The sequence below is a fragment of the Halosimplex salinum genome, assembly GCF_003730195.1.
GTDB lineage: Archaea > Halobacteriota > Halobacteria > Halobacteriales > Haloarculaceae > Halosimplex > Halosimplex salinum.
In genome coordinates this window covers 113,039-225,960 of record NZ_QWGG01000007.1, presented here as the reverse complement: position 1 = coordinate 225,960, position 112,922 = coordinate 113,039, and the positions used below count along the sequence as shown (strand labels likewise).

Annotated in this window: 110 protein-coding genes and 1 tRNA gene (2 of these 111 running past the window's edge); 68 read left to right on the top strand and 43 right to left on the bottom strand. The window is 69.4% G+C overall.

What is annotated here, in order from left to right; translation table 11 throughout:
• The 3 genes in view from hutG to hutH are tightly spaced (each overlapping or abutting the next) and all read left to right on the top strand, a layout consistent with a single transcriptional unit that may run on beyond the window.
• Window positions 1-1,111, top strand: the 3' portion of a protein-coding gene (hutG, locus tag D1409_RS17810) for a formimidoylglutamase (protein WP_123538333.1). Its footprint begins 8 nt before the window's first position; the window shows 1,111 of its 1,119 coding nt (coding positions 9-1,119); the start codon falls outside the window, past its left edge; its stop codon occupies window positions 1,109-1,111.
• Complete coding sequence (gene hutI, locus D1409_RS17805; RefSeq protein ID WP_123538332.1) at window positions 1,104-2,405, top strand: imidazolonepropionase; 1,302 nt, start codon at window positions 1,104-1,106, stop codon at window positions 2,403-2,405. Before hutG ends, hutI begins: the two co-directional genes overlap by 8 nt.
• Window positions 2,398-4,038 carry a histidine ammonia-lyase gene (gene hutH / locus D1409_RS17800; protein ID WP_123538331.1) on the top strand — a complete coding sequence of 547 codons (1,641 nt, stop codon included), beginning with the start codon at window positions 2,398-2,400 and terminating at the stop codon, window positions 4,036-4,038. The genes hutI and hutH overlap by 8 nt, the downstream gene beginning before the upstream one ends.
• Window positions 4,039-4,071: 33 nt before the next feature.
• Here hutH and D1409_RS17795 read toward each other — a convergent pair whose 3' ends face one another.
• The 6 genes from D1409_RS17795 to D1409_RS17770 form a co-directional block, all read right to left on the bottom strand.
• Window positions 4,072-6,624, bottom strand: coding sequence for an AAA family ATPase (locus D1409_RS17795; protein ID WP_123538330.1), 2,553 nt, complete (start codon window positions 6,622-6,624; stop codon window positions 4,072-4,074).
• Between the two features lie 107 nt (window positions 6,625-6,731).
• Window positions 6,732-7,487: a 4-phosphopantoate--beta-alanine ligase gene (locus D1409_RS17790; RefSeq protein ID WP_123538329.1), complete on the bottom strand. Its 756-nt coding sequence runs from the start codon at window positions 7,485-7,487 to the stop codon at window positions 6,732-6,734.
• Window positions 7,488-7,561: 74 nt separating this feature from the next.
• A complete protein-coding gene (locus D1409_RS17785; protein ID WP_123538328.1) occupies window positions 7,562-8,278 on the bottom strand; it encodes a helix-turn-helix domain-containing protein in 717 nt (238 codons plus the stop codon).
• A gap of 75 nt (window positions 8,279-8,353) precedes the next feature.
• Window positions 8,354-8,623, bottom strand: a complete 270-nt coding sequence (locus D1409_RS17780; protein ID WP_123538327.1) for a UPF0058 family protein — start codon at window positions 8,621-8,623, stop codon at window positions 8,354-8,356.
• A gap of 203 nt (window positions 8,624-8,826) precedes the next feature.
• Window positions 8,827-9,684: a pantoate kinase gene (locus D1409_RS17775; protein WP_123538326.1), complete on the bottom strand. Its 858-nt coding sequence runs from the start codon at window positions 9,682-9,684 to the stop codon at window positions 8,827-8,829.
• 60 nt (window positions 9,685-9,744) lie between these two features.
• Window positions 9,745-10,269, bottom strand: coding sequence for an SHOCT domain-containing protein (locus tag D1409_RS17770; RefSeq protein WP_123538325.1), 525 nt, complete (start codon window positions 10,267-10,269; stop codon window positions 9,745-9,747).
• Window positions 10,270-10,391: 122 nt separating this feature from the next.
• Between D1409_RS17770 and D1409_RS17765 the strand changes: the two genes are divergently transcribed.
• The 4 genes from D1409_RS17765 (at window position 10,392) to D1409_RS17750 (ending at window position 12,700) form a co-directional block, all read left to right on the top strand.
• Window positions 10,392-10,694 (top strand): UPF0175 family protein, encoded by a 303-nt coding sequence (locus tag D1409_RS17765; protein ID WP_123538324.1) that lies wholly within the window; start codon window positions 10,392-10,394, stop codon window positions 10,692-10,694.
• Window positions 10,695-11,210: a hypothetical protein gene (locus D1409_RS17760; RefSeq protein WP_123538323.1), complete on the top strand. Its 516-nt coding sequence runs from the start codon at window positions 10,695-10,697 to the stop codon at window positions 11,208-11,210. It begins immediately after the preceding gene.
• 187 nt (window positions 11,211-11,397) lie between these two features.
• Window positions 11,398-12,234: a bacteriorhodopsin gene (locus tag D1409_RS17755; protein ID WP_123538322.1), complete on the top strand. Its 837-nt coding sequence runs from the start codon at window positions 11,398-11,400 to the stop codon at window positions 12,232-12,234.
• A gap of 73 nt (window positions 12,235-12,307) precedes the next feature.
• Window positions 12,308-12,700, top strand: a complete 393-nt coding sequence (locus tag D1409_RS17750; RefSeq protein ID WP_123538321.1) for a group I truncated hemoglobin — start codon at window positions 12,308-12,310, stop codon at window positions 12,698-12,700.
• A gap of 72 nt (window positions 12,701-12,772) precedes the next feature.
• Here D1409_RS17750 and D1409_RS17745 read toward each other — a convergent pair whose 3' ends face one another.
• Window positions 12,773-13,393: a hypothetical protein gene (locus tag D1409_RS17745; protein ID WP_123538320.1), complete on the bottom strand. Its 621-nt coding sequence runs from the start codon at window positions 13,391-13,393 to the stop codon at window positions 12,773-12,775.
• A 112-nt stretch (window positions 13,394-13,505) separates the two neighbouring features.
• On the bottom strand, window positions 13,506-14,810 hold the full coding sequence (gene aspS / locus D1409_RS17740) for an aspartate--tRNA(Asn) ligase (protein WP_123538319.1): 1,305 nt from the start codon (window positions 14,808-14,810) through the stop codon (window positions 13,506-13,508).
• A gap of 134 nt (window positions 14,811-14,944) precedes the next feature.
• Between aspS and D1409_RS17735 the strand changes: the two genes are divergently transcribed.
• From D1409_RS17735 to D1409_RS17725, 3 genes are all read left to right on the top strand, one after another.
• A complete protein-coding gene (locus D1409_RS17735; protein ID WP_123538318.1) occupies window positions 14,945-15,415 on the top strand; it encodes an Lrp/AsnC family transcriptional regulator in 471 nt (156 codons plus the stop codon).
• 207 nt (window positions 15,416-15,622) lie between these two features.
• Window positions 15,623-16,066 carry an NAD-binding protein gene (locus D1409_RS17730; protein ID WP_123538317.1) on the top strand — a complete coding sequence of 148 codons (444 nt, stop codon included), beginning with the start codon at window positions 15,623-15,625 and terminating at the stop codon, window positions 16,064-16,066.
• A gap of 1 nt (window position 16,067) precedes the next feature.
• Window positions 16,068-18,245 (top strand): amino acid permease, encoded by a 2,178-nt coding sequence (locus D1409_RS17725; RefSeq protein ID WP_123538316.1) that lies wholly within the window; start codon window positions 16,068-16,070, stop codon window positions 18,243-18,245.
• Window positions 18,246-18,370: 125 nt separating this feature from the next.
• Here D1409_RS17725 and D1409_RS24710 read toward each other — a convergent pair whose 3' ends face one another.
• Both D1409_RS24710 and D1409_RS17720 read right to left on the bottom strand, forming a co-directional pair.
• Window positions 18,371-18,508: a hypothetical protein gene (locus D1409_RS24710; RefSeq protein WP_164471762.1), complete on the bottom strand. Its 138-nt coding sequence runs from the start codon at window positions 18,506-18,508 to the stop codon at window positions 18,371-18,373.
• Between the two features lie 116 nt (window positions 18,509-18,624).
• Window positions 18,625-19,347, bottom strand: a complete 723-nt coding sequence (locus D1409_RS17720) for a phosphoglycerol geranylgeranyltransferase (RefSeq protein ID WP_123538315.1) — start codon at window positions 19,345-19,347, stop codon at window positions 18,625-18,627.
• A gap of 173 nt (window positions 19,348-19,520) precedes the next feature.
• On the opposite strand from D1409_RS17720, the gene D1409_RS17715 reads away from it, so the two are divergent.
• Window positions 19,521-19,976 carry a Rieske (2Fe-2S) protein gene (locus D1409_RS17715; RefSeq protein WP_123538314.1) on the top strand — a complete coding sequence of 152 codons (456 nt, stop codon included), beginning with the start codon at window positions 19,521-19,523 and terminating at the stop codon, window positions 19,974-19,976.
• 310 nt (window positions 19,977-20,286) lie between these two features.
• Window positions 20,287-21,051, top strand: a complete 765-nt coding sequence (locus D1409_RS17705; RefSeq protein ID WP_123538313.1) for a hypothetical protein — start codon at window positions 20,287-20,289, stop codon at window positions 21,049-21,051.
• 44 nt (window positions 21,052-21,095) lie between these two features.
• On the opposite strand, the gene D1409_RS17700 is transcribed toward D1409_RS17705, so the two are convergent.
• The gene (locus tag D1409_RS17700; RefSeq protein ID WP_123538312.1) at window positions 21,096-23,693 is read right to left on the bottom strand and encodes a DNA topoisomerase I; all 2,598 of its coding nucleotides are present in this window, start codon (window positions 23,691-23,693) and stop codon (window positions 21,096-21,098) included.
• Window positions 23,694-23,862: 169 nt separating this feature from the next.
• Window positions 23,863-24,999, bottom strand: a complete 1,137-nt coding sequence (locus D1409_RS17695; protein ID WP_123538311.1) for a hypothetical protein — start codon at window positions 24,997-24,999, stop codon at window positions 23,863-23,865.
• Window positions 25,000-25,213: 214 nt separating this feature from the next.
• Between D1409_RS17695 and D1409_RS17690 the strand changes: the two genes are divergently transcribed.
• Window positions 25,214-26,665 carry an MATE family efflux transporter gene (locus D1409_RS17690; RefSeq protein WP_123538360.1) on the top strand — a complete coding sequence of 484 codons (1,452 nt, stop codon included), beginning with the start codon at window positions 25,214-25,216 and terminating at the stop codon, window positions 26,663-26,665.
• Window positions 26,666-26,717: 52 nt separating this feature from the next.
• Window positions 26,718-26,996, top strand: a complete 279-nt coding sequence (locus D1409_RS17685; RefSeq protein WP_123538310.1) for a hypothetical protein — start codon at window positions 26,718-26,720, stop codon at window positions 26,994-26,996.
• A gap of 203 nt (window positions 26,997-27,199) precedes the next feature.
• Here the strand turns inward: D1409_RS17685 and gatB are convergent, their stop codons facing one another.
• The 3 genes from gatB to D1409_RS17670 form a co-directional block, all read right to left on the bottom strand.
• Window positions 27,200-28,687 (bottom strand): Asp-tRNA(Asn)/Glu-tRNA(Gln) amidotransferase subunit GatB, encoded by a 1,488-nt coding sequence (gene gatB / locus D1409_RS17680; RefSeq protein WP_123538309.1) that lies wholly within the window; start codon window positions 28,685-28,687, stop codon window positions 27,200-27,202.
• A gap of 162 nt (window positions 28,688-28,849) precedes the next feature.
• Window positions 28,850-30,061: a DUF7537 family lipoprotein gene (locus D1409_RS17675; protein WP_123538308.1), complete on the bottom strand. Its 1,212-nt coding sequence runs from the start codon at window positions 30,059-30,061 to the stop codon at window positions 28,850-28,852.
• Window positions 30,062-30,108: 47 nt separating this feature from the next.
• Window positions 30,109-31,431: a DUF7537 family lipoprotein gene (locus D1409_RS17670; protein ID WP_164471761.1), complete on the bottom strand. Its 1,323-nt coding sequence runs from the start codon at window positions 31,429-31,431 to the stop codon at window positions 30,109-30,111.
• Window positions 31,432-31,645: 214 nt separating this feature from the next.
• Here D1409_RS17670 and D1409_RS17660 point away from each other — a divergent pair, with 214 nt between their 5' ends.
• The 4 genes from D1409_RS17660 (at window position 31,646) to D1409_RS25600 (ending at window position 36,808) form a co-directional block, all read left to right on the top strand.
• Window positions 31,646-31,912, top strand: coding sequence for a DUF7518 family protein (locus D1409_RS17660; protein WP_123538306.1), 267 nt, complete (start codon window positions 31,646-31,648; stop codon window positions 31,910-31,912).
• Window positions 31,913-31,939: 27 nt separating this feature from the next.
• Window positions 31,940-35,512 (top strand): chromosome segregation protein SMC, encoded by a 3,573-nt coding sequence (gene smc, locus D1409_RS17655; protein WP_123538305.1) that lies wholly within the window; start codon window positions 31,940-31,942, stop codon window positions 35,510-35,512.
• Window positions 35,505-36,569 (top strand): segregation and condensation protein A, encoded by a 1,065-nt coding sequence (locus D1409_RS17650; RefSeq protein WP_123538304.1) that lies wholly within the window; start codon window positions 35,505-35,507, stop codon window positions 36,567-36,569. The genes smc and D1409_RS17650 overlap by 8 nt, the downstream gene beginning before the upstream one ends.
• A 107-nt stretch (window positions 36,570-36,676) precedes the next feature.
• Entirely contained in the window at window positions 36,677-36,808 is a 132-nt protein-coding gene (locus tag D1409_RS25600; protein ID WP_268895829.1) for a hypothetical protein, read from the top strand.
• Window positions 36,809-36,876: 68 nt separating this feature from the next.
• Here the strand turns inward: D1409_RS25600 and D1409_RS17645 are convergent, their stop codons facing one another.
• The gene (locus tag D1409_RS17645; RefSeq protein ID WP_123538303.1) at window positions 36,877-37,830 is read right to left on the bottom strand and encodes an AEC family transporter; all 954 of its coding nucleotides are present in this window, start codon (window positions 37,828-37,830) and stop codon (window positions 36,877-36,879) included.
• Window positions 37,831-38,150: 320 nt separating this feature from the next.
• Between D1409_RS17645 and D1409_RS17640 the strand changes: the two genes are divergently transcribed.
• Window positions 38,151-39,332: a tubulin/FtsZ family protein gene (locus D1409_RS17640; protein WP_123538302.1), complete on the top strand. Its 1,182-nt coding sequence runs from the start codon at window positions 38,151-38,153 to the stop codon at window positions 39,330-39,332.
• Window positions 39,333-39,570: 238 nt separating this feature from the next.
• Window positions 39,571-40,488 (top strand): PhzF family phenazine biosynthesis protein, encoded by a 918-nt coding sequence (locus D1409_RS17635; RefSeq protein WP_123538301.1) that lies wholly within the window; start codon window positions 39,571-39,573, stop codon window positions 40,486-40,488.
• Window positions 40,489-40,507: 19 nt separating this feature from the next.
• Here D1409_RS17635 and D1409_RS17630 read toward each other — a convergent pair whose 3' ends face one another.
• The 3 genes from D1409_RS17630 to D1409_RS17620 all read right to left on the bottom strand — a co-directional run bounded on the left by D1409_RS17630 (window position 40,508) and on the right by D1409_RS17620 (window position 44,371).
• Window positions 40,508-41,299, bottom strand: a complete 792-nt coding sequence (locus D1409_RS17630; RefSeq protein WP_123538300.1) for a phosphatase PAP2 family protein — start codon at window positions 41,297-41,299, stop codon at window positions 40,508-40,510.
• Window positions 41,296-43,071 carry an ABC transporter substrate-binding protein gene (locus tag D1409_RS17625; protein ID WP_123538299.1) on the bottom strand — a complete coding sequence of 592 codons (1,776 nt, stop codon included), beginning with the start codon at window positions 43,069-43,071 and terminating at the stop codon, window positions 41,296-41,298. Before D1409_RS17625 ends, D1409_RS17630 begins: the two co-directional genes overlap by 4 nt.
• A gap of 148 nt (window positions 43,072-43,219) precedes the next feature.
• Window positions 43,220-44,371 (bottom strand): hypothetical protein, encoded by a 1,152-nt coding sequence (locus D1409_RS17620; RefSeq protein WP_164471760.1) that lies wholly within the window; start codon window positions 44,369-44,371, stop codon window positions 43,220-43,222.
• Window positions 44,372-44,611: 240 nt separating this feature from the next.
• Between D1409_RS17620 and ppsA the strand changes: the two genes are divergently transcribed.
• The 4 genes from ppsA (at window position 44,612) to D1409_RS17600 (ending at window position 50,324) form a co-directional block, all read left to right on the top strand.
• Window positions 44,612-46,933, top strand: coding sequence for a phosphoenolpyruvate synthase (ppsA, locus tag D1409_RS17615; protein ID WP_123538359.1), 2,322 nt, complete (start codon window positions 44,612-44,614; stop codon window positions 46,931-46,933).
• A 75-nt stretch (window positions 46,934-47,008) separates the two neighbouring features.
• Window positions 47,009-48,148, top strand: a complete 1,140-nt coding sequence (locus D1409_RS17610) for an enolase C-terminal domain-like protein (protein WP_123538297.1) — start codon at window positions 47,009-47,011, stop codon at window positions 48,146-48,148.
• A gap of 96 nt (window positions 48,149-48,244) precedes the next feature.
• Window positions 48,245-49,153: a dihydrodipicolinate synthase family protein gene (locus tag D1409_RS17605; RefSeq protein ID WP_123538296.1), complete on the top strand. Its 909-nt coding sequence runs from the start codon at window positions 48,245-48,247 to the stop codon at window positions 49,151-49,153.
• 223 nt (window positions 49,154-49,376) lie between these two features.
• Window positions 49,377-50,324, top strand: coding sequence for a plastocyanin/azurin family copper-binding protein (locus D1409_RS17600; RefSeq protein WP_123538295.1), 948 nt, complete (start codon window positions 49,377-49,379; stop codon window positions 50,322-50,324).
• Window positions 50,325-50,342: 18 nt separating this feature from the next.
• Here the strand turns inward: D1409_RS17600 and D1409_RS17595 are convergent, their stop codons facing one another.
• The gene (locus D1409_RS17595) at window positions 50,343-51,086 is read right to left on the bottom strand and encodes an SDR family oxidoreductase (protein ID WP_123538294.1); all 744 of its coding nucleotides are present in this window, start codon (window positions 51,084-51,086) and stop codon (window positions 50,343-50,345) included.
• A 188-nt stretch (window positions 51,087-51,274) separates the two neighbouring features.
• Between D1409_RS17595 and D1409_RS17590 the strand changes: the two genes are divergently transcribed.
• From D1409_RS17590 to metG, 8 genes are all read left to right on the top strand, one after another.
• Entirely contained in the window at window positions 51,275-51,754 is a 480-nt protein-coding gene (locus D1409_RS17590; protein WP_164471759.1) for an ArsR/SmtB family transcription factor, read from the top strand.
• Window positions 51,744-52,475 (top strand): DICT sensory domain-containing protein, encoded by a 732-nt coding sequence (locus tag D1409_RS17585; RefSeq protein ID WP_123538292.1) that lies wholly within the window; start codon window positions 51,744-51,746, stop codon window positions 52,473-52,475. Before D1409_RS17590 ends, D1409_RS17585 begins: the two co-directional genes overlap by 11 nt.
• A 68-nt stretch (window positions 52,476-52,543) precedes the next feature.
• Entirely contained in the window at window positions 52,544-53,593 is a 1,050-nt protein-coding gene (gene mfnA, locus D1409_RS17580; protein WP_123538291.1) for a tyrosine decarboxylase MfnA, read from the top strand.
• A 55-nt stretch (window positions 53,594-53,648) separates the two neighbouring features.
• Complete coding sequence (locus tag D1409_RS17575) at window positions 53,649-54,221, top strand: YqaA family protein (RefSeq protein ID WP_123538290.1); 573 nt, start codon at window positions 53,649-53,651, stop codon at window positions 54,219-54,221.
• A 125-nt stretch (window positions 54,222-54,346) separates the two neighbouring features.
• On the top strand, window positions 54,347-54,634 hold the full coding sequence (locus D1409_RS17570) for a winged helix-turn-helix domain-containing protein (protein ID WP_123538289.1): 288 nt from the start codon (window positions 54,347-54,349) through the stop codon (window positions 54,632-54,634).
• Window positions 54,635-54,719: 85 nt separating this feature from the next.
• A complete protein-coding gene (locus D1409_RS17565) occupies window positions 54,720-55,022 on the top strand; it encodes a hypothetical protein (RefSeq protein ID WP_123538288.1) in 303 nt (100 codons plus the stop codon).
• A gap of 110 nt (window positions 55,023-55,132) precedes the next feature.
• Window positions 55,133-55,810 carry a LiaF transmembrane domain-containing protein gene (locus D1409_RS17560; RefSeq protein ID WP_123538287.1) on the top strand — a complete coding sequence of 226 codons (678 nt, stop codon included), beginning with the start codon at window positions 55,133-55,135 and terminating at the stop codon, window positions 55,808-55,810.
• Between the two features lie 313 nt (window positions 55,811-56,123).
• Window positions 56,124-58,229 (top strand): methionine--tRNA ligase, encoded by a 2,106-nt coding sequence (metG, locus tag D1409_RS17555; protein ID WP_123538286.1) that lies wholly within the window; start codon window positions 56,124-56,126, stop codon window positions 58,227-58,229.
• A gap of 43 nt (window positions 58,230-58,272) precedes the next feature.
• Here the strand turns inward: metG and D1409_RS17550 are convergent, their stop codons facing one another.
• The gene (locus D1409_RS17550; protein ID WP_164471758.1) at window positions 58,273-59,892 is read right to left on the bottom strand and encodes a hypothetical protein; all 1,620 of its coding nucleotides are present in this window, start codon (window positions 59,890-59,892) and stop codon (window positions 58,273-58,275) included.
• Window positions 59,893-59,971: 79 nt separating this feature from the next.
• Window positions 59,972-60,736: an ABC transporter ATP-binding protein gene (locus tag D1409_RS17545; RefSeq protein WP_123538284.1), complete on the bottom strand. Its 765-nt coding sequence runs from the start codon at window positions 60,734-60,736 to the stop codon at window positions 59,972-59,974.
• Between the two features lie 186 nt (window positions 60,737-60,922).
• Between D1409_RS17545 and D1409_RS17540 the strand changes: the two genes are divergently transcribed.
• From D1409_RS17540 to D1409_RS17525, 4 genes are all read left to right on the top strand, one after another.
• Window positions 60,923-61,363: a DUF7312 domain-containing protein gene (locus tag D1409_RS17540; protein ID WP_123538283.1), complete on the top strand. Its 441-nt coding sequence runs from the start codon at window positions 60,923-60,925 to the stop codon at window positions 61,361-61,363.
• Between the two features lie 71 nt (window positions 61,364-61,434).
• Entirely contained in the window at window positions 61,435-62,043 is a 609-nt protein-coding gene (locus tag D1409_RS17535; RefSeq protein WP_123538282.1) for an NfeD family protein, read from the top strand.
• 113 nt (window positions 62,044-62,156) lie between these two features.
• Window positions 62,157-63,374 carry an SPFH domain-containing protein gene (locus D1409_RS17530; protein WP_123538281.1) on the top strand — a complete coding sequence of 406 codons (1,218 nt, stop codon included), beginning with the start codon at window positions 62,157-62,159 and terminating at the stop codon, window positions 63,372-63,374.
• 109 nt (window positions 63,375-63,483) lie between these two features.
• On the top strand, window positions 63,484-64,086 hold the full coding sequence (locus D1409_RS17525; RefSeq protein WP_123538280.1) for a winged helix-turn-helix transcriptional regulator: 603 nt from the start codon (window positions 63,484-63,486) through the stop codon (window positions 64,084-64,086).
• A gap of 176 nt (window positions 64,087-64,262) precedes the next feature.
• On the opposite strand, the gene D1409_RS17520 is transcribed toward D1409_RS17525, so the two are convergent.
• From D1409_RS17520 to D1409_RS17505, 4 genes are all read right to left on the bottom strand, one after another.
• The gene (locus D1409_RS17520) at window positions 64,263-64,514 is read right to left on the bottom strand and encodes a DUF7123 family protein (protein WP_123538279.1); all 252 of its coding nucleotides are present in this window, start codon (window positions 64,512-64,514) and stop codon (window positions 64,263-64,265) included.
• Between the two features lie 288 nt (window positions 64,515-64,802).
• The gene (locus D1409_RS17515) at window positions 64,803-65,198 is read right to left on the bottom strand and encodes a TRAM domain-containing protein (RefSeq protein ID WP_123538358.1); all 396 of its coding nucleotides are present in this window, start codon (window positions 65,196-65,198) and stop codon (window positions 64,803-64,805) included.
• Window positions 65,199-65,648: 450 nt separating this feature from the next.
• The gene (locus D1409_RS17510; RefSeq protein ID WP_123538278.1) at window positions 65,649-66,353 is read right to left on the bottom strand and encodes a YkgJ family cysteine cluster protein; all 705 of its coding nucleotides are present in this window, start codon (window positions 66,351-66,353) and stop codon (window positions 65,649-65,651) included.
• A gap of 63 nt (window positions 66,354-66,416) precedes the next feature.
• Window positions 66,417-67,223, bottom strand: coding sequence for an MBL fold metallo-hydrolase (locus D1409_RS17505; protein ID WP_123538357.1), 807 nt, complete (start codon window positions 67,221-67,223; stop codon window positions 66,417-66,419).
• Window positions 67,224-67,362: 139 nt separating this feature from the next.
• Here D1409_RS17505 and D1409_RS17500 point away from each other — a divergent pair, with 139 nt between their 5' ends.
• The 11 genes from D1409_RS17500 to D1409_RS17450 all read left to right on the top strand — a co-directional run bounded on the left by D1409_RS17500 (window position 67,363) and on the right by D1409_RS17450 (window position 76,265).
• Window positions 67,363-67,881 (top strand): hypothetical protein, encoded by a 519-nt coding sequence (locus D1409_RS17500; RefSeq protein WP_123538277.1) that lies wholly within the window; start codon window positions 67,363-67,365, stop codon window positions 67,879-67,881.
• 91 nt (window positions 67,882-67,972) lie between these two features.
• Window positions 67,973-69,385, top strand: coding sequence for a tRNA pseudouridine(13) synthase TruD (gene truD, locus D1409_RS17495; protein ID WP_123538276.1), 1,413 nt, complete (start codon window positions 67,973-67,975; stop codon window positions 69,383-69,385).
• Window positions 69,386-69,486: 101 nt separating this feature from the next.
• Window positions 69,487-70,497 carry a hypothetical protein gene (locus tag D1409_RS17490; RefSeq protein ID WP_123538275.1) on the top strand — a complete coding sequence of 337 codons (1,011 nt, stop codon included), beginning with the start codon at window positions 69,487-69,489 and terminating at the stop codon, window positions 70,495-70,497.
• A 95-nt stretch (window positions 70,498-70,592) separates the two neighbouring features.
• Window positions 70,593-71,318: a DUF2103 domain-containing protein gene (locus tag D1409_RS17485; RefSeq protein WP_123538274.1), complete on the top strand. Its 726-nt coding sequence runs from the start codon at window positions 70,593-70,595 to the stop codon at window positions 71,316-71,318.
• Between the two features lie 86 nt (window positions 71,319-71,404).
• Window positions 71,405-71,710 (top strand): 50S ribosomal protein L37ae, encoded by a 306-nt coding sequence (locus D1409_RS17480; RefSeq protein ID WP_123538273.1) that lies wholly within the window; start codon window positions 71,405-71,407, stop codon window positions 71,708-71,710.
• Window positions 71,707-71,841, top strand: coding sequence for a DNA-directed RNA polymerase subunit P (locus D1409_RS17475; protein ID WP_123538272.1), 135 nt, complete (start codon window positions 71,707-71,709; stop codon window positions 71,839-71,841). Before D1409_RS17480 ends, D1409_RS17475 begins: the two co-directional genes overlap by 4 nt.
• 9 nt (window positions 71,842-71,850) lie before the next feature.
• Window positions 71,851-72,108, top strand: a complete 258-nt coding sequence (locus D1409_RS17470; protein ID WP_123538271.1) for a KEOPS complex subunit Pcc1 — start codon at window positions 71,851-71,853, stop codon at window positions 72,106-72,108.
• Between the two features lie 165 nt (window positions 72,109-72,273).
• Window positions 72,274-74,949: a bacterio-opsin activator domain-containing protein gene (locus tag D1409_RS17465; RefSeq protein WP_123538270.1), complete on the top strand. Its 2,676-nt coding sequence runs from the start codon at window positions 72,274-72,276 to the stop codon at window positions 74,947-74,949.
• Between the two features lie 167 nt (window positions 74,950-75,116).
• Window positions 75,117-75,479 carry a DUF7344 domain-containing protein gene (locus D1409_RS17460; RefSeq protein ID WP_123538269.1) on the top strand — a complete coding sequence of 121 codons (363 nt, stop codon included), beginning with the start codon at window positions 75,117-75,119 and terminating at the stop codon, window positions 75,477-75,479.
• Between the two features lie 108 nt (window positions 75,480-75,587).
• A complete protein-coding gene (locus D1409_RS17455) occupies window positions 75,588-75,974 on the top strand; it encodes a prefoldin subunit beta (protein ID WP_123538268.1) in 387 nt (128 codons plus the stop codon).
• On the top strand, window positions 75,975-76,265 hold the full coding sequence (locus tag D1409_RS17450) for a DUF3194 domain-containing protein (protein WP_123538267.1): 291 nt from the start codon (window positions 75,975-75,977) through the stop codon (window positions 76,263-76,265).
• Between the two features lie 95 nt (window positions 76,266-76,360).
• Here D1409_RS17450 and D1409_RS17445 read toward each other — a convergent pair whose 3' ends face one another.
• The gene (locus D1409_RS17445) at window positions 76,361-76,642 is read right to left on the bottom strand and encodes a hypothetical protein (protein WP_235853610.1); all 282 of its coding nucleotides are present in this window, start codon (window positions 76,640-76,642) and stop codon (window positions 76,361-76,363) included.
• A gap of 142 nt (window positions 76,643-76,784) precedes the next feature.
• Between D1409_RS17445 and D1409_RS17440 the strand changes: the two genes are divergently transcribed.
• The 5 genes from D1409_RS17440 (at window position 76,785) to D1409_RS17420 (ending at window position 80,000) form a co-directional block, all read left to right on the top strand.
• A complete protein-coding gene (locus D1409_RS17440) occupies window positions 76,785-77,279 on the top strand; it encodes an Lrp/AsnC family transcriptional regulator (protein ID WP_123538266.1) in 495 nt (164 codons plus the stop codon).
• 175 nt (window positions 77,280-77,454) lie between these two features.
• On the top strand, window positions 77,455-77,820 hold the full coding sequence (locus D1409_RS17435) for a DUF7344 domain-containing protein (RefSeq protein ID WP_123538265.1): 366 nt from the start codon (window positions 77,455-77,457) through the stop codon (window positions 77,818-77,820).
• A gap of 12 nt (window positions 77,821-77,832) precedes the next feature.
• On the top strand, window positions 77,833-78,093 hold the full coding sequence (locus D1409_RS17430) for a hypothetical protein (RefSeq protein WP_123538264.1): 261 nt from the start codon (window positions 77,833-77,835) through the stop codon (window positions 78,091-78,093).
• Between the two features lie 144 nt (window positions 78,094-78,237).
• Window positions 78,238-79,662 (top strand): hypothetical protein, encoded by a 1,425-nt coding sequence (locus tag D1409_RS17425; protein WP_123538263.1) that lies wholly within the window; start codon window positions 78,238-78,240, stop codon window positions 79,660-79,662.
• 41 nt (window positions 79,663-79,703) lie between these two features.
• Complete coding sequence (locus D1409_RS17420) at window positions 79,704-80,000, top strand: DUF7410 domain-containing protein (RefSeq protein ID WP_123538262.1); 297 nt, start codon at window positions 79,704-79,706, stop codon at window positions 79,998-80,000.
• Window positions 80,001-80,249: 249 nt separating this feature from the next.
• On the opposite strand, the gene D1409_RS17415 is transcribed toward D1409_RS17420, so the two are convergent.
• The gene (locus tag D1409_RS17415) at window positions 80,250-80,729 is read right to left on the bottom strand and encodes a hypothetical protein (protein WP_123538261.1); all 480 of its coding nucleotides are present in this window, start codon (window positions 80,727-80,729) and stop codon (window positions 80,250-80,252) included.
• Window positions 80,730-81,120: 391 nt separating this feature from the next.
• Here D1409_RS17415 and D1409_RS17410 point away from each other — a divergent pair, with 391 nt between their 5' ends.
• From D1409_RS17410 to D1409_RS24705, 3 genes are all read left to right on the top strand, one after another.
• A complete protein-coding gene (locus D1409_RS17410) occupies window positions 81,121-81,813 on the top strand; it encodes a rhamnogalacturonan acetylesterase (RefSeq protein WP_123538260.1) in 693 nt (230 codons plus the stop codon).
• A gap of 187 nt (window positions 81,814-82,000) precedes the next feature.
• The gene (locus D1409_RS17405; protein ID WP_123538259.1) at window positions 82,001-82,543 is read left to right on the top strand and encodes a bifunctional nuclease family protein; all 543 of its coding nucleotides are present in this window, start codon (window positions 82,001-82,003) and stop codon (window positions 82,541-82,543) included.
• 164 nt (window positions 82,544-82,707) lie between these two features.
• Window positions 82,708-82,866: a hypothetical protein gene (locus D1409_RS24705; RefSeq protein WP_164471757.1), complete on the top strand. Its 159-nt coding sequence runs from the start codon at window positions 82,708-82,710 to the stop codon at window positions 82,864-82,866.
• Window positions 82,867-82,905: 39 nt separating this feature from the next.
• Here D1409_RS24705 and D1409_RS17400 read toward each other — a convergent pair whose 3' ends face one another.
• From D1409_RS17400 to sdhC, 4 genes are all read right to left on the bottom strand, one after another.
• Complete coding sequence (locus tag D1409_RS17400; RefSeq protein ID WP_123538258.1) at window positions 82,906-84,816, bottom strand: beta-propeller domain-containing protein; 1,911 nt, start codon at window positions 84,814-84,816, stop codon at window positions 82,906-82,908.
• A gap of 101 nt (window positions 84,817-84,917) precedes the next feature.
• Window positions 84,918-86,483, bottom strand: a complete 1,566-nt coding sequence (locus D1409_RS17395) for a (R)-citramalate synthase (RefSeq protein WP_235853608.1) — start codon at window positions 86,481-86,483, stop codon at window positions 84,918-84,920.
• A 158-nt stretch (window positions 86,484-86,641) separates the two neighbouring features.
• On the bottom strand, window positions 86,642-86,998 hold the full coding sequence (locus D1409_RS17390; protein ID WP_123538257.1) for a DUF192 domain-containing protein: 357 nt from the start codon (window positions 86,996-86,998) through the stop codon (window positions 86,642-86,644).
• A gap of 45 nt (window positions 86,999-87,043) precedes the next feature.
• Window positions 87,044-87,448 (bottom strand): succinate dehydrogenase, cytochrome b556 subunit, encoded by a 405-nt coding sequence (sdhC, locus tag D1409_RS17385; protein WP_123538256.1) that lies wholly within the window; start codon window positions 87,446-87,448, stop codon window positions 87,044-87,046.
• Window positions 87,449-87,565: 117 nt separating this feature from the next.
• Here sdhC and D1409_RS17380 point away from each other — a divergent pair, with 117 nt between their 5' ends.
• The 4 genes from D1409_RS17380 (at window position 87,566) to D1409_RS17365 (ending at window position 89,988) form a co-directional block, all read left to right on the top strand.
• Window positions 87,566-88,240, top strand: a complete 675-nt coding sequence (locus tag D1409_RS17380) for a helix-turn-helix domain-containing protein (protein WP_123538255.1) — start codon at window positions 87,566-87,568, stop codon at window positions 88,238-88,240.
• Window positions 88,241-88,301: 61 nt separating this feature from the next.
• Complete coding sequence (locus D1409_RS17375) at window positions 88,302-88,865, top strand: DUF7097 family protein (protein ID WP_123538254.1); 564 nt, start codon at window positions 88,302-88,304, stop codon at window positions 88,863-88,865.
• 84 nt (window positions 88,866-88,949) lie between these two features.
• Complete coding sequence (locus D1409_RS17370; protein ID WP_123538253.1) at window positions 88,950-89,447, top strand: hypothetical protein; 498 nt, start codon at window positions 88,950-88,952, stop codon at window positions 89,445-89,447.
• A gap of 70 nt (window positions 89,448-89,517) precedes the next feature.
• Window positions 89,518-89,988 carry a VOC family protein gene (locus D1409_RS17365; RefSeq protein ID WP_123538252.1) on the top strand — a complete coding sequence of 157 codons (471 nt, stop codon included), beginning with the start codon at window positions 89,518-89,520 and terminating at the stop codon, window positions 89,986-89,988.
• Between the two features lie 36 nt (window positions 89,989-90,024).
• Here D1409_RS17365 and D1409_RS17360 read toward each other — a convergent pair whose 3' ends face one another.
• Window positions 90,025-91,086: a lysylphosphatidylglycerol synthase transmembrane domain-containing protein gene (locus D1409_RS17360; protein WP_123538251.1), complete on the bottom strand. Its 1,062-nt coding sequence runs from the start codon at window positions 91,084-91,086 to the stop codon at window positions 90,025-90,027.
• Between the two features lie 82 nt (window positions 91,087-91,168).
• Window positions 91,169-92,242 (bottom strand): lysylphosphatidylglycerol synthase transmembrane domain-containing protein, encoded by a 1,074-nt coding sequence (locus tag D1409_RS17355; protein ID WP_123538250.1) that lies wholly within the window; start codon window positions 92,240-92,242, stop codon window positions 91,169-91,171.
• Between the two features lie 159 nt (window positions 92,243-92,401).
• On the opposite strand from D1409_RS17355, the gene D1409_RS17350 reads away from it, so the two are divergent.
• The 3 genes from D1409_RS17350 to D1409_RS17340 all read left to right on the top strand — a co-directional run bounded on the left by D1409_RS17350 (window position 92,402) and on the right by D1409_RS17340 (window position 95,619).
• Window positions 92,402-92,950, top strand: a complete 549-nt coding sequence (locus D1409_RS17350; RefSeq protein ID WP_123538249.1) for a GMP synthase subunit A — start codon at window positions 92,402-92,404, stop codon at window positions 92,948-92,950.
• Between the two features lie 138 nt (window positions 92,951-93,088).
• Complete coding sequence (locus D1409_RS17345; RefSeq protein WP_123538248.1) at window positions 93,089-95,017, top strand: DUF2070 family protein; 1,929 nt, start codon at window positions 93,089-93,091, stop codon at window positions 95,015-95,017.
• A gap of 74 nt (window positions 95,018-95,091) precedes the next feature.
• Window positions 95,092-95,619 carry a hypothetical protein gene (locus D1409_RS17340; protein WP_164471756.1) on the top strand — a complete coding sequence of 176 codons (528 nt, stop codon included), beginning with the start codon at window positions 95,092-95,094 and terminating at the stop codon, window positions 95,617-95,619.
• 510 nt (window positions 95,620-96,129) lie between these two features.
• Here the strand turns inward: D1409_RS17340 and D1409_RS17335 are convergent.
• On the bottom strand, window positions 96,130-97,866 hold the full coding sequence (locus D1409_RS17335) for an EF-hand domain-containing protein (protein WP_164471739.1): 1,737 nt from the start codon (window positions 97,864-97,866) through the stop codon (window positions 96,130-96,132).
• Window positions 97,867-98,094: 228 nt separating this feature from the next.
• Window positions 98,095-98,179, bottom strand: a tRNA-Ser gene (locus D1409_RS17330).
• A 161-nt stretch (window positions 98,180-98,340) separates the two neighbouring features.
• Between D1409_RS17330 and D1409_RS17325 the strand changes: the two genes are divergently transcribed.
• Complete coding sequence (locus D1409_RS17325; protein WP_123538245.1) at window positions 98,341-99,288, top strand: AAA family ATPase; 948 nt, start codon at window positions 98,341-98,343, stop codon at window positions 99,286-99,288.
• A gap of 6 nt (window positions 99,289-99,294) precedes the next feature.
• Here the strand turns inward: D1409_RS17325 and D1409_RS17320 are convergent, their stop codons facing one another.
• The 7 genes from D1409_RS17320 to D1409_RS17290 all read right to left on the bottom strand — a co-directional run bounded on the left by D1409_RS17320 (window position 99,295) and on the right by D1409_RS17290 (window position 107,890).
• Window positions 99,295-99,651, bottom strand: coding sequence for a DUF5789 family protein (locus D1409_RS17320; RefSeq protein WP_123538244.1), 357 nt, complete (start codon window positions 99,649-99,651; stop codon window positions 99,295-99,297).
• 85 nt (window positions 99,652-99,736) lie between these two features.
• Window positions 99,737-100,111, bottom strand: a complete 375-nt coding sequence (locus D1409_RS17315) for a CBS domain-containing protein (protein WP_164471755.1) — start codon at window positions 100,109-100,111, stop codon at window positions 99,737-99,739.
• Between the two features lie 74 nt (window positions 100,112-100,185).
• Window positions 100,186-100,677 carry a DUF7519 family protein gene (locus D1409_RS17310; RefSeq protein ID WP_164471754.1) on the bottom strand — a complete coding sequence of 164 codons (492 nt, stop codon included), beginning with the start codon at window positions 100,675-100,677 and terminating at the stop codon, window positions 100,186-100,188.
• Window positions 100,674-102,731 (bottom strand): DUF58 domain-containing protein, encoded by a 2,058-nt coding sequence (locus tag D1409_RS17305; RefSeq protein WP_123538242.1) that lies wholly within the window; start codon window positions 102,729-102,731, stop codon window positions 100,674-100,676. Before D1409_RS17305 ends, D1409_RS17310 begins: the two co-directional genes overlap by 4 nt.
• Window positions 102,728-103,747 (bottom strand): DUF4129 domain-containing protein, encoded by a 1,020-nt coding sequence (locus tag D1409_RS17300; protein WP_123538241.1) that lies wholly within the window; start codon window positions 103,745-103,747, stop codon window positions 102,728-102,730. Before D1409_RS17300 ends, D1409_RS17305 begins: the two co-directional genes overlap by 4 nt.
• Window positions 103,748-103,773: 26 nt before the next feature.
• On the bottom strand, window positions 103,774-105,438 hold the full coding sequence (locus tag D1409_RS17295) for a hydantoinase B/oxoprolinase family protein (protein WP_123538240.1): 1,665 nt from the start codon (window positions 105,436-105,438) through the stop codon (window positions 103,774-103,776).
• A 376-nt stretch (window positions 105,439-105,814) separates the two neighbouring features.
• Complete coding sequence (locus D1409_RS17290) at window positions 105,815-107,890, bottom strand: hydantoinase/oxoprolinase family protein (protein WP_123538239.1); 2,076 nt, start codon at window positions 107,888-107,890, stop codon at window positions 105,815-105,817.
• A gap of 136 nt (window positions 107,891-108,026) precedes the next feature.
• On the opposite strand from D1409_RS17290, the gene D1409_RS17285 reads away from it, so the two are divergent.
• The 5 genes from D1409_RS17285 to D1409_RS17265 all read left to right on the top strand — a co-directional run.
• Window positions 108,027-108,932: a hypothetical protein gene (locus tag D1409_RS17285; protein ID WP_123538238.1), complete on the top strand. Its 906-nt coding sequence runs from the start codon at window positions 108,027-108,029 to the stop codon at window positions 108,930-108,932.
• Window positions 108,933-108,988: 56 nt separating this feature from the next.
• Window positions 108,989-109,816, top strand: a complete 828-nt coding sequence (locus D1409_RS17280) for an enoyl-CoA hydratase/isomerase family protein (protein ID WP_123538237.1) — start codon at window positions 108,989-108,991, stop codon at window positions 109,814-109,816.
• Window positions 109,817-110,473: 657 nt separating this feature from the next.
• Window positions 110,474-112,393, top strand: coding sequence for a beta-CASP ribonuclease aCPSF1 (locus D1409_RS17275; protein ID WP_123538236.1), 1,920 nt, complete (start codon window positions 110,474-110,476; stop codon window positions 112,391-112,393).
• A 259-nt stretch (window positions 112,394-112,652) separates the two neighbouring features.
• Entirely contained in the window at window positions 112,653-112,862 is a 210-nt protein-coding gene (locus D1409_RS17270; RefSeq protein ID WP_123538235.1) for a hypothetical protein, read from the top strand.
• Window positions 112,859-112,922 carry the start of a DUF7504 family protein gene (locus tag D1409_RS17265; protein WP_123538234.1) on the top strand. It continues 617 nt past the right edge of the window, so only the first 64 of its 681 coding nucleotides appear in the window; the start codon lies at window positions 112,859-112,861; the stop codon falls past the right edge of the window. Before D1409_RS17270 ends, D1409_RS17265 begins: the two co-directional genes overlap by 4 nt.

The window sequence follows — 112,922 nt, the reverse complement described above, 5'->3', positions numbered from 1 at the left end:
CGGGTCGGAGTCGGGTGTCGATGCCGCGTCGGATAGGCTGACCGACCCTCCCGACTGGGTCGGCCCCTCCGACGACCCCGACGACGCGCAGTTCGGACACGTCGTCGAGCAGACCACCGTCGACGACCTCGACGAGTACGGCGTCGTGATCGTCGGCGAACCCTACGACGGCGCGGTGATCGGCCGACGCGGTGCGGCCGAGGGACCGGCCGCGATCCGCGAGTCGCTCGCCGCGACGAAGACCCATCACGTGGACCTGGGCCCGATCTCCCTCGCGGGCAAGCGTGCCGACGAGGACGGCGAGAACGTCGCATCGGAACGGATCCACGGCCCGACCGGATCCGGTGGGAGTATCGCCGACCTCGGCGACGTGGTGCTTCCCGTGGACGGCGAGCGCCACGGCGACGACGGGAGCGGTGAGGATAGCGACCCCTCCGTCGAGCGCGTCCAGGAGCGGGTCCGCGAAGTGACCCGGGAACTGTACGGGCGCGGCACCGTCCCGGTCTTCCTCGGCGGCGACAACTCGCTGACCTACCCCAACGCCGCGCCGCTTCTGGACCGGGGCTCGCTCGGCGTCATCAGCTTCGACGCCCACCTCGACTGCCGCGCGGTCGGCGAGGCGGGGCCGACCAGCGGGACGCCCTACCGCCAGCTCCACGAGGCCGGACTGGACGAGATGGTCGTTCTGGGCGCCCGGAACTTCGAGACCTCGACCGCCTACCACGACTACCTCCACGAGCACGGCGGGCGGGTGTTCACACCGGCCGACGTGGCCGAGGCGCCCATCGACGTGATCGACGACGCCATCGCGTCGCTGGGCGACGTGGACGCCATCTACGTCAGCGTCGACCTGGACGTCCTCGACGCGACCGCCGCGCCGGGCGTCAGCGCGCCGACGCCGGGCGGCCTGACGACGCGGGAACTGTATCGCCTGCTCGAACACGTCGCGGTCCACGGCCGCGTCGCCGGCTTCGAGGTCGTCGAGTGCGCGCCGCCGCTGGACCGTGACGGCCGCACCGTCGACGCCGCCACGCGCGCCGTCGCACACTTCTTCGCCAGCCTCGCGGCGCCGAAGGGTCGCCACTCCCGACGGGGGGCCCTCGATGGGTGACCTCGACGCCGTCGTCCACGACGCCACCGAAGTCGCGACCGCGACGGGCGACCTCCAGAGCGACGACCCTGCGGCCATCGTCGGGGACGGCGCGGTCGCGGTCGTCGACGGCGAGGTCGCCGCCGTCGGCCCGACCGACGAGATCACCCGCGAGTATCCGCCGGAGAACGCCACCCATCCCGTCGACGCGACCGGACGGGCGGTGATCCCGGGCTACGTGGATTCGCACACGCACGCGCTGTTCGCGGGCGACCGCTCCGACGAGTTCGAGGCGAAACTCCGCGGGACGACCTACGGCGAGTTGCTCGCCGAGGGCGGCGGCATCCACCGGACCGTCGAGGCGACCCGCGCCGCGAGCGACGCCGAACTGCTCGGCAACCTGCTCGGCCAGCTAGACGTGATGGCCGTCCACGGGACGACGACCGTCGAGGTGAAGTCGGGCTACGGCCTCGACGCGGAGACCGAACTGCGGATGCTCGACGTGATCGACCGCGCCGACGACCGCCACCCCGTCGACGTGGTGCCGACGTTCATGGGCGCCCACGCGGTTCCGCGGGACTACGATGGGAGCGGTGACCCCGCCGACGCCGACGACTACGTGGATCGGGTCGTCTCCGAGCAGTTGCCCGCCGTCGAGGAACAGGGCGTCGCCGAGTTCTGCGACGTGTTCTGCGACGAAGGGGCGTTCACCGTCGAGCAGTCCCGGCGCGTCCTCGAAGCGGGGCGAGAGCGCGGCCTGACGCCGAAGGTCCACGCCGAGGAACTCGCCCACCGCGGCGGGACGAAACTCGCCGCGGAGGTCGACGCGGCGAGCGCCGACCACCTCCTGCACGCGACCGACGAGGACGTGCAGTCGCTTCTCGACGCGGACGTGACGCCCGTGCTCTTGCCGGGCACCGCCTTCGGCCTCGGCGCCGACTACGCCGACGGGCGTGCGATGGTCGACGCCGGCGCGCCCGTCGCCGTCTCGACCGACTTCAATCCGAACTGCCACTCCCAGAGCGTGGGCTTCGCGAGCGCGCTGGCCTGCGTCGAGATGGGACTCACGCCCGCGGAAGCGCTTGTCGCGGGCACCCGCAACGGCGCCCGCGCGCTCGACCGCGACGACCGCGGGGCCATCCGCGAGGACGCTGCCGGCGATCTGGTCGTCCTCGACGCCCCCTCGCACGTCCACGTGCCCTACAGCTACGGCGTCAACCGCGTCGCCACCGTGCTGAAAGGCGGCGACCTCGTCGTCGGTCCCGGTTCCGACGAGGGGCTCCCGACACGCGACGGGGGTGAGCCCGATGCCTGAGGTCGTCCTCGACGGCGAGTCGCTGACCCCCGAGCAGGTCGTCGCCGTCGCCCGCGAGGAAGCGGCGGTCTCGGTCGCCCCCGACGCCCGACAACTGGTCCGTGCCTCCCGCGAGCGAGTCGAAGACGTGGTCGAGAGCGGCGAGGCCGTCTACGGCGTCAACACCGGCTTCGGGGAACTCGTCGACGAGCGCATCCCGGCCGACGAGATCGAGACGCTCCAGACGAACCTCCTCCGCAGCCACAGCGCCGGCGCCGGCGAGGAACTGCCGGTCGAGGCCGTCCGCGCGATGTTGCTGGCGCGGGTCAACGCCCTCGTCAAGGGGTACTCGGGCGTCCGAGAAGTCGTCGTCGACCACCTCGTCGCGATGCTGAACGAGGGGGTCCATCCGGTCGTCCCCCACACGGGAAGCCTCGGGGCGAGCGGCGACCTCGCACCGCTGGCCCACGCGACCATCGTCCTCCTCGGCGAGGGCGAGGCACGGGTCGACGGCGGAGAGGATCCAAGCGCCAGCGACGGCGACGGCGAACGCCTCGACGGCGCGGACGCACTCGCCCGCGCCGGCCTCGAACCGCTCACCCTCCGCGCCAAGGAGGGACTGGCCCTCATCAACGGCACCCAGTTGACGGTCGGTCTGGGCGCGCTCCTCGTCGTCGACGCCGAGCGACTCCTCCGCGTGGCCGACACCGCGGGCGCGCTCACGACCGAGGTGACGATGAGTTCGACGGTGCCGAGCCACCCCGCGATCCAGCGAGTCAGGCCCCACGCGGGACAGGCCGCGAGCGCCGCGAACGTCCGCCGACTGACCGCCGGTTCGGAGGTCGTCGAGTCACACCGCAACTGCGACCGCGTGCAGGACGCGTACTCGACGCGCTGTCTCCCGCAGGTCCACGGCGCCGTTCGCGACGCCGTCGCACACCTCCGCGAGGCCGTCGCGGTCGAACTCAATAGCGCGACCGACAACCCGCTCGTCTTCCCCAGAGACGCCGTCGCCGACCCCGGAACGGACGAGGGTGCCGCGGCCGCGGCCACCCGCGCCAGCGGCACCGACCGCGCGGCCGTCCTCTCGGGCGGCAACTTCCACGGCGAACCGCTCGGGCTCCGGATCGACTACCTCGCGAGCGCGTTGACGGAACTCGCGGCCATCAGCGAGCGCCGCGTCGACCGCATGCTCAACCCCAACACGCAGGAGCCACACCTCCCGCCGTTCCTCACCACCGAACCCGGCCTGCGCTCGGGCTACATGATCGCCCAGTACACCGCCGCCGCGCTGGTGAACGAGTGCCGAGCCGACGGCCGCCCGGCCACCGACAACACGCCCGTCAGCGGCAACCAGGAGGACCACGTCAGCATGAGCGCCACCTCGGCGTTCCAGGCCCGCGAGACCGCCGACCGTGTCGGGCGCGTCCTCGGGATCGAACTCCTCTGTGGCGCGCAGGCCGCGGAGTTCGTCGACGACGGACTCGCCGCCGGCCGCGGCACCGGCGCGGCCTACGAGGCGGTCCGCGAACGGGTGCCGCCGCTCGACGACGACCGCCCGCTCGCAGCGGAGATCGAGTCCGTCGCCGATCTCGTGACGTCCGGCGACCTCGAAGCGCGCGTGAACGCGGCACTCGACGAACCGCTGGCCTGAGCGGAGCGGAGCCGTCGAGACGGATGGGCCGAGTCAGCCCGAAAATCGCAGATTCGAACCCACGTCGCTGGCGTCGTAGCGGTCGCCGTCGTCCCAGTTGCGCAGGCTGGACTGGGTCTCGAAGAGGGCGGTGTCGAGGTGCTCCTCGCGGATCGAGTCCCCGTCCTGCAGGGCGTTGCGCGCCGCGTTCTCCGCGAGCAGTTCGAGGTCGCTCGCGGCGTACCCCTCGGTCCCCTCGACGACACGGTCCCAGTCCACGTCGTCGGCGACCGGCCGGTCGGCGAGGTGGACGTCGAGAATCGCCCGTCGCGCCTCGCCGTCGGGTGGCGGTACCTCCACGCGCTCGTCGAACCGGCCCGACCGCCGGATGGCCTGGTCGACGTCCTCGAGGAAATTCGTCGCGCCCACGACCACCACGTCGTCGTCCTCCAGCGACTCGAGTTCGGTGAGTAGCTGGTTCACCATGCCCTGCTGGCCGGACTGGAGGTCGCCCCGCGACCCGGCGACGGCGTCGATCTCGTCGATAAAGAGGAGACACGGCGCGTTCGCGCGAGCGATGTCGAACATGTCGGCGACGTTCTGCTCGGGCTTGCCCATCCACTTGCTCGTCAGGTCCGCGGGCGACACCTCCACGAAGGCGTGGCCGAGTTCGCCCGCCAGCGCTCTCGTGACGTGGGTCTTCCCACAGCCCGGCGGCCCGTACAGCAGCAGGCCCGAGAGCACGTCGATGTCGTAGCGCTCGTAGGCCTCGGTGTTCTCCAGCGGGTCGAGCACCGTCTCCCGCAGTCGCTCCTCGAGGTCGGCCATGCCGCCCACGTCCGCGAACGACTGGTCCACGTCGACCGAGACTAGCGAGTGCGCCGACAGGTCCACCCCGTCGGGCTGGACGACGTGCGTCCCCTCCTTGTGGGAGACGCCGACCCAGTCGCCGATGCTGGAGTCGGTCCCCTCGAGTCCGGCTTCGAGGTGCGACTGGCCGATCGGCGCTTCGTCCCGGAGCGCCTCGCGCGCCGCGTTCTCCGCGATCAGTTCGAGGTCGCTCGCGGCGTAGCCGACCGTCCGCTCGACGACGGGCGAGAGGTCCAGATGCTCGACCGTCGGCCGTCCGGCGAGATGGAGGTCGAGGATCGCGCGGCGAGCCTCTGCGTCGGGCGGGGGCACCTCGACGCGCTCGTCGAAGCGACCCGACCGGCGAATGGCGGGGTCCACGTCCTCGATGAGGTTCGTCGCGCCGACCACGACCACGTCGTGGTCGTCCAGCGACTCCAGTTCGGTCAGGAGCTGGTTGACCAGCTGTTGCTCGCTGGAGTTCATGTCGCTCTCGCCGTTCCGGTCGCCGGCGATACCGTCGATCTCGTCGACGAAGAGGAGACACGGGGCGTTTGCACGGGCGATCTCGAACACGTCGGCGACCTTCCGGGCCGGTTCGCCCATGTACTTGCTCGTCACGTCCGCGGGCGACACCTCGACGAACGAGTGGCCGAGTTCGCCCGCCAGCGCCCTCGTGACGTAGGTCTTCCCACAGCCCGGCGGCCCGTGGAGGAGGACGCCGTTGACGACGCTCAGGCCGTAGGCGGCGAAGCGCTCGGGGTCGGTCACCGGCCGGACGACCTTGTGACGCAGCGTCTCCTTCAGGTCGGCCATCCCGCCGACCTGCCCGAACCCACTGTCCGGCGACGGGTCGACCAGCGACTCGGCGTTCATCTCCACGCCGTCTGGTTGGACGACCTCGGCCGTGCCGTCGCCACTGTCGCTCCCGCGTCCGCCGGTCGACGGAACGGGGTCGGGTCCGCCCTCGTGGTTGGTCTCGGCACCGCCCGTGGCTCCGGTTCCGCCGTGGTCGTCCTCCGCGTCGTCCGCGGCCCGCTGGACGCGGTCGAGGTCGACCTCGTGGCCGAACTCGCCGATCACCGTCGGGTCGCCCGACACCCACTCGGCCACCCAGCCGTCCGGGTGGTCCACGTCCGCGTCGCTCTCGTCCCGGAATGAGACCAGATACGCGTGGTCGGCGGCGTCCGCCCGGAACTCCGCGAGCCAGAAGGGGAGATACACCCGCTGGACGTCCGTCACCTCGATCCCGCCGTCCGGGTCGAAGTCGTTTGGCAGGCCGTAGGCGTCCCTGAACTTGTTGAGGAAGACGGCGGCGGCCTCCTCGCCGGCGGCGGCCCGGCGGTCGCGGTAGTCGATCAGTCGCTCGACGAGGACGCTCTCGGCGCGGTCGTTCGTCGCCTGGAACTCCAGCATCACCGTCGTCCCCAGCCCCGGGTGGTCGACACCGAGGTCGAACCGGTCGGTTCCGACCGTCACCGGATCGGCCGTCCCGTCCACGTACTCGTGGACGAACCGGTCGTTCCCGTCCATCAGTCCGTCGACCAGCGTGGTCGTCGTCTCCGTGCTCGTCCCGAACGACAGCAGCTCGGAGGCCTCGTACTCGAACTCGAGACGGAACGCCGGGTAGAGCACGCGATGGAGGCGGTCGAGTCGTTCGCCGGGACCGAACGGCGTGACCGCCCGCTCCTCCAGCGTCGCGCGGACCGTCTCCTCGTCGGGCAGGCGGCGGTCGAAGGCGAACTGCGCCGGCAGCACGTCACGACCCCCCGTCTGCGTGAATCATTACACTCGACTGTCACGGACAGCCGTAAGAATCTTTCTGAGCGGCGACGACCGGCGGCCCTGTCCCCCGAGGCGTCGGTCTACTCCTCGGCCCGCTCGCCCTCGCGGATCGCCCGCTCGGCGGCCGCCAGCGCTTCGCCGGCGTCGAACTCGTCGACGATCGCTTCGAGCGTCTCGCGGTCGGCGTCGGCCAGTTCGCGGGCGTGCTCGGTGATCGCGGGCACCGCGCGGATCACGTTGTCGACGACGGGCACGTCCGCGGCCCGCGCGGAGCGCGAGAGCGGGTTGAGGTCGATCACGATCTCGACTTTGCCCAGTTCGCCCAGCGCTTCCGCGCGGTCGCCGTCCTCCAGCGGGACGAGCACCACGTCGGCGGCGCCGATGCCGTCCGCGTCGACCTTCGCTCGTTCGTGATCGAGACCCGGGATCCGCCCGTCCGCGGTGAGCCCCTTCACGTCCTTCGCACCGTGCTCGCGGAGGTGGTCGGCGATCGCCTCCATCCGTTCTGGCGTGCGGTTGAACAGGTTCACCTCGATCTCCGCGCTCGTCGCATCACCGAGGTCGACGGTCTCGCCCGGGACGAGCGCGGCGACGTTCCCGTTGACCGAGAGCACCGGGTGCTCGGCGAGCAGGAGGTGGGCCGCGGCGGCGCGTTCGGCCTCGTCGGCCGAGGGGAGGGTTCGCTCGCCGAGCAGGTAGTCGAACGCCTCGCCTCGACCCTGGGCGATGAGCCCCTGCTGTGAGGTGATACCTTTCTCGACGCCGGCCTCGATGCGGTGGCGGGTCAACAGCGACTCGTACCGGGGGTGACTCTCCGGGACCTCGACGTCGGTCATACCCGACAGTCGCGGGCGACCGTGGAAAATCCGACGTTTCCGGGAGCGGCTCAGACGGGCTGGCCCGCGAGTGGTCACTCCGTGTCGATCCGATGACTGGGCGCGGAGTTGCCCTCCTCGAGGAGGGCGGCGAGGAGCTTGCGCTGTGCGGCGCGCAGGTGCTGTGAGAACGTCGAGGGAGAGATGTCCAGCCCGGCGGCCACTTCGGCGCCGGTCGTCGCCCGCGGCCGCTCGAAATAGCCCGCGCCGTAGGCGGTGACGAGCACCTCCCGCTGCCGGTCCGTGAGTCGCCTGGCCAGCACGTCCTGCACGCGATGGCGGAGGAAGAGCGGGCCGTCCTCCGGGCGGTCGCGCTTGGCGACGAGGTCGGCCGACGGGTGTTCCTCGGTGAACGAGTTCACCACCGACCCCGGGTCTCGCGACGGCATCACCTCCGCGACGACGCGCCCCTCGCCCTCCTCCGCCCAGAGGTCACGGAGGAACGCCTCCTCGTCCGCGAGCGTCGTCGCGACACAGGCCGAGGGCTCCTCGACGCGGAACACCACGACACCGTTGTCGGTGTACTCGTCGACGAGCAGTTCCTCCACCGGCTCGACCTCCGTGATGGTCTCGACAGCCGAATTCGAGGCGTCGCGGACCTCGAAGAACTCCAGGTACTCACCGCCCGACGTGGGCAACAGTTCCCGGAGGATACACCGACAGGAGCCGACTTCCGACCCGCTGACGAACGGGTACTCCTGGTCGGTCACCCGGAACTCGAGTTCCGTCGGCTGTTCGTCCGGCGCCGTCATCCTGTCGTTCGACGTAACGGGTATCCGCGTAAGAACGTTTTGTCGGTTCCCTGTCGAGAGGCGCCGTCTCCGCGGTCACTCCGCATACCGGTCCGTCTCCTCCCCGGCGTTCCGCCGCGACTCACCGACAGCGTCGACGTCCGACGCGACGACCGAACTCAACTCGTCCGCGAGCGCGAACACCGCCCGTTCGTGGACGGCTTTCGAGCGGTGGACGGCCGTCGGGGAGACGTCCATCGTCTCGTACTCCTCGAACGCCTCCGTCGCCAGGTCCCGGTCGTGTTCGAACTCCTCTCGGACGAGCGCGAACAGCGCGTGCAGGTACAGTGATTCACGTTTTCGCATGGATTGACTCCGTTCGTTCGAAGGTCCGGGTTGGGTTCGGACCTCGGGGGCGGAAGGCGCGAGGTCGGGATGGAGTGGGGTGGGGTGGGGTGGGACAGTGCGGACCGACACCGTTCGGGTCGGTCGGTCCGTTCACTCGTTTGGAAGCCAGCGGGGAAAAACGAATACCTGATTACTACGGTCCGTTCCGGTCGGAGAGGCGTCTACTCCGGGAGCGACCGGTCGCTGGGCGGGTCAACGAGTGTCGCCCCCGTCGGGTCGATCCGACACACGGACGGGTCGTACCCCGCGTCGGAGAGCCCCGTCCCGAGCGCGACGACCGTCTGTCCGAGCATCCCCATCGCCGCCTCGCCGCCCGCCTCGGCCACGTCCGTCACGACCTCGTAGACCCGGTCGGAGACGAGGTCGGCCTCCCGGGAGAACTGCCGCGAGGCGCCCATGAACATCGACAGCGTCGGCTCCTCGACGAGCGCCGAGAGCGCTCGTTCGCCCGCCGTCGAGATGGCCTCGGTGTCGCCACCGATGACCTCGCTCGTCGGGAGTTCGCCGAACGTCTGGAACTCGACGCGCGAGCGGGCCGGCACCGCGTCCATCCTGTTGACCTGGGGACTGCCCGGTTCGAGCCGTATCGGGACACCGCCGTGGAGTTGTGCGACGACGTCGCCCAGCCCGGTCCCCGCCTGCACCTCCGCGCCGTGAGCGACCGTCGCCAGTTCGTACGTCGAGAGCCGGCGGTCGAGCAGGTCGTTGGTCGCCAGCGCCGCACCGAGCGCCGTCGCGCCCGAGACGCCGAAGCCGGACCCGACCGGGAGGTCCGTGACGCCGTGTACCCGGACGGTCGCCTGCAGCGCGTCGAGCACGCGCTCGACCGCTTCGATCTCGACCGACTCGCCGTTCAACACCACGTCACGGTCGTCCGCGTGCCGAACCGTGACGGTCACTCCTTCCGAGAGCGCCAGTCCCGCGCCCCGCGAACCCGCCTTCGTCGGGTCGTCGTCCCGGTCGACAGTGAAAAACCCCGTCACGTGTCCCGGGACGAACGCCCGTGCCACCGCTGTCATTGTCTCACCCTCGGCGCCGCGCGTGTAATCAGTTTCGTCCTCCGGCCGCGTCGTCGCCGGTCAGGCCCGCTCTACCTCGTCCGCGTCGTCCGCCGTCCGCTCGCGTGGGTCCGTCCTCCGCTCACGTGGGTCCGTCGTCCGCTCGCTACGCTCGTCGTCCCTGCCGAGGAACGCCTCGGCGTCGTCGACCGACTCCGTCTCCAGCAGGCGCTCGACGCGCGTCTCGAACTCGACGTCGTCGATCTCGCCGCGGGCGTACCGCTCGCGGAGGCGTTCCAGGGCCTCGTCGGCCGTCCCGGAGCGACCGCTCGCCGCTCCCGGCCGCGCGGCGCGGTCTCGCCCGGGTTCGTCCGCTCGCTCGGACTCGTACCACTTCGCGAGCGCGACCGCGAACGGCATCCCACCGCCGAATCCGACCGGGAACGCCACCCAGAAGTAGTCGACCCCGAGGAACATGAGCCCGAAGGCGACGCCGAGGGTCAGGAACGTCACCGCCCCGGCGGCGACACCGACGAGCGGCCCCTCCCCCGCGTCGCCGTTCTCGTCGACGTCACGACCCTCGTGTTCGTCCCGTTCCAACGCCATGTTCGAAGCGTGGAATCCCCCGCATTTGTGTCTACTCGTTCGGAACCCCCCACTTCGTTCCCGCTCTGGTGCCGGGTGGACCCATAGAGTTATTGTATGCGGTGTTAGACAACGTATCGAGCATGCCGTCAGTGAGCGCACGCCTCCCGATGGAGGAGAAGGAAGAACTGGACGACGTCGCCGAACTGCTAGACGAGGACCGGAGTACGACGATCCGGAAGGCGCTGCGGGAGGGACTCGCGGAACTGCGCGCCCGGCGTGCCGTCGAGCGCTACCAGACCGGCGACGCGTCGGTCGCCGAGGCCGCCCGGATCGCGGGCGTCTCGCTGGGCGAGTGGCTGGAGATGGCCCACGAGCGCAACCTCACGACACAGCTGGCGGCCGAGGACCTGAGCGACGACGCCTACACCGCGCAGGAACTGTAGATGACTCGCATCTACGTCGGCCCCACGTCGCTGTACGCGCTCGGGCAGGTGGGCGAACTCGACCTGCTGAAGAGCTTCGACGGCCGGCTCGTCGTCCCGACGGTGGTCCGGGAGCAGGTCACGACGGAACCCGCCCGGAGCGCGCTGGAGGCGTTCCTCGACGAGACCGACGTGTCGACCGCCGTCCCCGATTCCGCCCACGAGCAGGCCACCGAGGTCGTCGGTATCGAGGCCGACACCCACGAGGCCGCGATGCTCGCGGGTGTCATCGCGCACGGCGACCCGGACGACCGTCACGCGGTCGCCGTCGTCTCGGAGGACCGCCGCGTCCGCCGCATCGCCGAGGGGCTCGGCGGCGCGGTCACGAGCAGTTTCGGCGTCGTCGCGCGCGCCGCCTCAGAAGACAAGTACCTCTCGCGCTCGCAGGCCCGCCGGATCGTCCGCCGGATCGACGCCAACGGGATCCAGATGACCGGCGAGATGCGCTCGCAGGCGGTCGGTGCTGTCGGGGACTGAACTGCCGTCCGCAGGCTGTAGTGTGGTCGTGGAACGAGTCGGCGATCCAGCCGGTGACCGAGACCCATTCTGGCCGCTTGAGACGACGTTCCGGCAGTTTCCGGGCGATCTATCGCCGGTTCGTCACTTTCGTCCCAGCATAGTTGGGTACTGGTTACTACAGTGACGCGACCGAGGTTGTGACTACATGTCACCCGTCACTCCGAGCGCCGTCGCGCTCCAGGCGACACAGTCAGAGGTGTTCGACCAGATCCGGAACGACGCGTTGCTGTCGTCGTCGCTGTGGGCGAACATCGCGCTCGCGGGGCTGTCGATCCTGCTGTTCGTGTACATGGGACGCAACGTCGAGGGATCGCGTGCGAAGTTCATCTGGGCGGCGACGCTCATGATCCCGCTCGTCTCGATATCCAGCTACACGGGGCTGGTGTCGGGGTTGACCGTCGGTTTCATCGAGATGCCGGCGGGGCACGCGCTCGCGGGCGAGGAGGTGTTGAGCCAGTGGGGACGGTATCTGACGTGGGCGCTGTCGACGCCGATGATCCTGCTGGCGCTCGGGTTGCTCGCGGACGTCGACACGCCGGATCTCTTCACCGTCGTCGCCGCGGACGTCGCGATGTGTCTCACCGGGCTCGCCGCCGCGCTCGTCACGTCCTCCTACGCGCTCCGGTGGGCCTTCTACGTCATCAGTTGCGCCTTCTTCGTCGTCGTGCTGTACGCTATCCTCGTCGAGTGGCCCCAGGACGCGGCCGCGGCCGGGACCGACGAGATTTTCGGCACGCTGCGGGCGCTGACGGTCGTGCTCTGGCTCGGCTACCCGATCATCTGGGCCGTCGGCGTCGAGGGGCTCGCGCTCGTCGAGTCCGTCGGCCTCACGTCGTGGGGCTACTCGCTGCTCGACATCGGCGCGAAGTACGTCTTCGCGTTCCTCCTCCTGCGGTGGGTCGCCGCGAACCAGGAGGTCGTCGACGGCTCCGGCCTCACCGCCGGCACCGGAAGCGGCGCGGCGCCAGTGGACGACGACTGAGCGGAGCCGGCGGCTGGTTGGGGCGCGTCGACGGCCCCGTCCACGTCCGGTGGCGCGGGCGGACGGTACACTAATGAGTCGCCACGACTCACAGTCCCCCGTGACCGTCGAAGACACGCTCTACGAGCGGTTGGGCGGACAGGACGCGATCGACGCGGTCGTCGAGGAGTTCTACGACAGGGTGCTCGCGGACGACGACCTGCAACCGTACTTCGCGGACACCGACACCGACGAGTTACGCGCACACCAGAAAGCGTTCATCTCGTACGTGGCCGGCGGCGAGGAAGCGTACGACGGCCCCGGAATGGGAGCGGCCCACGACCACCTGAACGTGACCGCCGAGGCGTTCGGTCGCGTCGCGGAGCACCTCGACGCGAGTCTCCGAGCCTGCGGCGTCGACGACCCGGAACGCGAGGGACTCCTCTCGGCAGTCGCCGATCTGCAGGACGACGTCGTGACGGCCTGAACGGGCCCGACACGCGCGTTTCGCGCCCGGATGGCCGGACTCCACGCGTCTGTCTGCGGTGCGGTCGGGTGGTCACTCCTCGTCGACGGTCTCGTAGAACTCGCCCTCGTCGAGCATCGGGTCGGATTCGAGGAACGTGACCCCCCGCGCCGTGGGCGCGACGCCGGTCTCCGCTTCGAACTCCTCGACCATGTCGCTCCCCCAGCCCAGCCCGACGGCGGCGTCGAACGCGCCGAACGGCTCGGTGAACATCGGCGCCGGCGGCGCGTGCGCGAACGCGCGAAACCGGAACTGGTGCGTCATCGCGAACCGGTAGAGCATGCCCTGCCCGGCCAGCCCCTGTTCGCCCTCGTAGCGGACCGCTTCCTCGGGCGCGTCCTCGACTGACCGATACAGCACCGCCTCGGTACAGGTCTCCGTCTCCGAGTCGAACGTCGCGACGACGGCTCGCTCCCACAGCGGCGCGCTCTCGACGAGCAGCCCCGGGACCGGCTCGTTCGTCAGCGTGTAGACGTACTCGGCGACCCACGCCAGATCCGCCGCTCGTTCCTCGCCGTCGCCGTCGACGAGGTCCCCGTGGACGTGGTCCTCGTCGGCGGGCACGTCCAGCGGATGGGTCTCGTCGAACCACTCGACCAGCGACGCTCGGGCGTCCGCGTCCGCGCACTCGAAACTGTATGCCGTCCACTCCACAGCGCATCGTTCACGGTGACGACCAAAAAAGTAGCCGTGCGTTCGCGGTCGGGTCGGCGACGATACGGAGAGAGCCGCTGGCTGCCCCCGACCGCGGCGAGATCGAGCGACTCTACGGAGAGAGTCGCTGGCGATCTCGCGGGAAGAGAACGGCTTCCCGGATGTTGCCGAGTCCGAGCATCGTCATGACGAGGCGCTCGCCGCCCAGTCCCCAGCCGGCGTGGGGCGGCATGCCGTACTTGAACATCTTGGTGTAGTAATCGAACTGCTCGGGGTCGAGCCCCTGCTGTTCGAAGCCCTCGACGAGGTGGTCGTAGCGGTGTTCACGCTGGCCGCCCGATACCAGTTCCATCGTCGGGTGCATCATGTCGAACCCGGTCGACAGCTGCTCGCCGTCGTCGTGGTCCTTGATGTAGAACGGCTTGATCTCAGAGGGCCAGTCGGTGATGAAGTAGTGCTCGCCGACGTCCTGGCCGAGCGCGTGCTCGCCCTCGGTCGGCAGGTCGTCGCCCCAGACGAGCTGTTCGTCCAGTTCGCCGGTCGCGTTGATCCGCTCGATGGCCTCCTCGTAGGTGAGCCGCGGGAAGTCGCCCTCCGGCGCCTCGAATTCGTCCTGGAGGTCGAGCGCTTCGAGCTGTTCCTGACAGTTCTCGGCGACGCCCTCGTAGGCGGCTTTGACGATGGTCTCGCAGGCGTCCATCGCGTCAGTGTGGTCGTAGAACGCCGACTCGAAGTCGATGGAGGTCGCCTCGTTGAGGTGGCGCGGCGTGTTGTGCTCCTCCGCGCGGAAGATCGGACCGATCTCGAAGACGCGTTCGAGGCCGGAGCCGACCATCAGCTGCTTGAACAGCTGGGGTGACTGGTTCATGAACGCCTCCTGCCCGAAGTAAGTGATCGGGAAGAGTTCCGTGCCGCCCTCCGTGCCGGTGGCGACGATCTTCGGGGTGTTGATCTCCGTGGCGTCGAGGTTGCGGAAGGCCTCTCGCACCGAGCGCAGCACTTCGGCGCGGATCTCGAAGATGGCCTTGGTCTCGTCCTTGCGGAGGTCGAGGGTGCGGTTGTCGAGGCGCGTCGAGAGGTCGGCGTCGACCTTCCCCGAGGGGTCGAGCGGCAGTTCGGGGTCGGCCTCGGCGACGACGTCGAGGGAGTCGGGGGTGATCTCGACGCCGGTGGGCGCGCGCGGCTCTTCCTCGACGTCGCCGGTGACGGCGACGACGGACTCGCGGTGAACCCCGAGTCCGGTCTCGACGAGGTCGTCGTCCATCTCGTCTTTCTCGAACTTGATCTGGATCTTGCCGGTCGTGTCCCGGAGGATGAGGAAGGCGATGCCACCGAGGTCTCGGATCTCGTGGACCCAGCCGGCGACCGTGACGGTCTCGCCGGGCTCGGCCGCTGCAGTGTAAGTGCGGTCGTCCATGTGTGTGGCTTCCGGTGGCCCCGACTTAAGGACAGTCCTTCCGGGTCAGCGGTTCACACACCGCGCTACCGAATAGCACACGATCGGTTCGGTCGATCACAACGTTTCTGTCAGCGGGTGGAGAAACGGAGGGCATGGCAGAGCGCGAACTCGACGACCTCGACAGGGCGATACTCCAGGCGCTGCAAAACGACGCGCGGAAGATGTCGACCAGCACCATCGCCGACCGGATGGACGTCGCCGCCAGCACGGTCCGAACGAGGATCCGCAACCTGGAGGAGGCCGGGATCATCACCGGCTACCACGCCGCGGTCGACTACGAGGCCGCCGGCTTCCAGTTGCACACGCTGATCGTCTGTACCGCGCCGATCCCCGACCGAGAGTCGCTCGCGCGGGACGCCCTGGAGATCGAGGGGGTCGTCGCCGTCCGCGAAGTGATGACGGGCAACGAGAACGTCCACGTCGAAGTCGTCGGCCGCGACGGCGACGACCTGAGCCGGATCGGCCGCGAACTCGACGACCTCGGGTTCGAGATCGAGGACGAGGACATCATCCGCAACGAGTACGTCCACGCCTACAGCGGATTCGGCGACGGCACCGACTGATCCGCCCCCAGGTGTTTGCCGGTTTAGGAGTTATTTAGACGTTTGATTGCCGGTTCGGCAATTTGATCAGCTAGTTTATGCCGTTCCGGGCCTTTCTGTCGGACGTACCATGAACGGACTCAGCGATCCACGGAGCGTGCGGTTCGCGGAGGTAGACGCCGAGAACAGACCGCGAGGGCGGGCACAGCGATCGACGGAGGTGATTCCATGGTCCTCGGAGCGACGCGCAGGCGGATGACTGACGCGTTCGACCGTCCGACGACGGTCGTCGTCGTCGGGTCGTCGCACGACGTGCGGGCGCTCGCGGGCCTGCTCTCGGACGACTACGACGTCACGTTCGTCAGCGACCGGCCGGAACTCGTCAGCGGGGCGAGCGCGGATGGTCTCGACGCGCACGAGGCACCGCTCGACGACGGGAGCGCGATCGCGGCGCTCGGCCTGAAGGCGGACGCCGCCATCGTCGCGGCGACCAGCGACAGGGTGAACCTCTTCGTCGCACAGCACCTGAGAACCCGCGGCGACATCTCACAGATCGTCGTTCGGGTGAACGACCCCGACCGCGAGGACGTGTTCGACGGATTGGGCGCCGAGACCATCTGCTCGACGGATGTACTGGCACCCGAGATCAGATCGGCCCTCGCCGACAGCTGAGATGCCGAAGGAACTCGATCGAGACCTCGGTCTGCCGTCGGTCCTGGCGATCAGTATCGGCGCGATGGTCGGGAGCGGGATCTTCATCCTGCCGGCGCTCGCGCTCAAGATGGCCGGTCCCGCGGTCATCCTCGCGTACCTGCTGGCGGGCGTGCTCGTCCTCCCGGCGGCCCTGAGCAAGGCCGAGATGGCGACGGCCATGCCCGAAGCCGGCGGCACCTACATCTACATCGAGCGCGGGATGGGCCCGATGCTGGGGACTATCGCCGGTATCGGGACGTGGTTCGCGCTCTCGTTCAAGGGCGCGCTCGCCCTGGTCGGCGGCGTCCCCTACCTCGTCGTGCTGTTCGACCTCCCGATAAAGCCCGTCGCGCTCGGGCTGGCGGCGCTGCTCATCGTCGTGAACCTCCTCGGCGCCAAGCAGACCGGGCGCCTGCAGGTGGCCATCGTCGCCGCGATGCTCGTGGCGATGGTCTGGTTCGTCGCCGGGAGCGTCGGCTCCGTCGAACGAGTCGCGTTCGACGGGTTCTTCGCCTCCGGCGGCGGCGGCATCCTCGCCGCGACCGGCTTCGTGTTCGTCTCCTACGCGGGCGTCACGAAGATCGCGAGCGTCGCGGAGGAGGTCGAGGACCCCGGTCGCGTCATCCCGAAGGGGATGGTCTACTCGCTGGGGTTCACGACGCTCCTGTACGTGCTGATCGTCGCGGTCATCGTCGGCGTGACGCCCGACGGGATCGTCGGCTCGAACACGCCCGTCGCGGACGTCGCGGCCGCGACCATGCCGACGGCCGGCGTCGTCGTGGTCGTCGCGGCGGCGATCCTCGCGCTGATCAGCACGGCGAACGCCGGCCTGCTCTCCTCGTCGCGGTACCCCTTCGCGATGAGCCGCGACAGGCTCGCACCGCCGTCGCTGTCGACCATCAGCGAGCGGTTCAACACGCCGACGACGGCGATCACGCTGACCGGCGGCGTGATGCTCGCGCTCATCGCCTTCGTCCCGATCATGGAGATCGCGAAGCTGGCGAGCGCGTTCCAGATCCTCGTGTTCGTCCTCGTCAACGTCGCCGTCGTCGCGTTCCGGACGAGCGACGTCGAGTACGAACCGAGCTACCGCTCCCCGCTGTACCCGTGGATTCAGGCGTTCGGCGTCGTCGGGGGACTCGTCCTCCTCACGCAGATGGGGACGCTCCCGCTGGTCGGCGCCGTCGTCATCACGCTCGGTGGCGCCGCCTGGTACTACGCGTACGGTCGCCGGCGCGTCCAGCGACAGGGCGTCGCCGCCGACGCGGTCCGACGGCGTATCGACCGGAAGGCGGTCGCGGAGACCGGCTCCGAGTTCCGCGATGCCGGCGACACGGGCGTGCTCGTCGCCGTCACGGAGGAGACGAGCGAGGCGCGCGAACGCACGCTCCTGCACGTCGCGGCGAGTCTGGCCCGGCGCGACGACGGGAGCGTCACCGTCGTCCAGTTCGACCGCGTGCCCGACCAGACGCCGCTGGACTACGCGGAGGGCGTCGTCTCGGACGCCGACCGGGCGTTCGAAGCGCAGACGGACCGGCTCGTGGCCGACGTCGACGTCCCGGTCGAGTACGGCGAAGTGGTGAGTCACGACCCCGACCGCGCGACGATCAACTTCGCCCGCGACCACGACTTCGACCTCGTCGTGGCCGACCCCGCGACCGGGGACCTCGGACCGGGGCTGTTCGACGGCGGCCCCGGCACCCGAGCGGAGTTCGACCTCCTCACCGTCGCGGCCGAGGACATCGACGACCTCGACACGGTGACGCTCGTCACCGATCGCGGGCCCTTCGACCCGACGAAGGTCAGAGTCGCCGACGCGCTCGCCGCGACGAGCGGCGCGACGCTCGAACTCGTCCACGTGATCGGCGAGGACGAACCGCCCGAGCGGCGGACGGCCATCGACGACTACCACCGCTCGCTCGCCGACCTGTGTACGGTCCCGGTCGACTCCCGCGTGGTCACGGGACGCGGCGGCGACGCGCTCGCGGACGCGACCGCCGAGAGCGACCTCGTGATAGCCGCGAGCGACGGCGACGTGCTGGTGCGGTCGGAGCGCGGTGACCGCTCGCGCGACGGCGCGAGCGTCATCACCGTCCGACCGCGGACGTCCCGACGGTCCGGCCTCGTCGGCCGCCTGCTCGAACGCGCCGTCTTCTGAGACAGCGGGCGGACGAGACCGACGGTCGGACGGGACCGACGGCCGGCGAACGCCGTCCGGCCGTCGACCGGGCCGCGACGGCGGCCGCTGTCGGCGGTGAACGCGGGCCGAAAAATCGTGGTGGTCTACGACTCGTCGCCGCCGTCCGTGAGGACTTCGAGGTCGTCACTCCCCTCTTCGTTCAGGAACTCCGGCACGTCGTCCTCGCTGTCGGCCTCGTCGCGCTCTCGATCCCAGACGCGGGAGGTGTATTCGTGGCACATGATAACGCACCATCTGGAGCGCAGTACCGGACGCAAATCAACCTTGCGACGGGTGGGGTCAGGGAGGGCAGGGGAGAGTAGTCGGCGGCGGCGTGGACGTAAAAAGAATCAGTCAGTCAGTCGGTGATCGTCGCGGCGGTGGCGTCGTTCGCGCCCTCGACGGTCTCGACGACGGCGTCGACGCCCTCGTCGTGGACGAGGTCGCCGACGACGACGGTGTCGGCGTGGCGGGCCATGGTGTTCGCGGACTCGTAGTCGTGGATGCCGCCGCCGTAGAAGAGGGTGGCCTCCTCCAGTGCGTCGGCAGCCGCGGCGACGACGTCGGGGTCGCCGAAGGTGCCCGAGTACTCGGTGTAGATGATCTCCTGGCCGAGCATCTGCTCGCCGACCTCGGCGTAGGCGGCCACGTCCTCGGCGTCGAGGTCGCAGTTGGACTCGGTCAGGATGGCCGCGGCCGAGTCGGGGTTGAGAACGATGTACCCCTCGGTGAACGTCTTCGTCCAGTCGATGTCGTCGTCGAGTCGGACCCACTCCTTCTGGACGCCGGTGATCCACGCGATGTCGCCGGCGTTCAGCACCTCGGGGACGAGGTAGCCGTCGACGCCGTCGCGGTAGACGACGTTCGCCGGGTTCGACGGTTCGACGTACAGCGGCACGTCGTACTCGGCGCAGGCGTCGACGACCCTGCGCATCTTCGCCTCGGTGACGCCGGTCGTCCCGCCGACCTCGATGGCGTCGGTCCCGCACGTGACGACGTCCTCGAACGTCTCGTCGCCGACGAGATCCTTGTCCGGGTCGACCTTCAGAATGTGCTCCCAGTCGTCCCACGGCCTCTGCATACTGAGACACATCTCACGCCACGGTAAAACCGCTTCGGATGGGGACGATCGAGGATGGCGGGCGTTCAGGTGGTGACAGCGGCTTCGAGCGACCGTCCGTTCGCACTCGGAGCCCGCCGGCCGCACGACTACTCGCCGTCAGTTCTATTTCGAATCCGCTCTATCGAGAGGCAATGGCAGACGGCGCGCGACTCACGACGGTCGAGCAGGTGTACGACGAGCGCTCGTTCCTGTTCACGGCGACCAACTCCTTCGACATGGACGAAGAGATCATCGTCGTCCCCTGCGAGGACGACCCCGCTGCGGCGGACGCGGCGGCGACCGACGGCGACCGAGGCGTCACCGCGTGGATCAACCGCTGTACGCACGAGGCCCAGCGCTTCGACACGGGCCGCGGCGTCCCCATGCGCGACGGCGAGATCATCTGCCCCAAGCACGGGTCGATGTTCGACGCGTGTTCGGGCGACTGCGAGAACGGAGAAGCGGCGGGGACGACCCTTCCCGACGTTGACCTCGCTGTCGAAGACGGCGAGGTGTTTCTGGTCGACGACGAGTACACGTTCGAACACGAAGGACAGATCGACGACGGTGACGACGGACCGAGTTCCACCTCGCACGTCGGCTTTTGAACGCCGGTGAAAGACACTCACCGGACGCGAGTGAGCGAAGCGAACGAGTCGTCCGGCTTTTTTTGGTCCAGATTTTTTGGCCGAGCGGTCGCGAGCGGAGCGAGCGACCCGAGGCGAAAAAAGGTGGTCGCAGGACGGCGAGGTGTTTCTGGTCGACGACGAGTACACGTTCGAACACGAAGGACAGATCGACGACGGGGACGACGGGCCGAGTTCCACCTCGCACGTCGGTTTTTGAAGCAGCGGCCGGGCGCTGGACGGCCGCCGCGGACCCGAATCTTTACCAGCGAACGAGTTACCTGATCGACACGTGAAAGTCACGAACGGACTCACAGCCTCAGCGGCCGGGACGCTCGTCGTGGTCGCGCTCGCGCCCGTGCTTCCGGTCGCGGCGACGCTCCTCCTCGGGGCAGTCGTCGCGACGGCAGTGACGTGGCGGGCCGACACCCACCGGTACGGGCTGGTCGGTGCGTGCTACCTCCTCGGCGTCGGGACGGCGGTGCTCGCGCTCGGGCGCTTCCCGTTCGCGTGGCAGCGCACGCCGCTCGTCGCGCTCTGGGGGTTCGGGCTGCTGAGCCTCTCGCTGTTCTGCCTGCGCGTCGCGCTGGGCGTCGTCGGCCGGCGCGTGATCGCGCTGTTCGTCGCCGACGACAGCGCCGACAGCGTCTGGGACGCCCTCTCGGCGTTCGGGGAGACGCTCGTCGTCGCGTGGAGCGTGCTGACCGCCCACGAGAAGGCGATGCGGTCCGCCGGCGTCGTCACCGGGACGACAGCGACGACAGTTCTCGACGCCGTGGGCTACGACCTTCCCGTCCTGGCCGCGTTCCTCCAGCGCCACTCGACGCTGACGCTCGCCGGCCGCGAGTTCCTCGTCCCGCTGTGGGCGCTCCGATACGGCCTCGACGCCACGACGTTACTGTTCGTCGGCTGCCTCCTCTTCGGCTTCCACACCATGGAGACGTTCGCGGCGACCTGGCGAGCCATTACGGAGACGACCGGGGCCGTGCGGTCCGACACCGTCACCGGGTCACCGGCCGCGAGCGTGACGCAGTCGGACCTCGACGAAGAACAGTGAGAGAAAGTGAGGCGTCGCCCGCACTGCGACGTGTACCGGGCCGGTCAGTCGCTCTCGACTTCTTCCACTTCGGCCTGAATGTCGTCGAGGATATCCTCGTCGCTCTCCGACGCAGAATCCTCGTCCGGGTCGTCGTCGGAGTCGTCGTCCGACCCGGTGTCGACCTCGGGGACCTGCGACTGCCAGTCGCGGATCTGGCCGGCGCTCACGCCCTGAATCTCCGTGGCGAGGCGGTCCGGGTCGACGTCGTGGAGGTCACCGGGCGCGTCGACGCCGGCGGTCTCCAGGCGCTCGGCCGTGGCCGGGCCCACGCCGTCGAGGTCTTCGAGGTCGTCGACGGCCTGCCGGGCCTGGTACTCCCTGAAGTTGCAGATGGGACAGCCCAGTTCCCACGGGTCGTCGCCGCTGTGGACGACCAGTTCCGGCAGGTCGTGCTCGTCGCAGTACTCGTCGGTGATCTCGATGTCGCCCCGGCGCGGGAGCGGGAGCGAGTAGTCGCAGTCGGGGTAGCGCGTACAGCCGACGAGCCGCGAGCCCGAACGGAGCTTCTTGATGGCCAGTTCCCCGCCCTCGTCCTCCCCGCAGTCGGGGCAGACGCCGATGACCTCGTCCTCGGTGTCGTCGGCCTCGTCGGCCTTGCACTGGGGACAGCCGTGGACGAACGTGTCGCGACCGGCGAGCATCTTCACGTGGTTCAGTCCGTGCTCCTCGCAGGACTCCTCGAGGACGAGCGGGTCGCCCGTGCTCGGGAGCGGGAGCGTGTACTGGCAGTCGGGGTAGCCGTCACAGCCGACGAAGTACGACCCCTGTCGACTCTGGCGGATCAGGAGGTCGTGGTCGCTCTCGGGGCAGGGTCCGAGGCGGCGGTCGGCCTTCAACGACTCCTGCAGGTGGTCGCCGATGTCCTCGCGGGACTCGCGGAGTTCCTCGAACACCCGTTCGAGCATCTCTCTGGACTCCTGGGTCACGTCGTCCAGCGTCGCCTCGCCGTTCGCGATGGCGGACATATCGGCTTCGAGCTGGGCGGTCATGTCGTCGCTGACGACGCGGTCGGCGAACTCCTCGGCGGCCTCGACGACCGCCTCGGCGATGGCGGTGGGCCGCGGCGGGTCCGACTCGATGTACCCGCGGTCGTAGAGCTTCTCGATAGTGTTGTGGCGGGTCGCCTTCGTCCCCAGGCCCAGGTCCTCCATGCGCTGGATGAGCCGCGACTGGCCGTAGCGGCGCGGCGGCTGGGTCTGCTTTGCCTCCAGTTCCACGTCGGTCACGTCGAGGTGTTCGCCCTCCTCGACGGCCGGCAGGAACGACTCGCTGGCCGAGGAGTAGGGGTACACGTCGTGGTAGCCGGCCTCGAGCAGGCGCTTGCCCGTCGCTTTCAGCTGGCAGTCCTTCGCCTCGGCGACGACCCGCAGGTGTTCCCACGTCGCGGGCTCGGCGACCGTCGCGAAGAAGCGGCGGACGACGAGTTCGTACACTTCCCACTCGTCCTCCGAGAGGGCGTCCCTGTCGGGGACCTCGCCAGTCGGGTGGATCGGCGGGTGGTCGGTCGTCTCGTCGTCACCCTCGGTGGGCTCGATGTCGTCGAGTTCGAGCAGGGACTCGGCGTCGTCGCCGAACTCGTGGGTCATCGTGAACTCGTCGAGCAACTCCTCGGGGTCCAGATCCTCGGGGTAGACCGTGTTGTCCGTCCGCGGGTAGGTGATGTAGCCCGTGGTGTACAGCTCCTCGGCCATGGACATCGCGCGCTGGGCGGAGTAGCCGAGCGAACTCGCCGCGGAGATGAATGCGGTCGTGTTGAACGGCGCCGGCGGGTTGTCCGTCCGGGTCCGGCGTCGAACCGACGTGATCTCCGCGCTCGTCGCCTCGCGCAGGCGCTCGTGGGCCGCGTTCGCGTCGTCCTCGTCCCAGACGCGCTCGGCCTCGCTCCCGTCGTCGTCGTAGAAGTACTGCGCCTCGAACGTGTCCCCGTCCTTCGTCAGGTCGGCGAACAGCTCCCAGTAGTCCTCCGGGTCGAACGCCTGTATCTCGCGCTCGCGGTCGACGATGAGTTTGAGCGTCGGCGACTGCACGCGGCCGACGGAGATGAAGTCCTCGCCGAGCTGCCGCGCGGAGAGGGAGAGGAACCGGGTCAGCGCCGCGCCCCAGACGAGGTCGATCACCTGCCGGGCCTCGCCCGCGGCGGCGAGGTCGAAGTCGATGTCGTCCGGTTCGGCGAACGCCTCCTTCACCTCGCGGTCGGTGATCGAGGAGAAGCGGACGCGCTTGACCGGCACGTCGGTCTCCTCGCGGATGAGTTCGTACGCCTCCTTGCCGATGAGTTCGCCCTCGCGGTCGTAGTCGGTCGCGATGATGGCCTCGTCGGCCTCGCGGGCGAGCTGTCGGAGGGTGCGGACGATGTTCTGCTGGGTCGGGGACTTGACGATGTCGGCGTCGATCAGCTCGACGGGCTCGACGTCGCGCCAGTCGGAGTACTCCTCGGGGAAGTCGACGCCGACGACGTGGCCCGAGAGGCCGACACAGCGGGTCACGCCCCAGCGGTAGACGTTGACGCCGTTGCGCTGGCTCGTCGTCGCGCTCCCGTCGCTCAGGATCTCCGCGATACGCCGGGCGGCGTTGTTCTTCTCGGTGATTATCAGCTCCACCAGAACACACCTCCGGGGCTACAGGAGTCGGTCATTGCCCAGTGATAGGCGGGTCCCCGCCCTAAAGGTTTCGGGCGAAATCGCACGACAGCGGGCGTGTGCGTGCGATCGAGCGCCCGCGAGTGAGCGCGCATCGCGCGTCCCGCGCGGGCGTGTGCGATGGACTTCTTCAGGCGGCCTGCTCGGAGACGGCCCCGGACTCCGACTCCCGCGGGAACCCACAGGCGGGGTCGTGGCTCGCACGGATCAGGCTCCCGGTCAGGAGCAGGACGCTCGCCGCGAAGAAGAGCCCGCCGACGGGGGACGAGGGGTCCATGAACGCCCAGTAGACCGGCGTCGCCGCCGTGCCGAAGAGGACGCCGGCGGCGCCGTAAACGGCGGGCGCACAGCAGCCACAGGCGGTCGCGCCGGCCGTCGTGACGGTCCCGATCATCGCTCGGGGCGACTGGACGGCACCGCCGGTCGACCACTGCCGGGCGGCGAGCGCTGCGTTGCTCGCGACGAGGCCGCCGAGGATGCCCACCAGCAGGAGCGACCCAGCGGAGACGTACCCCGACAGCGGGATGGAGGGGAAGTAGAACTCCAGCGCGGGCCAGTAGACCAGCGGTGAGGCGACCCTGTAGGGTTCGACGAACCCCTGCCCGACCATGTCGGCGGTCAGGTCGGGGTTCACCGACAGGGTGCCCGCCGAGAACGCGTAGAAGACGGCGAACAGGAGGAAGGTGACGGCGCCGACGACCTGCGGCAGTCGTGCCCCGAAGACGCCGGGGAACGCGTCGCCCGCGTCGCGCCAGAGGACGTAGCCGATAGCGAGCGGGACCGCGGCGGCGAGCAGGTAGCCGAACGGGTGCGAGAGCCCCTCGCTGGGCATCAGTGTCGGGTAGCCGATCCACGCCGCGAGCAGGACGCCGAGGCCGACGTAGCGCGGTCGCTCGGGCCACTTCCAGCGGACGACGACGAGGCTCCCGACGGCGAGCAGGGCCGCCGTGATGGCGTTGATCACGGGGAACCAGCGCGTCCAGTCGGGCGTCGCCTGCGGCGCGATCTGGACCTCGACGAGTCCGATCGTGCCCGCGATGACCATGACGACGCCGGTCGCGAAGACGCCGGCACCGAGTCGGCCGCTGGCGTCCTCGTCGCGAAGCCGCGTCCATCCGAACGCCACGGCGGCGATCCCGAGGAGCGTGAGCGCACCCAGCAGCCAGTGGGGCGTCCCCGCGTGTGTCGTCCCGCTGTGGGCGACCACCGCGTCGATAGCGGGCGCCGCCCCCGTCGCGACCCCACCGAGCGCAGAGCCGAGTGTCATTGTCGACGCTCGGGCCCGGACCGACAAGGACGTTCTGATACGCCCGCCTGCTTCCTGTCAACCCCGCGCCCCCGCCGATCCCGGGACCCCGCCGGCCCCGCACTCGGATCCGCGGCCCGGCCGGCCGACCGACGCCCGTCGTCCGCGACGGACACGCTTACAGTCTGGTGGTCCCTGCACGCGGACAGTGACGGATTCGGAGAGTCGCGTCGACATGACCACCGGCGCGGTGACGCCGCGCCTGTTCAAACTCGCCTGGCCGCTCGTCGCCGGCAACCTCCTCCAGACGGCGTACAACCTCGCCGACATGTTCTGGGTGGGCCGCGTCAGCGCCGAGGCCGTCGCCGCCGTCTCGCTGATGTTCCCCACCGCCTACCTGTTCATCTCCGTGGCGATGGGGCTCACCGCGTCGACGAACGCCATCGTCTCCCAGCACATCGGCGCCGGCAACGAGCGCCGCGCCGAGCGGACCGTCGCCCAGTCGGTCCTGCTCGCCGTCGCCGTCGCCGTCGCGCTCGGACTGTTCGGCTTCCTCGTTCGAGAGCCGCTCGTCGCCCTGATCGGCGCCGAGGGAGCCGTCTTCGACGCCGCCGTCGCCTACATCGAGTTCGTCTTCCTCGCCATCCCCTTCACCTTCCTCTTCTTCGTCTTCCGCTCGTCGCTCCGGGCCGCCGGCGACACGAAGACCGCCATGTGGCTCGTCGGCGCCAGCGCCGGCCTCAACATCGTCATCGACCCAGTGTTCATCCTCGACTGGGGCCCCTTCCTCGGCCTCGGCGCACAGGGCGCGGCCATCGCGACGTTCATCTCACGGGCCATCGCCGCGGCTATCGGCCTCTACATCCTCGTCGACGGCGGGTGGGGCATCCGCCTCCGCGTCGGCGACCTCACGCCCGACTGGGGCATCCTCCGGCGACTGGTCGACGTGGGCTACCCCGCGACGCTCGACGGACTCACCCGCTCGCTCGCGGCGGTCACCTTCGCCGCCCTCGTGGCGCGGTTCGGCGCCGTCGCCACCGCCGCCTACGGCATCGGCATCCGCCTGATGTCCGTCTCCTGGACCGTCTCCGGCGCCGTCGGACAGGCCGCCGCGACCGGCGTCGGCCAGAACCTCGGCGCCGACCAGCCGGACCGCGCGGCCGACGTGACGTGGACGGCGACCGCCGGCGCGATGGCCGTCCTCTTCGCCGCCGGCGGCCTCGTCTACGCCTTCCCGGCCATCGCGATGGGCGTCTTCATCGGCGACCAGGCCGTGATCGACGCCGGCGTCACGCTCCTGCGGATCATCGCCCCCTTCTGGGCCTTCTTCGGGGGCCTGATGGTCGTTCAGGGAGCGTTCCGCGGCGCCGGACGGACGAAAGTCGCGTTCGTCCTCTCGCTGCTCTCGCGGTGGGTGTTCCGGGTGCCCGTCGCGGTGTTCCTCGCCTACGCCGTCGCACTCGACCCGCTCGCGGTGACCCCCGTCGACGTGAACGGACTCTGGTGGGCGATGGCCGCCTCGGCCATCGCCTCCTTCGTCGTCGGCGTCGTCTGGTTCCGCCGCGGCGGCTGGCGCGAAGCCGTCATCGAGGACGAGCGCGAGCGGGAGGGCGAGAGCGAGGGAAGAGCGGTCGACGATGCGGTCGCCGGCGACGGCGTCGAGGGCGAGGAACCCGTGACGGACTGAGCCGGCCGGCAGTACGACAAGATACTTGTCCCAGTGCCCAGTTCTCGTCGCTATGTTTTCACTTCGGTCGGAGCGCGCGGTCTTCCTCCGGGACGCAGTCGTCGCGACGCTACTGCTCGCCGTCCCCATGGGACTCTATCGCGCGTACGTGGAGCCGTCGTTCCTGCGGATCCCCGGGATAGCCCTCTACATCCCGCTCGTGGTCGTCTACACCGTCCTCGGCGGCGAGACCGAGAACGACTTCGGCCCCTCCATACTGCAGATCGGACTCTACCTCGTGGTTCTGGGACTACTGGTCGCGACCGTCGCCCACTACGTCCGCCGGTCGTAGAATTTGCGCGTCGACCCGCGTCCGTCTCTACCCCTCTAACTCGTCGCGAAGCAACTGGTTCACGTCGCCCGGGTCGGCCGAACCCCCGGTCTTGCGGCCACCTTTTTCGCCTCGGGTATCCTCGCTCACTCCGTTCGCTCCGGGTACCGCTCAGCGAAAAATCTGGACCAAAAACCGACCGCTCACTCCGTTCGCGGTCGGAACTACCCCTCTAACTCGTCGCGAAGCAGCTGGTTCACGTCGCCCGGGTCGGCCGAACCCCCGGTTTTCTGCATGACCTGTCCGACGAGGAAGTTGATGGCGCCGCCCTCGCCGTCGTGATAATCCTCGACCGCGTCGGGGTTCTCGTCGATGGCTTCGACCACAGCGGACTGGATCTCGTCGCCGCTGGTCTTGCCGAGCCCCTCCCGCTCGACGATGTCGTCGGGCGAGTCGCCGTCGTCGAGCATCTCGCGGAGGACGGTCTCGCGGGCGTTCTTCGTGGTGATCTCGTCGGTCGCGACGAGTTCGACGAGGCGCTCGATCTCGTCGAAGCGGCCGGAGACGTCCGCAATCTGCATGTCTCGGTAGTTCAGCTCGCCGAGGAGTTCGTCGGCGACCCACGTCGCGGCCAGCCCGGGGTCGAACTGCTCGGCCACGTCCTCGAAGAAGTCGGCGACCTCCTTCGTGCTGGTGAGCTTGTCCGCCGACTCGTCGTCCAGCCCGTACTCCGTGCGGAATCGCTCGCGGCGCGCGTCCGGGAGTTCGGGGATGTCGATCCGCTCCTTCCAGTCGCTCACGCGGAGCACCGGCAGGTCGGCCTCGCGGAAGTAGCGGTAGTCCTTCTCCTCCTCCTTCGAGCGCATCGAGAGGGTGACGCCCTTGGACTCGTCCCAGTGGCGGGTCTCCTGCTCGACGACGCGGCCGCGCTGGATGGCGTTCTTCTGTCGGGTCTCCTCGTAGGCCAGCGCCTTCTCCGCGCCCTTGTGACTGGAGATGTTCTTGACCTCGGTGCGGTTGGCGTCTTCGAGCACGTCCCTGTCGACGGCGCCGTCCTCGGCCACCTCGCTCCCGTCGACGATGGAGAGGTTGGCGTCCACGCGCAGCGAGCCGTCGCGAGTCGCGTCGAAGATGCCGAGATACTCCAGCACCTCGGTGAGCTTCGCGAGGAACGCGCGAACCTCGCTGGGGGCGCGGAAGTCGGGTTTGGTGACGATCTCCATCAGCGGCGTGCCGGCGCGGTTGTAGTCGACGAGCGTGTAGTCCGCGGTGTCGATGGAGCCGCCCTTGTGCTGGAGGCTCCCCGGGTCCTCTTCGAGGTGGGCGCGCCTGACGTCGACAGCGCGGCGCTCCCCCTCGACGGAGAACTCCAGTTCGCCCTCCTGGCAGATCGGGGCGCCGTACTGGGTGATCTGGAAGTTCTTGGGGAGGTCGGGGTAGTAGTAGTTCTTCCGGTGGAACGTGGTCTCTTCGGGGATGGTGGCGTCGATGGCCTTGCCCACCTTGACGGCGGCCTCGACGGCGCCCTCGTTGAGAACCGGGAGCGCGCCGGGCAGGCCCAGACAGACCGGGCAGGTGTGGGTGTTGGGTTCGTCGTCGCCCACGTCGGTCGAACAGCTACAGAAGATCTTCGTGTCCGTCTCGAGCTGGACGTGGACCTCCAGCCCGATGACGGTCGCCAGATCCTCCGTCTCCACGGCTTGTGCAGTCATTACTCGCGGTTCGTGACCGTCCGGCTAAAGGCTAACGACCCGGGTTCCGGCCCTCCCCCTGCGGACCGACCGTTCCCGGCACCCTCCGCTCCGAGAACTGGCCCCGATCTACTACCGCGGACGCTCCGTTCTGTGGCCGTCCGCGCTGGCTCACGAGCGGACTCACTGCTCGTCCGTCTTCACGCCAGCCTGGAACGTGGCGTCACCCTGCTCGCCGGTCACCCTGACGCGCCCCGCGAACGCGGTCGCGTTCTCCGAGAGCTCCGGTCGCTCGTTCACCGTCAGATGCACTGCGGCGTCGTCGCCGTCGCCTGTTCGGTGAACGTAGAGGGTATCGCCCGATCCGACCGATTCGGAGACGGTCACGTTCCCGACGTGCTCGCCCTCGGTGGAGACCGATAGCGTCGTCCCCGACTCGATGGCGGCGCCACCGAGATGGTCGAGCGCGACGAGACGGTCGTCCTCGGCACTCGAGAGGGAGACCTGCGGTGCATCGTCGAGCCACGCGGGCTCGGAGAGGCTCACCGGCTCGACGCGTTCGACGGTCAGCGCAGTCGTTGCGGTCCGAACGGTCCCGTCCACGTCGGCCGTGATCGTGACGTTCGCGTGGCGGACGAGCCCCTCGCTGGTGACCGCCATCCGCGCGTCGACGTCGCGCACTTCGGTCCCGTCACTCAGGACCGGCGGCACGACCAGCCCGCCGTCGCGAGCGACCGTCTCGTTGAGGCTCGACGCCTCGAAGACGAGTCGCTGCTCGCCGTCGGCCGTCGCGACCCCCACCGGCTCCCACTCCATCGCCCGGAGCCACTCGGTCCCGAAGTTGACCACGAAGATCTGGAGGAGACTCACACGAGACGACAGCGACGCGGCGCCGTGTCCGTAGGCGACCTCGCCGCTGCTCCCGTTGTGCACACCGAACGTCGGCGCCCCGTCGTAGAGCGTCAGCGCGGCGTCGCGGTCGCCGGGTTCGACCCGCAGCAGCGTCGCCTCGGTGTCGTTTCGCAACACCAGCCGACTGTCCGGGCCCGACGAGTTCCGGATCTCGGTCACGAGCGCGTAGCTCCCCGCGGAGAGCCGGTTCCGGTAGGCGTCCAGCAGCGCAGACTTGTCGGCGACGCCCGACGCGGTCACGCCCGGCGGCAGCGAGTCCATCGCGGAGACCGGGTCGAGCGCGTCCGCGTCGGGCGTCGCCGTGGCCGTCGGCGTCGCGGTCGGCGTCGGCGTCGCGGTCGACGTCGGCGGCGTCTTCAGCGGCTCCGTCACCGTCGACGCTCCGTCGGACCCGTCGGCACCGGTCTCGCCCAGTCCGACGGCGCTACACCCCGAGAGTACCAGCAGTGCGACGACTCCTATCGTCGCGATACGGCGGTTCATACCCGGTGATGTAGCATCGATGTCAAAAGCGTACTGACTCGGACGCGCTACGGCCGGACCAGCGCAGCCGCCTCGGTCGCGTCGCTCGCTATCTCCACGGCCGCTTCGAACTGCGTGTTGCCCTGCGTGCCGCTGAGGCCGATCTGCCCGGAAAACGCCGTGACGTTTTCGGGCAGGGTCGGCCGCTCGTTCACCGAGAGGTGAGGCGTCCGATCGAAGCTCTCGCCGGTCGCGTGGACGTAGAGCGTGTCGCCCTCGGTGATGGGCTGGTCGGCCGAGACGTTCCCTATCGACGAGAACCCGCCGCCGACCGTGAGGTTCGTCCCCGCCTCGATAGTCGGGCCGCCCGTGTGCTCGACGACGAGCAGTTCGTCGTCGGCGGTCGTCGAAGCGCGCAACTGCGGCGCGTCCGAGAGCCAGTCGGGCCGGTCGAGGGCGCCGGCTCCGAGGTCAGCCACCGTGTACGAGACCGTCTGCGTGTATGACTCGCCGCTCGCGGGGTCGAGTTCGACCGCGAGACTCAGTTCGCGGACGAGGCCGTCGGCGGTGACTTCCATGCGCGCCTCGACCGAGCGGATCTCTTCGTCGTCGTCCGAGACGTCGCCACCGAGACTCTGGTCGCCGGCGTCCTCGCGAACCGAGTCGGCCTGGAGGACGAGGCGCTCCTCGCCGGCGTCGGTCGTGTAGGAGCCCGCGGTCTCCCAGTCGGGCGCGGAGGCGTACGCCTGCGGCACGACGTAGACGAGGCCCGTGACGAATCGCGCCGTGAAGCGCGAGGTCGTCGGACCGTGGCCGTATATCACCTCGCCCGACGAGCGGTTGTAGACGCCCGACTCCTCGGCGTCGTAGTAGGTGGAGAGGTCGGTCGAGGTCCCCAGGGCCCCCTCGGCCTCGGTGAGGTGAACCAGCGACGACTCGGTGTCGTTGGCGATGCGGAGGTGTCCCGTCCCCTCCCGCGAGGAGTTCTCGATGGTCATCGTGAGGTCCGTGCCGCCGGTGAGGAGTTGGCGCTGATTGGCCTGTGCGAGCGCGGTGACGTTCGTCACCGACCCGCCTTCGACGCCCGGCGGGAGCGACGACAGCTCCGAGACCGGGTCGAGGTCGCCCACCGGCGTCGGTTCCACCGTGGCTGTCGGCGTCGGGGTCGCCGTGGGGGTCCCGGTCGCCGCTGGCGTCTCCGTCGGCGTCGGCTCCTCGGTCGCCGTCGACCACGGCGTCGGCGTCGACGCTACCGTTTCGGTCGCTGTCGCCGTTCCATCCGCCGTGGGCGTGGCATCCGGTGTCGCCGTCGACGTGTCACCCCCGATCATCGTACAGCCCGAGAGCACCACGAGCGCGACGACTACCAGCGTTCCGATAGATCTGTCCATACCCGTCGCTCTATCTGGCGTGAAATAAGCGTAGCGGAACTGACACCGGGGAGACGTGTTCGAACGACGCTGCCGGGGGGACGCTGGCTCCCCCGGAACCGCTCCGTGACCCGCTCTACCCGCGTCCGATCGCCGCCGCTGGTAGGAGCTACCTATCAGGTTCGGGGTGGATGTCTGACGTAGGTTTATGACGGGGGAACCCGGTCATGGTGATATGTGCGGTAACCGAGTCGAGGAACTCGAATCACGCGTCAAGGAACTCGAGGCGTCCGTCGAGGGGTTGACGGACGAACTCGTCGAGTGCAAGGTCCGCCTGCGTGAACTGGAGAACGTGGTCGACGAAGACATCGGATTTACGCCCGAGGACCAGGTGAACTCGTCGGAATCTCCAGACGAAGTCGAGGCCGATAGGACTAAAACCGAGGATGCCGACCAAGAGGATAACACGGAGACCGGACCGAGCGATATCATCATCGCGTAACGGCCCAGAACTCCACCGCGAGCGACCATGCACATCAAAGAGCTCGTCCTTGACAATTTCAAGAGTTTCGGCCGGAAGACTCGCATCCCCTTCTACGAGGACTTTACTACTGTCAGCGGCCCGAACGGTTCCGGTAAGTCGAACATAATCGACGCCGTCCTGTTCGCGCTCGGGCTGGCGCGGACCTCCGGCATCCGCGCGGAGAAACTCACCGACCTGATCTACAACCCCGGTCACCACGACGACGACGTCGAGACCGGCGAGGAGCGCGAGGCCAGCGTCGAGGTCATCCTCGACAACGGCGACGGCACGCTCTCCCGGTCGCAGGTCGTCACCACCGCCGGCACCGAGAACGTCGGCGACGTCGACGAGATATCCATCAAGCGCCGCGTCAAGGAGACCGACGACAACTACTACTCCTACTACTACATCAACGGCCGCTCGGTCAACCTCTCGGACATCCAGGACCTCCTCGCCCAGGCGGGCGTCACGCCCGAGGGCTACAACGTCGTCATGCAGGGCGACGTGACCGAGATCATCAACATGACCGCCGGCGCTCGCCGGGAGATCATCGACGAGATCGCCGGCGTCGCCGAGTTCGACCAGAAGAAAGAGTCCGCCTTCGAGGAACTCGACGTCGTCGAGGAGCACATCGAGGAGGCCGAACTCCGCGTCGAGGAGAAGGAGAGCCGACTCGAACAGCTCTCAGAGGAGCGCGAGACGGCCCTGGAGTACCAGGACCTGCGCGACGAGAAACAGGAGTACGAGAGCTACCGCAAGGCCGCCGAACTCGAGGACAAACGCGAGGAACTCGCCGCGGCCACCGAGGCCGTCGACGAACTGGAGGCCGAACTCGAGGATCTGCAGATGGAACTCGACGAGCGCCAGGGCAAGGTCCTCCGTCTCGAGGACGAACTCGACGAGTTGAACGCGGAGATCGAGCGGAAGGGCGAGGACGAACAGCTCGCCATCAAACGCGAGATGGAGGAGGTCAAAGGCGACATCTCGCGACTCGAGGACAAGATCGAGTCGGCCGAGGCGACCATCGAGGACGCCGAGAACGAGCGCCGCCAGGCGTTCGTCGAGATCGACCGCAAGCAGGAGACCATCGACGACCTCGAATCGGACATCCGCGAGGCGAAGGTGTCGAAGTCCTCGCTGAAAGCCGACGTACAGGAGAAAGAGAGCGAACTCGAGGACGTGCAGGCCCGCATCGACGAGGTCGGCGAGGAGTTCGAGGAGGTCAAGGAGGAGCTCGAGGAGAAACGCGCCACGCTCGAGGAGCTGAAATCCGAGAAGAACGAGCTCCAGCGCGAGCAGGACCGCCTGCTCGACGAGGCACGCCGCCGCTCGAACGAACAGCGCGAGACCGAAGCCGAGATCGAGGACCTCGAGGCGCGCATCCCGGAGATCGAAGCCGAGATCGACGACCTCGAGGCCGAACTGGACAAGGCACAGAAGAACCAGACGACCATCGCCGAGGTCGTCACGGACCTCAAGGCGGAGCGGAAGGAGCTCCAGGGCGACCTCGACGACGTCGAGGACGAACTCACCGCCAAACAGCAGGAGTACGCCGAACTCGAGGCCAAGGCCGGCCAGGACGGCGACTCCTCGTACGGCCGCGCGGTGACGACGATCCTCAACGGCGGCATCGACGGCGTCCACGGCACGGTCGGGCAACTCGGCGGCGTCGACCCCGAGTACGCGGTGGCGTGTGAGACCGCCGCCGGGGGCCGACTGGCCCACGTCGTCGTCGACGACGACGGGATCGGCCAGCGCTGTATCGACTACCTGAAATCCCGCGGCGCGGGCCGGGCGACGTTCCTGCCGATCACGCAGATGCAGAACCGGTCGCTCCCCTCGCTGCCGAACGACGACGGCGTCGTCGACTTCGCCGCCAACCTCGTCGACTACGACCGGGAGTACGCGGGCGTCTTCTCCTACGTGCTCGGCGACACGCTCGTCGTCGACGACATGGAGACCGCCCGCGACTACATGGGCGATTTCCGCATGGTCACGCTCGACGGCGACCTCGTCGAGAAGTCGGGCGCCATGACCGGCGGGTCCTCGAAGGGGACTCGCTACTCCTTCTCCGGCGGGCAGGGCCAGCTCGAACGGATCGCCGCCCGGATCAACGATCTGGAGGACGAACGGCAGTCCGTCCGCGAGGACCTGCGCGACGTCGAGGACCGCCTCGACGACGCCCGCGACAAGGAGTCGGAGGCCGCCGAGCAGGTCCGGGACATCGAGACCGACATCGAGCGCCGCGAGAGCGAGCGCGAGGAGGTCGAGACGAAGATCGACGACCTCGGCGAACGGCTCTCGGAGATCGAGGACGAACGCGAGGAGGTCTCCGACGAGATGGACGAGATCGAGGCCGAGATCGAGGCCAAGACCGCCGAGATCGACGACCTGCAGGACCAGATCGACGACCTCGAATCCGAAGTCGCGGACTCCGAACTGCCGGACCTGACGAGTCGCGCCGACGAGATCACCGCCGAGATCGACGAGTTAGAGAACCAGATCGGCGACCTCGACGGCGAGCTCAACGAGCTCGAACTCGAGAAGGAGTACGCCGAGGACGCCATCGACGACCTCCAGGAGAAGATCGAGACGGCCCAGAACCGGAAGGCCGAGCAGCAGGAGCGCGTCGAAGGGTTCGAGGCCGAGATCGAGGAGAAAGAGGCGGTTCTCGCGGAGAAAGAGGAAGCGGTCGCCGAGCTCGAGGACGAACTCGCCGACCTGAAAGACGAGCGTGAGGAGCTGAAAGACGAGCTCAAGGCGGCTCGCGTCGAGCGCGACGAGAAGAAAGAGGAGGTCGGCGGGGTCGAGAGCGACCTCGCGGAACGTCGCGACGAGGCCGAGCGCCTGGAGTGGGAGGTCGACGAACTCGAGGCGGCCGTCGGCGACTACGACCCCGAGGAGATCCCCGACCACGACGAGGTGGAGTCGGAGATCCAGCGGCTCGAAACCGAGATGGAGGCCCTCGAACCGGTCAACATGCTCGCGATCGAGGAGTACGACCGCGTCGAGGACGAACTCGACGACATCCAGTCGAAGAAGGCGACGCTGGTCGAGGAGGCGGAGGGGATCCGCGACCGGATCGACCGCTACGAGCAGAACAAGAAGGAGACGTTCATGGAGTCCTACGACGCCATCGACGAGCAGTTCCAGGACATCTTCGAGCGGCTCTCGAACGGGAGCGGTCACCTCCACCTCGAGGACGAGGACGACCCCTTCGAGGGCGGGCTGACGATGAAGGCCCAGCCGGCGGACAAGCCGATCCAGCGGCTCAACGCGATGTCCGGCGGGGAGAAGTCGCTGACCGCGCTGGCCTTTATCTTCGCCATCCAGCGCCACAACCCCGCGCCGTTCTACGCGCTAGACGAGGTCGACGCCTTCCTCGACGCGAAGAACGCCGACCTCGTGGGCGAGATGGTCGACGAACTCGCCGGGAAGGCCCAGTTCGTCGTCGTCTCCCACCGCTCGGCCATGCTCGAACGCTCCGAGCGGGCCATCGGCGTGACGATGCAGGGCGACAACGTGAGTGCGGTGACGGGCATCGACCTCAGTTCGGAGGGGGTGCCAGCCGATGACTAGCGAGCCGCAAAGTGGCTCGGAGAAGTCGAGCGGGGAGCGGAGCGACCCGCGAGACGGCGAGGACGACGACATTCCCCTGAATATCGCCGGCCACGAGGAGAGGGAGGCACCCAGTGCGGACGGCGGCGGCCTGCTGGCCGAGACCGACGACGGCAGCGAGGAACCGGTCACCGGCGAGCCGTCCGTCGACGGTCAGCCGGACCCGACGGTCGACGAGGAAGCGGAGGCCGGGGATTTCGGTACCGAGGCGGACGACGAAGACGAGGACGAGCAGGTCGAGCCCGTGGAGGTGCTCGTCGGCCTGGCGGAGGACGGCGAGATCGACCCGTGGGACATCGACATCGTGGCGGTGACCGACAAGTTCCTCGACCGCCTCGACGAGGGCGACCTGCGCACCTCCGGGCGGGCGCTGTTCTACGCGAGCGTCCTCCTGCGGATGAAGAGCGACGCGATGCTCGACGACGGCGACGACGAGCCCGAGGAGCCGTGGGAGGAGCCCTGGGAGCAGGGCGGCGAGATGGCCGAGGACGGCTTCGAGGGGCCGGACCCGTTCACGGCGCTGGAGTCGGAGATGGACCGTCGACTGGAGCGCCGGCGGGCCCGTGGGATGCCCCAGACGCTGGACGAACTCGTCCGCGACCTGCGCGAGGCCGAGCGGGACAACTGGTGGAAGGAGTCCCGCGAGTACGACACCAGCGAGTCGCCCGAGGGGTTCCAGCGCGGCACGCAGGAACTCGACTACCGCACCGGCGACGACCTGCGGATGGACGACGAGCCCAGCGCCGCGGACGTGACCGGCACCGCCCACGAGGAACACGTCGACGAGATCATCGACGACGTCCACGACGCGCTCCGCGAGCAGTACGACAAGGGCCGCGACGAGGTACTGTACCGCGAAATCTCGACTACAGGCGGCTCCCGCGTGCTGACCTTCCTCGGCCTGCTCTTCCTCGCCCACCGCGGCCACGTCCGGCTCACCCAGGACGACATGTTCGGCGACCTCTGGATCCAGGACCCCAACGCCGCGACCGGGTCCGAGGAAGCCGTCGCGGACTGAGCGCCGGGCTCGACCCCTCCACCGTTGTTTCTCGCGATACTCTGTGTTCCAGCCACGACCCTCGGCGAAACGCTTATTCGCGCCCATGTAGTATGGTACCGTTGACCATGACACCCGCCAAGATCCGGGAGCGCCTCCGGGAGGCAGACGGGGAGTTCGACGTCGAGACGTACTACGGGGCGCTCCAGTACGTTCGCGACGACGGGCGGGCGCGACGACGGCGCCGTCGCCAGCGCTGATCGTCGAGTCTGGGACACGTTCTGTCGGAGTGAGCGACGCGTCGGGGTCGGTCGGTTTCTGCGGGAGGTTACAGCACGCCCGACTGCAACAGCGAGATCAACAGCGTCATCGCGGGGATGCTGACGAGCATCGTCACGAGGACGACCGTGCTGGCGAACTCGGAGACGGTGACGCCCTCGACGGGCGTCGAGTCGCCGAACTCGATGAGGAGGATGAGCGGCGTGACCGCCGAGGGCGTGGCGGTCTCGAGGATGTACACGCGTCCGACCGTCGGGTTGTCGAAGCCGATAGCGAGAGCGAGGCCGATCCCGACGACCGGCGCGACGACCATCTTGAGGACCGTCGCCGTGCCGACCGTCCGCAGGGTCGCGCCGTAGTCCGTCCGCGCGAGTTCGATCCCGAGGATGATGAGCATCACCGGGATGGAGGAGTCGCCGAGCAGGCCGACCGTCTCCATGGCCGTGCTCTCCGCCGCGGGGAGCAGGTCGAACTCCCGCCCGGCCAGCGCGGCGGCGACGGCGTACACCAGCGGCACCGTGAACACGCGCTCGACCCCCTCGGTCCAGTCCTCGCTCCCCGAGCGGGCGGCGATGTAGACGCCGACGGTGTAGATGAGGACGCTCTGGGTCGTCAGGAAGATGACGGCCGTCGAGCGGCCGGTCTCGCCGAAGGCGAACTCCGAGAGCGGGATGCCGTAGTTGCCGGAGTTCGAGAAGACGGTCACCAGGACCAGCGCCGACAGCAGCGGTTCGCGGACGCCGACCGCCCGCCCGACGAGTTCGGCGACGACGGTCATCGCGAGCGTGAACAGCGTCACTCCGAGCGCGATGTCGAGGAGGATCGCGCCGCTGAGATCCGTCGTCGCGACGCTGTGGAAGACGAGCGCCGGCGCGAGCACGTAGACGACGGTCGTGTTCAGCGCGTCGACCTCGACGTCCTTGGCCCACCCGAGGACGTACCCCAGCGCCGCCATCCCGACGACGGGGAGGATCGCCGACGCGAATATCGAGACGAGCGACACTGCAGAGAGATGCCGGCCCGGGGCCACGAACCTTCCGAATCCGGCCGTCCGCTCCGGCACCCGATCCGTCCCGGCGGCGGGTTCGGTTCGCTCCGGCGGCGAGTTCGACCCGTCCGAGCGGCATCCCAGCCCTCGGTAGCCTGGTGCTCGTCGAGAGAGGCACCCAGTCGGTTGCCGGTTTGCGTCGAGTTCGTTGCGTATACCGTGCGGATCGGACCGTTCTCCGGCGACCGCTACGGAGCGAGTAAGGGACGGCTTGTGCGCCCCGCTGACCGAGAAAGTGGTGTATAGTTACCACGACACACGAACCACGGAGACGCATGAACCTCGCCGTCATCGGGTTCGGCAATGCGGGGGGAAAGATCGTAGACAAGCTCCTGGAGTTCGAGCGCGACACGGGACGGTCCCTCTGGCGCTTCGCGCTCGCGGTCAACTCCGCGGAGATCGACCTCGAACGGCTCGAGTACGTCCCGCGGGACCACCAGATACTCATCGGCCAGACCGACCAGCGCGTCAAAGGGCGCGGTGCGGGCGCCGACCCGGAGGTCGGCGCGTCGGTCGCCGAGCGCGACTCCCACGAGATCGAGCGCGCGCTCGACGGCGTCCCGATCCACGACATCGACGGGTTCCTCCTCGTGGCGGGCCTCGGCGGCGGCACCGGCAGCGGCGGCGCGCCGGTGTTCGGCGAGACGCTCGACGAACTGTACGAGGAACCGGTGTACGGCCTCGGCGTCCTGCCCAGCGCCGACGAGGGCGGCCGGGCGGCGTTCAACGCCGCACGCTCGCTCCCGTCGTTCACGGAGGCGACCGAGAACCTCCTCCTCTTCGACAACGACACCTGGCGCAAGCACGGCGAGACCGTCGAGCGCGGCTACGACCGCACCAACTGGGAGATCGCCCGCCGCGTCGTCACCCTCCTCGCCGCCGGCGAGATCGACGGCTCGCGCGTCTCCGAGGCGGCGATGGACTCCTCCGACGTCAAGCGAACGCTCTCGACCGGCGGCGTCAGCACCGTCGCCTACGCCTCCGAGGAGCTCGAGTCGTCCACGAAGGAGGAGAAGGGCCTGCTCTCCCGCTTCACCGACGGCGATCAGTCCAACGGCGAGCACGCCGACACCACGATGAAAGTCCACGGGCTCGTCCGCAAGGCCGTCCAGTCCCGGATGACCTGCCCCGCCGACCTCTCGTCGGCCGAACGCTCCCTGATCGTCGTCTCCGGCCCGCCCGAGGAAGTCTCACAGAAGGGCATCCGCCGGGCGCGGCGCTGGCTGGAGGAGGAGACCGGCAGCGTCGAGGTGCTGGCCGGCGACGACCCCCGCGAGTACGCCGACACCCTCTCGGTGGCCGTCCTGCTCTCGAACGTGACGAGCGTCCCGCGCATCGACCGACTGCAGGACCAGGGCGTCGAGGCCAAGCAGAACATCGAACAGCAGAGCGCCACCCGCGAGGACGAGATCTCCGACCTCATCACCGACGACGGGAACGAACTCGACCCGATCTGATCGGACGTTCTCGGAGTCTCCGTTTCGGGAGACTCTGTCGACAGCACGGCATCGAGTTCCGTGACCACGGACAGCAGGAGTCCCAGTGCGACCGCGAACAGCGTGAAAGCCCCGGCCGGTTCGACTCGGGCGCCGTGCGGGTGCAGTCAGAAGCACGTCCGATTGGGACACGGTCGATCGCACGCGCACGCCCGCCCACACCTAACGACTTATCTGGGAGGTGGCCGACGGGGTGTGCATGAGCGACAACCGCCGCGTCCACCTCGTCGATGCGTTCACGGAGGAACCGATGGCCGGCAACCCCGCGGGCGTCGTCCCGGAGGCCGCCGACCTCGCCGACGACCAGCTGGCGGCCGTCGCCTCGGAACTGGGCGCGAGCGAGACGGCGTTCGTCCTGCCCGGCGACGACGCCGACCGCCGCCTGCGCTTCTTCTCCCCCGAACGCGAGGTCGACCTCTGTGGTCACGCCACCGTCGCGGCCTTCGCCTCGCTGTACGACCGCGACGTGATCGACGACGGCGACTACACCGTCGAGACGAACGCCGACACCCACGACGTGGAAGTCGAACCCGACGGCACCGTCTGGCTCACCCAGTCGCCGCCGGAGATCCGCGAAGTCGACGTGAGCCTCGAAGACGCCGCCGACGCCCTCGGTCTCGACGTCGCGGCGCTCTCGGAGGTGGGCGAGGACCTCCCCATCGCCCGCGCGTCGACGGGCTTCCCCTTCCTCGTCGTTCCGGTGGGGTACTTCGAGCAACTCTCCGCCGTCGACCCCGACCTGGCGGCCATCGAAGCGCTGTGCGAGGCGACCGACACCGAGGGGTTGTACGCCTTCACCTTCGACACGCTGGAGGGCGAGGCGACCCTCCACGGGCGCTCGTTCGTCCCGCTGGCCGGCATCGCCGAGGACCCCGTGACCGGCACCGCCAGCGGCGCGGTCGGGTCGTATCTGCGCTACCAGGGCGCGCTCGACGCCGAAGACCCCCTCGTCTTCGAGCAGGGCCACTTCCTCGACCGACCGGGTCGAGTGCTGGTCGACACGCGCGAGGGAGTGGAGGGTGTGACGGCTCCCAGGGTCGGCGGCCGCGCCGTCACCACGCTCGACGGCGACCTGACGATCCCGGAGAGCGACGAGGACGACATCATCGAAGCCTGAGAGGGAGTTCGCGGCCCTTCTACTGTCGGTTCGCGTATCGTCGGCCGATAGTCACGGCGATCGCCGCGAGGACGAGGCCGGCGACCACGTCGGTCGCCCAGTGGATGCCGAGGTACATCGTCGCGCCGATGATCGAGAGGCCGACCACGGTCGCGACTGCGAGCCACCACGGGTACGTCTCGCGCGTGTCGTAAGCGACGCCGATCACCGTCGCCGACAGCGAGGTGTGCAGCGAGGGGAAGACGTTCGTGTTCGAGTTGACGCGGCTGGTGAGAAACTGGAACTCGGGGTGCTGGGTGTACAGCAGCGACTCGACGGTCTCGCCGAGCAGGTTCCGCGGCCCGTAGGCGACGACGAGGACGTAACACACCAGCCCGAGGGCGTAGTTGACGCTGTAGGCGACGGTGAGCTCTCGCAGTGCGCGGGAGTCCTCCAGGGCGGCGTAGGCGACGAGGGGGAAGACCAGGACGTACACGTAGCCGTAGACGTAGGCGTAGGAGAACAGCGTCGTGACGGCGGGGGTGCCAAGCGACTGGAACCACGCGACGAAGTCGCCCTCGATACCGTAGATGATCGGCGTGACGTTGACGCCGACGAGCCAGGCGACCTCCGTGACGGGTTCGCGGATGAGACTGTTGACGAGCAAAACGACCGCCAGGACCACCAGCGGAACCGCCACATCCCGCAGTCGGTCCGGGAGTTCCGCCGCCGTCTCGCGCAGGCGTTCGGGCCCCACGAGGACGAGCGCGCTCACGGTGACGACCACCAGATCGACGGCGACGACCTTGGAGAGGACGGGGAGGAGCGTCATTCTGACAGGAGGTCGCCGTCGTCGTATCGATATCCGGCCTCGACGAACGCCGCTCTCGCCGCCTCGGTGTCGAGTTCCCCTCCCTCGCCGACGAAGGTGTCGCCGGGGCCGACGTCGTCCAGCGTCCGCTCGGGGACCTCCCAGCCAGTCCCCACGAGCGGGGTCTCCGCCGGCTGTGCGTAGCCGTCGAACACCGACTCGACGATCCGCGACCGCGCGAACAGCCTGGCGACGATTCGGCGGAACCGGGTGTTCGACAGCGGCGCCGTCCTCGTGTTGAACCCGAGGTGATAGAACGCCCGGGACGGGCGGCTGACGAGGTCGAGCGCCGATTCCCGGCCGATCCGGGGGACGACGGCCGCCCCGACCGGAGCGACTGTCGCGTCGGCGTCGCCGGCGGCTACCAGTTCCACCGCGGCGTCGTCGGATCCCACCGCGGAGAGCCTGAGTTCCTCGTAGGCGGGCGCGCCGGTCAGCCGCTCCGGGAGGTCTTCGGGGTCGTCCCGGAGGAAGTGGTCGTCGAACCGGGAGAGGCGCAGCGACTCGCTGGGCACCGCTCGCTCGAACTGGAGCGGTCCGCTCCCGACCGGCTGTGGATTGTTCCAGGCCAGCGCCTCGGTCATGGTGCGGTTGGTCTCGACGCCGGCGACCCGCGCCGTCTCCGTCTGCTCGGCCCAGACGTGCTCGGGGAGGAGCGGCACGGTGAACGCCCGCTCGGCGACGACCGGCGACGAGTCCGCGAAGGCGACCCGCACCGTCGTCTCGTCGACGACCGACACGTCCGCGACCAGCGAGGTCCGACCCCGGTAGCGCGAGGCCGGGATCGGGCTCTCCGCCGCGCCGAGCGACGTGTCCGCGAGGAACTCGTAGGTGAAGGCCACGTCGTCTGCGGTCAGCGGCTCGCCGTCATGCCAGGTGAGGTCCTCGCGGAGGGAGAGGAGCGCCTGCAACTGGCCGTCCCGCTCGCTGATCCGCCAGTCGGCGGCCAGCCACGGTCGCAGGACGCCGTCGACCCGGCGGCCCAGCGAGTCGTACAGCAGGTCGACGAACGTCCCTCGCGTCCGGAACTCCGCGGTGATCGGGTTGCGGTTCCCGGTGATCCGGCCGTCGGTCGTCCCGAGTCGGAGCGTCGTCGCCTCTCCGGTGGGTGAGAGCCCGAGGAGCGTCAGCGGGTCCATCGGGCTCCCGCGCCAGTTCCCGAACCGGTCCGTCCGCACCGCGCTCAGCGCGTCGGGAACGGCCAGCGTCGTGAACGGCTGGGACTCCGCCAGGCGCTCCTGGACCGCGGCGACGGCGGTCTTCCGTTCGGCCCCGCTCGTGGTCCGCTGGGTCTCCAGCGCGTCGTCGAGCTGGAGGTTGGTGTAGCCGAAGGGGTTCTGCCACCCCGGCTCGCCGGCGTACACCGAGTGAGCGAGCGCGTAGAGGTGGTCGGGGTCGCGCCAGTCCGTCCGCGGAAACTGCCCGACGTAGAGGTCGAAGTCGTGGTCGAGGAGGACGCGACGGTACAGCGCCTCCGGCCCGGTCGGCTCGACGCCCGCGTCGACGCCGCACGCCCGGAGATTGGCGGCGAGCGCCTGTGCGATCCGCGCTGGGTACGGGTTGGCGTCGACCGGAACCGTCAGGATCCGGAGCGACACCTGACTCGCGGGGTCCCGCGCCATCACGTTTCGAGTGCGCTTGGCGCACCCGCTGACCGCGCCGACCGCCGCCGCCGCTGTCGCCAGCACCGACCGCCGACTCACACCCGCCGACCCCGCCTCCCGTCCTGTCATCGTTCGTTCGGACTCGTTGGAGGAGGGAGTATTAGTCTCCTGTGGTCACAATACGCATCAATAGTCGGCTACTCGCACGACGGCGACGGTAAGCTCGGACATACTCCGTCGCCGGACCGACCCCGGCCTGAACGGTCCTCGTCAGGGGCTAAACGACGCCTGCGAGCGGGAGCACGAGGGTCAGCGCCCACGCGGCGACGCCCGTCGCGACGAGTCGACGGTCGCTCTCGCTTGCGCCGACCGCCACGACCGCCAGCGCGCCCACGAGCGCGACGCGGTGGAGCGCCAGCCGGGTCGGGACGGCCGCGACGTCCACGACCGCGAGGTCGAGCGCGAGTCCCGCGCCGAGCCCGAGCGTCGCGAGCGCAGCGGCCCGGAGTGGCTCCGCCGGCGCGAGTTTCGCGGTGGCGACGAGCGGTCCGGCGACCAGCACCGGATACAGGATACCCGCGAGCAGTTGCGGGTTCGTCCCGACGGTCAGGTCGGCGAGGGCGACGCCCGCGCCCCGGACGCCGAGCACGAGCGCGACGAGCACGACCGGGAGCGCCAGGTCCGTCGCCCGCGCCCGCAACCGCCGTCGGGAGGCGACCAGTAGCAACCCCGCCGCCCCGGCCGACCCGAACTCGATCACCGAGAGCCAGCCCCTGTCCCCGCTCCCGCCGAAGCCGTAGTCCTCCTGTCGCAGGTCCGTCGTCACGCTGAGTCCGCGCAAGTCCTCCTCGACGAAGCGCGCACCGGGACCGGTCCCGGTGACCGTGTGGCGAAGCCGGAACCAGTCCCAGTACTCGGTGTGGGCCTGCAGCGCCGTCCAGTTCCCCGACGGCGCCGGGTACGCTCGCGCGTGGACGCGAGAGGTGAAGTACGAGCCGACGCCGAGCTGGTAGGTCGCGTCGACCCACTGACCGTCACCGTCGGGCGCGTCCGCGACGTAGGTGTAGCGCGTCGCCCCGCTCGCGTGCCGCCACGGCGTCTCTCCGATGGCGGCGTCGCCCTCGGCCCCCGTCCAGTCGGCGTCCGACCGGTGTTCCAGCACTCGCCTGACACGGTCGGGCTCCCCGAGGACGACCACGTTCAGCGCGAGCGTCCGTCCGTCGACCGACCGACGCCTGCTCGTGTACGGCCAGAGGTGACTCCCGCCCTCCCGGGGCTGGACGAGCCGGTCCGCTGTGGGCCTATCCGTGTCAGCCAGTTCGACCGCGTCGCCCCCATCGTGTTCGTGACCGCCGCTGTCGAGCGCGCCGAGACCCAGACTCGCCGCGACGACGCACACCAATAGCACCCCGACCGCGCGACTGCGCATACACGCTGTGTACGGCTCCCCGCGCATTAAGATCCGGTTGCTCGTCCGTAGGGTGAGCCCACCGACCGTCCGACCGCGACCGCGGCCCGTGTCACGCACCACCGTGTGACGGTGGCACAGGTACTCGGAACCGAAACAATATTCCAGAAAACGGCCCCGTTACCCGCCTAACGCAAGGTATTTATCGATAGCGTGGCCGGAAAGTTCTTACTCCTGCTGGGCGACAGTGCGGGTACGGTCATGGCATTACTCTGGCTGGACGACGTTACGGCCGAGGACTTCGACTCGGTCGGTGGCAAAGGCGCATCCCTGGGGGAGCTGACAGCAGCGGGCCTGCCGGTCCCGCCCGGGTTCGTCGTGACGGCCGAGACGTACCGGGAGTTCATCGAGGACACCGGGATCGACGAGGAGCTGTTCGAGGCCGTCGACGTGTCCGTCGACGACTCCGAGGCGCTCGCCCGTGCGGCCGAACGCGCACAGGAACTCATCTGCGAGACGGAGATGCCCCAGCCCATCCGCGAGGAGATCCTCGCGGCCTACGACGACGTCGACGACGGCGAGGCGTCCGTCGCCGTCCGCTCCTCGGCGACCGCGGAGGACCTCCCGGACGCCTCCTTCGCCGGCCAGCAGGAGACCTACCTCAACGTCACGCGCTCGGGCCTGCTCGACCGCGTGCGCGACTGCTGGGCCTCCCTTTTCACGCAGCGAGCGATCTACTACCGACAGGAGCAGGGGTTCTCTCACGAGAAGGTCAACATCGCCGTCGTCGTCCAGTTGATGGTCGACGCGGAGAAGAGCGGCGTCATGTTCACGAGCCACCCCACCACGGGCGCCCCGCAGGCGATCGTCGAGTCTGCCTGGGGGCTGGGCGAGGCGGTCGTCTCCGGCGCCGTCTCCCCCGACAAGTACGTCCTCGACCGCGAGACGGGCGAACTCCGCGACGCCACCGTCGCCACCAAGAAGGTGATGCACGTCCGCGACGAGGAGACCGGCGAGACCATCGAGCGGCCCGTCCCCGAGGACAGGCGCGACGAACAGGTGCTCTCGGAGGCGGAACTCGACCGGCTCGTCGGCCTCGGCGACGAGATCGAAGCTCACTACGGCGACCCGCAGGACGTCGAGTGGGCCATCGCCGACGGCGACCTGTACGTCCTCCAGTCCCGACCCATCACGACCATCGACGAAGACGCCGGCGATGTCGAGGGCACATCCAACGGCGTCGGCGACATCGCCGGCGTCGCCGACGGCGGGAGCGCCGCACAGTCCGGCGGGTCGACCGACTCCGGCGAAGGCAACGTCGTCTTCAGCGGCATCGGCGCCAGCCCCGGTCGCGTGGCGGGCCCGGCCCGGACCGTCTCGAAACTCGACCACCTCGACAAGGTCGAGGAGGGCGACATCATCGTCGCCGAGATGACGACCCCCGACATGGTGCCCGCGATGAAGCGGGCCTCGGGGATCATCACCGACGAGGGCGGCATGACCAGCCACGCCGCCATCGTCTCGCGCGAACTCGGCGTCCCGGCCATCGTCGGCACGGAACACGGCTCCGAGCGCCTCCACGACGGGCAGGTCGTCACCATCGACGGCGAGAAGGGCACCGTCGAGCAGGGCGACGCCACCGGCGGTCAGGAGCGCGAACCCGTCGAGGAGGTGCGCCCGCAGGCGCCCGTCAAGCCGATGACGGCCACCGAAGTCAAGGTCAACGTCTCCATCCCCGACGCGGCCGAGCGGGCCGCGGCGACCGGCGCCGACGGCGTCGGCCTCCTGCGGATGGAGCACATGATCCTCTCGACGAACAAGACGCCCGAGCGCTACATCGACGACCACGGCGCGGACGCCTACGTCTCCGAGATCGTCGACGGCGTGCGCGGCGTCGCCGAGGAGTTCTACCCGCGACCCGTCCGCGTCCGCACCCTCGACGCCCCCACCGACGAGTTCCGCCAGCTGGAGGGCGGCGAGAGCGAGCCCGCCGAACACAACCCGATGCTCGGCTACCGGGGCATCCGCCGCAGTCTCGACCGCCCCGACCTGTTCGCCCACGAACTCGCCGCGTTCCGTCGGCTGTTCGAACTGGGCTACGACAACGTCGAGATCATGTTCCCGCTCGTCAACGACGCCGAGGACGTGCTGAAGGCCCGCCGACTCATGGAGGAGGAGGGTATCGACCCCGACAAACAGGACTGGGGCGTAATGATCGAGACGCCCGCCGCCGCGCTCGGCGTCGAGTCGATGGCCGACGCCGGCGTCGACTTCGTCTCGTTCGGCACGAACGACCTCACCCAGTACACCCTCGCGGTCGACCGCAACAACGGCCGCGTCGCCGACCGCTTCGACGAGCTGCACCCCTCGGTCCTCAAACTCATCAGCGAGACCATCGAGACCTGCCGGGAGAAGGGCGTCTCCACGAGCATCTGCGGCCAGGCCGCCTCGAAGCCCGAGATGGTCAACCACCTCGTCAACGAGGGCGTCACCTCCATCTCCGCGAACATCGACGCCGTCCGCGACGTGCAACACGAGGTCAAGCGCGTCGAGCAGAAGCTGCTGCTCGACAACGTCCGCTGAGCGCCCGCGTTCCCGGCCGGCAGTTCCGCGGCGCGAAGGCTTTTGTCGCGATCGGTGCATCGGTCAGGGAAGCCGATGGAGATAGCCGAGATCGAGATCCACGAGTACGAGAACGCGATCGAAGACCACGGAATCCGCGAGGACGGCGCCGGCTGTTACGTCCCCGGCGCGGAGCGGACGGAAGCGATGTTTATCCTCACGGTCCGCACGCGCGACGGGACCGAGGGCCACTACCGCGGCGTGATGTTCCCGAACGTCCAGCTCGCCCAGATACGGATGTGGGCCGAGGAGCTGATCGGCCGGAACCCGCTCGCGCGCGAGGACGTCTGGATGGACTTCTGGCGGCGCGGGCGCCACACCGACCGGATCGGGATCGGGCCGATCGACGTCGCGCTCTGGGACCTGGCGGGTCAGCACTACGGCGCGCCGCTGTACGAACTGCTCGGCGGCGGGAAGCGCGACCGGATCCCGGCGTACGCCTCGACGCTGCCGGGCAACCCCGAACACGACACCCCCGAGGTCTTCGCCGACCACGCCGAAGCGTGCGCCGAGCGCGGGTATCCCGGCTACAAGCTCCACCCCCTGGGTGACCCGGACCTCGACATCGAGGTGTGTCGCGCCGTCGACGAGCGGGTCGGCGACGAACTGGACCTCATGCTCGACCCCTCCAGCACGTACACCACCTACCGCGACGCCCTGCGAGTCGGGCGAGTGCTCGACGACCTCGACTTCTACTGGTACGAGGACCCGATGTGGGACACCGGCGAGAGCGTCTACGCCATGCGCCGGCTCGCCGACGAGATCGACACGCCGCTGCTCGGGATCGAACACTCCCGAACCGAGCCGTTCGGCAGCGTCAACCACCTCTTCGACGACGCGCTGGACATGCTCCGCGTGGACGCCCACCTCGGCGGCGGGATCACCGGCGCGCTCAAGACCGCCCACGCCGCACAGGCCGCGGGGTTCGACGTGGAACCGCACCTCGGCGGCGCGGCCCACCTCCACCTCCTCAGCGCCGCCCCCAACTCGAACTACTACGAGCACGGCCTGCTCCACCCCCACACCGAGTGGCACTCTGAGGCCGGCCTCGCCGAGCCCGTCGACGAGATCGACGACGACGGCCACGTCCCCGTCCCCGACGGCGACGGCCTCGGCATCGAGATCGACTGGGACTTCGTCGAGGCGAACCGGACCGACCGCACCCTCGTCGAGTGAGGCCCGGCGAGTCGACGGTCCGGCAGCGCTTCCCGGGGCGGAGGCGACCGCTTCCGCCGCCCGAACGTTGAAAGCGCTCCCCGCCGACCCACGGGTATGCCATTCGAGGGCGTCCTTCCGATCCTCACCGTCCCGTGCCGCGAGTCGGGCGAGATCGACTACGAGAGCGTCCGGACGCAGATCGCCGCGCTCGCCGACGGCGGCTGCGACGGCGTGATCCTGTTCGGGTTCGGCAGCGAGTTCTACAAGCTGCGCGACGGCGAACGGCGCGAACTCACGCGAGTCGCCGTCGACGCGGGCGCCGAGTTCGACCTGCCGGTGTACGTCTCGGTGACCGAGCAGACCACGAGCGCGGCGGTCGACCGGGCCGAGTGGTACGCCGACGCCGGCGTCGACGGCCTCATGCTCCTCCCGCCGCACATGGCCGGCCCGAGCGAAGGCGCGCTCCTGGAGCACATGCGGAGCGTCGCCGACGCCGTCTCGCTGCCGGTCATGGTCCAGTACGCCCCGCAGAACGTCGGCGTGACCATCGCCCCGGAGACGTTCGCCGCGTTGAGCGAGGACGTTTCGAACGTCTCTCACTTCAAGGTTGAGTGCGAACCGCCGGGTCCGTACGCGACCGCGCTCCTCGACGCGACCGACGGCGCGGTCGACGTGCTCGTCGGCTCGAACGGCAAACACCTGATCGAGTTGCTGGATCGCGGCGGCGTCGGCGTGATCCCCACGGGCGGCCTCCACGAGTTCTACGTCGAGATACTCGACCGGTACGAGTCGGGCGACCGCGACGGGGCGATCGAGATTCACGACCGACTCCTGCCGATGCTCAACCACAGCGCCGGCGGTGAGACGTTCGTCCGCTTCGACAAGGAGATCCAGGCCCGCCGCGGCTTCGTCGCCGCCGACGCGACCCACATGCGCGGGCCGACGACCGACCCCGACGACTACGTGGTCGACCTCTGGGAGGACCGACTGGAGCGGGCGCTCGACTACCTCGAGGAACTCTGACCGCCGGAGACACCCACAGATGGCCTCGCCGTCCAGCGGCCATTGGTAACTGTTGGCAAATGGCTCGTCGAACGCAGTAGCCTCGGGCATCGCTCGGCGGACGGACGGATCGACCGAGCGGTCCCGGTGGCGAAGTACGGCGGAGTAACGGTCCGTTGCCGTCGCTCCCGGCCAGATACCTCGTTGATAACGAAGGATCCCGACGCCCTCACTGACAGTCGCAATGTCACCGCAAGACCTCGATACATCGCGGCGCGACGTGATGAAAGCGGTCGGCGCGGGAACGGTGCTCGCGGCCCTGGGCGGGACCGCCGTCGTCAGCGGTCGGGACGGGAAAGCCGTCGGGGAAGTCGACGCGGGGGCGGTCGATCGACACGACGGGCTCCAGGAGGCCGGGTCGGTCCATCGCGTACAGACGCTGATCAGCGCCCCACCGACGAACCCGGAACGGCCGGCCGACTTCTTCTTCCAGCCGACAGGGCTGCACGTCCGGCCAGGCGACGTGGTCCGGTTCGAGTTCGTGACGCCGGACCACAACGTCGTCTCGTACCATCCCGCATTCGGGATGCGACGGCGGGTGCCGCTCGGCGTCGACGCGATATCCTCGCCGCTCCTGGGTTGGCGACCGGACTCGATCCCCGGCGACATGGTCGACCCGCCGACGCCGGCCGTCGAGGAAGAAGCCGAGGGAACGGAGACGGAGACCCCCGGCGGCGAAACCACGGCGGGGATGGAGACCGAGACGCCCACGGCGACCGGGACCGCGACCGGAACGGGCGGCGAGGGCGACGGACCGATACCGGACTTCTGGCTGCTCGCGTTCGACGAACCGGGCGTCTACGACTTCCTCTGTTCGCCTCACGAGGTGTTCGGGATGGCGATGCGCGTCGTAGTCGGCGACGAGACGGACGCCCCCTTCGAGACGGAGGACCCCGAAGCGCTCCCGGAACCGCGGGTCGGGCCGGTGGAACTCGCGCGCGAGACGCTCACCGACCCCGCGCTGGCACCGTCGAATATCGTCGAGCAGGGAACCGTCCTCTGGAGCGCGCTCGAAGCGGTTCAGGGCCAGGAGAACGGGACCGGAACTCCCGACGGCGAAACAGAGACGCCGACGGACGAGACGGCGACGCCGGAAGAAGAGACGGCAACGGCGACCGAAACGGGCGAGTAGACTCGCCCGCCGGATTTTTCAGAAGAACGTCAGCTTGTCGCGGCGATACAGGTCCATCTCGGAGACCATCGAGGGGTCCTGTTTCGCGGCGAAGCGGACGGCCTCGGCGATCTCGGTCGGCTCGGATGCCTCGCCGCGCTCGAAGCGCTCCTCGAAGGACTCGCCGCTCTCGCTGGCGAACTCGCTGCGGACCTCGGCGGGGTTGATCGTCGTGACGGCCACGTCGTCCTCGCCCACGTCGGCGGAGACGCTCTTGGCGAAGCCGCGGACCCACCACTTCGAGGCGGCGTACACCGGGTTGAACGGCCGGGGGTACTGGCCCGCGAAGCTCCCGATGAACACGAGCGTCCCCGAGGACTCGCGGAGGTGGGGCAAGGCCGCGCGCGTCGCGAAGAAGTAGCCGTCGACGTTGACCTCCATCATCGTGCGGTACTCCTCGGTCGAGAGGTCGTCGACGCCCTCGCCGGCGACGACGCCGACGTTGTTGACCAGCAGGTCGAGGCCGCCGAAGGCGTCGACGGTCCGGTCGACCAGGTCGTCGACGGCGTCCTCGTCGCGGACGTTCGTCGGGACGACCAGCGTCTCGACCCCGTAGGCGTCTTCGAGGTCGGCCGCGATCGATTCGAGTCGCTCTTCGCGCCGGGCGGCCAGCGCCACGTCGGCGCCGTCCTCGGCGAGGGCGTGGGCCGTCGCCTCGCCGATCCCGGAACTGGCGCCGGTGACGATCGCTGACTGTCCCGCCAGAGACTGCTCGGTGGACATACCACCGCGTAAGACGGCCGCCGCTATAAGTTTCGGTAGTCGATCGCGACCGCGCGACAACTCTCACTTACCGCCCGACCGGACGCCCTGATCGCCCACGGCCCGACTCCGGCGTCTCCGCCGTCTCCCCGAGTGGGAGCGTTCCAACGGCCAATAGATTCTTCATCGAAGCGATACGATATACATAGATGGTAACAGGCGACACAGAGGAAGTCTCCCACTTGTTTCAGGTGCTGTCGCACCCCCACCGTCGGGTCGTGGTCTACTACCTCCGGGAGCACGAGACGGCGTCGTTCGCCACGCTGGCGGAGACGGTGACCGGGTGGATCGAGGCCGGACCGGGCCGGGGCGAGTCGATGACCGACCGGAACGTGCGGGCGACACTCCACCACGCCCACCTGCCCGCGCTCGCCGAAGCGGGACTCGTGCGCTACGACACCGACTCCGGGACGGTCACGTTCCTCGGCCTCTCGGCGGCCGCCGACGAGGTGGTCGACGCCTCGCTCGACGCCGATACGAGCGCGGCCAGACTCGACCTCGAACGGGTGCTCGCCGCGGTCGACGAGAGCGGGTGTGGACAGTCGACCGACTCGACGACGTCCGAGAGCGACGGGAGCGTGAACCGCGGGAGCGGCACCGACAGCGGGGGGCCGGGGGATGGAAACTGACACCGCCACGTCGCTCAGGGAACTGCGCGACCGGGCGCGCGGTCCGGTGAAACGGATAACGACGTTCGGTCCCGAAGCCTACGCGGACGTCGAGTCGGTGCTCGGGCAGTTCGACGCGACGCTGACCCACGAGTACCTCCCGATCCCCGAGTCCGACAGCTATCTCACCGTCAGGAGCGGCGACCGACACCTCGGGTCGGTCTCCGCGGCGGCGCTCGGCGACCTGCGAGACCCCGTAGAGCGGCCGCCGTGGGACACGGAGACCAGGGAGTCCGCGTATCGCGAACTCGTCTCGCTGCTCTCGGGGACGACGTTCGTGATGGACGACAGGCGCCGACTGGTGGCGACCGCTCGCGAGATAGAGGACCGCGCCTACCGCCACGGCCGCGGTCGGCTCTCCGTCACCTTCCAGTCGCTGTCCGCGTTCAGAGCCCAGGTACCGGCGTACCGGCGACTGGTCGGGTCGACGGATCTCGAAGTGGTCGTGTTCGGGACGCCCGACTGGGAGCCGCCCCCGATCGAGAACGTCACCGTCGAACCCGACACGACCGGTGAACTCACCGAGTTCTGGGTCGTCGCCTTCGACGGTGACGGAGCCGACGGCCGGAAGTGCGCGATGATCGCCGAGGAGGCCGACCCCGACGAGTACACGGGCGTCGTCACCTACGACCCCGCGGTCGTCGACGACCTGATCGAGTACCTCGAACGGGCCGTCGACTGAGGCTGGAACGCGGACCGACGCCGCCAGAGAGCGCAATAGCTAAACGACTCGCATCCGTGTCTGTCGGTATGCAGCTGGCCGAGCCGCAGGATTTCGAGCGCGTCCTGTCGTCGATGTGCACCGAACCGCACCCCGCGGCTCGGGACGCGGCCGAACGCTTCCTCGCGACCAACCCCGGTGACCCGGGCACCTACGAAAGCGTCGCCACTCTCGAAGAACGCGCGGTCGGCCTCCTCGGCGAGGTGACCGGTCACCCCGACCCCGAGGGCTACGTCGCGAGCGGCGGGACGGAGGCCAACATCCAGGCGGTCCGGATCGCCCGCAATCGCGCCGACACCGACGATCCCAACGTCGTCGCGCCCACCAGCGCCCACTTCTCCTTCACCAAAGCGGCGGACCTGCTCGGCGTCGAGCTTCGCACCGCGCCGACGACCGACCACCGCGCCGACCCGGCGGCGATGAGTCGACTCGTCGACGACGACACCGTCTGCGTCGTCGCCGTCGCGGGCTCGACCGAGTACGGCTACGTCGACCCCGTCCCCGCCCTCGCCGACCTCGCCCACGACGCCGGCGCCCTCTGTCACGTCGACGCCGCGTGGGGCGGGTTCGCCCTCCCCTTCACCGACCACGAGTGGCACTTCGGCCACGCCGACGTCGACACGATGACCATCGACCCGCACAAGATGGGGCAGGCCGCGATCCCGGCGGGCGGCCTGCTGGTCCGCTCGCGGGCGTTGCTCGACGAACTCGCCATCCAGACGCCGTACCTGGAGTCGACCTCGCAGGTGACGCTGACCGGCACCCGGAGCGGTGCGGGCGTCGCCAGCGCCGTCGCCGCGATGGAGGCGCTCTGGTCCGAGGGGTACCGCGAGCAGTACCGCGCGTCGATGGACAACGCCGAGTGGCTCGCCGACCGACTCGCCGCCCGCGGCCACGCGGTCGTCGAACCGGAACTCCCGCTGGTCGCCGCCGACCTCTCGGTGCCGATGACCGAGGAGCTTCGCTCCCGGGGCTGGCGCGTCACGAAGACCGGCGCCGGCGAGATGCGCGTCGTCTGTATGCCGCACGTCACCAGGTCGATGCTCCGCTCGTTCGTCGCGGACCTCGACTGGTACTGACGGATATAGTGGGAAAATATGAAAGCTTACGACAACCCGGCCGCAATCGCCGCTCGTGCCCTTCGCCGAGGTCCCCGTGCTCGTCCTCGCCGGTAGCTGTAGCGACCCCGGCGGGTCGACGGTCGTCGAAGCGGTCTGCACAGCGACTGGACCCGCCGGTCTCCTCATCGTCGCCGCCTACTCCTTCCTGATCACGTTCATCCTGCCGCTCCCCTCGGAGATCGTCCTCCCGCTGGCGAACGAACTCCGCCTCGGCCTGCCGATATGGGCGAACCTCACCCTCGTCGTGTTCGTCGCCAGCGTCGGCAAGTCCGCGGGGAGCGTCTTCGCCTTCCACATCGGGCAGGAGGCCAAGGAAGCGGGCCCGGTCGTCCGCGCCCTCCGGCGCTCGCGGTTCGACGTGATCGAGTGGTCGCAGTCGAAAGTCGTCCAGCTCTCGAAGAAGTACGGCTACGCCGGACTCGCACTCGCGCTCTCGGTGCCCGCCTTCCCCGACACGCTGTCGATTTACGCCTTCGCCGTCCTCGAAGACGACTACGTCAAGTTCGCTCTCGCCACGTTCGTCGGGAGCGTCGGGCGGTTCCTCGTCTGGATCCTGATCTTCCGCGGCGCCGTCGCCTCGATCTGACCGGCCACCGACCGCGACAGCCGCGGCGACCACCGGCGACCACCGGCCCGCAGACCCGACTCACCGCCGCCGTCCGCGGTTCCGTCGCCGGTGCGCTTACAAGGGGGCCAGTTCACCTACGGGTAATGGAAGGGGTGCTGTGGTACGTGTTCGCCAGCACCCGCGGGGGTGAGAATCGGGCGCGACTCCTGCGAGCGATAGACGAGCGGCCGCGCAACGCGAACCAGCTCGCCGAGGATCTGGACCTCGACTACACGACCGTCCGTCACCACCTCGACGTGCTGGCGGACAACAACGTCGTCGCCGCCAGCGGCGACGACTACGGCGCCGTCTACCTGCCCACCGACCAGTGTCGGGCCAACTGGGACACCGTCGAGGAGGTCCTCGCGACCGTTCTGGAGGAGGAATCATGACTCAACGACCGACTACCGACCGCCGGAGTGTGGAGACAATTTGGACAGCATATAACACGGAGTACCCCAAAGGAGGGAGTCGAGGATGAACCCCTGGTTCGAGGTCGCCCGCGCCGCCGTCCTCCTCAACATCGTGTTACTGCTCGGGCTGGCGACCGTCTGGGCCCGCAACTACCGCTCTCACGGCGCCAAGCACACGCTCGGCCTCCTCGTGTTCGCCTGCGTCCTCCTCGCCCAGAACCTCCTGACGTTCTACCTCTACTCGTTCCACCCGACCTTCCACGAGTGGGTCTACTACTCCGCCCCCATCGCCAAGCGCGGCACGATGGCGGTGAACGTCCTCGAACTCGTCGCCGTCGCCTTCCTCGTCAAGATCACCTGGGAGTGACGCTCGGCGGTTGCGACGTCCGTCCGTCGTTCGTTCCACATACGCCCCACATCGCTCGTGTTAGTCCCCGTCCCAGCTATCTTTATCGTGTCACCCAACGAACCTTTCGTATGGAGTACCGTCGCGTCACCTCACAGGTACTCGTCGGTGGAGTCGTCGTGCTCCTCGGCCTGGTACTGCTCGCTCGAACGACCGGCGTCTACGACACGGAACGCCTGCTGGGCTACGTCCCGACGCTGTTCGTCCTGATCGGACTGTTCGCCATCGTCGCCAGCGGGTTCCGCAACGTCGTCGGCCCGCTCATGGTCGTGCTGGTCGCCGGGGGCTGGCAACTCGTCGCGCTCGACTACCTCGCGGCCGACACCGTCTTCTCGCTGTGGCCGGTGTTGATCGTCCTCTTCGGCCTCTCGCTGATCCTCGGCCAGTACCGCGCCCGCGCCGTGGCCAGGGAGTCCGACTTCCTGACCACGGTCGCCGTGTTCGGCGGACGCGCCGAGCGCTCGACCTCGAAGGCGTTTCACGGGGCGGACCTGACCGCCGCGTTCGGCGCCGTCGAACTCGACCTGCGCGACGCGGTGGTCGAACATCCGCCCGCGACGATCAACGCCAACGCCATGTTCGGTGGCGTCGAAGTCGTCGTCCCCCGCGACTGGAACGTCCGCGTCGACGTGTTACCCCTGTTCGGCGCGGCCGACGACGAGCGCCCCCGCCGCGAGGAGGAACACGACGAGGTCGACCTCGTCGTCACTGGATTCGCCCTGTTCGGCGGCGTCTCGGTCGAAGACTGAACCGGGTCGGCCCTCCCACCGGCAGTTGGTGACTCGTCCCACGGAAGACCAACCTTTTTGCCGACGCCGCGGTATCCTCCGGTGTGTTCCACGCGGGTCCACCCGGCCGTATGCGCATGCGACCTTCTCGGTAGCGCCGGGTGGACCCAGTCGCCGTCCGTGGGCTCATACCCCACAGCGGACCAGCGCGGTCCGACGCGACCGGTGAAACGTCGGCCCTCGCACGCACCGCCCACAGAGACGACCACGGACAGCCGATCCACGATGACATCGAATCACCGCGTTAAAGAGTCGACTGGAGGTATCGCATAGTATGAGCCACGACGACTTTCCCACGGAGAACCCCGCGGTCGTGACCTGCGGGTTGCCCTACGCCAACGGCGACCTGCACATCGGCCACCTGCGCACGTACGTCGGCGGCGACGTGCTCTCGCGCGCCCTGCGGACGCTCGGCCAGCAGACAGCGTTCGTCAGCGGGTCCGACATGCACGGCACCCCCATCGCCGTCGAGGCGACCGAGAAGGGTGTCGACCCCGAGGAGCTCGCGCTGGGCTACCACGAACAGTACGAGGAGACGTTCCCGCGCTTCGACGTCGACTTCGACAACTACGGCCACACACACGACGACACGAACCAGCAACTCACCCGGGAGTTCGTCGAGTCGTGGATCGACGGCGACCACGTCCACGAGAAGGAGATACAGGTCGCCTACGACCCCGACGCCGACCAATGGCTCCCCGACCGCTTCGTCGAGGGGACCTGCCCCCACTGCGGCGCGAACGCCCGCGGCGACGAGTGCGACGACGGCTGTCAGCGCCACCTCGAACCCGGCGAGATCGAAGACCCCGTCAGCGCCATCACCGGCAACCCCGCCGAGTACCGCGCCCGCGACCACAAGTTCCTCCGCCTCGCCGACTTCCAGGAGTACCTGCAGGGGTTCATCGACCGCCTCGAGGGCACGGACAACGCGAAGAACCAGCCCCGCGAGTGGATCGAGGGCGAACTCGAGGACCTGTGTATCACCCGCGACATGGACTGGGGCGTCGACTACCCCGGCGACGACGGCGGGCAGGACCTCGTCCTGTACGTCTGGGTCGACGCGCCCATCGAGTACGTCTCCTCGACGAAGCAGTACAGCGAGCGCGTCGGGAGCGACACCTACGACTGGGAGGCGACCTGGAAGAACCACGGGACCGACGACCGCCCCGACGGCGGGGAGATCGTCCACATCATCGGGCAGGACATCATCCAGCACCACACCGTCTTCTGGCCGGCGATGCTCCGGGGCGCCGACTACAACGAGCCCCGCGCCGTCGTCGCCAGCGGGTTCATGAACCTCGACGGCGACGCGTTCTCCACGAGTCGCAATCGCGCCATCTGGGCCCGCGAGTTCCTCGACGAGGGGTTCCACCCGGACACCCTCCGGTACTACCTCACCACCGTCGGCGGCTTCCAGGACGAGATCGACTTCTCCTGGGACCGCTTCCAGGAGCGGGTCAACGGCGAACTCGTCGGCAACGTCGGTAACTTCGCCTATCGGTCGCTCCTCTTCGCCGAACGGAACTTCGGCGGCACGCCCGAGGTAGAGGTGTCCAGCGAGGTCCGCGAGCGCATCGAGGAGGCCGTCGAGGAGTTCGAAGCCGCGATCAACGACTACTCCGTGCGGAAGGCCACGCAGGCCGCGGTCCGCCTCGCGGGCTTCGGCAACGAGTACATCCAGCGCCACGAGCCCTGGAACCTGGACGACGACGAGGCCGCGCCGGTCGTCCGCGACTGCGTCCAGGTCGCCAAGGCCGTCGCAGTCCTCGTCTACCCGGCCACGCCCGACACCGCCGGCCGCCTCTGGGACCAGCTCGGCGAGGACGGATCGGTCGCCGACGCCACCCTCGACGACGCGCTCGAAGCGCCGCCGGCCGACTTCGGCGAACCCACCGAACTGTTCGAGAAGATCGAGGACGAGCGCGTCGAGGAACTGAACCAGAAACTCGAGGACCGCGTGCAGGAGGTCGCCGACGCGGCCGACGCGGACGACGCGGAAACCGAAACCGACGAGGCCGACGAGGGCGAGGACGGGAGTATGGACGTGGAAGCCCTCGCCGAGAACCGCATCAGTTTCGACGACTTCGAGGAGGTCGACATCCGCGTCGGGCGGATCGAGTCGGCCGAGCCCATCGAGGACTCGGACAAACTCGCCCGGCTGGAGGTCGACATCGGCATCGAGACGCGACAGGTCGTCGCCGGCATCAAGCAGCTCCACGACCTCGACGAACTGCCCGGGACGAAGGTCGTCCTGCTGGCGAACATGGAGAAGGCCGAGCTGTTCGGCGTCGAGTCCAACGGCATGGTGCTGGCCGCCGGCGAGGAGGCCGACCTGCTGACCACCCACGGCGACGCCGAACCCGGCACGAAGATCCGGTAGGGTTCGAGCCGATCCGACGGGCGCACTTCCCGACGCGACCGTGTTACTCGATACGGTAGTCGTCTATCCGCCGGACCGCCAGCAGGTACGCCGCCGGGACGGCGGCCGCGACGGCGACGGCGACGCCGACCGAGACGGTCTCGAGGCCGTCGAGGGTGACCGAGAGGCCGAAGGGGAGATACTCCGAGAGCAGCGCGTGTATCAGCAGGTGGTACACCTCGTCGGTCAGGACGCCGGCGGCGGTGACCGCGAGGACGACGACCAGCGAGAACAGCGCGAACGCGGCCTTGCTCGGCGGGACGGCCGACCGCCCGCCGCTGACGTCGATCCCGTCGAAGCGGGGGAACAGGGCGCCGAGACCCGCCGCGATCAGCGCGCCGGCGGCGACGACGGCGACCGAGAGCGCGCCGATGGCGGCGACCGCCGTGGTCGAGCGTCCGCCCGCGTGGGCCGCGGCGGCGGCCAGCGCAGCCGTCACCGGAGCCAGCGGGAGCACGGCGGCGAGGACGCTCCCGTGGACGACCTGCCGGCCGTCGGCGCGTGCGGTCAGCAGCGCCGGGAGCGTCGCCCCCTGGTTGCCGACGAGATTGAGCGGGAACGCGGTGCCGGCGGCCCACGCGCCGTAGAACATCGCGAACCACGGCGCGTAGTCCGGGACCGTCCCGGTCGCGACGACCCCCTCGACCATCGGAAGCGCGAACAGCAGCGGCGCCGCCACGAACACCAGCTGGAGCGGTGCGCGATAGGCCCGCACGAGCGTGACCGACGCCACGCCGAGCGTTCCCTGTCGCCGGGTGAGGTGTCCGAGCACGCGGTCCAGCGGAGGAGTTCCGGCGGACGCCGTCCGAGCGGCGGGTGCCGTCCCCTCACCCTCCACCTCGTCTCCGTCGTCACGGCTCGGGTCGGCGTACCACGCGTACGTGGCCGCGCGGACGGTCGCGAGTGTCCCGACGGGCACGAGGACGAGCGCGAGGGCGAGCGCCCCGGCGGCACGGAGCGGTGACGCGCCGGCGCCCGGAGTCGTGACCAGCGCCAGGTCGCCCAGCCACCCCAGCGGCGGCCCGCTCGTCGCCGGTTCGAGCGCGTCGACGAGCGCGGGGAGGTGCCCGGCGAACATTATCCAGAAGTAGGCGACGACCACGACGCCGCCGATCACCGGCTTCAGGCGCGAGAGGGTCCCGGAGCGACGGACGACGCCCTTTATCGCGAGTCCGACGGGATAGCCGATAGCCATCGAACTGGCGAGGATCGCTACCACGGCAGCGAGTCCACCCGCGAGCGGGAGCGGCGAGCCGACGCCGGCCGACAGCCCGGCGAACCCCGCGACGAACGGGACCAGCAGGTAGACCGCGTAGCTGACCGTGTTCATCAGGAGCATCCCGCCGGCGACGTCTTTCGGCGGGCGGATCGTCAGCATCCCCGCCTCGTTGTCGACCTCGCCGTACGAGCCGACGCCGGCCACGACGGCCATCGCGACCTGAAACACCCACGCGACCGCGACGAGCAACCCGACCGTGGCGGCTGGACCGGCGTCGCCGCTCGCGAACGACGCGCCCCAGTCGCTGGCCACACCGAACAGTATCGGGAGGACCGCGAGGACCGCGAGCGAACTGACCGCGACCAGCGCGAGCCAGACGTCCTGCGACCGGATACGGCGGAGCATCCGTCGGACCTCGACGGTCGCGATAGTCGCACTGATCCGGGGCGACGGGAACCGCCCCCGCCGACTCGGCGACTCGGGTTCAGGCTTCGACGACGTCGTCGAGTTCATCGTCCTCCTTCGTGATGTCGAGAAACGCCGTCTCGAGGTCCGTCTCACCGTCGCCCTCGACCCGTCGCTTCAGTTCCTCTGGCGGTCCCTCCGCGACGAGTTTCCCGTCGTCGATGACGCCGACCGTGTCGGCGAGTTCGTCGACGACCGAGAGCACGTGCGACGAGAGGAAGACCGTCACGTCGCGGTCGGCGAACTCGGCGATGGTGTCGCGCATCGTGCGGGCGGCCCGCGGGTCGAGCCCGCTGGTCGGTTCGTCGAGGAAGACGACCTCGGGGTCGTGGACCAGCGCCGCGATGACGCCGACCTTCTTCTGCATCCCCGTCGAGTAGGACTCGATCCGGCGGTCGGCGTCCCCGGCGAGGCCGAACTGGTCCAGCATCGCCTCGATCCGGTCGGTCGCCTCGTCCGGCGGAATCTCGTGCAGTCGCGCGACGTACCGCAGGTGTTCCCGACCGCTGAGTTCGTCGAACACCGGCGGGTCGGCGGGCAGGTAGCCGATCCGCTCGGTCAGCGCCGGCCGATCGGCTATCGAGACGCCGGCGACGGTCGCCGTGCCGGCGGTCGGACGCGTCAACGAGGTCAGCATCCGCATCGTCGTCGTCTTCCCGGCCCCGTTCGGCCCGAGGAACCCGTACACGTCCCCGGAACCGATCGAAAGCGAGAGGTCCGAGACCGCCAGTTCCTCGCCGAATCGCTTCGTCAGACCGTCGGCGACGATCGCGCGGTCGGTCATCGCCGCTCACCGGGCCGTCGCCGCGGTCGGACCACGGTCGAGGACGGGTTCCGCACCCAGTACACACTCATAGCCGACGGCTCATGCGCCCGTGTAAAAAAGGTTCCCACACCGACATGTCGGCGGAGTGGCGCCGGTCGGCCACCGACGGCAAGCCCTTTTTACGCCCGTCCGTTACGGTCGGGCATGCCAGACGACGCCGGGGACGAGGACGACGAGGAGGAGTGGCGCTTCTCGGTCGACGAGGTGGGCGACGACACCGGCGACGTGGACGAGAGCGACACGCTCGACGAGGCCGACGAGAACTGGGGCGCGACCGTCGGCGCGGACGACGACGGCCCGACGGTGGCGTTCGGCGGGACCGAGTCCGAGTCAGAGAGCGAGCGCGACCCGGCGGAAGCGGCGGACGGTGGCGGCAACGTCGCGGGGTCGGTGAACATCGAGGTGCCGGTCGAGTCGGACACGCCGAAACTGGAGAGCGCCGTCTTCGTCGCCGCCGGCGCGTTGCTCGTGTTGCTGGTGTTCGCCAGCATCGTCACGCCGCTGACCCCGACGACCATCGGCGGTATCGCGCTGGGCGTCGCCGTCGTGACCGCCGTCGTCTACGCCGTCTTCGTCAGGTTCTGACCGATCCCGCGACCGCGGCGGCGAACCCGTCCGAGCAGAAGTGTTTTCGGTTAGGCGACCAAATTTCGGGTATGATCGAGTGGATAGGGCAGAACCTCTCGCTGTTTCTCCTGCTCGCGGGAGCGGCGCTGGTCATCGCCGAAGCGTTCGCGCCGGGTGCACACTTCATCGTCCTCGGCGTCGCCCTCCTCGCCGCGGGACTGGTCGGACTGGCGCTCCCGTCGGGGCTCGGCGTCCTCGCGCCGCTCATCCTCGCCGGACTCGTCCTCGTCTCCGGGGCCGCCGCCTTCTACGTCTACCGACAGTTCGACTTCTACGGCGGCAAGGGCGGCGAGCAGACCAGCGACTCCGACTCCCTGCGCGGGGCGACCGGTCGCGTCACCGAGCGGATCACCACCACCGAGGGCGAAGTCAAACTCGACGAGGGCGGTTTCAACCCCTACTACCGGGCCAAGAGCGTCGACGGCGAGATCGAGGAGGGCACGGAAGTGATGGTCGTCGACCCCGGCGGCGGCAACGTCGTCACCGTCGAACCGCTCTCGGGCGGCGTCGACGACATCGACCGCGCACTCGCGCGTGAACGCCGGCGGAACTCGAATCCCTCGTCCGACGGCGACGGCGACCGCTCCCGGAGCGAGGACCGCGACGAGGACCGCGAGTTCGAGACCGACCCCGCCTGAGTCGGGTCCGAGCATCTCGTCGGCGGAAACTCGCCGCGCTCTCCGTTCTCACGACCGCACATGTGTGGTCGGTCACCCAACACTTTTTATCTGGAGGGGCCAACTTCGAACGTATGTTCCCCGCAACAGTACTGCAAGGCGTCGGTGGGGCACTCCCGATCGTGGCAGTGATCTTACTACTGCTCGCGGTCGTGATGGTGTACCAGATGGTGGAGATCGTCAACGCCTACGAGAAACGAGCGTTGACGGTGTTCGGTGAGTACCGGAAACTCCTCGAACCCGGTATCAACTTCGTTCCGCCGTTCGTCTCGAAGACCTACGCGTTCGACATGCGGACGCAGACGCTCGACGTGCCCCGGCAGGAAGCGATCACCCGCGACAACTCGCCGGTGACCGCCGACGCCGTGGTGTACATCAAGGTGATGGACGCCAAGAAGGCGTTCCTCGAGGTCGACAACTACAAGAAAGCGGTCTCCAACCTCGCCCAGACCACCCTCCGCGCAGTCCTGGGCGACATGGAACTCGACGACACGCTCAACAAGCGCCAGGAGATCAACGCGAAGATCCGCAAGGAACTCGACGAACCCACCGACGAGTGGGGGATCCGCGTCGAGAGCGTCGAGGTCCGCGAGGTCAACCCCTCGAAGGACGTCCAGCAGGCCATGGAGCAACAGACCTCCGCGGAGCGCAAACGCCGTGCCATGATCCTCGAAGCGCAGGGTGAACGCCGCTCCGCCATCGAGCAGGCACAGGGTGAGAAGCAGTCCGACATCGTCCGCGCGCAGGGGAAGAAACAGTCGCAGATCCTCGAAGCGCAGGGTGACGCCATCTCGACCGTCCTCCGCGCGAAGTCCGCCGAGTCGATGGGCGAACGCGCTATCATCGACAAGGGGATGGAGACCCTCGAGAACATCGGGCAGGGCGAGTCCTCGACGTTCATCCTCCCGCAGGAACTGTCCTCGCTCGTCGGTCGCTACGGCAAGCACCTCTCGGGCAGCGACGTGTCCGAGATGGCCAAGGCCAACGGCGAGAGCGAACTCGACAGCCTGAACTTCGACGCCGAGACGCGCGAGCTCATCGGCCTCGACAACATCGAAGAGATCCTCGGCCAGATCGACGAGGAGGCCGAGGTCGACGTCGACGCCATGGAGCAGGAGGCCCAGGCCATCAAGGAAGGCAAGGACGCGACGAACATCCGCGACCCCGACGAGGTCATCGAGGAGATGGACTCCGAGATGGACCCCTCGGGCAGTCCGGTTGGCGGCCCCGGCGCCGACGGCACCGCCGGCGACCGCGAAGCGGAAGCCGAACCCGAGACCGAGACGGAGTAAGCCCTCCCTTTCGGACCGTCCCCGACGGTCCGGCACTCGCCGTCCGTTCGTTTCGAGATCAGTGCAGGTAGCGAAGGCGTTTTATCACCCCGCCGCCAAGACGCCGATAATGAGTCGTGAGGGGGACGTCGACGAGAGCAAGCGGGCGACGCTCAGGCGCTTCGCGGCGCTCGGCGCCACCAGCCCGCTCGTCGGTCTCGCCAAGGAGAGCGAGAGCGACGCGCCCGGCGCCTTGCTGGGCTACGTCGCCGCGACCCCCGGCGCCCACTTCTCCAAGATCCGCGACGACCTCCAGCTCGGAACGGGCGAGACCCAGCACCACCTCCGCCGACTGGAGCGCGAGGGGACGGTCGAGAGCCGCGAGGACGGCGAGTACCGTCGCTACTTCCCCGCGGACCGCTTCTCCGAGTTCGAACAGGTCGCGCTGGGCTACCTGCGGCGGGAGACGCCCCGCGGGATGGTCGTCGCACTCCTGCGCGACCCCGAGGCCTCGGGCACCGCGCTCGCCGAGCAGCTCGGCGTCTCCGCGCCGACCGTCAGCAAGTACGCCAGTCAGCTAGAGGACGCCGGACTGATATCCCGCGAGCGCGGCTACCAGCTCGAACGCCCCGAGACGCTGTTGCTCCTGCTCGTCCAGCACGCCGACTCCTTCGGCCCCGAAGCCGCCGAACTGGCCGCCGACGCCGACGACATCGTCTCCTACGACCCCTGACGACGTCGCCGAACGGTCGTTCTGACCACAGCCGGACCGTCTCCCGAGCGACGGCAGTCGCGAGCCTCCGACCGCCGGCATCGGTCGACAGCAGCCGGCTTCGGTCGATAGCAGTCGCTATCGCCAGACAGCAGTGGCTACCGACTGTGAGAAAAGCGCGATATCGAAGGCTCGATTCAGGCGGTGACTTTCCACGTCGTCGACGAGGAGTATCCCCACTTCTCCACGTCGAGTCCCAGGTCGCTCTCCTGGATCGCGGTCATGTTCGACCCGACTTCCTTCGCCGAGAGGTCGAGTTCGTCGCCGATGAGTCTCGACTTGAAGTACGTCTGCGTGTCGGCGTTGTCCCGGAGGTACTCCAGGATCCGTCGCTGCTTCTCCGAGAGGGTCAGTGATTCGCCCGTCGCGCTCGCGGTGGTCGCGCTCATACCTACTCCGAGGTACTGTGGTACTAAAGCGGGTTTGGTACGATCGGTAAACCCCGCCGCCCTCTTGCGATTTTGCGGACCGACCCCCTGCGTAACACGTGCCTAGAGTGGATACGCTCCGCGCCGTTGGTGCCGTTGGTTAACCGGTCGTACCAGCCACCGACGGGCGCCCGATCGGTTCGGATCGGGCGCCTCGTGAACCGATCGGGAGACTGGAGCCACCGGAGCCAGAGAGATCGGAGTGGTGACTCGACCGGTAGGGAGCTGAGACGGTCGGCGCGGAGAGAATTACAGGTCTTCTTCGATTATCTCGCCGACCGCGAAGTTGGACTTGACTTCCGTGACTTCGACCTTGACGCGTTCGCCCACGTCTGCGCCCGGGACGATGATGACGTAGCCCCGCTCTACCCGCGCGATACCGTCGCCCTGTTTGCCGATGTCCTCGATCTCGACGTACCGGATCTCGCCGCCCTCGACCGGTGGCTGGGGCTCGGAGGGGACGTTCTCCTCGTCCGTCTCACTCGCTGTCTCGACCTCCGAGGCGATGAGAGCGACGCGATACGTCTCCCCCGGTTCGACTGCCCCAGTGTCGATCTCCCGTTTCGGCACCTCTACGACGTACCGGTCACCGTCGTCCGATACGTCCGCACTGAACAGACACAGCAGCTTATCTGAGATTTCCACTATGTAGACCTCCGCTCTGGACATAGGAGCCCTGTTTTATAAATCTCAGCTACCATCTTTTTCCGACGGGGGTTTCCTCGCGAGCCTTCGGCTCGCTGCGGGAACCCCCGACGCAAAAACATGGGTGAAAAAGGCCGAGCGCGCCGACGGCGCGCTCGGTGAAACGGCGCCTTCGGCGCCGTACGTTCCCGCCCAGCATCCGCCGACCGCCCCGCCCAGCATCCGCCGACCGCCCCGCCCAGCATCCGCCGACCGCCCCGCCCAGCATCCGCCGACCGCCCCGCCCAGCAGCCGCCGACCGCCCCGCCCAGCAGCCGCCGACCGCCCCGCCCAGCATCCGCCGACCGCCCCGCACAGCATCCGCCGACTGCCCCGCCCAGCATCCGCCGACCGTCCCGCCCAGCATCCGCCGACCGCGCCGCCCCGCTCAGCCTCCGCAACACACCACTCCTACTCTCTCTTCGTCCCGTCGGGGCGCTTCGCTCCCTCGGAGTCGTAGACGACGACTTCGCCCGAATCCCGCTCGATCGGACGGTAGTTGTCCCGCACTTCGATGGCCTCGTCGAGTTCCCGGATCGCCCGCTCTTTGAGCGCCGCGGCCAACTCCTCGGCCTCATCCCGAGAGATGTCCCGGCCCAGCCCCTCACACTCGTGAGCGCGGACCATCCCCTCCTCGTCGACGGCCTCGCCCATCGGCTGGCTCGTCCCACCGAGCGCGACGCTGAAGGGGTAGGTCTTGCAGACGAGCGGCCGGTCCTCGTGAACGGTGCAGGCGCCGGTGCCGTCGTCCTCCTCGTAGAACGCGCAGTCGCCGCACTCGTCCGTCTGGAGCGCCCACTCGAAGGTCTCTCCCTGTGGCCCGTCTTCACTCTCGACCAGCCCGTACGGCATCGGCCGCGCCACGTCCCGCCAGTCGTACTCCTCGGTCGCCTGTAACTCGCGCACCTCGTCGGGGAAGACCGTCGCCGTGTGGTCGTGCCCCGTGGAATCGTCGTCGGTATCGTCAGCGTCCTCGTCCGCCCCGCCACAGCCCTCGACGGCCTTGCAACAGGCGCCACAGCGCGTGCACTCGAAGCCGATCGACTCGATCGCGTCGGCCAGCTCGCCTACGTCGAGGTCGGCGGCCCGCTCGCGCTCGGCTTCGAGAGTCTCCATGCGTCCGCTACCGCGCCGACGGAGAAAAGCACGTCGCGACCGGTCGGCCGCAGGGCAGTCAAGTCACTCCGACGGACGAGCGCGCTCGCCGCTCCACCGGGCCCGCCCCTCGACGGCGAGTTTCTCGAGGTGTGCGCGAACGGTCGCCTCGGCGAGGTCGCGCACGCCCGTCAGGTCCTTGTCGTAGGCCGCGTCGCAGACTTCGACGACGGTCTCGGCGCCCGCCCCCACCGCATCGCGGATGCGCTTCTCGCGTTCGAGCCTGTGGGCGATCAGTCGCGTGGCGGTCGCGCGAACCGCCGGACCCTCGACGATCGGACCGTGCGCAGGGAGGAGTCGGTCGGGGCCCATCGTGTGCACGCGCCGGAGCGAAGTGAGGTAGGCGCGCACGTCCCCCTCCGGCGCGCCGACGACGACGCTCCCCTCCGCGACCGCGAGGTCGCCCGAGACCAGTACCGAATCCGCCGAGCCCCCGACCCCGCTCGCGGCGAACGCGACGTGTTCCGGCGCGTGCCCCGGCGTGTCGACGACGCGGACCTGTCCGCTCCCGGTCGGAATGTGCGTCCCTTCGGCGAACGTCCGGTCGGGCTCGACCCCGGTCGCCGCCTCGAAGGCGTCCGCGCGACCGACGCGCGCCCAGACCGTCGCATCACAACGGTCGGCGTAGCGAGCGACCGCGCCGACGTGGTCCGGGTGGTGGTGCGTGACCGCGACGTGAGCCACGTCGCGCTCCGCGGTGAACCCGTCGAGGTCTGCGGACTCCGCGGCCGGATCGACGAGCACCGCGGGGTCCGACCCCAGCACGTACGCGCTCGTCTCACCGGTCGGCGCCCGTGTCTCGACCTCGACGCTGACCTGCGTGACCTCCATCGCGTACACACACGGGTTCCCGACACCTTTCCGTTTCGGGCCCGCCACGGCGCGCCTCCCCCGGATACGCCCTCCGGTAAAAGCTTTCTGTCGGGATTCGTGCAACACGTTTACCAGTGGGAAGTCCTTCCCCCGAAGCGTGAGACGGAGCCTACTCGTGATCGGACTCGTGGCGATGGTCGCACTGGCTGGCTGTTCGGCCCTCGGCGGGGCCGACAGCGGTCAGCCCGAGACGACGGTTTCGGACGACCGGGTCGCGCTCGAAGACGACAGCGCCGGCGCGACCGGCGTCAACCAGACCCTACGGATGACGGTCGACGAGACGACGAACGGCAGCGAGTGGACCGAGATCGGCGCGACGTACCCGCGCGATAACTTCACGGTCGACTCCGCCCAGCACGAGGCGATCGTCCTCGGCGTCGACACCGACGGCGACGGCGAACTCGACCGGACGTTCGACGAGAGCCACGTCAGCGGCGTCAACAACAACGCGTACTCCTTCGACGTGACGCTCGACACGGACTACACCCTCCAGACGGGTGACGAGGTCGTCGTCGGCTACCCCGCCGTCGACAACCCCGCCGAACCCGGCGAGTACGAGGTCGAGGTGCGACTGAACGACCAGCAGCGCGCGACCGGAAACGTCACTATCGAGTGACCGGCCGGGCGGGTCGACCGACCGCCGACGGCCGGCGGTCGCGACCGGTCGACAGACACTTACTCCTGCCCGGGCGACTCACGACCAGTCGATGCGCCAGGCACACGCCGTCGAGCGGGCGGTCGGGATGGAGTACTACGTCAGCGACGCGCCCGGCGTCGGCGGCCACCTCCGGGCGTCCCCCGAGGACTTCCGCGTGACGGAGATCGAGGCGTTCGACCCCGAACCGCTCGACGCCGACCCCGGCGGCTACCCCCACCTGCTCGCCCGGGTCACCCTCCACCGGTGGGACACCAACGACTTCGCCTCCGAACTGTCGGACCGACTCGGCATCTCCCGCGAGCGCGTCTCCTGGGCCGGGACGAAGGACAAACACGCCGTCACGACCCAGCTGTTCTCCGTCGCGAAGGCCGACCCCGACGCGCTGCGAGACGTCGAGATCAGCGGCGTCGATATCGAACTCCTCGGGCGGACGGGCCGCCCCGTCCTCTTCGGCGACCTGGCCGGCAACGCGTTCGATATCGTCGTCCGGGACACCGACGCGTCCGAGAACGCCCCGGCGATCACCGACGATCTCCGGGCGTTCGCGACCGGCGACGAGTCCGCGGACGCGCTGGCGGATGACGCCGACGAGACCACAGTCGGCGTCCCCAACTACTTCGGCCAGCAGCGCTTCGGGAGCAAGCGACCGGTCACCCACGAGGTCGGCCTGGAGATCGTCCGCGGGAACTGGAAGGGCGCCGTGCTGGCCTACGTCGGAAGTCCCGCGGAGCGCGAACCCGAGTCGACGCGGGACGCGCGAGCCTACGTCGACGAGACCGAGGACTGGGCCGGCGCGCTCGAACGGCTCCCCCGCCGCCTCGGCTTCGAGCGGTCGATGTGCCACCGACTGGTCGAACGACAGGAGGCGGGAGACGGCGACCTCGACGACGAGGACTACCGCGCCGCGCTCGAAGCGGTCCCCTCGAACCTCCAGCGCCTGTTCGTCAACGCCGCCCAGTCCTACGCGTTCAACCGCATCCTCTCCGAACGACTGGACCGGGGGCTCCCCTTCCACGAACCCGTCGCGGGCGACGTGGTGTGTTTCAGTGATTCGGACGCCCCGGACGGGATAGCGCTCCCGGACACCGACCGCACCCAGCGCGTCACCGAGGACCGTCTGCGGACGGTCCGGCGCCACTGCGAGCGCGGTCGGGCGTTCGTCACCGCGCCGCTCGTCGGCACCGAGACCGAACTGGGCGACGGCGAACCCGGCGAGATCGAACGCGACGTGCTCGACGATCTGGACCTCTCCCCCGAGGACTTCGACCTGCCGGACGAGTTCGAGTCGACGGGGACGCGACGCGCGATACTGTTGCGGACTGACCTCTCCGTCGAGCACGGCACCGACGGAGCCGAGACCGACGACGCGGACGCGCTGTCGTTCGCGTTCTCGCTCCCGAAAGGGAGTTACGCGACGGTCGTCCTCCGTGAGTACCTCAAGCGCGACCCCGAAGACCTCTGAGCGGTCCACGAGGCGCCCGAGACCGACGACGCCACGAGTTGGCTGAAGCGGTCGGTTGAGCCTCCCGAAGGGGTATATCCCGACGGATCGTGGACCGAGACATGAACCGCCGCACCGTCCTCGCGAGCGCCAGCGGCCTCGTCGTCGCCGGGTTCGCGGGGTGTCTCGCGGACTCGGCCGACGCCGGCTCACCGACCCACGACTCCTCCGACACCGCCGACACGGACACCACGACCGACAGGAATAGAACCGACCGCTCGACCGAGGCGCCGACGCCGCCCCACGACGCGCCGTTCCCGCCTGATCGCGACGACGTCGACCGCGTGGTCTGGTTCCGCGAGGTGTCGGACCCCGACTCGTCGCTCCTGCTCGAACACGCCGCGTCGTCGGTCGCGCTCCCCGACGCCGAGAACGCCTTCACGCTCCGCAACGGCACCGACCGAACGTTCAGGACGAACTTCTACGACTGGGCGCTCTACCGCTGGGAAGGCGGGGAGTGGCACCGCGTCGCCCCGCAGGGGGTGCCGGAACCGCTGATGCGTCTCGCGCCCGGCGAATCGCACACCTGGACGCTCGCGCTCGGCAACGACGACGTCGAAGAGCCGACTCTCCGGAGCCAGGGGACCGAATCGATCGCTGTCGACCCCGTCGGCGGCGGCCACTACGCGTTCGCCGCCGAGGGCTGGTGGAGAGAGCAGGATCAGACACCGACCTACGAACACAAGACCGTCTGTGCGGCGCGGTTCGAACTAGAGGGGCCGCCGCTCGACCTCGTGCCCTCCGCCGCGGTGACCGGCACGCGTCGCGAAGGGGACACCGTCGTCGTGTCTGCCGACAATCCGCGCCGCGACGGCGGCGACGACGGCGGCACCGAAGCGACGTACGTCCTCACGCGCGACGACGACGCGTCCGACGCCAGAGCGCTGATCACCGAGCAGGCGTGTCGGGAGTGGCCGCTCCGCGACGCGCTCGCCCACGCAGACCCGGACGTGCGCGAGGTGCGCGTCGAGACGACGACGCGCGTCGTCCCCATCTTCGGCGTCCGGTCGGACGAGAATCCCGCCATCGCGTACGACGGGCGCACGTATCGGATCACCGCCGAGGAGCGGTAGTCCGGGGCCCGGTTCGACTGCTCGACCGGCCGCGGTCGTCGGGCACGGCGGCGCTTTCGCGCTCCTTTTGAGCGTCGACGCGAATATCACCGGACATGGACTGTCGACGGTGTGGGTCGGCGCTGGACAGGCCGGGCGATTACTGCCTGGTCTGTCGCTCCGACAACGCCGACGCGGTCGTCCTCGAACTCGACCGCGACCGCGCCCGCGTCACCACGCTCGTCGACGAGGAGGTCGCCGGCGTCCGCGAGGTGACGACCACCCCGGAGGACGGCGGCGAGACAGGCGTGATCGAGCTCCGGAACTTCGCCGGCCTGATCGCCGACGAGGTCCGCCGCAAGCGCCCCGACGAAGTGTACGCGACCGGCGACCGCGAGGTGCTTCGCGCGGTGCGCGGCCAGCTCCACCACGAGTTCTACCGCATCGGCGACGCCGAGAACCCAATCGACGCGGTCCGCTCGCGTCGCGGCGAGGCCCCGCTCGAAGTCGTCGAGACGCCGCCGCGGAAGAAGATCGGCGGCTCGCACTCGACGCTCGTCGGCGGGCGCGCCGGCCAGCGCGCCATCCAGACGGTCGCCGGCCACCCCCACGTCAAGAAGATCATCCCCGGCCCGATCGACGCCGGCGGGTCGGGCTCGCGCTCCGGCGTCCGCGCGAAGGCCACCCGCGCCGGCGAGAACGGCAACGTCCGCCTGCTCATCCGCGACGGCTCCTCCGTCCAGGAGAACCGCGTCGTCACGACCGCACGGGAGCGCGACCTCGGCGAGGTCGTCCGCGAGGACCTCAACGAGGCGCTGCGCGAGGCGGACTTGCAGGAGTGACGGGCGCGGCGTCGACGAGTGAGACGGCGGTCCGGCCGGAGCGACTCGCAGGGTTTATACGGCCCACTGCCGGACAATGCGATACTATGGCTAGTAATACGGGACGAACCGGGAGCGCGGGTCGGTTCGGCGCGCGGTACGGCCGCGTCGCTCGCCGCCGCGTCGCCGAGATCGAGGGCGAGATGAACGAGGACCACAAGTGCCCCGACTGCGGCAAGGACCGCGTCGACCGCCAGGGCACCGGCATCTGGGAATGTGGCTACTGCGGCCACACGTTCACCGGCGGCGCGTACAGCCCCACGACCCCCGGTGGCCGGACGGTCACCCGTTCCATCCGCGCCGCGCTCTCCGACGACGAAGACGTCGAAGACGTCGAAGTAGTCGAAGAATGAGCTACAAGTGTTCCCGCTGTAAGCGCGACGTCGAACTCGACGAGTACGGCGGCGTCCGCTGTCCGTACTGCGGCCACCGCGTGCTCCTCAAGGAGCGGAGCCGCGACATCAAGGACGTCGACGTTCGATAACCGCCAGCCGTGGACCACGAGGCCGTTTTCGAGTGCGAGTACCCAGACCCCGAGAGCGCCCGCCGCGTCGAACGGAGCGTCGGCGTCGAGGTCGGCGACATCGAGGGCGACCGGACGACGGCGACGCTCGACCGCGACGGCGCGACGCTGACCGTCACCGTCGCCGCCGCCGACCTCGTCGCGCTCCGCGCGGGGTGTAACACCTGGCTGTCGCTCGTCTCCGTCGCCGAGACCTGCGGGGCCGCGACGCCGCGGGTCGACGGGTGACCGGAGCCCCGGAACGACTCGCGGCCATCCGATTCACGCGCTGCGGGCGATTCACCCCGTTTTCACGCGCGAACGCGTCGTAACCAGGCCCACAAGTTATGCGTCTCGACACTGTACCCTACTCTCAGCAACTATGGGTCGAGACTGGTTCGGGGTGGGGGTATCGTGAGCGAGCGGACCGAGCGCCGCGAGGCGGTCGCGGATCCGGTCGTCGCCGAACTGCTCGACGCCGTCGACGGTCCGACCGCAGTCTGCGATCCGTCGGGGGGCATCCGCGCGTGGAACGACCCGTTCGCCGACGAGGCGGGCGCGACGAGCGAACTCGTCGGGTCGGCGTTCTCTGACCTCGTCGACTGCCCGAGCGACCCGCTCGCGCGCGCGGTGGATACGGCCGAGCGAACCATCGGGAGCGGTGCCGTCGAACCGACGGACCGACCGGCGACGGTCGCCTGCCGACCCGTCGAACGGGACGAGAGCGTCACCGCAGTCGTCGTGACGCTGTCGCTCGATTCGGATCCGTTCGAGAACGAGCGTGCGCTCTACGAGGCCAGCGTCGACGCCGCGGCCGACGCCGTCTACGTCGTCGACCGGTCGTACACGATCCGGACCGCCAGCGACGGGTTCACCCGCTTCACCGGGATCCCGACCGAACGAGTCGAAGGGCGCGACGTGGACTGCCTGCGCGAACTCGGGATCGTCGACGGCGACGTGTTCCAGGAGGGGATGCGGGCCCTCCGCGCATTGTTCGCGGGCGAAACCGATAGCTGGAACATCACCTCGGAGGCGCGACTCGAGGACGGACCGGGCATCGTCGAGAATCGGCTATCTCCGATCGAACGGGAGGGGGCGGTCGTCGGCGTCGTCAACGCCGTCCGCGACGTGACCGAGCGCGAGCGCCGTCGCGAAGAACTCGCGGCGAACCGGGAACGGCTGGCGGCTATCCTCGACGACCTGCCGGTGATGATGGTCGCCGCCGACGAAGAGGGCCGGATCGAGCACTGTCAGGGGATGGACTTCGACGCGATGGTCTGTGACCGCGACGACTTCCTCGGCGCGCCCGTCGAGGCGTTCCAGTCGGTCTGTCCCGATCTGGTCGGCGGGTTCGAACGGGCGCTGGCCGGCGAGACGTCCACCGCGACCGCGACGATCGCCGGGCGGACGTACAAGGCCTGTTTCGAGCCGTTCACCGGTGGGGGCGACGCCGAAGCGGTGCCGGCCAGCGCCGACGGCGCCATCGCGGTCGCCATCGACATCACCGACCGCACGCGGCGCGAGGCCGAACTCCAGACTCGCGAGCAGGAGCTCCGCGCGGTCATCGAGAGCAGTCCCGACCCGATCGTCATGCAGGACGTCGAGGGCCGCTACCAGGTCGTCAACGAAGCGATGCTGACGAACATCGAACTCGACCGCGAGACGGTCGTCGGGTCGACGTCCGGGGACCTGTTCGGTGACCCGGTCTCCCAGCGGATGGAGGCCCACCGTCGGTCGGTGCTGGAGACGGGTCGCGCCCGCGTCGTCGAGGAGGAGCTCCCCGACGGCGACGGCGGCAGCCTGATCGTCCAGCTGACGATCGCGCCGTATCACGGCCCCGACCGCGACGTCCAGGGGACCGTGAGCATCGCGCGCGACATCACGGAACTGGAGCGCCAGCGCGACGAACTGGAGACGCTGGCGGAGATCCAGGGGCTCGTCCAGGAGAGCATGCGGGCGCTGACGGGCGCGACTACCAGCGAGGCGATCAAGGAGACCGTCTGCGAGCGACTCGCGGACTCGGAGTACTACGAGTTCGCGTGGATCGGCCGCGTTGAGTCTTCCGACCGGGAACTCCGGCCGGAAGTGTCGGCCGGCCCCGCGGAGGGGTACCTCGACTCGATCACCGTGAACGTCGACGCGGGCGACAACGGCGGCGGACCGGCCAGTGAGGCATATCGGAGCGGCGAGGTTCAGGTCGTCCACGACGTGAACGAGGATCCCAGCTTCAAGCCGTGGCGCGAGGCCGCACTCGAGAACGGGTTCCAGTCGGTCGCGGCCGTCCCGCTGACGCACGGGTCGACGACGCACGGCCTGCTCGGCGTGTACGCGGACCGACCCAACGCCTTCAGCCGGCGGGAGATCGACGGCTTCGAGACCCTCGGCGAGGTCGTCGGCTTCGCGCTCGCCGCCGCCCAGTACCGCCGGCTCGTCGAGGCCGACAGCGTCCTCGAACTGGAGTTCGAAGTGCGCGGCGAGACGCCGTTCAACGACGCGAGCCGCCGGCACGACTGTCGCTTCGAGATCGACCACGCCGTCCGCACGGGCGACGACCGGGTCGTCAACTACCTCACCGTCGAGGGCGCCGACCCCGAACTGGGAGAGTCCGTCGCACGCGACCTTCCGAACCTCGAACAGCTGCGTCGGCTCGACGGCGAAGTGGCGCCCCACTACGAGATGACGCTGACCGACTCGGTGTTCCAGTACCTCGCCGACGCCGGGGCGCGCGGGAAACGCGGCGTCGTCGAGGACGGCGTCGGCACGATGTTCGTCGAGGCGCCGGCCGACGCCGACGTGCGACAGATCACCGACGCGATGAACGAGCGCTTCCCGGACACGAACCTCGTCGCCAAACGCGAGGCCCACCGGACCGACCCGCCCTGGTGGCACGCCCACGGCGACATCGGCGCTCGCCTGACCGACCGCCAGCGGGCCGTCCTCAAGACCGCCTACTACAACGGCTACTACGAGTGGCCGCGCGAGGCGGACTCCGAGACGCTCGCCGACTCGCTCGACATCGCGTCGACCACGTTCCTCCAGCACCTCCGGAAGGGCCACCGCCGCGTCCTCGAAGCGATGTTCGACTCGTAGTCCCGGGGACCCCGCCTTCGCCTCGAACGTTCAGTCGGACGAACACGTGATTTCAATAACAAATGCCCTAGGCTTCTAGGGCCGATGTTCTTGGTGGAGAGCAGGGAACAGTAAGGCAGACGGGTATGAGTGAACGGACAGGGTCAGAAGATGGAGAACGGGGTCGTATGGAGTCCACAGGAGACGAGCAGGAGGGGGAGCGACCGTTCATCGATACGGTGTTCGACGCGCTCGCGGACTGGCGGCGTCGAGAGATCTGTCAGTTCTTCCGCGAGGGAGACGTGACCACTGCGACGGTGGACGAACTGGCGATGCTGCTCGCCGCGTGCGAGCCGGTAGGGCTCGACCAGACGCACGGACGCACGCACGAGGAGTTCGCCTCGGAGCTCACGGAGTCGCACCTGCCGCGGCTCGACGCCGCGGGCGTCGTCGATTACGACGAGCGCTCGGGCACGGTCCGCTACTGGGGACAGCCGACCGTCGAGAAGTGGCTCGAACACGTCGAAGAAGTCGACGGTCTGAACGACTGAGGCCGCGCCCGCGGGCGGTCTCGGACCCGCCGCGGCGAGCGGCTGTCGGCTGTCACCGCCCCGACCGGAAAGCGGGGGTTTTTCACGACGGGTCGCCCACGACAATGTATGCAGGGTAATCTGCCGCCTGAAGCACAGGAGAAACTCGAGGAACTACAGGATCTGCAGGAGAAGGCCCAGCAGGTCGCCGCGCAGAAACAGCAGGCAGAGACACAGCTCCAGGAGGCCCAGACGGCCCTCGAAGAGCTCGAGAACATCGACGAGGACGCCGGCATGTACCGCCGCGTCGGCGAGCTGCTCGTCCAGACCGAGTACGGCGAGGCCCAGGACGACCTCGAAGAGAAGGTCGAGAGCCTGGAAGTCCGCACCGACACGCTCCAGAAGCAGGAAGAGCGCGTCCAGGAGCAGTTCGAGGAGCTCCAGACCGAACTCCAGAACATGCTCCAGGGCGGCGGCATGGGCGGTCCGGGCGGTCCCGGCGCCGGCGGCGCGTAAATGCCAGCCGACGACTCGGCGAGCGACCCGCAGGCCGCGGACGGCGACGCGGACGACCCCTCTGACGAGACGGTCGTCCAGACCGCGGCCGAGGCCGCCGAGAACGTCGTCTTCTCGCGATTCGGCCGCTCTGCGGTCGACGACCTCGACGTGACCGTCACCTTCGAGGACGGCATCCTCGAAGTCGACGTCTACCTCAACGCGCCCGACGCATCGGGCGACCCCGACCGCGTCGCCGACGACGCCGCCCTCGCCGCGCGCGGCGCCGTCGACGACCTCTTCGGGGAGTGACCGGCCGACACTCGGCCGGCGTTCACCCTCGCCAGTGGCGACTGTAGCCGTCGCTCACCGTTCGTGGACTCGCTCCGTGAGCCGGAGTCGGCGGTCTACTCGTGGTCGACGTCTCCGACCGCCGACTCCTCGACGTCACCGACCGACGGCCCGTGGATGCCCTCGTCGACGACTCTGTTGCCGACGAGACCGGTCCGAAAGCCGATCCAGGCCAGCACGCTCATAAAGAGGATGGGCGGGAGGATCATGAAGCCCCACAGCGGGTCGAGCCCCCACCACAGCAGGAGGAGCACGTCCGCCAACCCGAGCAGGAGGAACGGCGTCACCGCCAGCGCCGCCTGCTTCCGGTCGTAGCCGCCCTCGTCGGTCTCGGCCATACCCCGGGTTGGGCGCCCACCGCAAAAAACGCCGCGTTCCAGTCCGGCGGCGTCCGCCGAACCGGTGGGTCGGACGCGGCCGGCCAGTCCGAGACGGCGTGGCGCTCCGGACACCTATCCGTGTGGCACCCGGACTCCGGGTATGGTACAACTGGACAACGTGGACCGAGGCATCCTGCACGAGCTCCAGCTCGACGCGCGCAATCGGACGGCCCAGGAGATCGCAGACAAGGTCGACGTGTCCGCGAGCACTGTCCGGAACCGGATCGGGGAACTCGAATCCGACGGGATCATCGAGGGGTACCACCCGAAGATCGACTACGAGAAGGCGAGTCTCCCCCTCCAGGTCCTGTTCGTCTGTTCGGCGCCGCCGACTGCACGATCGGAGATGGTCGAGCGGATACTCGACGTCCGCGGCGTCGTGGACGTGCGGGAGACGCTGACCGGGCGTCGCAACCTCTACGTCGAGGCCGTCGGCACCAACACCGCCGATACGGTCCGTATCTCCGACGCGTTACACGAGATCGGACTCTCGATCGAGAGCTCGGAGATCCTGCGCCAGCGACGGGTGCAGCCGTTCAACCACTTCTTCTTCACGGACCCCTACGCCACTGACGGTGAAACCGAAGACGACTGAGCCTCACTCGCCGCCGGAACGCCGCTGTGGATTCCGTAACACCTCGGGGTGCGAGTGCGAAACTCACACGTCTTCGTGTGCGAATCGCGAAACGGGAATTTGAAACTGCGAAATGCACAATCGATTAGATATCTGCCAAACAACTCTTATGCCGACCGAGCAGTACCCGTCAGATGTGGAAAACAGAGTTACCGGAACAGAGCGATCGGAACCGGACGTAGGTGGAGAGCGACGGGACGAACTCTTCGAGGTGCTCACGGATCCCTACCGTCGGGTGATGTTGCACTCTCTCCAGCGAACCGAGTCACCGGTCACGGTCGCGGAGCTGGCGGCGGACGTCGTCGCGTGGAGCGACCAGCGACAGGGGACCGACCGGTCGGATATCGAACGGAGCACCGTCGAGGTCTCGCTCGTACACAAACACCTCCCGATGATGGCCGATTCGGGGGTCGTGCGGTACGACGAGGACCGGAAGACGGTGACACCGTCCGACCGAGCGGACGAGGTCCAGTCACATCTCGGGTCGACCGCGAGCGACTGAGCGGATTCGACGATGCAGTCTCTCACCGAGCTGGCCGGGTCGGTCGGGCGCAGACTTCGAGGCACCGAGAACCGAACGGACGCAGACGGAGACGGAGACGGAGACGGGGGCAGGGGCAGGGACGGAACAGCGGGTCCGTCCAGCGGGACCCGCTCGTCGCTGTTTCGCTGTCCGGGCTGTGAGACGGTGTACGTCGCCGTCGACAAGGACACCTGTTCGACCTGCGAGTCGGCGGTCGAACCCGTGCCGTCCACGCAGAGCGAAGCTGGGTGACCGCCGCCGAGCGTTCGGCGAGCTGTCGCGGCCGTACCGCGCAAACCGGCGGCCGCCCGTCGGGCCGGCGCAGCGTTCTTCTCGGATGACCCGCTCCGACGCGCCGAGCAGTTATGCGGCTGGAGTCGGAAGGGTGGCCAACGCATGGGCAGGGATGGACAGCGAGCAGGTTGGCGACCCCTCGCGCGCGCCGGCGCGACCGCGGTCGTCGTGCTCGCGCTCGCCGGACGCGCCGCCGCACACTCCGGGTCGCTCGGCGGGTCGGTCGCCTCGGCGTCGGTCCCGACGTGGCTGGTGATCCTCACCGGCGGCATCGTCGTCGGCGGCTCCTTCCTGTTCACGACGCTCCTGACCGACCACGAGGCGATGCGCGGGGTGAACTGGTGGCGGGTCGCGCTCCCCACGTCCGCTCAGCTCCGCCGCGTCGCGGTCCCCGCGCTCCGGGCCGTCTCGTTCGGCGTCCTCCTGATCGTCGTCGCGACGGGTCTCGCCGGACCGACCACCCCCACGCAGAACTTCGCGCTGCTCGTGGTCTGGGTCGGCTGGTGGGCCGGTTACACGACGACCACCTACCTCGTCGGGAACACGTGGCCCGCGGTCAACCCGTGGCGCGCGCCGACCCGATTCGTCCGGCGAGCACGGGACCGGCTGTTCGACGACGCGAGCGACGGCGCCCTCCCGGACCGGTGGGGCGTCTGGCCGGCCGTCGCGGGCCTGCTCGCCCTCGTCTTCCTCGAAGTCGTCAGTCCTGTCGGGGAGAACCCGCGTCTACTCGCGGTCGTCGTCCTCGGCTACTCGCTGGCGACCGTCGCCGGCGCCGTCCGCTACGGCGACGCGTGGTTCGACCGCGTCGACCCCGTGAGCCGCGTGTTCGCCGCCTACGGCCGCGTCGCACCTCTCCAGCGCGACTTCGACGGCTCGCTCACGCTCCGACTGCCCGGCACCGCGCTCACCGAGGACCCCCTGCCGGACCGACCGGGCGAGGTCGCCTTCGTCGTCGCCCTGCTGTGGGTGACGACCTACGACGGCCTCGTCGCGACGCCGACGTGGGCGGCCGCCGTCGAACCGGTCGTCTCACTCGGCGTCCCGGCACTGCTCGTGTACGCCGTCGTCCTCCTCGCGGGCTTCGCGGCATTTCTCGGCGTCTACCGCCTCGCGGCGCGGAACGTACGGGACACCGCGGACACCTACGTCACCGCGCGGGCTATCGAGCGCTGGTTCGCGCCCGCGCTCCTCCCCATCGCCGCCGGCTACCACCTCGCGCACTTCCTGGGCTACTTCCTCGGACTGGCGCCCGCCCTCGGCGCGGTCGCGATCAGCCCGTTCGCGCCGCCGGCGAACCCGATGGCGCTCGTCCTGCCCGGCTGGTTCGGGTCGGTGAAACTGCTCTGCGTCCTCGGCGGGCACGTCCTCGCCATCTGGGTGGCCCACTCGCTGTCGTTCGAACTGTTCCCGGGCGTGCTCGCGGCGATCCGGAGCCAGTACCCGTCGGTGGTGGTGATGGTCTTTTACACGATGAGCAGCCTATGGGTGATCACGCAACCGTACGCGCCGCCGCCGTTCGTCTGACCCCCAGAGGATCGACCTGACACGATGACCGACCTGACACGATGACCGACCACGCACCCACGCTCCGTCCCGTCCGCGACACCGCCGTTCCCGACGGCGAGCGCGTCGCTGCACGCTGCCCGTACTGTGAGCGGCCGTTCCGCAGCGACCACGGCCGGGACCTCCACGTCGGCGAGCGCCACGACCCGACCGACGCCGAGCGCGAGCGCTACGAGGCCGCGCTCGAAGAGGAGCGCGACGAACTCTGGCTCTTCCACGCGAAAGCCGTCGTCGCTCTCGGCGTCATCTACGCGGCGACGGTCATCCTCTACATGGCCGTCCTCGGCACGTTCTTCTGACAGTCGCGTCGCTGGCCGTGTGAGTCACGAACGAACAGACGGAGGACCGTTCAGCGGAGCCTGTCAACGGACCGAACGCGGGAGGGCGACCGAAAACGGGATGGGTCGGGTGTGAGACCCGACCGCATCAGGTGGAGAGGTGGGGTGGGGTGGGGTGGGGTGGGGTGGGGTGGGGTGGGGTGGGGTGGGGTGGGGTGGGGTGAAATGAGTTAGGTGGGGAACGGGAGCGACGACGGCGAACGCCTCACGTTACGGCGCGGGCGTGGCCGTCACGTTGCCGGCGTCGGACGCGGTCTCGTTCGCGTCCGCGTCGTCACCCGGCGTCAGCGAACTGATCGTCTCACCGAGGGACTGCGCGCCGTCGGCCGCGTCGCCGGCGTGGTTCCCGATGGCCTCGTGGACGTCGCTCACGAAGTCGGGGACCTGCGCGGGCAGGTCGACGGGCGGGCCCTGGCTGCCGTCGGCGGCGTCGGCCGCGCCGGCACCGGGCGCGTCAGCGGGCGGTCCGCGTCGCGCGTCCGACTCGTTGTCCGCCTCGGAGTCGGTCGCGTCGTCAGCCTCGGACTGGTTCGCGTCCGCGGTGTCCGCGTCGGCCTCGTCGGCCGCGTGGTCGTCCGCCTGTGCGTTGTCGTCCTGTGCCTGGTCGGGCGCGTTGCCCGGCATCGCCATCGCGGCGCCGGTAGCGATCAGCAGTACGCTCGCGAACACCGCGACGATTTTGAGTTTCATGAGGTGTCTGCCTCCACTCACTCGTAGCCGGCCCGACCCCCTTGAAGGGGGCAAGCGCTGACACCCAGTTGCCCCGATTTCGGCCGATTTAGCCGAGTTATGCCGACCGTTAACCCGGTTTAACGGGGCTTAGGCGAACGAACACGCGATCAGGTGGGGCAAAGGGTCGAGCGGCCCAGCCCGCGGGATGGCGCGCGCTCGCGACGGCCTCGAACCGGTCGGTCGGCGGAACCGCGGCGGCACGCGTCGGGACCAGCAGGTTCGGTCGTGACCGGACCGAGACGCGACCGGACCGAGACGCGACCGGAGTGATCGTGACGCTCGCCACGGGGTCGAGCCGAACTCGCCGGAACCGATACTTACATATCCGCTCTCGGGGACCACTCTCGAAATGTCGTCCGAGTCGGTCACCGTCCACCTGATCGGAGATTCCACCATCGCCGAAAAGTCGGAGAGCGCGCGCCCGGAGACTGGCTGGGGGATGCCGTTCCCCAGTTACTTCGACGACTCGGTGACGGTGGTGAACCACGCTCGGAACGGGCGGAGCACGAGTTCCTTCCTGGAGGAGGGGCGCTGGCAGCCCGTAGTACGTGACCTGGCCGAGAACCACTACGTGTTCGTTCAGTTCGGCCACAACGACGAGGTGCCCTCGAAAGACCGCTACACGCCCAAGCCGCAGTTCGAGGCCAACCTTGAGAAGTTCGTCGGTGAGACGCGTGAACGCGGGGGAACGCCGGTGTTGCTCACGCCGATCGCGCGCCGCCACTTCGACGAGGAGGGCACGCTCGAGGACACCCATCGGGAGTACTCGGAGATCGTCCGAACCGTCGCACGGGAGGCGAACGTTCCGTTCATCGACGCGGACGCCGAGAGCCAGTCGCTCCTGCGTGAACTGGGACCGGAGGCGTCGAAGCGCCTCTACCTCCACCTGTCGCCGGGCGAACATCCCAACTATCCCGACGGCGTCACCGACGACACGCACTTCAGCGAGGAGGGCGCTCGTCGGATGGCCGAACTCGTCGTCGACGGGATCGAAGCGCTCGACCTCGGGCTAGCTGACCACGTCGTCACCGACGACCGGTGACCGGGCCGCTGTGAGCGGTCGAGCGCGGCGTCCCGGGTCGCGCCGACGGTTCGAGAGGCCGTCGCTCCCTCGCTACCGCCGCCACGCTGCCCCCGTGAGGCCGAAGGCCCGAAGGCTCGGAGATACCCCGCCGCGAGAGGGACGGGTGCGCACGGTCTTTTTCACGCTCGCGCTCCAACCCTGTGGTATGGCAACACACGAGGCCACAGTCGAGGGGGTCGGCGTCGGCGTCGGCGACGACGGGCCCGGCCACCCGGTCGTCCTCTTGCGCGTCCGCGACGAACTGGTACCCATCTTCGTCAGCGCCGACCAGGCCCAGTCGATGCAACACGCGCTCGACGGGACGCCCTTCGAGCGGCCGCTCACGCACGACCTGTTCGTCGACATGGTCGCCGAGTTCGGCGCGGCCATCGACCGGATCCGCATCGACGACCTCGCCGACGGCACCTTCTACGCGAAGATCGACACCGAGCAGTACACCGACGACGAGCGCTCGGAGATGGTGTTCGACGCCCGCCCGAGCGACGGCATCGCCCTCGCCCTGCGGGTGGACTGCCCCATCATCGTCTCCGACGAGGTGGTCGACGAGGCCGGCCGCGACCCCGACGAACTCGGCTTCGTCGACGAGGAGGAGGCCCGCCGCCAGCACGACCTCGGCGAGGAAGACGAGGGGTTCGACTTCGGCGACGACGAGGACGACTCGCCCTTCGGCGGCGACGACCCGTTCTGACGAAGGTTTGTCCCTCGCGCGCTCGAACGGGTTCCCATGGGATCGGACGGCCTCGTCGACCTCGACCAGGAGACCTGATACGGACTGTTGCAAGACATCCCGGGATCGACCGCACGATGGCGTGCGGTCGACCCGGTAAACGCTTGCAACAGTCCGTATGAGTCGTGCTCGCCAAGTACAACCTCGCGCTCGCGACGCTCTTCAGCGTCCTCGCGCTCGTCTCCCGCACCGCATTCGCCGGGAACCAGCCACTGCTGATCGAGAACGGCGCGCTCGCAGTCCTGTTCGGCGCCGTCCAGACGTACGCGTGGCTGTCGGCCTGAGGGGCCGGCGGCTTCGCGTCGAAGGGAACCAGCGCCCCGTCAGCCGTCGAGTTCGACGGTCGCCGTTCGCTCCCACGTCGTCTCGTCGACGACGGCTATCTCGTCTCGCCCGAACACGTAGAGGTAGTCGCCGACGTACCGGGCGCGGGTCGGGTCCTCGACGTCGACCGTTGTCTCGAGTTCGAGCGAGTCGTTCCGGTAGTCGACGACGAGGCCGTCGCGTTCGGTCGGCAGGAAGAACACTCCGTGGCGCCGGTCGAGGAGGAACGCGTGGTGGGTCCGTTCGATCTCGCTCCACGACCGGTCGTAGCGCTTCGACTCCGCGATGGTCGGGTTCGACGCGTTCGACACGTCGAACAGGACCGCCTTCACGCGGCCGTCCTCGCGACCGATCCCGAGGATACGATCGTCGTCGACGGGATGGAGGTACCGCGAGAAGCCCGGTAGCTCGAGTTCGCCGCGCTCGACCGGGTCGCTGGGGTCCGAGACGTCGACCACGTGGAACGGGTCGACCCGCCGGAACGTGACCAGATACGCCCGCTCCTCGACGTAGCGGACGGCGAAGATCGACTGGTTCTCGCCCATCCCCCGGACCGCGCCCTGTCGCTCCAGCGAGTCCGCGTCGAGCGTGTAGAGGTCGTTCTCGTTCCCGTCCGCGCCCGCGCCCGGGACGGTCGTCGCGATCCGGAGCGTCCCGTCGTACTCGTCCAGCGAGAACTGGTTCAGCGGGCGTCCGGGGACCGTCCCGACCGACTCGACCGCGAGGTCGTCCTCGGTCCCGACGCCGACGCGGACCACGCCGGTCGTCGTGAGGTTGCGACTCTCCGCCCTGACGTACGACCGCGCGTGGTCGGTGAAGTTCTCGTGGACCCGCTCGGCCTCCTCGTCGTCGAGCGAGTCGACCCAGCTCCGGTAGGCGCGCTCGACCTCGGTCAGCATCGCCCGCTCGGAGAGGTCGTACGACCGGAGTTCGCGCATGCGCCGGTCGACGCGGTCCGGCGTCCGCTCGAACGACTCGACCACCCGCGAGTACACCTCGCCGCGGTCAGTCGGGTTCGTGTAGGTGACGTACAGCGCGTCCTCGGACATGTAGACGACCGAGTTGTCGCGCGTGCCCACGAACGCGACGCGGTCGTCGACCTCCCCCGTGGCCGGCGCGACCGAGAACGCGAAGACGGTCGCGTCCACCGGGACCCGCTCTTCGGGGTGGTGTATCGACTCGCAGTCCACGGTCTCGTTCCCGAACGGCCGGAACGGGCACGTCGTCGACGCGGTGACGTCCTGTCGGACCACGAGGTAGATCTGGTCGTCCGTCGCGCGCGCCGAGACGACCGACCCGTTCAGCCCGCGCGACCACGTCCGTTCGGGGTCGCCCGGCGCACTCACGTCGTACCCGACCACTTCGTCCTCGCGGATGACGACCAGCGAGTCGCCGACCAGCAGGAGCCGTCCCGAGGTGTTGACCGATCCGACCACCTCCGGGGAGGCAGGGTCGTCAGCGTCGACGACGTGCGTCTCACCGCGCTGTTCCGGGACGGCCCGGCTGCGGATCCTGTCGTCCGGGGTCGCGTAGTAGAAGTGCCGACCGTCGGTCTTCACCAGGTCCGGTTCGTCCAGCCCGCTCGTCTGGACGTTCGTCTCCGCGACGCGACGGTCGGCGCCGCCGGACGCCTCGCCGGCCGACGCGTCCGCGGTCTCCCGGGCGGATCCGTCGCCGCCGTCGCCGCCGCCCCGACTCGCTGACGGGACCCCGGATCTGAGTCGCGTGGCGTCGCTCTGGACGTACGCCCGGAAGTCGCTCTCGTTGTCGAACGTGTCGAGTCCCGAGTCTCCGCCGTCGAGCAGCCCCACGTCCGCGAACGCGCCCGTCCCCGAGACCGCCGCGAGCAGACTCACACCGATCGCGACGCCGAGCACCAGCGTCCCGGCGACGACGACTGTTCTATCCATGGTCGAGTGTCAACCACGACGTATAAAGTAACTGGGAACGATTCAGCGACCGTTTGAGCCACCGCGACCGGAACCGGCTCCGAGAGAACTGTTGCCGGGCCTCAGTCGTCGGCGATGACGCGGTCGTCGCTGGTAGCGACGAGGCGGTCGATGGCCTCGACCATCGCGTCGACCGAGGCGCGGGTGATGTCCACGTCGCTCGCGGAGACGGTGACGTGGTCGTCGCCGCGGGACATCTCCACCTCGACGGTGACGATGGCGTCCGTCCCGCCGGTGATCGCGTCGACGTGGTAGGACTCGAGGTGGGTGTCGAAGGAGTGGCCCAGCGCCGACTGGACGGCGTTGATCGCCGCGTCGACGGGCCCGGAACCGATCTCCGCCTCGGTGCGCTCCTCGCCGTCGACGAGGAGGGAGACGGTCGCAGTCGGCGTGTTCCCGCCGGCGACCGTCGTGAGTTCCGTGATCTCGACGCGCCGGTCGTGGGCGCTGTCGGTCACGTCCTCGGCGATGGTGAGGAGATCCGCGTCCGTGACCCGCTTGCCGCGGTCGCCGATCTCCTTCACCCGGGAGACGACGTTCGCGAGTTCCTCGTCGGTCACCTCGAAGTCGTGCTCGTCGAGCGCGGCCTTCACGCCGGCGCGACCGGCGTGTTTGCCCAGCGCGAGCCGCCGTTCCCGACCCACCTTCTCCGGCGGGTAGGGCTCGTACATCGCGTCGTCCTTCAGGGTGCCGTCGGTGTGGATGCCCGACTCGTGGGTGAAGGCGTTCTGGCCCACGACCGCCTTGTTGGGCGGGAGCTGGATGCCCGTCGCGTTCGCGACGAGCTCCGCGAGGTCGTACACCTCGGTGAGTTCGAGCGTCTCGACGCCCCAGCCGTGCGAGAGCGCGATCGCCACCTCCTCGATGGCGACGTTGCCCGCGCGCTCGCCGATACCGTTGATCGTCCCGTGGACCACGTCCGCGCCCGCCGCGACCGCGGTCAGGGCGTTCATCACGGCGAGCCCGAGGTCGTCGTGGGTGTGGGCGCTCACCGGTCCCAGCTCGGAGAGCCGGGAGACGGCGTCGAGCGCGCCGTCCGGGGTCGCGTGGCCGACGGTGTCGGCCCAGCAGATGCGGTCGGCGCCCGCGTCGAGCGAGGCCCCGAGCAGTTCTTCGAGGTAGTCGAGATCGGCCCGGGAGCCGTCCTCGCCGATGACCTCGACCCAGAGGTCGTGGTCCTTCGCGTACTCGACGAGTTCGACCGTGTCCCGGACGTTCTGCTCGTAGCTGGTGCCGACCTTCTCGGTGACGTGGCGGTCGCTGGCTGGCACCACGAGGTTGATCCCGTCGACGCCACACTCCATCGCGAGGTCGATGTCGCGCTGGATGCCGCGACAGAAGCTCGTGACCGTCGCGTCGAGGTCTAGCTCGGCGACGCGCGAGATGGTCTCGCGCTCGCCGGGGCCGGTACAGGCGCTCCCGGCCTCGATGAAATCCACGTCCGCGCGGTCGAGCGCACGCGCGATGCGCGCTTTCTCGTCGGGGGTGAGCGAGACACCCGGCGCTTGCTCGCCGTCGCGCAGCGTCGTGTCGAGAAACTGTACGTCTCCGACGTCAGAGAGGTGAGTCGTCTCGGGATGATCGCCGAACAGCGTTGTCCCTTCGCGCTCACCGGAGCCATCACACATGACGGAGAATTTCGCGGCCAGCCGCCGTGAGGCGACTTCCTCTATCCTCCGTGTCGGTATAGTCCGACATCGTACTCGGAGGTGAAGCGAGCGCGCCTAATTAAACCGTCGGGTTCGCCGTCGGCGCGGTGAGCGCTCCGGCCCGCGACTGCGTCCGCTCACTCGCCGTCTTCGAACGCGACCCTGTCACCGGGTTCGACGCCGTCGGCGGCGCCGCCCGGGAGTTCGACGAAGCAGTCGGCCTTGGCGACGCCGGTGCCCCGCCAGGGGGCGAGCGTCTTCACCTGCACGACCTCGCCGTCGCGGAGCCAGACCACGTCCAGCGGCGTCCGCACGAACAGCATGTGCACGTCGCGATAGCTCGTCCGCCCGAACTCGAACACGAGCGCGTAGCCGTCGGGGAGCGACGACTTGCCCATCAGCCCCCTGATCTTCTGCAGGAGCGAGTCGGCCCGCTCCACGTCCGTCGCGAGCACGCGAGACCCGCCGTCGGCCGGCTCGTGGACGAGGCGCATGGTAGGCGGTTCGCACGGCGGGGGAAAACGGTTGCGCCCCGGTTCTCAGAGATGCCCGCCGAGGAACGTCGGCACGCTCGCGACGACGATCGCCCCCGTGACGACCAGCGACAGGTAGAAGCTCCGGTCCTGGTTCTCCAGCCCGAGACCGAGGTCGATCAGCAGCAGACGGACCCCGTTGAGGACGTGGAACACGGCGACCGCGAGGAGGCCGACCTCCAGAAACCGGACGACGAGCAGACTCTCGAGTCCCTGGAGCGTCGCGGTGTACGTGTCCGCGCCGCCGCCCATCGACTGGACGCCCGTGCTGAGCACGGGGATGTGCATGAACAGGTAGCCCACGAGTATCCAGCCGCTGAACTTGTGGAGCAGCCAGGCCCACATCCCGGCCGAGAACTCCGTCCAGCGGTCGTACGATTCGACGGTCCCGCGGTCGTACGTCTCTCCCATGTGCGAGGCGAGGGCGGCCGCGTATCTGGCGCTACTGCCGCAGATCTGCGGCCGATTTATATGGGGCCCGTGTCACCGACCCCCGACGTTTTTGCGACCGCGGGCGCTCCAGCGGGTATGAAGCGCGTGCGGATCACGTTCGACCCGCCAGACGCGGCCCTGCCACCGGTGTACGAACTGCTCACTCGCGGCGCGGGCTACCTCTCGACGGTCGACATCGTCAACTGGAACGTCGCGACGCCGCCCGCCGCCTTCCTCCTCCGCCTCGGCGGCGACTACGACCGATTCGAGAGCGAACTCGACGAGCGGGGCGAGGCGTTCCCCGACTTCGAGTGGGAGGTCCTCCCGATCGACGAGGCGGCGTGCTACTGCTTCCTCGCGGGCGAGGTCGGGGCCGCCGCGCGGGCGCTGTTCGAGAACTTCACCCGCGACAGCCTCCTGACCGTCCCGCCCGTCGAGTGTCACGCCGACGGGAGCAGCACGTTCACGCTCGTCGGCCGGGACGCGGACGTGCAGGCCGCGGTGAGCGGCGTCCCGCCCGGTGCGGACGTGACCGTCGAGGAAGTCGGCGGCGAACGGGTCGCCTCCGAGAGCGTCGCGGGCGAACTCTCCGCGCGCCAGCGCGAGGCGGTCGAGGCGGCGCTGGACGCCGGGTACTACGACGAACCGCGACGGGCGACCGTCGAAGACGTGGCCGCGGAACTCGACTGCGCGACCGCGACCGCCGCCGAGCACCTCCGGAAGGCCGAGTCGACGGCGATGTCGGCGCTGGTCGGCGTGCGCGACCGGTAGTCCGACCCGGGACCGACCGACGAGCGGACCATTCAAATCGATCCAGACCACACGGGATCCCATGGAGAAGACGCCCTCGGGCACGTCGGTCGGCGTGGAGGACCCCTACGCCCACGTCGACCGGTGTGACCACTGCACCGACGAGGGCCGCTGTCGGTTCGCCGTCGAACAGGGCGACCGCGACCCCGAGTTCGCGAACGCGCGCAGTCGCGAAGACTTCCGCTGTCCGGTAGTGGGCGATCTGGCGGAGGAGGGACTCACCGGCCCGTGGGACTGGGCCGACTGCCCGCACTTCCGCGCGCGGAATCGCGACCGCGAGTGCGAGCGCTGCGGCCTCGAAGAACACCGGATGGCCCACGACGACGAACGGCCGCTCCTGGAGGAACACCACCTCTCCTACCGGACCGGCGCCACCGGGGGCGACGACGACCCGAGCCACGAGATCACCGTCTTCCTCTGCCGGTGGTGTCACGCGAAAGTCCACAAGTCCTGGGCGAGCGTCGGCGACGACGCCAACCCGGACCCAGAAGCGATCGCCGAACGCGAGGGGCGACGCTCCCGCGAGCAGGCGGAGCTGGGCTTCGAGTCCGCTGCCGAGCGGTTCGACGCGGACGACGACGGGTGACACGGACGACGACGCCTGACGCGACTGTTCGGCCAGCTGATACGCGGAGCGCTTATCTCCGTCCCGCTGTCACGATCGATACCGATGGCCCTCCGCGAGTACACCGACGACGAGTACGAGACGCTCCAGCGGAGCGAACGCGAGATCGCGGGCAACCGAGAGCGGGCGACGGTGACGGACGTGACGGTCGGCGACGACACCGCTCGGCTGGCGTTCGGCTTCGACTGGAAGCCCGAGTCCGAGTCAGTGACGTTCGACCTCGACAGGGAGCGCGACGTGATGGAGTTGCAGTCCGTCGCCGCCGCGGCGGGCTACGAGTACGACCAGCTCCCCTACCTCGAGGACGAGCCGATCACCGTGGCCTACCTCGACGGGCGCTGGGTCCCGGCGGCGGCGCTCCCGGACGGCGGCCCGGCGTCGTTGAGCGACGCCTCGCCGACGGCTCCGTCTCTCACCGACAGGACACGCCGGCGCGCGTCCGAGTGGCTCGACGACCTCACCGTCCAGTCCGTCGTCCTCGGCGTCATCGTGACGAAGAAGCTCCTGATCGTCTCCGCGCTCGTCTACCTGATCGTGACCTGAGCGGGGCGAACGTCCCACCGGCGCCGTCGACCACACGTAGACTTTTGGACGCGAGCGCCGATACCGGAGTATGAACGCCGAGGACGACAGCGAAGGTCCGGCGTCGACACACCCTCACACGGTCGGTCACGTCCACCTGAAGGTACGCGACCTGGAGCGGGCGCTGGAGTTCTACCGGTCGGTACTCGGTCTCGGCCTCACCGAGCGCGAGGGGCGATACGCCTTCCTCTCGTGGGGCGAGCGCCACCACGACGTGGCCCTCCAGGAAGTCGGCGCGGGCGCGGACGGACCGGGCCACGGCGTCGGTCTGTACCACGTCGCCTTCGAGGTGGAGACGCCCGCCGCGCTCGCGAACGTCTACGAGGACCTGCGTGCGCGCGAGGTACAGGTCAGCCCCGTCGACCACGGCATCAGCAAGGCGCTGTACTTCGCCGACCCGGACGGCAACGGCGTCGAAGTGTACCTCGACACGCGTGCGAGCCGCGACGAGAGCGCGTGGGAAGGACGGAACGAACACTTCGACCCGACGAAGCTCGAATGAGGGCGTCTCCCCGACGGGGACCGGTCCCTGGGGCGGTCAGACCGTCTCGTCTTCTTCGCCGGGGAGGAGCGGCGCCTCGCTGACGCCGAAGGAGAGCGACGCCGCCGCGATGCCGCCGACGAGGACGATGAACCAGTAGTTCGACAGGCGAAAGAGGAAGACAGCGGCGGTCGCCGTCGGGAGATCGACGGTCGCCATCGCCGCGACGAGCGCCGCCAGCGCCACCTCGAACCCGCCCAGCCCGCCCGGGAGCGGGACGACGTTCAGGAGCGTCACGACGGGGATGGCGAAGACGACGAGCGTGAACGGGACGTGCGAGTCGATGGCGAGGAAGCTCGTGTACAGCGGGAGCAGGAAGAATATCCAGCCCGTGATCGACAGCCCGACGGCGGCGGCGATCCCGCGGCGGTCGCCCGTCAGCTGTCCGACGACGGCGGTGTACCGGTCGAGCGTCTCGCGGACGCGGTCGGGCGCGAGCGCCGCGGCCGCTCGCTCGGAGAGGCGTCCGACGGTCCGTCGCAGGCCGCCGGACGCCGCCAGCGCCGCGCGTTCGAGCACGGAGCGCCGATAGACGGCGAGGAGCGTCAGCCCGATGATCCCGACCGAGATGACGACCATCGTCACCAGCACGGACTGGAGGAGCGCGCCCGACGGACCGCGACGGGTGAGTATCAACACCGCGAGTCCGACGACGGCGAGGACGAGCGACGCGAGGACGTTCAGGAAGGCGAAGACCATCGACGCCGCCAGCGTCGAGTCGTGGGGCGCGTCGGTCTCCGCGCTCACCGTGTAGGACATGAGCACCGGCCCGCCGCTCTGGCCCATCGGGATCACCTGCTTGAGGAACTCGCCGCTCAGGTACGCCGACCGGTAGCGCACCCCCCCGACCGAGTGACCGGTCGACCCGACCAGGCGACGCACCGCCTCGCTCCAGCAGGCGAGGGCGACGAGCACCGACAGGAACCCGACCGCGAGGACCGCGAGGTCCGCGGTCGCGAGTTCGGAGAACACCGCCTCCGGGCCGACGGCCAGCAGGAACCCGCCGACGGCCAGCAGTGCCAGCGCGAACCCGACGACCAGTCGAAGCCGACGTGACATACTCGTGAACAGAGGACGCCGGCCGGTAAAAATCGTCCGCCGAGCGCCGACTCCGTCGACGGTGCCTCGCGGGCCCGCTCCGTCACTTCGGTTCGGTCAGCCCGCCCTCGGTCGGTCCGAGCGGGCTCGGCGGCTCGGCGAGTCGCACGGACATCGCGAGCGACGCGAGTCCCCCCAGCAGGACGACGAACCAGTAGTTCGACAGTCGATAGAGGAAGACGCCGGCGGTGGCGGCCGGGAGGTCGACGCCGACGAGCGCGACGACGACGCCCGCCAACGCCACCTCGAACCCGCCCAGCCCGCCCGGGAGCGGGACGACGTTGACGAGACTCAACACCGGAATCACGAGGATCACGAGCGCGTACGGCACCGGTTCGCCGATGGCGAGGAAGCTCGTGTACATCGGGACGAGAAAGAGCGCCCAGCCCGCGAGCGAGACGGCGGCCGCACGCCACACCTCGCCGCGGTCGCCCAGCGCGCGGTCGAACGCGGCGTAGTACGTCTCGAACGTCGCTTCGATGCGGTCGCCGGCGAGCCCCGTTCGCGCCCGCGCAGAGGCGCGACCGACCGTCGCCCGCCCCGCGGCCGCCAGTCGGAGGACGAACCGCTCGACGAGCGCGCGGCGGTAGTGCACCAGCAGGGCCGTCGAGAGCAGGAACCCCACGGCGATCACGAGTCCGACGACCAGCGCGACGAAGACGGGGCCGTCCGTAGCCGTCCCGGTCGCGAGGAGCACGCAGAGCCCGACGACGGCGAGCGCGACCGAGGAGCCGATGTTGACGAACTCGACCACGGTCGCGGCCGCGAGCGCCTCCTCGTAGGGGGCGTCGGTCTCGCGACTGACGGCGTAGGAGACGAACACCGGCCCCCCGGAGTGGCCCATCGGGATCACCTGTTTGAGGAACTCGCCGCTCATGAACGCCGCGCGGTAGCGCGGGCCGCGCACGTCCTGCCCGACGCTCGCGAGCAGGCGACGGAGCGCCTCGCTCCAGCAGTAGAACGCCCCGACGACCGCGAGGAAGCCGCTCCCGAGCACCACGGGGTCTGCCCGCGACAGTTCGCGGAGGACGCTCGCCGGGCCCACGAACCAGAGGAACCCCCCGACAGCCAGCAGTGCCAGCGCGAACCCGACCACGACTCTGACGACTCGTCGCATCTAGCGGCGGAAGACGGGCGAGTCGTATAAACGCGCCGGCAGGTTGGGCGTCGAACGGGCGTCCACGAGGGGGCGAGACGGGGGGCAGAACCGCCCAGCGGGCGGCCAGTCCTGCGCGTTCCGGGCACCTTTTATCGTCCGGCGAGTTACGGGGCCGTAATGACCCGCATCGACGTGATCGACAACCACGGCCAGTTCACACATCTGGAGCAGCGGGCGCTCCGGGACCTGGGCGTGGACGTAGAACTGGTCGACAACGAGACGCCCCCCGAGGAGATCGACGCCGACGGCCTCGTCCTCTCGGGCGGCCCCTCGATCGACCGCATCGGTAACTGCCCCGACTACCTCGACCTCGACGTGCCGGTCCTCGGCATCTGTCTGGGCCACCAGGTCATCGCCCGCGAACTCGGCGGCGAGGTCGGCGAGGGCGACTACGGCGGCTACGCCGACGTCACCGTCGACGTGCTCGACGACACGGACCCGCTTCTCGGGTCGCTCGCCCCGAGCGTCCGCGTCTGGGCGAGTCACGCCGACGAAGTCGTGCGCGTCCCCGACGGCTTCGAGCGGACCGCCGAGAGCGACATCTGCGCCGTCGAGGCGATGAGCGACGTGGACCGGAACCTGTACGGCGTCCAGTTCCACCCCGAAGTCGCCCACACCGAACGCGGCGACGAGGTCTTCGAGAACTTCCTCGCTATCTGCGAGTGACGCGTCCGTCGACGACGACTGTCCCGCTTCACAGGGAGGAATCTTCGCAGTTCTGCGCCCCTCTCGCGGGCTGACGGGCGTCTGACGTGACTCACACGTTTAAAGTAGCCGTGCGTTCATCGAAGTACAACGATAGGTATGACGACCACACAGGGAAACCTCGCGAGTCTCTCGCGGTTCGTCTTCCGGGCGCCCAGCTGGTACTCCAGCGTCGGGTTCGCCCTGCTGATCGCGGCGGTCATCGGCCTCGCGGCCTTCGACTCCCGCTTCCTGTTCGAGGACGCCTGGGAGGGCGTGTTCTACATCGGCCTGCCGACCGTCGCGGCGAGCGTGTTCACGCCGTACGTCGACCGGAAGCTCGGCGGGCAGCTCTCCCGCAACCAGGCGTCGCTCCTCGCGCTGGCGTGTGAGCTCGTCACGATAGCGGTGGTGATGGTCGCGGCAGTGATATCCGTCCTCACGCCGCTGGGCCAGTCGTTCGTCGTCGACACGCTGCTGGTCGCGCTGGCCTCCATCTTCGCCCTGCGGCTGTTCGTCATCATGGCCGTCTCGCGCCAGCGACTCGTCGTCGCGTCCGCGGCCGCGAGCATCCAGACCGTCAGCGCCGCCCTCCTCCTGTTCGTCTACAGCGGGACGATGCGCTACCTCGAGTGGGGTGGCCCTCTCACCCGCGCCTACCTCTTCCGGGCCGACGAGGCGCCCGCGCGCATCGCCGAGATGCAGTACGTCGACCCCGGGAAGTTCGCCATCCTGGCCGCGCTCTGCCTGATCTACGCGGCCGGCGTGTGGCTGTTCCTCACCGTGATCGACCAGCCCTGGAAGCGCAGTCTCGGCGTGAGCGTCCTCGACTTCGTCCGCGGGTTCATCGGCCACGTCGCCGAGGGGAGCCGCGAACTGGAGACGTTCTTCGAGGACATCGGCGAGGACGCCATCGTCCCGGTGACGGTCCTCTCCGTGCGCCGCCCCGAGGGCGGCGAGAAGGCGCGGTTCGTCCTCCCGATGCTCCACCCCGGACCCATGGGCGACATCGGCGGCGGCAACCTCCCGCGACGGATCGCCGAACAGGCCGACGGCCTCGCCTTCCCGCCCCACGCCACTGCCGGCCACGACTTCAACCTCGTCACCGAACGCGAGGTCGAGACGGTCATCGACACCGCCAACACCGCATACCAGCGCATCGAGTACGGCGACCGCGCCACGAAGTCCGTCCGCGTGAACGAGGGCGAAGCGACCCTGACGGGCCAGGCGTTCGGCGACGACGCCTTCGTCACCTCGACTTACGCGCCGGGGTTCGCCGACGACGTTGAGTACGCCGTCGGTCTCTCCGCCGTCTCCGAGGCCCGCACCGGCGGCCTCGACGACGTGATGCTCGCCGACGCGCACAACTGCAACAACGGCCTCGAAGGGGAGGACCTCGGCCACGTCGTCCCCGGGAGCCAGCGCTCGTTCGACATGATCTACGGCGCCAGCGAGGTCGGAGAACTCCTCGGGAACGCCACGCGACAGCCGTTCGAACTCGGCGTCGCCTGGGACGAGACCCCCTGGGACCCCGTCGACGGGATCGGTCCGCTCGGCATCCGCGTCGCGGTCTTCGACGTCCCCGGTTCCGCCGCGGAGTCGGGGGCACCTCAGGCTGCGGAGCAGTCCGACGGTGTGGAGGGACAGCGGACCGCGTACATCTTCGTCGACGGCAACAACATGGTTCCGGGCCTGCGCGACCGGATCGTCTCCCGCATCGACGCCGTCGACCGACTCGAGGTGCTGACCACCGACACCCACGTCGTCAACACGATGGAGGCCGAGAACCAGGTCGGCGACGCCATCCCCGAGGCGGACCTGATCGCGCTGATCGCCGACCTCGTCGACCGGGCGGTCGACGACCTCGAACCGGTCGAGGCCGGCATGGAGAGCGAGAGCGCCGAGGTGACCGTCTTCGGCAACGACCGCACGGAGATGCTCGCCTCGACGGCCAACGCCGCCGTCTCGATGGGCGCGCCGCTGGCCGGCGCGATCATCACCGCCGCCCTCGCCGTCTCCGCGCTCCTCTTTCTCGTCACGAACCTGTGACTGCGCCCGGGTCTCGGCCGGGGACCGCGCGTGACACCGAAACGCCGAACTGGGTGTTCTCCGTATCGACGGCCGTGAGCCGCTCGCTGACCGACGTCGCTCCCGCACTGCTCGTCCCCGCCGCGTGGCTGGTCACGCTGGGCGCACACGTCTCCCCGCTCGTCTCCCGGCACGCGCTCTTCGTCGCGCTCTGCGTGATGACGGTCCTGCTCGGCGCCTTCGCGGTCGGCGCTCGCGAGCAGATGACCGGCCCCGTCCTGGGCGTCTGGCAGGGCGTTCTCGTGCTCGGCTTCCTGATCACCCTCGTCGGCGCCGTCGACATGGCGATAACGCCGGGGTCGGACCCGACGCTGGCGGTGACGCTGTACGGCTGGATGATCCTCCCGGCGCTGGCCTACGTCGCGACCGCCGGACCCGTCGAGAAACCCTTCAGTACAGTGTACCTCGCCGGCGCTATCCTCGCGCTGTCCGGCGCCGGCACGTACGCGCTGGCCGGGTCCACCGTCGAGGCCGCGGTCGGCATCGTCGTCGTCGGCCTCGGCCAGACCGCCGGCATCGTCGCCGCCGTCCTCCAGAACCCCGGGACGGGCGGCGAGGACTGACAGCGTGCGTCCAGCGGGACGACCGAGTCCCCGACGGCGGGGTCGGGACCGGGCGTCGCGATTGGCCGCTGTCAGCGGCCGCGTCCCTCGCCGTCGCGCCCGGGTTGTCGTCGCCGCGCTGTCCGGGACGGCAGGCGACCCGACGGGGCACTCCCGGGCTGAAAACGACGAAGAACACCGGGAAGGTGATTTGAACTACGCCCAGACGGTGGCTCGCGCTGCGACTCGTCCCCTCGTCCCCGTCGAAACTCTCAGTCAGAGAGAGGTTTTGAGCGTCGTGCCGAATACAGGTCGCACGTGCAGATCACGAGTGTCCGTTACCCTCGTTGCCCTCGTAGCACTCGCCCGGTAGCCGTGCCGGGACACTCACAGTGTTCCATCGGCCGAAGGTGATGTTCACCGAGTCGATCCGGAGACACAGCGCGTACAGTGCGGTACAGACTTTCCGAACCGTCACCCCGCTCCTGTAACGAAGCTCGGAGAGGACGTCACGGGAGTACGCCGGCGCTCTCAGTTGACCGCTTTCGACAGTTCCGCCCCCGCCTTGAACTTCACGTCGTTCGATGCATCGGCCGCATCGACGAGGTGTAGTACCGGTGCATCGAGCGCCGTCACGACCGACCACGCGGGAGCGTCGCCGTCCCCGCCGGGACAGCCGCCCGTCTCGTTCCTGGCGAGGGCTTCCCGGGACTGGACTCCCCAGCAGTACAGCTCCCCGTCGTCTCTGCACACCGGATGGGCGCCCGCGGGCAAGTGCCCGGCGCCCGGATCGTATGGCGTGCTGAGCGTCATGTTCGCGTATGTCTTCCGTCCGGGCTTTTTCCGTATCTTTCCGCGCGACCGGAGGTCGACCCCGCCGTCCTCGACGTCCGAGCCGGTGACGCCCGCGACGATGTTCGGCCCGTCGGCGACCAGCAGCGTCGCGGCGTTCTCGTAGAGTGCACCGTCGTCGATGTGCCAGCCACCGACGAAGAGCAGTTGGTCCTCGTGACGGATTCGCCGCACGTGGAACAGCGCCGGCATCGGGCACGGACAGTCCGCCGGGGTCGCGAGGACAGGACGAACGAGAACCGGCGACAGGGTCGCCTCGCCCGAGCTTCCGTCCTCGCCCCACGAGTCGAGGGATTCGACCGCCGAGACGGTGTTGTCCGGGTCGACGCCGAGAATCGGCACCGCGTCGGCGGCGGCCGGCGTCGCTCCGGTGACGACGACGCCCCCCGACGTCTCGAAAGCGACCACTCCCCGGCGGAGATCTTTCTTGTCGATGCCGCGACGCCCGGCGGGTGCGGTGAGCGTCGCCGAGAGGAGGTCTCGACACGAGAGGTCTCGGTGGACGGCGACGGCCCTGTCGCTCCCCCCACAGCTGCCGGCGTTTCGCTCGCCGGTGAAGTAGTCCAGGACTCGCTGTGGCGTGAGTTCGTCCGCCAGGCCGGGACCACCGCCCCGGACGCTGGCGTCCGGGAGACTGACGGCGAAGTGTTCGCCGACCGTCGGCTCCCCGTCGAGGTAGTCGTAGAGGGATTCCGTACCGTCTACGAGTCCGTCACCGTCACTGTCCAGGTCCGCGAAGACGTCTTCGATATCCCCCCGAACGATCCGGCGGGCTCGCTGGAGCGACCTCCTCGCGCGATCCCACTCGCCCGCGTCCACAGCGTCGCTCGCGTCCCGGGCGAGTCCCTTCCGCGAGTCGGCGTGCTCGAAGACGGTACTGCAGGTCTCCGCGGAACAGCCTTCGAGTTCGTCCCGGACCGTCGTCGTCGCGTCGATGAACGCGTCGAGAGCGGCCTTCGCGTCGTCGCTCGAGCGACCATCGACGGCCGCGATGGCAGCGTCGGCGTAGACCAGGAGCGCCCGCTCCACGTCCAGCACCGTCACGAGCGACCCGATACCGTCGCCGTCAGAATCCTCGTCGTGGGGATCGGGCACCCAGACCGTGCTCGGTTTGTTCGAGCGCGAGGAGTTGTAGTCCTGCGCCTGGGTGGTCGTGGTGGTGCTCCAGCCGTCTATCTCGATGCGTCGTGAGTCCGCCCGTAGCGTCGGCGGGACGAATCGCACGTCGACCGGGCCGCTTCTGTACGCCGTCACGCCGTCTGTCTCGCCACCGGCGTAGAAGCCGGCCGGCGACGCCGTCCTGGTCCCGATCGCTCGCTCGCCGACTCGGTTCAGGAGTCCATCGAGTGCAGTACAGCCAGCCAGGCTCCCGAGTGCGACAGCGCCACCGGCTGCGAGGACCGCTCGACGGGTCACCAGAGGGCTCCTGCCGGTAGTCTCCACCGCTTCGATATTCGCACGAGTGTTTCCATCCATTAATTATTATATACGTCTCACGTATACATAACTTACTAGTGTGATACTGTGGCGGGCTTCGAGGGATCGCTACCCGAATTTCGATCCGGTGGACGAAACGGTCTCTCCGAACCGCGTTCCGAGCGAGAGACAGGCACCGCTGTCGCTCGCAGAGCAGTGCGCGAAGAACGCCGAGGGAGAGATTTGAACTCTCGAGTCCTTGCGGAGACCTGCTCTCGAAGCAGGCGCCTTGGCCAGGCTAGGCTACCTCGGCTCACTCGGTCGTACGCCCATCCCGGGTTTATCGGTTACGATCCGCGGGAGGCGACCGGGGGTCGGTTCACCCCGCCGCGGGACCGGAGTCGTCGGGCGCGTCGCGGTCGCCACGACGAGAGTAACCGAACAGATAAAGTGTCGGCAGGCTCACGAGAACCCATGGACGTCACCGAAGCGAGCGCGGAGTGCGACCGGGTTCTCGACGAGATCGGCTCGGCCGTCATCGCCGACCGCGAGTTCCTCGAGACCGTCTTGCTGGGCTTCGTCGGCCGCGGCCACGTCCTCATGGAGGACGTGCCGGGGACCGGGAAGACGCTCACCGCCCGCAGCATGGCGACCGCCCTCGGCCTCGAGTTCTCCCGCGTGCAGTTCACGCCCGACCTCCTCCCCGCCGACATCACCGGGACCCACGTGTTCAACGAGCGCGAGCGCGAGTTCGAGTTCAACGAGGGCCCGCTGTTCGCCAACGTCGTGCTGGCCGACGAGATCAACCGCGCGCCCCCGAAGACCCAGTCTGCCCTCCTCGAAGCGATGGAGGAAGAGCAGGTCACCGTCGACGGCGACACGTACGACCTGCCCTCGCCCTTCTTCGTCCTCGCGACGCAGAACCCCGTCGAGATGGAGGGGACCTTCGAACTCCCGGAGGCGCAGGTCGACCGCTTCCTCGTCAAGAGCTCCATCGGCTACCCCGACGACGAGGGCGAGGAGGAGCTCCTGCATCGACGGCTCGCCCGCGACGAGCAGAGCCCGTCGGTGTCGCCGGTGCTCGACCAGCAACTCGTCACCGACCTGCGCGAGGCGCCCGAGTCCGTCCGCGTGGACGACGACCTGGTGACCTACGTCTCGTCGATCGCTCGCGCGACGCGACAGGACCGACGGGTCGCGGTCGGCGTCTCGCCCCGCGGGACCCAGCGACTGCTGGAGGCGACCCGTGCCCGCGCCGCGATGGTCGGTCGCGAGTACGTCACCCCCGACGACGTGAAACGCGTCGCCCAGCCGGTGCTGGCCCACCGCGTCGTCCTCACGCCCGACGCCCGCGTCGACGAGGTGCAGAAGTCCTCGGTCGTCGACGCGGTCCTCGACGAAGTGCCCGTCCCGACCGTCTGAAGGCGGTCACTCGCCGCGGTCCTCGATCTGCTGTTCGTTGTCGTCCGCCATCTCCTCCGAGTCGACGTCGTCCTGGTCGGAGCCGCCGCGGTCGGAGTAGTGCTGGCGGCCGACCGACTCGGCGGGCATCATGTTGAGCATCCCCTGGCGGAGTTCCTCGTCGGACTCGAAGGTCTGGTCGCCCATCCCGTCGAAGAGGTCGGCGATGGAGATTGGGTCGGCGCTGGTGCGCTCGATCTCCGCGTCGCCGTACTGGTCGACGAGTTCCTCGGCAGTGACCGGGTAGGAGACCGCCTCGAAGACGTGTTCGATGGACCCGAACTCGACGCCCATCTCGTGGTCGTCGTCGTCGCTCTCGGACATACGTTCGATCGGGTCCCTCCGCGCAACTTCCTTCACCTTGCATATGACAGGGCGACGGCGCCCCGGTCCAGTCCCGTGAGCCAGTTCAGGACAGGTGCGCGGTGACGTCCGTCGAGGAGACCATCCCGACGTAGTCGCCGTCGACGACCGGGAGGTGCTTGATCCCGTAGGTCTCCATCATCGCGGCGACCTCCTCCATGTAGAGGTCCGGCGTCGCCGTCTCGACGTCGGTCGTCATCACCTCCGACACCGCCAGGTCCGTGATGTCGTGGCCCTCCGCGACGGCGCCGAGCACGTCCGTGCTACTGATTATCGCCCGCGGCGTGGTCAGCACGACCAGCGCGTTGATCTCCATGTCTCGCATCCGCTGTGCGGCCTCCATCACCGTCGCGTCGGCCGAAATCGTCTCGAGTGGCGTTGACATCACGTCTTCGACCGTCGGTCTGTCGGTAGATCCCATATCGTAATCGACGGCGGCCGACGATATGTGGGTTTCCCCGCGATCAGCCGACCGTCACGCGGGGCCGCGCCCGCTCACGGTTCGAGCGCGTACAGGAGGAGCGCGCTCCCGACCAGCAGGAAGACGAGGACGCTCGGGGGGAACGAGGCGGTGACCGACCGGTAGACGCCCAGGGTCAGCGCGCCGGCGAGAAGCGTCGTGATCGACGCGCCGCTCGCGTGGACGAGGACGGACCGGCGGACGGGCGCGTCCCGACCCAGGTGGTCCGCGAGGCCGACGACGTGCTGGGCGGTGGTCCAGGTGACGACGGTGCCGGCGGTCACGACGAGCAGGAGCGCCGGCGATGCGCCGCGGATACCCGCGTAACAGAGCGCGGCGAACATCGCGCCGCTCCCCGCCGTGACGCCGAGCCGGGAGGATCGGTCGGTCGCGGCCCAGACGACCGCGAGGCCGACGAACGCGACGGCGAGGGCGACGAGGTCGACGGCCAGTCCCAGCACCGCGACCGCCCCCGGGGCGACGGCGATCCAGACGGAGTCCCGGGCGGGGCGACGGACGACGCTCACGCCGACCACCGCCTGCGGGCGGCGTCGATGGCCGCCTCCACCGGTTGGTCGGTGTCCCAGTCGACGACGCGCACGCCCGAGCGGCGCAGGTCGGAGAGACGGATCGCGCGTTCGACGGCCGCGAGGCGCTGGCCCGTGGACGCGTGGGCGGTCACGTCGGGGCTGACGACGGTGACGGGGAAGCCGCGGGCGTGGAGCTGTCGGGCGATGGCGACGGCGGCGTCGTCACACAGCGGCGAGCAGAGGACGAGCTGGGCGTCGCCGGGGAGTTCACGTCGGAGGCGCCGCTCCTGGGTCTCGCCGTGGAACGCGCCCGCGGGCCGTCGGCCGTCGAAGGCGGGATGGGTCTCGAGACAGTGACGGGCGCGGGCGGCCTGCCCGGCGCCGCCGCGGGGCTCCAGCCAGCACCACTCCGGCGAGAGCGCGGCCAGCCCGACCGAATCGCCCGCGCCGACGAGCGACGCGACGAGCACGTCCGCCGCCTCGACCGCGTGGTCGACCGCCGACTTCGCGTCGATCCGCGGGGCGACGTAGGCCTCGTCGCGAGCGTCCACGAGGACGACGACCGTCGCGGCGTGCTCCTCGCGGAAGCGGAGCGTGGCGAACTCGCCGGTGGTCGCGACGCGGTTCCAGTCGATGCGGTTCATCGGGTCGCCGCGCCGGTACTCGCGCACCGAGTGGAGTTCGAGACCGCTCCCGCCCGTGTCCGTGACGACTCGACCCACTCGCCGGGCCGTCTGGGGGTGGACCGGGACCGACTCGTCCGCGGCGAGGTCGAGCGCGCACGCGAGGGCGACGCCCGAGTCCGCGGCGACGTGGCGCTCGCGTTCGAGCGCGCCGCTGAAGTCGCGGGCGACGACGTGGACCGGTTCGAAGGGATGGTCGCCTCGGACCGCCTCGACGGTGTAGGAGAAGCGGACCGACTCGCCGCCGCGGAGGGCGGTGGCGAAGCGGGGCGACCCGTCGACGACGCGGACGGCCGCGGGGACGCCGTCGACCAGCCGCAGGTCCGGCAGGAAGTCGTCGCTCTCGTTGGTGACGGTGACGGTGACCGTCACCGACTCGCCCGGCGCCGGGTCGGCCGGCGAGAGGTCCCGCTCGACGGCGAGGGAAACCGGCGGCGGCGAGGAGAGGTAGACGTAGCCGGCGGCGCCGACGGCGACTGCGGCGGCGACGACCAGCGACGGCGGTACCGCGGTGTACCCCGCCCACAGGCCGAATCCGACGCAGAGCAGGCCCAGACCGGTGACGCCGGTCCAGCGACGGGTCCGCCGGTCGACCTGTCGCCGACTCGGGTCGGGCGTCCGCCGCCTCGCCGGCCGGTCGTCCGCCGGCTCGCCCGCCAGGTCGTCGACCGAGAGGCCGGGTGTAAGCGCCGCGAGTTCGACCAGGACGCGGTCGACCCGTCGCTCCAGACCCGACGAGCGACCGAGCCGCGAGCGCACCGAGTCGGTCACGGCGGAGACGGTCTGGGTCCCCGCGAAGAAGCCGCCGGCGACGGGGTCGTCGGTCCACGTACCGTCGGCGACCCGTTCGTGAGCCTCGGACTCGGAGAGCCCTTCGGCGCGGCCGTACGCCGACACCGTCGCCTCGCGGAGGCTGTCGACGACCGTCTGCTGGGCGGAGAATCGCGCACCGCCGACCCCGTGTATCGCGTCGGCGACGGCGGCGTCGAAGTCCGTCCCGGGGACGGTCACCGACTCGCGGTCCTCCACGTCCGCCGTCTCGGCCGTCCTGATCGTCGTGAAGAGCCGTCGCACGAGCGCCAGCGCGCCGAGCGAGAGCGCCGATATCGACACGAGGGTGACGACGAAGGTGCCCGACGGGACCGCCCGGACGAGGTCGAATCCGACGACGGCGGCCAGTCCGAGGAGGACGACGGCGACGCCGAGCGCCGCCCGGATCGGGTTGTCGCGGACCGACGGCGCCTGCAGTTCGAGGTCGCCGGTGACGCCAGCGTCGACGAGGTCCATCGCCTCGCCCATCGCCTGCCCCTGCTGGAGTCGCTGGTCGGTGACCGTCCCCGGGTCGCGGTCGACGTCGTCGGAACTCACGACCGCTCACCCGGGTTCTGTCCGTCTCCGTCGTCGGTGCTGGCGTCCGCCAAACTGTCGCCGTCGGGGTCGGTGCTGGCGTCGGCCGAACTGTCGCCGTCGCGGTCGGCGACGCTGGCGTCGACGCTCCCGTGGTCGGCCTCGATAGCACGGAGCGTCTCGACCGCGTGCCGCTCCCGCTCGGCGGTGACTGGTTCGTCGCCGTACCTGACCTGCTCGAACAGGTCGGTGAGGTCCGCCACCCGGTCCTCGGCCATCCCGGCGTCGACGGCCGCCGCGGCGAACTCGCCGGGCGTCGCCGTGTCCGGGTCGGGACCGTCGAGCGCCGCCGTCATCTCCCGCCAGGCCTCGTAGACGGCGTTCGAGGTGTCGCTCTCGCGCTCCATGCGGTCCGCCGCCCGCCCCGCCGCCTCGGCCACGCCGGACCACTCCTCGGGTTCGGGCTCGGGGTCGGTCGTCCGCTCCGGGTCGACCGACGCGTCGACGCTCGCGCTCGCGTAGGCGACGATCCCGACGGCCGCCAGGAGCGCCAGCCCGACGACGCCGAACGTCACGAGCGTCGGGAGGTCGCGCGACCGGTCGGACTGTGACTGCTCGCTCCCGCCGAGGTCGCCACCGCCCTGGGCCCCCGCCGAGACGTTCTCGGCGAACGACGGGACGGACTGGTCGAACCCGCTCCCGGCGAAGAACATCAACGCGCCCACGATCAGGAGGACGAGCGCGCCGCCCGCGAGGATCCCCAGCGTGCGGTCGCGACCGAGGAAGAAAAGCGCCGGGAGCCCGAGCGCCACGAAGGCGGCGACCACGATCGCGACCCAGTTCGCCGGAAGTCCCGGCGGATCCTCTGTGGTCGCGTTCGCCGGCGTCGGTTGCGCCTCCGGCAGGTCGCTGGAGCCCGAGGCGTCACCCTCGCCGAGCCCGCGACTCGGCGTGGACGCCGAGAGCGAGGAGGCGGCGAACGCCAGCGCGAGGACACAGAGGACGACGACTAGCGCCGCGACGAGCCTATCTGCCATGCGTGAACAAGTCAAACAACACGGACTTAACGGTTCCCGTCGCCCCTGCCGGTTGCCGTCTCCGATTTTCCCCCGTCGGAATCGGTCGATCCCCCTGAGTCGTCGGCGGGTCGCTCCGCAGCGGGCCCGTGCCCGCCGCCGCCGGGCGTCTCGACGGTGACCGTCGTCCCCGCCGCGACCGCCCGTGTCACCTTCGAGGGGGCGCGTTCGCCACCGATGCGGTTGATCCCCGGTTCGGCGTCCGCACCGCCGGCGATACCGCGCGGTGCGTGTCGCCGCCGCTCGGTCAGCAGGGAGACCGTCGCGTCGGTCTGAACTTCGAGCGAGCGCACGAGTCCGTCGCCGCCGCGGTAGCGCCCGTCACCGCCGCTGTCCTCGCGGAGGGCGTAGCGCTCCACCCGGAGCGGGTAGGCCGCTTCGAGCGCTTCGACCGGCGTGTTGAGCGTGTTCGTCATCCCGACCTGTACGCCCGAGAGCCCGTCGCTCCCCGGGTTCGCGCCCGCACCGCCGCCGACCGTCTCGTAGTAGGCGAAGTCGTCGTCGCCGACGACGACGTTGTTCATCGTCCCCTGTCCGCCCGCGGGGACCCGCTCCGGCGCCGCGTCGGCCAGCGCCGCGAAGACCACGTCGGTCACCCGCTGGCTCGTCTCCACGTTCCCGCCGACGACCGCGGCGGGCGGATCGGGGTTCAGCAGCGATCCCTCGGGTGCCGAGACGCTTACCGGCTCGTAACAGCCGTGATTCGGCGGTATCTCCGGGTCCGTTACACATCTGATCACAAAGTATACGGCGCTCTTGGCGACGGTGAGCGGCGCGTTGACGTTGCCGGCGACCTGGTCGGCGGTGCCGGCGAAGTCCACGTCGACCGCGGCGCCGTCGACGGTGACCGTCACTTCGACCGGGACGTCGTCGTCGGTGACGCCGTCGCCCTCCATGGCGTCGCTGGCGCGATAGGTGCCGTCCGGGAGGTCGCGCAGTTCCGCTTCGACGCGCTCGCGGGAGTAGTCGATCACCGCGTCGAAGGCCGCGAGCAGGCGGTCGCCGTGGTCGGCCAGGAGGTCGTCGATCCGCGCCTCGGCCCGCTCGTTCGCCGCGATCTGGGCGCGGAGGTCGGCTCGGCGTTCGCCCGGATTCCGGACGTTGGCGAGCAGGAGCGACTCGGTCTCGGCGTCGATCTCACCGTCCTCGACGAGTCTGACCGGCGGGATGCGGAACCCCTCCTGATGGATGTCGCGAGCGCCGGCCGGCATACTCCCCGGTGCCATCCCGCCAACGTCGGCGTGATGGGCGCGCGAGACCGCGTAGCCGAGGATCGAGCCGTCTCCATCTTCGCCGTCGAGCGCGTCTGTTGCCGGTGCGATCGGCGAGACGAGCGTGACGTCGGGGAGGTGCGTCCCGCCCGTGAAGGGGTCGTTGAGCACGAACACGTCGCCCGGCTCCGGGTCGTGTTCGAGGACCGCGTCGACCGCCTCCGGCATCGCCCCGAGGTGGACCGGGATGTGCTCGGCCTGAGCTATCATCCTGCCGTCGGCGTCGAAGAGAGCGGTCGAGCAGTCCCTCCGCTCGGTGATGTTCGGCGAGTAGGCGCCCCTGATCAGTACCTGTCCCATCTCTTCCGCGACGCTCTCGAGCTGATTTCTGAGTATCTCGAGTTCGACGGGGTCGAGCTCTCTGGAATCGAGTGCTACCATCTGATTCGTCCTCCTGTGAGAGTGTTCGTGTGAGTGGTGCCGGCGTTCTCGCCGAGAGGGGAAGCGACGGCAGCGAGCGCGGAAAGCCCCCGACCGCTCCGGTCGATGCACTCGCTGCGTTCCTCGCCTCGCTGCGCTCGGCCGCGGTGCTTGCGTCGCGCGTCTTCCCGGAGCGGCCGGCCCCTTTCAGTCCCGCCCCGCGGACGGCACAGCCGACAGCCACACACCTCCCCAACCGACTGCGGTGCTCGCTGCGCTGCGCTCCTCGCCCCTCGCACGGCTCCGTCTCGCGGCCCGCGCGTCGCGCGGGCACCCTCGACAGCGTGCGCCACGTGGATTCTCGACTGTCGGCGTCCCCTCACTCGCCCGGTCCCCCTCACTCCTCGGTCACCTCCAGCACGAGCGTGCCGTGAGCGTCGGCGTGAGCCGACCAGTCCGGCGGGAGGACGACGGTGCTCTCGCCGCCGGCGAAGACGGCCGGGCCGTCCACGTTCACGTCGACGGGCACCCGGGCGCGGTCGTACACCGGCGCGCGGTAGAACCCCGACGGGAAGAACACGTCGCGCTTCCCGAGGAGCGGGTCGCCCTCCGGGCTGTACGCGAGATCCGGCGGGTCGCCCGGCACGGTCGCGGTGACGCGACAGGTGACCAGGTCGACCGGGTCGTCGAGGCGGTAGCCCCGGGCGCGCTCGTGTTCGGCGTGGAAGCGCTCCCGGACCGTCGCGGCGTCGAACGGGTCCGGCGCGTCGACGGCGAGTTCGAAGCTCTGCCCCTCGTACCGACAGTCGACGCGCCGGGCGAGCGTCGCCGCGTCGGGATCACTGGCCTCGTCGAGCACCGCGTCGGTCAGGTCGTCGAACACCGACTCGACCGCGTCGGCGTCGAGGTCGGCGAGCGACCCGCGACGGGTTCGGGCGGCGTCGTGGCGCTCGTCGGCCGCGAGCAGCCCCAGCGCCGAGAGGACGCCGTTGCCGGGCGGGACGAGCACCGTCTCGATCCCGAGTTCGTCGGCCAGCGACGCCGCGTGCATCGGCCCGGCTCCACCGAAGGCCGCCAGCGCGAAGGAGCGGGGGTCGTGGCCCCGCTCGACGGTCACGCCGCGGATGGCGCGCGCCATCGTCGCGTTCGCGACCCGGTAGACTCCCTGTGCCGCGTCGATGACGGTGTCGAGGCCCGCCTCGTCGGCGAGGGCCTCCATCACGTCCTCGGCGCGGTCGGCGTCGAGTTCCAGCCCGTCGCCCAGCGTCGTGTCCTCGCCGAGATATCCCAGCACGACCGCCGCGTCCGTGACGGTCGGCGCCTCGCCGCCTTTCCCGTAGCAGGCCGGGCCGGGGTCCGCGCCCGCGGACTCGGGACCGACGCGGAGCGCACCGCCCTCGTCGACCCGGGCGATCGACCCGCCGCCTGCACCGACGGTCTGCACGTCGACCATCGGCACGCCGACCGGATGGCCCCCGACGCTGGCGTCGGTCGTCCGCTCGACGCTGCCCTCGCGGACGAGGCTCACGTCCGAGGAGGTCCCGCCCATGTCGAAGGTGACGAGGCCGTCGTGGTCCTCGCGCTCGAAGCGCGCCGCGCCGACGACCCCCGCGGCGGGACCGGAGAGGAGAGTCGTGACCCCGCGCCGGCGGACCGCCGCCGCGTCGGCGATGCCGCCGTTCGACTGCATGACCTGCGGCGCCGGAACGGCGAGGTCGTCCGCCCGCTCGATCAGGCGCCCGAGGTAGTCGTCGACAACCGGCGTGACGTACGGGTCCGCGACCGTCGTCGCCGTCCGCTCGTACTCGCGGAACTCCCCGAGCACCTCGTGGCTCACCGACACCGGCACGTCGAGTTCCGCCCGGAGCACCTCGGCGACGCGCCGCTCGTTCTCGGGATGGGCGTACGCGTGCAGGAGCGAGACCGCCACGCTCTCGCAGTCGCCGTCGAGGGCGTCGGCTATCTCCCGGACCTCGTCGGAGTCGACCGGCGTCTCGATCCCCTCGGTCGTGGCTCGCTCGTCGAGTTCGAACCGCCGCTCGCGCGGGACGAGCGGGTCGGGTTTCGTCGCCGAGAGGTCGTAGAGGTCGGGCCGGTCCTGCCGGCCGATCTCGATCACGTCGGCGAACCCCTCGGTCGTCACGAGCGCCGTCTCCGCGCCGGTCCCCTCGAGGAGCGCGTTGACGGCGGCGGTCGTCGCGTGCCGGAACCCGGCGATCGTCGCCGGGTCGACGCCCGCGGCCTCGCAGGCGGCCTCGATCCCGCGAACGACGCCGCGGCTCTGGTCGTCGGTCGTCGGGACTTTCGCGGTGGTGAGTCGCTCGTCGGCCAGGAGCGCCACGTCGGTGAACGTCCCGCCGACGTCGACGCCGAGGCGGGTGTCCCGTGTGGTCGCTTCGTCGGCGGAGTCGGGCGGGTTCGACCGCTCGCCGTCGCCGGGATCGCCGGGGTCTCCGGTGTCGTCAGTGTCCATACCCGACCCAGCGTCGGAACGCCGATAAGCGTGCCCCGTCGTGGCGACGCGTGGACACCTGTCCAGCGAACGGGTCACGTCTCGCGAACGGCCCGGCGACGTGAGGATTTTTGCCTCTGGCGGCCCGAGCGCCGGTGTGAGACGGACCGTCGTCGCCGTCGCGCTGTTACTCGTCGTCAGCGGGTGTAACGCCTTCCCGACGGGCGGGAGCGAGGACGCCCCGGAGGAGACGCTGACGCCGGCCGAGGTCCCCACCGCCGAGTCGCTCCGGACGCCGACGGCCACCCCCACCGAGTGTCTCGCGCCGCGGGTGGCCGCGCCCGACCGTTCGCCCGCGGCGACGCCGACGACGCCCGCCCCGCTTCCGACGGAGAACGGGACGGTACGCGGTGCGGCGCTCGTCACCCGGCACGCCGCCGCGCTGGCCAACTACAGCTACGCGCTGCGGATGGACGGCACTCGCGTCGAGTCGATGCCGGGCGCGACCGCGTTCACCTACGAGGGCGTCACGCTCGGCTTCGAGTCCGTCCAGATGTTCGCCGTCGCCGGGACCGTCTACCACCTCCACCAGACCGGCGCCGGCGTAAGCGTCACCGAACAGCCCTACCCGGGCGACGCCGCGACCCGCGAGCAGTACCTGAACGACCTCACCGGCCGAGACTGGCTGGCAGAGCGCGTCGGACCGTACAACTACACGCGGGTCGACACCCGGACCTGGAACGGCACCGAAGTGCGCGTCTTCCGCGACGACCTCGACGCCGAGATTCTCGTGGGCGCGGGCGAGGCCCTCTCTATCAACTCCACCGTCCTCGTCGACCGACGTGGCGTCGTCCGCCACGTCCGCCACGTCCGCACCGTCCGCTCCGACGACGTGGACGAAGTCGTCAACACCACCGACGTCGAGACCCTCTCCGTCCCCGAAGTCGGGACGGTCACCGTCGAACGGCCCGAGGCGTTCTGCGTCCCCAGGTCCGAGGTCGTCACCGCGACAGACTCACCGACCGAGACCGATCCTCCGGGGACGGCGACCGCGAACGGGTAGGCACTCGGACCGGGTTCCCCAGTGGAACTTTGCCCGCTGGAGCGGTATGCTAACTCATGGCAGCATACGAGAGTATCACCGCCGAACGCGCCGAAGACGACCGTATCGCGATCGTGCGACTCGACGCCCCCGACCGGAACAACACGATCGACCTCCAGATGATCCTCGAGTTCTCCGAGGCGGTCGTCGCCGCCGACCGTGACGACGACGTGCAGGGGATCGTCGTGAGCGCGGCCGGCGAGATGTTCTGCGCGGGCGCGGACCTGCACTACCTGAAAGAGCTCACCTTCGAGGACGGGACGCGGTTCATGACCGCGTACTTCGAGGCGCTCGACCTGTTGCGGGAGACCGGAAAGCCGGTCGTCGCCGGCGTTCACGGCACCTGCGCCGCCGGCGGGAACGAACTGGCGTCGGCGTGTGACCTGATAGTCGCCGAGGAGACCGCCCGGTTCACCCAGCCCGAGGCCGGCGTCGGCGCGACCGCGGCGGGCGGCGGGGTCCAGTTGCTCCCGCTCATCGTCGGCGAGAAGCGCGCGAAGGACCTCCTGCTGACCGGCCGGATGATAGACGCCGAGGAAGCGCGGGCGATGGGCCTCGTCAGCCGCGTCGTCCCCGAGGGCGACGGCGAGTCGCGGGCCGTCGACCTCGTACAGACCATCGTCGACGAGAAGAGCCCGCAGGCCTACCGGACTATCAAGGCTATCCTGAAGCCGTGGACGAACTTCGGCCTGCTCGGGCAGGAGATGGCCCGCGAGTTGAACGCGCGCGTGTGGGACAGCGACGAGTTCCGCGAGCGCGCCGAGGCGTTCCTCGCCCACGAGGAGTTCGACCCCCGCGACTTCGACGGCGTCCGTCCGCCGGCGCGGCGAGACGAGCGCGGCTGACCGCCGGGCGGACGCTGACGAGAGCCGACGCTGGCGAGAGTCGACGCTGGCGAGAGTCGACGCTGGCGAGAGCCGACGCTGGCGAGAGCCGACGCTCGCGTCGGACTGGCGGCGAGCGAAAGCAGGTCGAGGTCCGCCCGCGTCACCGGACGCGACCTCCGGTCGGTCCCACGTATGGCAGGCGTGGGGCCGACCGGGCCCGTGTAGCGCTACACGGGCCCGGTCGGCGGCGATACGCGCCCTCAGCCGGCTGGCATCATCGGGCGCGGCTACTCGGAGTGTCGAGCAGTCTCCCGACCGGAGACGGGTAGTACGTTCCCCGGTTCTCGGTCGTGTCGCTTAGCGGTTGTGGTCCCGGAACTGGACGGGCCGGAGCCGGGGGTCGCTCGCCGCGGTCCGTCGGAGCCGTCGGAAAAGGCTTATACCCACACTCGACAACGACTCAGTGAACGGATTCGTCCGTCCGTCGGTGCGGATCCAGGTCCCGAACTCGGATTTTCCACTCCGTCAAGGTCCGAACCCTCGACGAGAGCGGCCGAGAAAGCGCCACGTGCCCGCACGTTCGAACGGGCAGTCGCGGTGGAGTCACCTGGGCAGACGCGATCCAGCGGACGACAGGTCGACGACCGAACCACGTTCACACCGGAACCCATACGAATGAGTACAGACGACAGCACGAACCCGCTCGAGAAGATGCAGGAGACGGTAGAGGCGGAGGTCCCCGACGAACTATCGATATCGCGAGTCACGTTCGAGGGCCCGGAACTCGTCATCTACACCGAAACGCCACAGAAGTTCGCCGAACAGGACGGACTGATCCCGCAACTCGCCAGTTCCGTCCGAAAACGGATCACGGTCCGTCCCGCGGCGGGCACGCAGGTGCCCGAACGCGACGCCGAGGCCCAGATCCGGGACCTGATCCCCGAAGACGCCGGGATCACGACCCTCCGGTTCTATCCGACGACCGGCGAGGTCGTGATCGAGGCCGAGAAGCCGGGGCTCGTCGTCGGCAACCGCGGCGGCACCCTCCGAGACATCCAGCAGACGGTCGGCTGGACGGCCGAGGTGCTTCGGACCCCGCCGATGGAGTCCTCGACGGTCGACAACGTGCGGAACTACCTCATCCAGGAACGCGACGAGCGGCGGGAGTTCCTCGAGGGCGTCGGCGAACGGATCCACCGCGAACAGACCGAAGAGACGGAGTGGGTCCGCGTCACGACGCTGGGCTGCTGTCGCGAGGTCGGCCGCGCCTCGTTCATCCTCTCGACGCCCGAGACGCGCATCCTCGTCGACTGCGGCGACAAGCCGGGCGCCGAGGGGGAGGTCCCCTACCTCCAGGCGCCGGAGGCCAACCCGATCCCCGACATCGACGCGGTCGTGCTCACGCACGCCCACCTCGACCACTCGGCGCTCCTCCCGCTCCTGTTCAAGTACGGCTACGACGGCCCCATCTACACGACCGAACCGACCCGCGACCTGATGGGCCTCCTCCAGCTCGACTACCTCGACGTCGCCGCCAAGGAGGGCCGGTCGCCGCCCTACGAGTCCGAGATGATCCGCGAGGAGCTCAAGCGAACCATCGCGGTCGACTACGGCGACGTGACCGACATCGCGCCGGACATCAAGCTCACGATGCACAACGCCGGCCACATCCTCGGGAGCGCGGTCGCGCACTTCCACGTCGGGAACGGCTTCCACAACATCGTCTTCTCGGGCGACATCCACTACACGGACACCCGCCTGTTCAACGGTGCGTCGAACGACTTCCCGCGGGCGGAGACGCTCGTCATGGAGTCCACGTACGGGAAACGCGACGACCACCAGACCGACCAGGAGGACAGCGAACGCAAGCTCACCCAGCTGGTCAACCAGACCTACGAGAACGACGGGAAAGTCGTCATCCCCGCCTTCGCCGTCGGGCGCTCGCAGGAACTGATGCTCGTGCTGGAGGAGGCGATGCGCGAGGGGCGCATCCCGACGATGCCCATCTACCTCGACGGCATGATCCGCGAGGCGACGGCCATCCACACCGCCTATCCCGAGTTCCTCCGCGACGGGCTCCGCCAGCGGATCCTCCACGAGGACGAGAACCCGTTCCTCGCCGACCAGTTCCAGCAGGTCGACGGCGGCCAGGAGATGCGCGAGGACATCGCCGACGACGAGCCCTGCGTCATCCTCTCGACCTCCGGGATGGTGACCGGCGGCCCGATCATGTCGTGGCTGCAGCTTCTCGGCGGCGACCCGGAGAACCTGCTCCTGTTCGTCGGCTACCAGGCACAGGGCACGCTCGGCCGACGGATCCAGAGCGGCCGACGCGAAGTCCCCTTCAGCGACCGCGGCACCCGGAGCGAGCAGTTGACGCTCCGCCTCGGCGTCCAGTCGGTGAGCGGGTTCTCCGGCCACGCCGACCGCAACGGCCTCGAGAGCTTCGTCCGAACGATGAGTCCGCGGCCGGAGAAGATACTCTGTGTCCACGGCGACGAGTCCGCGACGGACCAGCTGTCCTCGGCCCTCTACCAGGACCTCAACGTCCGAACCCACGCCCCGAAGAATCTCGAGACGTTCCGGTTCGACTGAATCGCCCGGGCCCGGCGCTTCGTCCTCGAACCGGGACTGAATCCGACGACGACTGACGGATCGAGCGAAACCTATTTATCTCGGAGGCCGGTACGTCAACTCGTACTGCGGCTTTCGTCCCGTCCTTTCTTCGCTAGCCCATCGGTTCGCCACCGCTGTGGGGCGTCCCCGGGCACTGCTCTGAGATGCGCCGTGCCGGATGGACGCCCCTCGCGGAACCGTGGGTTTCCCGGACGGGGCCGAGCGCACGTCTCCACCCATGAAAGAAACAGACCTCCCCTGCTCGGAGTGTGGCGCACAGGTCGTCGAACGCATCGCCTTCACGGCGGACCTCCCCGTCGACGGGCGCGGTAGCGTCCGCGTCGCCGAGTGTCTCGACTGCGGCGCCCGCTACTACCCGAACCAGACCGTGCGCCAACTGGCGAGGCAGTCGACCGACGCTCGCCGACGCCGGACGGCCGAACGGTGACCGAGAACCCCGACCGGAGCGCCGGTCGAGAGCCGGAGCACATCGACGCCCTGCCACAGG

Bases quoted from the DNA above. Each gene is read 5' to 3' on its own strand.
- D1409_RS17410 (WP_123538260.1), top strand. From the start codon at position 81,121: ATGTCGTCCGAGTCGGTCACCGTCCACCTGATCGGAGATTCCACCATC.
- D1409_RS17600 (WP_123538295.1), top strand. From the start codon at position 49,377: ATGTCACCGCAAGACCTCGATACATCGCGGCGCGACGTGATGAAAGCG.
- D1409_RS17375 (WP_123538254.1), top strand. From the start codon at position 88,302: ATGGAGAAGACGCCCTCGGGCACGTCGGTCGGCGTGGAGGACCCCTAC.
- D1409_RS17540 (WP_123538283.1), top strand. From the start codon at position 60,923: ATGCCAGACGACGCCGGGGACGAGGACGACGAGGAGGAGTGGCGCTTC.
- D1409_RS17660 (WP_123538306.1), top strand. From the start codon at position 31,646: ATGTGCGGTAACCGAGTCGAGGAACTCGAATCACGCGTCAAGGAACTC.
- D1409_RS17325 (WP_123538245.1), top strand. From the start codon at position 98,341: ATGGACGTCACCGAAGCGAGCGCGGAGTGCGACCGGGTTCTCGACGAG.
- D1409_RS17345 (WP_123538248.1), top strand. From the start codon at position 93,089: ATGACGACCACACAGGGAAACCTCGCGAGTCTCTCGCGGTTCGTCTTC.
- D1409_RS17390 (WP_123538257.1), bottom strand. From the start codon at position 86,998: ATGCGCCTCGTCCACGAGCCGGCCGACGGCGGGTCTCGCGTGCTCGCG.
- D1409_RS17525 (WP_123538280.1), top strand. From the start codon at position 63,484: ATGAGTCGTGAGGGGGACGTCGACGAGAGCAAGCGGGCGACGCTCAGG.
- D1409_RS17595 (WP_123538294.1), bottom strand. From the start codon at position 51,086: ATGTCCACCGAGCAGTCTCTGGCGGGACAGTCAGCGATCGTCACCGGC.
- D1409_RS17790 (WP_123538329.1), bottom strand. From the start codon at position 7,487: ATGACCGACGTCGAGGTCCCGGAGAGTCACCCCCGGTACGAGTCGCTG.
- D1409_RS17760 (WP_123538323.1), top strand. From the start codon at position 10,695: ATGACTCGCATCTACGTCGGCCCCACGTCGCTGTACGCGCTCGGGCAG.
- D1409_RS17455 (WP_123538268.1), top strand. From the start codon at position 75,588: ATGCAGGGTAATCTGCCGCCTGAAGCACAGGAGAAACTCGAGGAACTA.
- D1409_RS17350 (WP_123538249.1), top strand. From the start codon at position 92,402: ATGACCCGCATCGACGTGATCGACAACCACGGCCAGTTCACACATCTG.
- D1409_RS17750 (WP_123538321.1), top strand. From the start codon at position 12,308: ATGAGTCGCCACGACTCACAGTCCCCCGTGACCGTCGAAGACACGCTC.
- D1409_RS17270 (WP_123538235.1), top strand. From the start codon at position 112,653: ATGAAAGAAACAGACCTCCCCTGCTCGGAGTGTGGCGCACAGGTCGTC.
- D1409_RS17605 (WP_123538296.1), top strand. From the start codon at position 48,245: ATGCCATTCGAGGGCGTCCTTCCGATCCTCACCGTCCCGTGCCGCGAG.
- D1409_RS17610 (WP_123538297.1), top strand. From the start codon at position 47,009: ATGGAGATAGCCGAGATCGAGATCCACGAGTACGAGAACGCGATCGAA.
- D1409_RS17675 (WP_123538308.1), bottom strand. From the start codon at position 30,061: ATGAACCGCCGTATCGCGACGATAGGAGTCGTCGCACTGCTGGTACTC.
- D1409_RS17475 (WP_123538272.1), top strand. From the start codon at position 71,707: ATGAGCTACAAGTGTTCCCGCTGTAAGCGCGACGTCGAACTCGACGAG.
- D1409_RS24710 (WP_164471762.1), bottom strand. From the start codon at position 18,508: ATGTGCCACGAATACACCTCCCGCGTCTGGGATCGAGAGCGCGACGAG.
- D1409_RS17670 (WP_164471761.1), bottom strand. From the start codon at position 31,431: ATGGACAGATCTATCGGAACGCTGGTAGTCGTCGCGCTCGTGGTGCTC.
- D1409_RS17780 (WP_123538327.1), bottom strand. From the start codon at position 8,623: ATGCGAAAACGTGAATCACTGTACCTGCACGCGCTGTTCGCGCTCGTC.
- D1409_RS17695 (WP_123538311.1), bottom strand. From the start codon at position 24,999: ATGACACTCGGCTCTGCGCTCGGTGGGGTCGCGACGGGGGCGGCGCCC.
- D1409_RS17755 (WP_123538322.1), top strand. From the start codon at position 11,398: ATGTCACCCGTCACTCCGAGCGCCGTCGCGCTCCAGGCGACACAGTCA.
- D1409_RS25600 (WP_268895829.1), top strand. From the start codon at position 36,677: ATGACACCCGCCAAGATCCGGGAGCGCCTCCGGGAGGCAGACGGGGAG.
- D1409_RS17420 (WP_123538262.1), top strand. From the start codon at position 79,704: ATGACCGACCACGCACCCACGCTCCGTCCCGTCCGCGACACCGCCGTT.
- D1409_RS17630 (WP_123538300.1), bottom strand. From the start codon at position 41,299: ATGACGCTCCTCCCCGTCCTCTCCAAGGTCGTCGCCGTCGATCTGGTG.
- hutH (WP_123538331.1), top strand. From the start codon at position 2,398: ATGCCTGAGGTCGTCCTCGACGGCGAGTCGCTGACCCCCGAGCAGGTC.
- D1409_RS17560 (WP_123538287.1), top strand. From the start codon at position 55,133: ATGGAGTACCGTCGCGTCACCTCACAGGTACTCGTCGGTGGAGTCGTC.
- D1409_RS17405 (WP_123538259.1), top strand. From the start codon at position 82,001: ATGGCAACACACGAGGCCACAGTCGAGGGGGTCGGCGTCGGCGTCGGC.
- D1409_RS17425 (WP_123538263.1), top strand. From the start codon at position 78,238: ATGGGCAGGGATGGACAGCGAGCAGGTTGGCGACCCCTCGCGCGCGCC.
- D1409_RS17460 (WP_123538269.1), top strand. From the start codon at position 75,117: ATGGAGTCCACAGGAGACGAGCAGGAGGGGGAGCGACCGTTCATCGAT.
- D1409_RS17480 (WP_123538273.1), top strand. From the start codon at position 71,405: ATGGCTAGTAATACGGGACGAACCGGGAGCGCGGGTCGGTTCGGCGCG.
- D1409_RS17550 (WP_164471758.1), bottom strand. From the start codon at position 59,892: ATGCTCCGCCGTATCCGGTCGCAGGACGTCTGGCTCGCGCTGGTCGCG.
- metG (WP_123538286.1), top strand. From the start codon at position 56,124: ATGAGCCACGACGACTTTCCCACGGAGAACCCCGCGGTCGTGACCTGC.
- D1409_RS17400 (WP_123538258.1), bottom strand. From the start codon at position 84,816: ATGGATAGAACAGTCGTCGTCGCCGGGACGCTGGTGCTCGGCGTCGCG.
- D1409_RS17365 (WP_123538252.1), top strand. From the start codon at position 89,518: ATGAACGCCGAGGACGACAGCGAAGGTCCGGCGTCGACACACCCTCAC.
- D1409_RS17300 (WP_123538241.1), bottom strand. From the start codon at position 103,747: ATGGCAGATAGGCTCGTCGCGGCGCTAGTCGTCGTCCTCTGTGTCCTC.
- D1409_RS17625 (WP_123538299.1), bottom strand. From the start codon at position 43,071: ATGACAGGACGGGAGGCGGGGTCGGCGGGTGTGAGTCGGCGGTCGGTG.
- D1409_RS17280 (WP_123538237.1), top strand. From the start codon at position 108,989: ATGGCAGCATACGAGAGTATCACCGCCGAACGCGCCGAAGACGACCGT.
- D1409_RS17650 (WP_123538304.1), top strand. From the start codon at position 35,505: ATGACTAGCGAGCCGCAAAGTGGCTCGGAGAAGTCGAGCGGGGAGCGG.
- ppsA (WP_123538359.1), top strand. From the start codon at position 44,612: ATGGCATTACTCTGGCTGGACGACGTTACGGCCGAGGACTTCGACTCG.
- D1409_RS17355 (WP_123538250.1), bottom strand. From the start codon at position 92,242: ATGCGACGAGTCGTCAGAGTCGTGGTCGGGTTCGCGCTGGCACTGCTG.
- D1409_RS17490 (WP_123538275.1), top strand. From the start codon at position 69,487: ATGAACCGCCGCACCGTCCTCGCGAGCGCCAGCGGCCTCGTCGTCGCC.
- D1409_RS17640 (WP_123538302.1), top strand. From the start codon at position 38,151: ATGAACCTCGCCGTCATCGGGTTCGGCAATGCGGGGGGAAAGATCGTA.
- D1409_RS17785 (WP_123538328.1), bottom strand. From the start codon at position 8,278: ATGACGGCGCCGGACGAACAGCCGACGGAACTCGAGTTCCGGGTGACC.
- smc (WP_123538305.1), top strand. From the start codon at position 31,940: ATGCACATCAAAGAGCTCGTCCTTGACAATTTCAAGAGTTTCGGCCGG.
- D1409_RS17430 (WP_123538264.1), top strand. From the start codon at position 77,833: ATGCAGTCTCTCACCGAGCTGGCCGGGTCGGTCGGGCGCAGACTTCGA.
- mfnA (WP_123538291.1), top strand. From the start codon at position 52,544: ATGCAGCTGGCCGAGCCGCAGGATTTCGAGCGCGTCCTGTCGTCGATG.
- D1409_RS17765 (WP_123538324.1), top strand. From the start codon at position 10,392: ATGCCGTCAGTGAGCGCACGCCTCCCGATGGAGGAGAAGGAAGAACTG.
- D1409_RS17570 (WP_123538289.1), top strand. From the start codon at position 54,347: ATGGAAGGGGTGCTGTGGTACGTGTTCGCCAGCACCCGCGGGGGTGAG.
- D1409_RS17545 (WP_123538284.1), bottom strand. From the start codon at position 60,736: ATGACCGACCGCGCGATCGTCGCCGACGGTCTGACGAAGCGATTCGGC.
- gatB (WP_123538309.1), bottom strand. From the start codon at position 28,687: ATGACTGCACAAGCCGTGGAGACGGAGGATCTGGCGACCGTCATCGGG.
- D1409_RS17530 (WP_123538281.1), top strand. From the start codon at position 62,157: ATGTTCCCCGCAACAGTACTGCAAGGCGTCGGTGGGGCACTCCCGATC.
- D1409_RS17320 (WP_123538244.1), bottom strand. From the start codon at position 99,651: ATGTCCGAGAGCGACGACGACGACCACGAGATGGGCGTCGAGTTCGGG.
- D1409_RS17585 (WP_123538292.1), top strand. From the start codon at position 51,744: ATGGAAACTGACACCGCCACGTCGCTCAGGGAACTGCGCGACCGGGCG.
- D1409_RS17315 (WP_164471755.1), bottom strand. From the start codon at position 100,111: ATGGGATCTACCGACAGACCGACGGTCGAAGACGTGATGTCAACGCCA.
- D1409_RS17440 (WP_123538266.1), top strand. From the start codon at position 76,785: ATGGTACAACTGGACAACGTGGACCGAGGCATCCTGCACGAGCTCCAG.
- D1409_RS17370 (WP_123538253.1), top strand. From the start codon at position 88,950: ATGGCCCTCCGCGAGTACACCGACGACGAGTACGAGACGCTCCAGCGG.
- D1409_RS17535 (WP_123538282.1), top strand. From the start codon at position 61,435: ATGATCGAGTGGATAGGGCAGAACCTCTCGCTGTTTCTCCTGCTCGCG.
- D1409_RS17770 (WP_123538325.1), bottom strand. From the start codon at position 10,269: ATGGCGTTGGAACGGGACGAACACGAGGGTCGTGACGTCGACGAGAAC.
- D1409_RS17485 (WP_123538274.1), top strand. From the start codon at position 70,593: ATGGACTGTCGACGGTGTGGGTCGGCGCTGGACAGGCCGGGCGATTAC.
- D1409_RS17725 (WP_123538316.1), top strand. From the start codon at position 16,068: ATGCCGAAGGAACTCGATCGAGACCTCGGTCTGCCGTCGGTCCTGGCG.
- truD (WP_123538276.1), top strand. From the start codon at position 67,973: ATGCGCCAGGCACACGCCGTCGAGCGGGCGGTCGGGATGGAGTACTAC.
- D1409_RS17720 (WP_123538315.1), bottom strand. From the start codon at position 19,347: ATGCAGAGGCCGTGGGACGACTGGGAGCACATTCTGAAGGTCGACCCG.
- D1409_RS17775 (WP_123538326.1), bottom strand. From the start codon at position 9,684: ATGACAGCGGTGGCACGGGCGTTCGTCCCGGGACACGTGACGGGGTTT.
- D1409_RS17735 (WP_123538318.1), top strand. From the start codon at position 14,945: ATGGCAGAGCGCGAACTCGACGACCTCGACAGGGCGATACTCCAGGCG.
- D1409_RS17510 (WP_123538278.1), bottom strand. From the start codon at position 66,353: ATGGAGACTCTCGAAGCCGAGCGCGAGCGGGCCGCCGACCTCGACGTA.
- D1409_RS17635 (WP_123538301.1), top strand. From the start codon at position 39,571: ATGAGCGACAACCGCCGCGTCCACCTCGTCGATGCGTTCACGGAGGAA.
- D1409_RS17590 (WP_164471759.1), top strand. From the start codon at position 51,275: ATGGTAACAGGCGACACAGAGGAAGTCTCCCACTTGTTTCAGGTGCTG.
- D1409_RS17715 (WP_123538314.1), top strand. From the start codon at position 19,521: ATGGCAGACGGCGCGCGACTCACGACGGTCGAGCAGGTGTACGACGAG.
- D1409_RS17520 (WP_123538279.1), bottom strand. From the start codon at position 64,514: ATGAGCGCGACCACCGCGAGCGCGACGGGCGAATCACTGACCCTCTCG.
- D1409_RS17730 (WP_123538317.1), top strand. From the start codon at position 15,623: ATGGTCCTCGGAGCGACGCGCAGGCGGATGACTGACGCGTTCGACCGT.
- D1409_RS17415 (WP_123538261.1), bottom strand. From the start codon at position 80,729: ATGAAACTCAAAATCGTCGCGGTGTTCGCGAGCGTACTGCTGATCGCT.
- D1409_RS17395 (WP_235853608.1), bottom strand. From the start codon at position 86,483: ATGTGTGATGGCTCCGGTGAGCGCGAAGGGACAACGCTGTTCGGCGAT.
- D1409_RS17290 (WP_123538239.1), bottom strand. From the start codon at position 107,890: ATGGACACTGACGACACCGGAGACCCCGGCGATCCCGGCGACGGCGAG.
- D1409_RS17275 (WP_123538236.1), top strand. From the start codon at position 110,474: ATGAGTACAGACGACAGCACGAACCCGCTCGAGAAGATGCAGGAGACG.
- aspS (WP_123538319.1), bottom strand. From the start codon at position 14,810: ATGGACGACCGCACTTACACTGCAGCGGCCGAGCCCGGCGAGACCGTC.
- D1409_RS17690 (WP_123538360.1), top strand. From the start codon at position 25,214: ATGACCACCGGCGCGGTGACGCCGCGCCTGTTCAAACTCGCCTGGCCG.
- D1409_RS17450 (WP_123538267.1), top strand. From the start codon at position 75,975: ATGCCAGCCGACGACTCGGCGAGCGACCCGCAGGCCGCGGACGGCGAC.
- hutI (WP_123538332.1), top strand. From the start codon at position 1,104: ATGGGTGACCTCGACGCCGTCGTCCACGACGCCACCGAAGTCGCGACC.
- sdhC (WP_123538256.1), bottom strand. From the start codon at position 87,448: ATGGGAGAGACGTACGACCGCGGGACCGTCGAATCGTACGACCGCTGG.
- D1409_RS17685 (WP_123538310.1), top strand. From the start codon at position 26,718: ATGTTTTCACTTCGGTCGGAGCGCGCGGTCTTCCTCCGGGACGCAGTC.
- D1409_RS17295 (WP_123538240.1), bottom strand. From the start codon at position 105,438: ATGGTAGCACTCGATTCCAGAGAGCTCGACCCCGTCGAACTCGAGATA.
- D1409_RS17380 (WP_123538255.1), top strand. From the start codon at position 87,566: ATGAAGCGCGTGCGGATCACGTTCGACCCGCCAGACGCGGCCCTGCCA.
- D1409_RS17565 (WP_123538288.1), top strand. From the start codon at position 54,720: ATGAACCCCTGGTTCGAGGTCGCCCGCGCCGCCGTCCTCCTCAACATC.
- D1409_RS17620 (WP_164471760.1), bottom strand. From the start codon at position 44,371: ATGCGCAGTCGCGCGGTCGGGGTGCTATTGGTGTGCGTCGTCGCGGCG.
- D1409_RS17505 (WP_123538357.1), bottom strand. From the start codon at position 67,223: ATGGAGGTCACGCAGGTCAGCGTCGAGGTCGAGACACGGGCGCCGACC.
- D1409_RS17445 (WP_235853610.1), bottom strand. From the start codon at position 76,642: ATGGCCGAGACCGACGAGGGCGGCTACGACCGGAAGCAGGCGGCGCTG.
- D1409_RS17360 (WP_123538251.1), bottom strand. From the start codon at position 91,086: ATGTCACGTCGGCTTCGACTGGTCGTCGGGTTCGCGCTGGCACTGCTG.